This window comes from Streptomyces sp. SID13031, from assembly GCF_010548305.1.
Classification (GTDB): Bacteria; Actinomycetota; Actinomycetes; order Propionibacteriales; family Kribbellaceae; genus Kribbella.
In genome coordinates this window covers 114513-228519 of sequence record NZ_JAAGLV010000002.1, presented here as the reverse complement: position 1 = coordinate 228519, position 114007 = coordinate 114513, and the positions used below count along the sequence as shown (strand labels likewise).

Genomic DNA, 114007 nt, shown 5'->3' with positions numbered 1-114007 from the left:
GTGGTCGAACCCGCGCTCGATGAACAGCGTGGTCGCCGCGTCCGAGATCAGCTGCCGCGTCTGCAGCTTCTTCCGCTCCCGCCGCCCGGGCTCCTCCGTCGTCATGGACAGAGCTTAGCGGCTATGTTTTACTTCATCCATCATTGTAGTCACTACATTCTTGGAGCTAGTACATGAAAATCCTGATCACCGGCGGCCGCGGCAAGATCGCCCGGGCCGTCCACGCGGGTCTCGTCGCCGCCGGTCGCGACGTCCGCGTCGCCAGCCGCGAGCCCGCCGACCTCCCCGGCGCCATCGCCCTCAACCCGGCCCACCCGGTCTCCCTGGCCAACGCCCTCGACGGCATCTCCCAGGTCTTCCTGTACTCCGATCCGTCGACCGCCGAGCTCTTCGTCGAGGCCGCCGAGAACGCAGGCGTCAAGCAGGTCGTCCTGCTCTCGTCACTGTCCTCCCAGGCCGACAACGAGCACGCCGCCGGTGACCCGCACGCCGCGACCGAGCGAGTCATCGCCGGCGGCGACTACGCCACCACCCGGCTGCAGCCCGGCACGTTCATGTCGAACGCGATCTACTGGTCGTACCAGGTCCGTGCCACCGGTCAGATCCGGATCCCGTACCTGGATGCCGAGGAAGCCCCGATCCACGAGCAGGACATCGCCGACGTGGCTCTCGAGGTCCTGCTGGACGGTCCCAGCGGCAACCACAACGGTCTCGCCTATCCGCTGACCGGCCCCGAATCGATGACCCGGCGCCACCAGATCGAGCTGATCACCGAGCACACCGGCGTACCGATCGAAGCGGTCGACCTCACTCCGGACCAGGCCCTCGAAGAGATGTCGGCCGTCATGCGCAACCCGGCCCAGCTCGCCTCACTGATGGCCTACTGGGCATCCCGGGTCGGCAGCCCCCACCCCGTGGAGCCCTCGGTCGAACTCGTCACCGGTCACTCCGGCCGCACCTTCACCACGTGGCTCCACGACAACCCGACCGTCTACACCAGCTGACCTCTCGTAGTACTAACCGTCTACACCAGTTGAGCTTTGGTAGTACTAAGGGAGAATCGAGTCGATGTAGCCGCCGTCTACCCGGATGGCGCCGCCGGTGGTGGCGGAGGCTTGGGTGGAGCTCAGGTAGACGACCATGTGGCCGATCTCCGGGGGCTCGATCAGGCGCTGGATGAGCGAGTACGGCCGGTGCTCCTTCATGAACTGGCGTTGCGCCTCGTCCCAGGGCAGCTCGTCGCCGACCAACTCGCCGACGAAGTCCTCGACACCAGGGGTGTGCGTCGGGCCGGCCATCACCGAGTTGACCGTGACGCCGGTACCAGCCGCTGCCTTCGCGAATCCGCGCGTCACGGCGAGCATCGCGGTCTTCGTGACGCCGTAATGCACCATCTCGAGCGGTGTGACCACGGCCGAGTCGCTCGCGATATTCATCACCCGGCCGAACTCGCGCTCCATCATCCCCGGCAGGTAGTGCCGGGTCAGCCGGACGGCCGACAGCACATTCACCTCGAAGTACCGGCGCCACTCGTCGTCGTCGATCTCCAGCACCGGCTTCGCGCCGAAGATCCCGAGGTTGTTGACGAGGATGTCGAGGTCGCCGACGGCAGCGAACAACTCGTCGGCGCCGGCTCCCGACGCCAGGTCGGCCGCGACGGCGGTCACCTCGGCATCCGGTACCTGCCGACGGACCTCCTCCGCGGCCTGCTCGGTCTTCTCCTGGCCGCGTCCGTTGACCACGACCGCTGCGCCCGAGCGCGCCAGCTCGGTGGCGATCGCCAGCCCGATCCCTTGACTGGAACCCGAAACCAACGCACGCCGCCCGGCCAGATCGATGTCCATGGCATCTACTGTGCCCCACGCCATGCACCCGCCGCCGGAGACCGGCGGCAGATCACCGAGCTGGCCCTAGGCGTTTGGCGAAGCGTGCTCACCGAATCGGTACTACGGCGGCGGCATCGGCAGCGATGTCGGCCGAGCCCTGCCAGCCGGGCGGCTCGAAGGGGAGGTCGACCGTGGAGGTCAAGGTGACTGTCACGGTCGTACCGGTGACGTCGGCAGACCAGTCCAGCCCGTCGAAACGGTTGCTTGCGCCAACGGAATCCAGGTACTCCGCGGTCAGCCGGCGCGCCTGGTCAGCGTCGATCTCGGCATTGCCCTCGCCACTGGGCTGCGCATAGATCGCCGCCAGCCCGTTGGCCGCGGCGAGCACTGCGCCGTCGGCCGTCGCGTCGAGATCGCGGCGGACCAGGAAGACCTTCGAGATGTCGGTCACGACGACGATCATCATCAGCACCACCGCGGTGAACCCGATGATGAGCACCGTCATCTGCCCTTCCTCGCCACGCCTCCTCCACGACCTCTCCCCACCGCGCCGCTCTCGTGGCCGTACTTCGCCGCGCCGCCTTCGTGCGCGCTCGTCGCCAGTCCACCGTCGGGCAGCGGTGTTCGGCTGCGGTGTCATCCGTTGCCCTTGGCTTCGCGGTAGTCGCCGTACGGCTCGGTGTGCGACGCGTTGATGTGGATCGCCGGGCGCTCCCCGCCGAGCGCGTCGGGGATGAGCGGCAGCGGCACCTCGGCATCGAGCTCGACGGTGACAGTGGAGCCCGGCTGCAGGCACGCGGGGTCGCAGGTGATCTTCAGCTGGTCGGCGGTCAGGTCCATCCCCTGGTCCTTCATCGCCAACCGCGCCGCCTCGAAGGCGCGCTCCCGGGCGTCCTCCTCCGACAGTCCCGCCGGCACGATGATGAACGCCCGCCCCGCCGCCCGAGTTGCGGCAGTCGCGCCGTACGAAGCCCGCTGGACGTCGAAAACGCCCAGCATCACGTAGATCAACGGCACCATCAACAACAACGCCAACCACGAAAACTCCACCACCGCACTACCGTGCTCACCTCGATCGCGGCGGGTCATTCGCCGGTCTCCTTGATCGCGTGTCCCTCGACGGTGAAGTCGATCCCCGGCCCCCACAACCCCAGCGGCGGCATGTGCGCCTTCACCACCACCAGTACGCCGGGTTGCCCGTCCACGTCCGTCGTCTGCGCCTCGACCGAGTCGATCAACTCGTTGCGCACCACGCCGTTGACCAGCTCCCGCGTCCGCGCCTCGCCATCCCCCGGCTCGCGGTTGATCACCGCCGCATAGTGCGCTCCCTCGGAGGCCGCCGCCGCGATCGTGTTCCGCACGTACAGGAACAACCCCACCTGCAGGATCCCCAGGAACAGCGGCACGACAAGCATCGCCACCATGACGAAGTCCACGACGGCAGTCCCTCGCTCATCCCGGCGCGCAAGGGCAGGCCTCAGCGCCGCGTCGCGCCCAGGGAGCGGCGGCGGAGCGTCGAGACCGGAGGGGATCACTTCTTGTTGGAGACCGAGTCCAAGGCCTTTTCGAGCATTTCCTTGAGCTGGTCGGCGGCCAGCGCCCAGATCGCGACCACCAGGCCGGCGGTCATCACGGTGATCAGCACCCAGCCGGGAACGTCACCGCGTTCCTTCGCGGCCGGTCTGGGCTTGGTCACCAGCGCTACGAAAAGTCTGGTCATCAGCAGGGACATGGCATCTCCTCAAGTCATCCGGCGATCAGCCGGATCCCGACAGCGCCCGGATAGAAGGCGAAGGCAATGGTCACCGGGAGCACGAGAAACACCACCGGAATCATCATGGCGACCTCCCGGCGGGCACCCGACTCGATCAGCTCACGACGGCTGGCCTCCCGGATGTCACCCGCCTGGGCCCGCAGTACGTCGGCCAGCGGCGTACCTCGTTCGAGCGCGACGGCGAGACCGTCGGCGAAGCGGGACAACGCGACCAGCCCGCTGCGGTCCGCCAACGCGTCGAGCGCCCGCACCAACGGGTCACCCGCGCGGGTCTCGGCGAGCACTCGTTGCAGTTCGTCGGCCAGCTCACCGCGGCACGATCTCGCGACCCGGTCGAGCGCGGCGGCAGGACCTTCGCCCGCAGCCACCGACAGGGCGAGCAACTCGGCGACCGTCGGCAGCTCGGCCAGCAGACGGCGCTCGCGGCGGCTCACCTGGCTGGTCAGATAGGTGTCGCGGGCCAGTACGCCGATGACCGCGAGGAAGCAGCACAGGACGAGCAGGCCGATCGGGTTGCCGAAGCCCAGCGACAGCGCGATCAAAGCGGTCAGCAGGCCGACGCCGAACCCGGCCGTGCCCCACAGCACCTGCTCGATCCGGAATTCCTCAACGGTACGGTCGATTCCGGCCCGCGCCAGTCGTCGCCGGATCGACACCGACCCGCCGAGGATCCGCTCCAGCCGCACCGCGCCGGTCCGCAGCAAGGGACCGAACAACCGGACGATCGCGTAGAACGGCGAGCCCGAGTTCACCACGCCGAGGAAAACGTCCGAGCCACCGATGTCGCGCAGGTACGGCCCGATCCGGTCGTCGACCGACGGCTTGCGCAAGAAGGGCAGGCGGCGCAGCACCAGCAGCAGACCGCCACCGAGCAGCGCACCGAGGAAAGCCCCCAGAAGCATCGGACTCATCGCAGCACCCGCTCTGGCTCAGGCAGTCGGCCAATGCGCAGCATCAGCCGGTACGCGATGACGCAGACGACAGCACCGACGCCGATGATCAAGGCACCGACCGGTGAGTTGTAGCGCTGGATCACGTCGCCCTGGAAGGAGAGCATCGCCAGCACCAGCCAGGGCGCGGCAACGGCGACGCGGGCGCCGTTCACCGACCAGGACTGCCGTGCCTCCAGCTCGGATCTGGTCCGCGCGTCGTCGCGCAGGAAGCTCGACAACGACCGCAGCAACCGGCCCAGATCGCCACCGCCGACCTCGCGGGCGATCCGCAGCGCCTCGATCACCCGGTCGCCGACCGGATCGGCGAGCCGCGCCTTCAACCGGTCGAGCGAATCCGCGAACCGCCCCGTCGACGCATAGTCCGACCCGAACCGGCGGAACGGCTCCCGCAACGGCAACGGCCCCCGCTCGCCAACCTGGGCGAGCGCCTCGGACAACGACAACCCGGCCCGTACTGCGGAGGCGACGTTGTCGACCACGTCAGGCCACAGCTCGCGGAACTCGGCCAGCCGTTTGCGGGCACGGCTCTTCAGCAAGGCGACCGGCACGCTCCCGGCCATCACCCCGAAGACCAGCCCGATCGGCAAAGCGGCCGACACCAGGAACATCACGACGAACCCGACAAAGCCGGTGATGGCACAGGCACCGATGAACGCGGCCGGTGTCACCCCTTCGACTCCGGCGGCGGCGAGCAGGTCACGGCTGCGTGCGGTCAGGCGTCCGTCCGTACTGACCTTGGTCTCGCGCGGCGAGATGACGGCCCAGCTGATCAGCAGCACGCCGATCCCGAAGAACAGGCCCAGCAGGAGTCCCATCAGGCCACTCCTCGCGGCAGTTCGGTGAGCAACCCGGCCGGCGAGTACCCGCGTTGGGTGAAGCGCTCGGGGTGCGGCAACTGACCTTCGGCGCGGCGCAACTGACCGTCAACGGTGGCGAACAGATGCTCGGTCTCGATCGCCTCGCCTTCGATCCGGCCGCTCACGGCGAGGATCTCGCGCACCCGGCGCTGACCGTCGTGCGCGATCCCGAGGTGCACGACCAGGTCGACACACCCCGCGACAGTCGGTAGTACGAACCTTGAGCCGATGTTCTCCCCCGCCAGCAGTGGCAGCGTGCACATCTTGGTCAGTGCTTCGCGGGCCGAGTTGGCGTGGATCGTGCACATGCCAGGCAATCCGCTGTTCAGAGCGAGGAGGAGGTCGAGGCACTCCTCACCGCGGACCTCACCGACGATCACCCGGCTCGGGCGCATCCGCAGCGACTCCTTGACCAGGTCGCGCAGCCGGACCTCGCCAGTGCCTTCCAGACCGGCCTGCCGGGTTTGCATCGAGACCCAGTCCGGGATCGGCAGCTTGATCTCGAAGACCTCTTCGCAGCTGATCACCCGCTCACTGCCGGGGATCGAGCCGGACAACGCGTTCAGCATCGTCGTCTTGCCCGCCTGAGTGCCGCCGGAGACGAGGATGTTGAGACCACAGGCGACGGCGGCGTCGAGCACCGCGGCCGCGTGCGGGGTCAGCGAGCCCAAGGAGACCAGGTCGGCCAGCCGGGTCGCGCGGACGGTGAATTTGCGGATGTTGATCGCCGCATACCGTTGGGTGATGCCGCCGAGCACGATGTGCACCCGGCTGCCGTCCGGTAGTCGCGCGTCCGTGAACGGCTGCGAGACGTCGATCCGGCGCCCGGTCGTCTTGAGCATCCGCTCGACCAGGTCACTGACCTCCTCCTCGGTCAGCACCGTGGTGGTCAGCTCGTGCCGTCCCTCCCGGGCGATGAAGACGCGGCTCGGCTCGTTGATCCAGATCTCCTCGACCGCGGGGTCGGCGAGATAGCGCTGCAGCGGGCCGAACCCGGCCACCCGGTCGTGCACCTCGCGGCTGACCGCCTCGACGTCGCCGATCGGCGGCACGATGCCGGTCAGGCTGCGCTCGTCGTACTCCTTGACGACCGTCGCCACGATCGTGTTCACCGCGCCGGGGTTGCGCAGTGGATCGATGCCCTCGCGGCGGACCAAGTCACGGACCTGGGCGTCGATCAGCTCAACCGCGTCGCTCCAGCCGGACCGGCGCGGGGCAACTCTGTCGGCTGTCATCGTCTCCCCGTGAGCATCTCGGTCGGCGATCACGTGATCACCCTGAGTGACAGTCTCTCAAGCAAGGCTCCTCGACGCCAAGCCCACCCCGGCGATCTGTGGATAACTCTCAGTGAGACACCTTCGGCGGGGAGACTCAGGGTGTAACGCCGGTGGCGGGACGGGGCGTCGTACAGGGTGAGACCACGACGGAGAGGCCGGGATGCGATCTACCACGGACGACTTCGAGGAGTTCGCCAGAGCGCGAACACCGCAGTTGTATCGAACGGCTTGGCTGCTGACCGGCGACCGGCACCACGCCGAGGACCTGGTGCAGGAGACGCTCGCGAAGATGTTCCGGGCCTGGCAGGGCCTGCAGCGGATCGAGAACCCGCCGGCGTACGCGCAGACGGTGCTCGCCCGGACCTTCATCTCGCAACGGCGCCGGCGCAGCTGGAGCGAGCGACCGACCTCGTCGATGCCGGACCAGGCCGACCGGCCGAACGATTCGGCCCTGCGGATCTCGCTGCAGAACGCGCTGGCCGAGTTGTCGCCCCTGGATCGTGCGGTGCTGGTGCTGCGGTTCTTCGAAGATCGCAGCGTCGAGCAGGTCGCGCTGGATCTGGGCAAGAACGCCGGTGCGATCAGGACCAGGACGTCACGAGCTCTGGAGCGGCTGCGCGCCGTCCTGGGCACGGACGTCGACCACCTGATCGCTCTCTGACAAGAAGGAACCGATGATCAACCTGAACGACACCCTGCCCGAGCTGATGCGCCGGGCCACCGAGAACCTCGAGCCCGAGTCCACCGACCTGGTCGAACGCGGGATGGCCCGGGGCGCCGTCCTGCGCCGCCGCCGGACCGCTCTGATCAGCCTCAGCAGCGCCACCGCGGTCCTGGCCACGGCCGGCATCATCGCCGCCGGCACCCAGATCTTCGACGGCGCCTCGGCGAAGCAGGCACCGGCGGCCAGTACCGCCGACACGACCACTACGACCACCACGACGACCACCGCACCGCCCACCGCCACCCGGCAGGTCTCGAAGTCGGCCAGCCCGGCCACGACGCTGGCCACGCTGCGGAAGGTCGTCCCGGCGAACCTCCAGCAGTCCGCACCGAAGATCGGCACCGTCAACGGCGTCTTCAAGGCCTCGGTCGTCGTCGACGACGGCAAAGGCGCCTCGCTGGTCGAGGTCCTGATGATGAACGCCAAACCCAACCTGGTCAGCTGCGCCGGTATCCACGGCACCTGCACGGTCTCCAAGGACGGGACCATGACCAGCCACTACACGAACGAGCTGATCTTCCCGTACGAGCTGGACAAGAACCCGGCCGGCGTGCGGGTGACCGTCGTCGACATCGTCCGCGCCGACGGTACGACGATCGCCATCTACAGCTACAACGCGCGCAACGACCTGGCCGGCCCGAAGACCCGGGCGACCCCGCTCTTCTCCGCCGCTGACCTGGCCAAGCTGGCGAACGACCAGCAGTGGGTGTACCCGCCGGCTGCCGGCAACGGCCAGCCCGCGGGACCTGGTCCAGGCACCGGCAAGCCGACTGTCCCGGTGGCGCAGACCCTGCAGACGCTGAAGAGCGTGCTGACCAAGCCCCTGCAGTTCACCAGGTCCGAGACGTGGGGCGGCGGCGCCAACGGTTTCAACGGAGCGGCGTACGTCGTCGACGACGGCAAAGGGCTGTCCCGGATCGACGTGCTGGTGACGTACGAGCGGCCGGTGACCAAGTGTGGCGAGGGCCTGCCTCACTGCCGGGTGCGCGAGGACGGATCGCTGACCACCTGGTCGAAGGACGAGCCCGTGTACTCCGACGCGAGGCAGGCCGCCCAGGGGGTCCTCTCGAGCCGCGTCGAGGTCCACTACCGAGACGGCCGGATGATCGCCATGACGAGCTACAACGCACCGCAGGAGAAGGACACCAAGCACACACGGGCGAAGCCGGCCTTCAGCACCGAGGAACTGCTGAGCATGGCCACCGACGCGGACTGGGAGTTCCCCGGCACCGGGGACAAGTAGTGACCGTCCCTCGTCCGCCGCGGACGGTCAGCGGTGGACGAGGGTGTGTTCGAAGGCGTAGCGGGAGGCGCGGAACAGGTGGGAGCCGTACTCCACTGCGCGTCCGTGGTCGTCGTAGGTGATCCGTGTGGTCGCCAGCAGCGGGTAGCCCGGCTCTTCCATGAGGAGCCGGGCTTGCTCTGCTGTGGCCGGCTGGGCCGAGATGGTCTGGTGCGCCACCTTCAGGCGGACCCCCTCGGCCCGGAGCAGCTCGTACAGGCCGCGCTCGGCCAGGGTGGTCGGGTCGGTGTCGAGCATCTCCGGCGGCAGCCAGTTGCGCATCAGGGCCAGCGGCTCGCCATCAGCGCGACGGAGCCGCTCCAGGCGTAGTACGCGATCGCCCTGCTCGCACTGGAGGGCTGCGGCGACGTCTGGGGTCGCCGGGGCGATACCGAAGCGCAGTACCTCCGTCTGGGGCTTGCGATGCGCCGCGGCCAGGTCGTCGTACAGGCTGGTCAGCTCGAGGCTGCGGCGGACCTGACCCGAGTTGCCGACCACCTGGGTGCCGACGCCGCGCTTGCGGACCAGCAGGCCCTGGTCGACCAGCCGGGCGATGGCCTGGCGGACGGTAGGACGGCTCAGGCCGTACGCCTCTGCGAGGTCCACCTCGTTGCTCAGCCGGGAACCGACCGGGAGGTCACCGCCCTGGATCGCCGCTTCGAGCTGCTGCGCGAGCTGTACGTGAAGCGGGGTGCGACTGGTGCGATCAACGCTGACCTGGACGGTGCTCATGGGCACATCTTGGGGTGTCGAAGGCGCACCGTCGAGTCGGAGTGGGGATTTGATCAGATCTCTTCCAATCTGGCGGCGCCACTGAAGGCGCGGCCGAACCGCTTAAGCGCGAGCTCACTATCGCTGTGGGCAAAGGCTTCGAGACCCACCGTGCCCGCATACCCGAGCTCCCGCAGGGCCGCGTCGATGGCCGGATAGTTGATCTCACCGGTCCCCGGCTCGCAGCGGCCAGGCACGTCGGCGACCTGGATCTCGCCGATGAACGGAGCCGCTTCGCGGAGCAGGGCGATCAGATTCCCCTCGCCGATCTGGGCGTGGTACAGGTCGAGCATCAGGCGCAGGTTGGGATGGTCGACGGCCGCGACGAGCGCGAGCGTGTCGGCGGCCTTCGCGAACGGGACGCCTGGATGGTCGACCTGGGTGTTGAGGTTCTCGAGCACGAACATCACCTCGTTGGCGGCGCCGAGCTCGGCCAGCCTCGTCAGGGTCTTCGCGGCCGCCAGCCACATCTCACCGGTCACCTCGTACTGCGGGAGGACGGGCAACCCGCCTTCGCCGAGCTCGGTCCCGTGCAGGTTGAGCCGTGGGCAGCCCAGCCGCTTCGCCACCTCGATCGTCTGCTCGGCCGTCTTGAGCAGGTCGTCCTGGTCGTGCGTGAGGGAGCCACGGACGTACCCAGTCATCGACGAGAACGTCGCGCCGGTACTGATCAGCGCGTCGACATCCTTGCCACCGTGGTTCCAGATCTCGACGTCGAAGCCGCGCTCGTGAATGCGTTCGACCCGGCTGACGAAGGGCAGGTCGGTGAAGACCATCTCGGCGCAGACGGCGAGCCTCACCCGATCTCCTGCAACTGCACCGGCCGGTGCTCCTCGTGGGACTTCATCGCGGCCAGCGCGACGCGCAGGGCGTTGCGCGCGTCCTCGCCGGTGACGGGCGGCGTCGAGCCGGTACGGATCGCGTCGGCGAACTGGGACACCTCCGCGACATACGCGTCGGCGAACATCTCCTCGTCGCTCCTGAGCGTCTGCTGGCTGATGCCGTGCTCGCCGTACTGCACCAGCGGGCTGCTCGCGTGCCGGCCGGCCGTCACCATGCCCTTCGACCCGAACACCTCACCGCGTACGTCGTACCCGTAGAGGGCGGAGAAGTTCGCCTCGGCGGTCGCGATCGCGCCGTTGTCGAAGCTGAGCATCACGGCGGCCGTGTCGATCAGCCCGGTCTCCTTGTACTGCGGGGCGACCAGCGCGTCGGCACGGGTGTAGACCTCGACCGGCTGGGCGCCGGGGTTGAGCCAGAGCAACGTGTCGAAGTCGTGGATCAGGGTCTCGCGGAAGATCGTCCAGGGCTTGATCCCGGCCGCGTGCGTCATCCCTCCCGGCCAGCCGGGATCGCGGGTGACCGAGCGCAGCAGTTGCGGAGTACCGATCTCGCCCTTCACCACGGCGGCGTGGGCGGCCGCGAAGTCGCGGGCGAAGCGGCGGTTGAAGCCGACCTGGAAGACGACGCCGGCCTGTCTGGTCGCCTGGATCGCGCGGTCCATCTCAGCCAGCTCGAGGGAGGCCGGCTTCTCACAGAAGACCGCCTTGCCCGCCTCGGCGGCGCGGACGACGAGCTCGCTGTGCACCATCGCGATCGAGGTGATCGCGACGGCGTCGATCTCGGGATCCTTCAGCACGTCGTCGATGTCACCGGCCGGTCTGGCGTCGTACTTCGCCGCCAGGCTCTCGGCCGCGTCGAGGCGCGGGTCGACCACGGCGGCCAGCTCGGCGGCCGGGACCCGGCGCGCGATGTTGCCGGCGTGCATGGTGCCGATCCGGCCGGCACCGATCAACGCGATCCGGATGACTTGCAGCCCATGATCGGTACGCATGGTCGATCTCCTCATGACGCGTGTCGTGTACCCCGTTGTGACGAGCAACTACTAGTAGTAGCAACATCTACTAGAGCGCTCTAGTCACGAGCTAGCGAACACTGGTTTGATGGGTTCCGTCAAGGGTTCTGCCGCGTAATCGTTTTCGTTCCATCTGGAGGTATCGGTGCCCCGCGCCACTATGGAGGACGTCGCCCGGCTCGCCGGGGTGTCCCGTGCGCTCGTCTCGATCGTCTACCGCGACGCAGCCGGCGCGAGTGATGCGACCCGGGCGCGCGTGCTGGCCGCCGGCAGCGAGCTCGGCTACCGCCCAGACCATCGCGCCCGCCTCCTCGGTCGCACCCGAACACGATTGCTGGGCGTGACATTCGACGTACGGGCACCTTTTCACGGCGACCTGGTCGAAGCCCTGTACTCCGCTGCGGAGGCGGCCGGCTACGACCTCGCGCTGAGTGCTGTCGCGCCGTCGCGGGACGAGTCGCGCGCGGTCCAGTCATTGCTCGACTACCGGTGCGAGGCGCTGATCCTGCTGGGTCCGCAGCTGTCCCCCTCCGCGCTGTCGGCCCTGGCCGAGTCGCAGCCCGTGATCGCGGTCGGGCGCAAGGTCCGCGCGGCCGGCGTCGACGTAGTACGCACAGACGACACCACGGGCTCACGCCTGGCCGTCGAACACCTGCTGGCGTTGGGCCACTCGCACATCCTGCACATCGACGGCGCCAAATCCCCCGGCGCCGCAGAACGCCGTACCGGCTACCGCGACGCCATGCGCAAGGCCGGTCTCCATCCCCTGATCCAGCCAGGCGGCCGCACCGAATCCGACGGCGCCGATGCCGCCAAAACCTTCCTGAACGACTCCCCACCGGTCACCGCGGTCACCCTCTTCAACGACCGCCTGGCCACCGGCTTCCTGGACACCATCCGCCAGTCGTCCATAGAGGTCCCCGAAGCCCTCTCCCTCATCGGCTACGACAACACCACCATCGCCGCCCTCCCCCACATCAGCCTCACCACGATCGCCCAGAACACCCCCGCCCTAGCCACCCAAGCCATCACCACAGCCCAATCCCGCCTGACCAACACCCCAACCACCACCACAACAGTCATCCCCCCAACCCTCATCCTCCGCTCCACCACGGCCCCAGTGCGCACGAAGTAGCCGTGCCGAGCGACAGGACATGCTCGCCCGGCCGGTCGACCCGCACGCTCAGACCACCGCCTGCAAACCCTCCAGAACCGACTATGTCCTGTCGGTCGGGACACGAAGGAGCCCACCGATGACCTGGCTGAACCCCGATGACGCGCACCTGCCCGACCTGCTCAAGGTTCTCGAGGACCGGACCAACCCGGCCGACTACCCGTTCGCTGACGCGATCGAGCAGCAGGTACCGCTGTACGACGCCGAACGCCTCCGCAAGGAGGATCCGCGCGAGGTCCAGGCCGAGTTCGCCAAGGCGCTCAGCGGCGGCCCCGGCATCGTCGTCCTGAAAGGGGCCTTCGGCAAGGAGGTGGTCGATGCCACAACGGCCGAGTTCGCCGCGATGATCGACGACCAGCACCGGGCCGGCCAAGCCATCGGCGACCACTTCGCCAAGCCCGGCGCCAACGACCGGGTCTGGAACGCGCTGGAGAAGCTCGCCCTGAGGGCACCCGAGGTCTTCGCCGCCTACTACTCCAACGACCTGCTCGCGTGGGCGGCGAAGGCCTGGCTCGGACCGGCGTACCAGGTCACATCGCAGGTGAACGTTGTGAATCCGGGAGGTGAAGGTCAGACGGTGCACCGCGACTACCACCTCGGCTTCCAGTCGAACGAGGTCGCGGCTCAATACCCTGCTCATGTGCACAAGCTGTCCAGCGTGCTGACGCTGCAAGGGGCCGTCGCGCACTGTGCCATGCCGGTGGAGAGCGGGCCGACCCTCTACCTGCCGCACTCGCACAAGTACGAGCTGGGCTACCTCGCCTGGCGGCAACCCGAGTTCGGCGCGCACTTCGTCGCCAATCACGTGCAGTTACCGCTGAGCAAGGGCGACGCGGTGTTCTTCAACCCCGCACTGTTCCACGCGGCCGGCAGCAACCACTCGGCGGACATCCTCCGGATGGCGAACCTGCTGCAGCTCTCGTCCGCGTTCGGCCGCGCGATGGAAAGCGTCGACCGGGTCCGGATGGCGGTCACCCTCTATCCCGTACTGCGCTCTCTGCGGCACGATGACCCCTTCGATCTGGACAACGTCATCGCCGCGAGCGCCGAGGGATACGCTTTCCCGACCAACCTTGACCGGGACCGGCCGATCGGCGGCCTCGCCCCACAGACCCAGGCCGACCTGGTCCGCCAGGCCCTCGCCGAGGACTGGCCCGACATCCGGCTGCAGCAGGCCCTCGACGAGCACACCGTACGCCGCAGTACGGCTGACATCTGAGCAAGGGAGAACGCATGGAACCGCTTCGCATCGGAATCCTCGGCGCCGCCCGGATCGCGGGCAAGGCGATCGCCGAACCGGCCCGGCTGACCGGCACCCGACTGGTCGCGGTCGCGGCCCGGGATACCGACCGTGCGGAGGCGTTCGCCGCCGAGCACGGCGTGGAGCGGGTCCTGGACAGCTATCAAGCAGTCATCGACGACCCCGAGGTCGAGGCGATCTACAACCCGCTCGCCAACGGGTTGCACGGTCCGTGGAACCTCCGGGCGATTGCCGCGGGCAAGCATGTGCTGACCGAGAAGCCGTCCGCGAGCAACGCGGCCGAGGCAGCGCAGGTACGAGACTCTGCGCGCCAGCAGGGCGTAGTACTGATGGAGGGCTTCCACTACGTCTTCCACCCGGTGACGCGGCGGCTGCACGAGCTGTTGGCCAAGGGCGAGCTCGGTGAGCTGCAGCACGTCGAGGCGACGATGGTGATGCCGCCACCTGCCGACGACGACCCGCGCTGGTCGCTGTCGCTCGCTGGTGGAGCAGTAATGGATGTCGGCTGCTACGCACTCCACGCGCAGCGCATGCTGGCTCCGTGGGGTGGCGGTGTGCCCAAGCTGGCGAGTGCCCGGGCAGGTGAGCGCAAGCGTCTTCCTGGTGTAGACGAGTGGCTCAACGCCGACCTGGTGTTCCCCAACGGCGCTACCGGCGCAGTGCGGACCAGCATGGCGGGTGAGGACGTCGACTTCAGCCTGCGGATCATCGGCACCCGTGGCGAGGCCTTCGCGCCCAGCTTCGTGCTGCCCCATCTGGACGACCGCGTGACGGTGAAGACCAAGGAAGACACCTGGGTCGAGCGGCTGGGCACCAAGTCCTCCTACACGTACCAGCTGGAGGCCTTCACCGCGCACCTCCGTAACGGCACTCCGCTCATCACAGACGCCGACGACGCGCACGCCACGATGGAGCTCATCGACGCGTGCTACCGCGAAGCCGGCCTCCAGCCTCGACCTACTACGACTCTCTAGAGGGCAGTCACTCGACCAGCTACAACCAGGCCGCCGCAACAAGAACGGCTCGATGAGGACCAGCCCGACCCCGTCATCCGCGAGCGGCGCAAGCAGGCGCTCGTAGCTTGCCGCGAACTCCTCCACGGGGGTCACGGAACCGTCCAGTACTACGTCCGCGCCACCGGCTCTCCCTCGAACCGGCCATGTTGCAACTCCGTCCGGGCTCGATCTCAGCTCACTCTGAGTAGTCGACCACCGGTTAGGTTGAGTCCCTGAGTGGTGACTCGACTGGGGTAGTCACCACTCAGGAGTGCCCGATCACTCGCGCGTCGGGCTCAGTCACGCGTCGGGCTCAATCGTGAGTAGGGAAGCCGAGGTTGAGGCCGCCGTGCGACGGGTCCAGCCAGCGGGAGGTGATGACCTTGCCGCGGGTGAAGAAGTGCACGCCCTCGGTGCCGTGCGCGTGCGTGTCGCCGAACAGCGAGTTCTTCCAGCCGCCGAACGAGTAGTACGCCATCGGGACCGGGATCGGCACGTTGACGCCGACCATGCCGACCTCCACCTCGGTCTGGTACCGCCGGGCGGCGCCGCCGTCGTTGGTGAAGATCGCCGTGCCGTTGCCGTACGGGTTGGAGTTGACCAGCTCCAGCGCCGCGTCGTACGACGTGACGCGCAGGACCGAGAGCACCGGGCCGAAGATCTCGTCGGTGTAGATCGACATGTCCGGGGTGACCTTGTCGAACAGCGTCGGGCCGAGCCAGAAGCCGTCGTCACCGCCGTCGAAGGGACCTTCGCGGCCGTCGACGGCCAGCTCCGCGCCGGCCTCGACCCCTGCCTCGACGTACCCGATCACCTTGTCGCGGTGCGGTCCGGTGACGAGCGGGCCCATGTCGGAGCCACGCGTACCGTCGCCGGTCTTCAGCGTCACCATCCGCTCGCGGATCTTGGCGATCAGGTCGTCCGCTACGGGCTCGACCGCGACCAGTGCGGAGATCGCCATGCAGCGCTCCCCCGCGGAGCCGAAGCCGGCGTTGACCGCGGCGTCGGCGGCGAGATCGAGGTCGGCGTCCGGCAGCACGACCATGTGGTTCTTGGCGCCACCGAGGGCCTGCACGCGCTTGCCGTTCTTGGTGCCGGTCTCGTAGACATAGCGCGCGATCGGCGTCGAGCCGACGAACGAGACGGCCTTGACGTCCGGGTGCTCCAGCAGCCGGTCGACGGCCTCCTTGTCACCGTGCACGACGTTCATCACGCCCTCGGGCAGCCCTGCTTCCTTCCAGAGCGCGGCCACCGCGTTCACCGCGGACGGGTCCTTCTCGGACGGCTTGATCACCACGCTGTTGCCACAGGCGATCGCGATCGGCACGAACCACAGCGGCACCATCGCCGGGAAGTTGAACGGCGAGATGACCGCGACCACGCCGAGCGACTGGCGGATCGAGTAGACGTCGACATTGGTGGAGACGTTCTCGCTGAAGCCGCCCTTGAGCAGGTGCGGGATGCCACACGCGAACTCGACCACCTCGAGCCCGCGGGTGACCTCGCCGAGCGCGTCCGAGAGCACCTTGCCGTGCTCGGCGGTGATCAGCGCGGCGATCTCCTCCTTGCGCTCGTTCAGCAGCTCACGGAAGGCGAACAGCACCTGCGCGCGCTTGGTGAGCGAGATCTTGCCCCACGCCTTCGACGCGTCGTGGGCGACCTTCACCACCTCGTCGACGGTCGCCGCCGAGGCCAGGTCGAGCTCGCCGGTCTGCTCGCCGGTGGCCGGGTTGTAGACCTTGCTGGTGCGTTCGGAGACTCCCGTCCACGGGGTTCCGCCGATCAGGTGGGTGATTCGCTCAATGCTCACAGCTGCATCCCTTGCTTGTTCAGTCTTGCGTCATCAATGAGGCAGGTGACCTTGTCCCGCATGAACGTGCTCGATTCCCGGGCACGTTCCTCCCAGGCGAAGACGCAGGCGGTGACGGTGCCGTCGAAACCGGCCGTGGCCAGGCTCGCGAACAGCTCGTCGAAGTCGACCTCGCCCTGGCCGATGTCCAGGTGCTGGTGCACCCGGACGGTCGAACCGGGCGGGTTGACGATGTAGCGCAACCCGGACGACCCGGTGTGGTCGAACGAGTCCGCGACGTGCACGTTGGTCAGCAGGCTCCCGGCGTACGCGATGATGCCGGGGGCATCGTTGCCCATGTGGAAGGTGTGCGGCGCGCAGTACAGGAAGCTGACCAGCGGGCTGTTGATGCCGCGGATCAGGTCGATGGCCGCTTTGCCGTCCTCCTCGAAGTCGTCCGGGTGCGGCTCGAGCACCAGCCGGACGCCTTCGCTCTCGAACACCGGCAGCAACTCCTCCAGCGAGCGCCAGAACTGCGCCTCGCTCCGGGCTGCCTGCTCCGGCCGGCCGTTGAACTCGGTGTTCATCACATCGACGCCGAGATCGGCGGTGATCCGGATCGCGCGCTTCCAGTACCGGACCGCCGCCTGCCGCTCGTCCTCGTCGGGGCCGGACCACTTGTAGAGCGGCAGCACCGACGAGACTCCGACCCCTGCTGCTCGCAGCTCCCGCTTGAAGGCGGCAACCCCGGCATCGTCGACCCGGGCACGGTTGAAGAACGGCAGGAAGTCGTCCCGCGGGGACAGCTCCAGCCACTCGTAGCCCAGTGACGCCACCAGCGCGGGCAGCTCCAGCAGCGGAGTACTGCGGAACATGTAGGGATCGAGGCTCAGCTTCACCCGAGGACCTCGCTACGGCTGACCATCTCGACCTCCACCGGGCGGCCTTCCTGCAGGGACTGCACGCCGGCCGTGCAGACCGCGGCGGCGGCATACCCGTCCCAGGCCGTCGGGCCGTCGATCTCGCCCTTCGCCGCGGCGTTCACCCAGCGCTGGACCTCGATGTCGTACGCGAGCCCGAAGCGGACCCGGAAGTCGTCCGGCACCGCACCACCCCAGTGTCCGGCCTGCTTGGTCAGTACGTCGACCCCGAGCCCGATCGTCGCGCTGCCCTTCTCGGCGACGGCCTCGCAACGCACCTCGTAGCCGACCTGGAAGTTCACGAAGACCTCTACGTCGGCGAGCGCGCCACTCGCCATCTCGAACACGGCGAACTGCGGGTCGAGCACTCCCTCGGCGACCAGGCTGGTCGGCTTGGGGGCGTGCACGGTGATCTTGACGATCTCGTCGCCGAACAGCCAGCGCGCCACGTCGACCTCGTGCACCAGGGAATCGCGCACGATCATCTCGCTGCGGAACGTCGCCGGGACCGTCTTGTTCCGGTGCACGTTGTGCAGTAGCAGCGTCCGGCCGAGCTCGCCGGAGTCCAGCAACTGCTTCAACCGCGCGTACTCCGGGTCGAAGCGGCGCATGAACCCGACCTGGATCAACGGCCGGCCGACCTTGTGCTCCGCCTCGACCACGCGCAACGACGACTCGGCGTCCATCGTCAGCGGCTTCTCGCAGAGCACCGGCTTGACGTGCTCCAGGCAGGCCATCAACTGCTCTGCGTGCGCGAAGCCCGGCGAGGCGATGATGACGGCATCCACCTCGGCATCGCCGATCAGCGCCAGCGGGTCCCCGATCACCCGGACGCCGTCCAACGCCGCGGCGAGCGTCGCCGCGCGCGCCGTGTCCGGGTCGGACACAGCGACCAGCCGGGCGCCCGAGATTCGCCGGGCAACCCGCTCGGCATGATCGGCGCCCATCGCTCCGACACCGATGATGCCGATCCTGAGGTCCTGGGTCATGTGCTCTCCAGTGGGGATTGGATCTTGACCGGCCCGTCGGCCGGGCGTACCACCACGGTCTCCGCGTTGATCCCGCGGAGCTCGTGGCTGAGTGCCTCCAGCTCGGAGCCACCCGCCATCTCGTTGGTCAGCTGCTCCAGGGTGATGTCGGCGCGATGCGTATCGAGCGCGACCCGGCCCAGCTTGAGAACGACGAAGTGGTTCCCGACCAGGTAGGCGTGGTGCGGGTTGTGGGTGATGAAGACGACGCCGAGCCCGGCGTCACGGGCCTTCACGATGTACTTCAGCACCACCCCGGACTGCTTGACGCCGAGTGCGGCCGTCGGCTCGTCCAGGATCAGCACCTTGGCGCCGAAGTAGATCGCCCGGGCGATCGCGATGCACTGGCGCTGACCGCCGGACAGCATCCCGACCGGCTGCTCCAGGTTGGGGATCGAGATCCCCATCTTGGTCAGCTCCTCCCGCGCGATCCGCTTCATCTGGTGGATGTCGAGCCGGCCGAACGTCTTGGTGACCTCGTTGCCGAGGAAGAAGTTCCGCCAGACCGACATCAGCGGCGCGAGCGCCAGGTCCTGGTAGACAGTGGCGATCCCACTGTCCAGCGACTCCCGCGGCGAACTGAACTTCCGGGCCTCGCCGTTCACCGACAAGATGCCGTCGGTGTGCTCGTGCAGGCCGGCGATGATCTTGATCAGCGTCGACTTGCCCGCGCCGTTGTCACCGAGCACGCAGGTGATCTCGCCCTGCCTGACCGCCAGGGAGACACCCCGCAGCGCGTGCACGTTGCCGTAGCTCTTACCGACGTCCTCCAGATGGACGACCGGCGTGGTCGGGCTGGTGCTCGCCTCTTCCGCAAACTTCTCGGTGGTACTCATCTCAGATCCGCCCTCTTCTTGACGACGAGGTTGACGATGGTGGCCAGCAGCAACATCACGCCCAGGAACGCCTTGAACCAGTCCGCGTTCCAGCCCGCATAGACGACACCGAGCTGGGTCATCCCGAAGATCAGCGCGCCGACCGCGGACCCGATCACCGAGCCGTAGCCGCCGGTCAGCAGACACCCGCCGACCACCGCGGCGATGATGTAGATGAACTCCTTGCCGACACCCTCGCCGGACTGCACGACGGCCTGGTTGAAGAGCAGATGCATCCCGGAGAACCAGGCGAAGAATCCGACCGTGACGAACAGCCCGATCTTCACCCGCTTGACCGGTACACCGACCGCGCGAGCGGCCGCCGCGTCGCCACCGACGGCGAAGATCCAGTTGCCGATCTTCGTCTTCAGCAGCACCCAGGTCGAGATCGCGACGAACACGATCCACCAGACGATCAGGATCTTCACGGTCAGCCCGCCGATCTTGAACTCGGAGGCGAACACGGCGTGCGCCGAGCTGAAGCCGTCCATGTCGCTGATCGAGTTCGACGAGACCGTGCCGGACAGCACCCGGGTGACCCCGAGGTTCAGGCCTTGCAGGATGAAGAAGGTGCCGAGCGTGACCAGGAAGCTCGGCAACCCGGTTCTCATCAACAGCCAGCCGTTGAACGCACCGACCGCCACCGCGACGACCAGCGACACCAGGACGCCGATCCACACGTTGGTACTGAGCTGGTAGGAGAACAGTCCACCCGTCAGGCCTGCCGTGGTGACCGCGACGCCGGCCGACAGGTCGAACTCGCCGCCGATCATCAGCAGCGCCACCGGCACCGCCATCATGCCGATCAGCGCCGCCTGGTACAGGATCGTGCCGGTGGTCGCGACGTGCCGGAACGGCGGCGCGACGATCAGGAAGAACACCAGGATGACCACGGCGCCGACCAGCGATCCCACCTCGGGCCGGCTGAGCAGCCGCGCGCCCAGCGAACGTGTCGAGACGCGGTCGTCAAGAGTCGACGGCGCCGTCAGCGTGGATGCCATGATCTACCTCAGCGCGTCCCGCCGGCGGCGAACTTCTCCACCGCGGCGACATTGCCCTTGTCGATGAACGCGGGACCGGTCAGCGTGGCCTGGCCACCGCCGATGGTGTTGCCGTTCGTCTTGTAGAGCCACAGGCTGTCGACCGCGAGGTAGCCCTGCAGGTACGGCTGCTGGTCCACGGCCCACTGCACGTCACCGGACTTGATCGCGCCGATCAGGTCCTTGTTGGTGTCGAAGGTGCCGACCTTGGCGCTCGAGCCCGCGTCCTTGACCGACTTCACCGCGGCCAGCGCGTACGGCGCTCCCAGCGTGACGACGTAGTCGATGCTCTTGTCCTGCTGGAGCTTCGAGGTCATCGTGGTCTGGCTGCCCGGCATGTCGGTACCGGTGATGTAGAGCTTCTCGGTGTTCGGGAACTTCTCCTTCACCCCCTGGCAGCGCGCCTCCAGGCCGACGTGGCCCTGCTCCTGGATCACGCAGACGGCCTTCTTCGCGCCGAGCTCGGTCAGCTTCGTTCCCGCTGCCTGACCGGCGATCCGCTCGTCCTGACCGAAGTAGCCGAGCGCACCGGCCTGCTTCCAGGAGTCGATGCCACCGTTCAGCGCGACCACCGGGATGCCACCGTCGGCCGCCTTCTTCACGTTCGCCTGCATCGCGTCGGGCTTGGCCAGCGTGACGGCGATGCCGTCGACCTTCTGGTCGATCGCGGTCTGCACCAGGTTGGCCTGGTCCGCACCCTCGGGCGCACCGGAGTACTGCAACTCGACGTTGTCCTTCGCCGCGGCCGCCTCAGCACCCTTGCGGACCAGGTCCCAGAACGTGTCGCCGGGGGCGGCATGGGTGATGAAGGCAACCTTCATCCGCGGCGTGTTCGCCACGTTGCCGGCCGCTCCGCTCGCCTTCTCCTCCTCCTGCTTGCCGCCGGAGGAACTACAGGCACCCAGCGCCGCTACCAGCACGAGCGCCGCCCCCGTGGCCACCGCCTTCTTCTGCCACCGAACCATGAAAACCAACCAGCCTTTCAGACGTTCCGCGGTAACGCCGCGGCGTGTGAGTGTGACCAGAGAGCATTACTCTGCTGGTCGTCAAGCGGATACACCACCCCCGTGGGTCCGCAGATATGCCAGCGTGCGTTCCGCGATCGGCAGCGGCACGTCAGGCGGGCACGGATACAGGTCCTGCTCCACGATCGCGAACAGATCGGCGTCGAGGCCGGCCAGCGCGTCGAGCACCGGCGGCAGGTCGGGCACGCCGAGCGGCGGCTCGCACATCACGCCGCGCCGGACGGCTTCGTCGAACCCGACGCCGTCGGCCTCGACCTGCGCGAGCACCGCCGGGTCGACCTGCTTCAGGTGCACGTAACCGATCCGCTCCGGGTACTTCCGGATCAGCTCGAGATTGTCACCACCGCAGTAGCTGATGTGGCCGGTGTCCAGGCAGAGGTTGACGTACTCCCCGTCGGTCTCGGCGAGGAACCGCTCCACGGTCTCCTGGCTGTCCACGTGCCCGTCCGCATGCGGATGGAACTGCGTCTTCAACCCGTACTCCGCGGCGATCCGCCGGCCGAGCTCGGTCACCTGCTTGCCGTGCCGGGCCTGCCCCTCGTGATCCAGTCGCGGCTCGACGACCTCGCCGTCCGAGCCACGCCACATCGACGGGATGACGACCAGGTGCTTGGCGCCCATCGCCGCTGCCAGCTCGGCGGCGGCCGAGACGTCGCGCCAGGTCGAGTCCCAGGAGTCCTCCCGGTGGAGGTGCTCGAAGATCGTGCCGGCCGTCACCTCGAGACCGCGCTTGTCCAGCTCTTCCTTCAGCTGCGCGGGATCGGTCGGCAGGTAGCCGTACGGTCCGAGCTCGATCCGCGTGTAGCCCGCTCCGGCGACCTCGTCGAGGAACCGCTCCCACGGCGTCTGCTGCTCGTCGTTCGCGAACCAGACGCCCCACGAGTCCGGCGCGCTGCCTACTTTGACGCTACCCACGGTTGCCTCCTTCGACGGGCGCCAGATACGGCCGCTGCGTCTGCTTGGATTCCTCGTACTTCACCGACGCCGCGCGGGTCGAGTCCAGGTCGGACACCTGGCTGACCGGTACGTCCCACCACGACTCGCTGTCCGGCGCGCCGATCAGCGGGTCAGTCTTGACGTGGATCGCGATCGGGCCGTCGGCGGCCTTCGCCGTACCGATCGCCTTCTCCAGCTCGGCGCGGCTGTTCACGTCCAGCACCTCGACGCCGAGGCTGCGCACGTTGGCCGCCAGGTCGACCGGGAGGTAGTCCCCATCGAGTCGCCCGTCGCCACTACGCCGCCGGTACGACGTACCGAATCGTTGTGAGCCAAGGGATTCCGACAACGCGCCGATCGACGCGAAGCCGTGGTTCTGGACCAGGACGACGATGATCTTGACGTTCTCCTGGACGGCCGTGACGAGCTCGCTCGACATCATCAGATACGACCCGTCGCCGACCATGACGAAGACGTCGCGCTCGGGTGCGCCGAGCCGGACGCCCAGGCCGCCGGCGATCTCGTATCCCATGCAGGAGTAGCCATATTCGACGTGGTATCCCTTCGGGTCGCGGGTCCGCCAGAGTTTGTGCAGGTCGCCCGGCATCGAACCGGCCGCACACACCACCACATCAGACGGCGCCGACAATTCGTTGACGGCACCGAGGACCTCGCCCTGGGTGAGCAGACCTTCCGCGAGTTTCGAGGTCACGTCCGTGGGCGGGTTGTAGGTGTTATCCACAATCGCGTCCCACCGAGTTGCGAGCTCGGCCGTCAATGATCTGTAATCATCCTGTACGGACCAGTCACCGAGTGCAGATGCCAAGGAAACAAGGGCTTCCCGGGCATCGGCGACGACAGGGAGACCAGCATGCTTGCCACCGTCGAACCGCGCCACGTTGATGTTCACGAACCGCACGTCCGGGTTCTGGAAGGCCGTCCGCGACGCCGTCGTGAAGTCGGCGAAGCGGGTGCCGACACCGATCACCAGGTCGGCCTCGCGGGCCAGCGCGTTCGCGGCCGTCGTGCCCGTGGACCCGATCGCGCCGACCGACTGCGGGTGGTCGTAGCGCAGAGATCCCTTGCCCGCCTGACTTTCCGCCACCGGTATGCCGGTCTGCTCGGCGAACTCTCGCAACGCATCCTGCGCGCGGGAGTAGGCCGCACCGCCTCCAGCCACGATCAGGGGCTTTCGCGAAGACCGGATGAGCTCGACCGCCTTGGCGACAATAGATGCTTCCGGCAACGGGCGGGCGATGTACCAGGTGCGCTCGGCGAACAGGTCCTCGGGCCAGTCGAAGGCTTCGGCCTGCACGTCTTGCGGCAGAGCGATCGTGACCGCGCCGGTCTCTACCGGGTCGGTCAGCACGCGCATCGCGTTCAGCAGGGCCGAGGGCAGTTGCTCGGGGCGCCAGATCCGGTCGAAGTACTTGGAGACCGGGCGGAAGGCGTCGTTGACCGAGACGTCACCCGCGGTCGTGCTCTCCAGTTCCTGCAGCACCGGCGTCGCCGCCCGGGTGCTGAACACGTCCGAAGGAAGGAGGAGTACGGGTAGGCGGTTGACTGTCGCCAGCGCCGCGCCGGTGATCATGTTGGTCGAGCCGGGTCCGACGCTCGCCGTGCAGGCGTAGGTCTGCAGGCGATCGCGGGTCCGGGCGAAGGCGGAGGCGCTGTGCACCATCGCCTGCTCGTTGCGGGCGAGGATGTAGGGCAACGCCTCAGGATCCTCGAGCTCGGCCTGCAACAGTGCCTGCCCAACGCCAGCCACATTGCCATGCCCAAAGATCCCGAAACACCCAGCAAAGAGCTTCTGCCGCTCCCCATCACGCTCCGAGTACTGAACACCCAGGAACCGCACCAACGCCTGCGCGACCGTCAGACGCACCGTCATAACTCTCCTCCAAAACCAGTAGCCACCACTGCGAACCCCCACCCACTATTACCCAGCCAGCGCCCGCACTGCGGCACGGTAGAACTCCACAAACCAGCCCCTCGCGGAGCCGACCAGATGCCCACCTCTGCCGCCGCAGGTCGTGGGGGCTTGGTTGGCGCGATCACTCGCTTTTTCCGAAGGGGAGGCGGGGGTCGATCTTCTCGGTCTTCCACAGTTCGCGGACCCAGCCGTGCTGTGGGTCGTCGCTGATCAGCCACTCGCGTTCGGCGCCGGGGCCGGCCATCACGTTCAGGTAGTACATGTCATAGCCAGGAGGCGCCATCGCAGGACCATGCCAACCGTGTGGCACCAGCACCAGATCCCCGCTGCGCACTTCAGCCAGTACGTCGATGGGGCGGTCACCGGTGCCGTAGACCCGCTGGTAACCGATCGGGTCGTTGCCCTTGACAACCTCAGGGGCGGCGTCGGAGAGCTGGAGTTCGAAGTAGTAGATCTCCTCGAGCTCACTCTCCTTGCCAGGCTTGTGCTCGTCGTGCTTGTGCGGCGGGTACGACGACCAGTTCCCGGCCGGGGTGAGTACCTCGCAGGCGATGATCGAGTCGGCCTCGAGTACCCCGGGCGTGCCGAAGTTCCGGACCTGCCGGGAAGCGACACCAGCTCCCCGCAACTCGGTCTCGATCTGCTCGACCCCGATCCGCCGGAACGGATAGTCCGAAGCCGCCCGAGCATGCGGGAAGGCGATCCGAGCCCCGCCCGCGCTGACGACAACCATGGTGGAGTTGCGTGGGACGTAGGCGAGATCAGTCGCGCCGGCGAACACGTCAGCACGTCCGCCCAACGGGACTGTCTCACCGTCCACAATCACCTCGGCGGATCCGGACAACGGCAACACGAGCCACTCCGAGTCACCGGTCTCGATCTCCACCGACTGCCCGGGCCGCAGAGTCGCGACGCACAGGCCGGTGTGTTCCCAGTCCTTCTCCCCCGGACTGACTGCCACATCGAAGCCGTCGCGCGCGGTGGAGCCCGCAGGACGGAACCACTCGGTCATGCGATACCTCCGTCGGCACGGACAGCTGCGCTGATCCCGGCGACACCATGCGCCGGCACGCGGACCTGTGCGAGGACCTGCACGGTGACCTGTGCAGGGACCTGTGCCGTCATGCGGCGCCTCCGTGTACTAGGGATGAGGCTTGGTCTACGGCGGCGGCGACGTTGCCGTCGGGTGGGAAGAGCAGGGCTCGGCCTACTACCAGGCCTCGGACCGAGGGGAGGCTCAAAGCCTTGCCCCAGGAGGCATAGGTCTCTTCCGGGGCAACTGTTGGGTCGCCGCCCAGGAGGAGCGTTGGGAGGGTGGTTGCATCCATGACCCGGGCCAGGTCGTCCACCACCGGCAGCTTCAGCCAGGTGTAGGCGCTGGTGGCGCCTAGGCCGGCGGCGATGTGGATCGACTTGATGACCGAGTCGGGGTCGAGCAGGTTCGTCACCCGGCCGTCGCGGCGGACCGACCAGAAGGGTTCGACCATCGCCATCAGTTTGCGTTCGGCGAGTTCGGTCACCGCCCGGGCGCTGCTCTCCAGCGTCGCCACCGTGCCGGGGTCGTCCAGGCAGATCCTGGTCAGCATCTTGCCGCCGTCCAGCCGGCGCCCGGCGATGTCATCCGCCGTACCGTAAGCCGTGAACCGGTCGTCCAGCTCGAACGACGCGCCCTGCAGCCCGCCACGGTTCATCGAGCCGATCACGACCTTGCCTTCGAGCGCCCCGAGCAACAGCAGGTCTTCGAGGATATCGGGCGTCGCGAGCACACCGTCCACGCCCGGCCGCCGCAGCGCAGTACAGAGCCGGTCGATCAGCGCCGGCCGGCTCGCCATCGCCATCAGGTCATCCCGGACACCGAGCGCACCCCGCGCCGGGTGATCGGCGGCAACGATCAGCAGCCGCCCATCCTCGCCGACGAGTTCCCGCCGACGCCGCTGCTGCCACGCCTCGGCGATCCGCTCGGGATACCGCACCCTGATCTCGGTCGGATTCACATCGCTCCCCAGTTCGCCACCCGCCCCACCTCGAAGCGGACCCCCACCACGCCCACCTTCGCTGGACCCACCACCAACCTCGCCTTGACGAGGCTCGCCACCGACTTCACCCTCGCGCGCTCCACCACCAGGCCCGCCTTCACGAACCCCACCACCGCCGAGCCCTGGTTTACGGAGTTCCCCGCCCTTGGTCTCGCGGCCCCCACCAGATCGAGGCTTGCTCGCGTACAGCCCGGCATCGCCGAGCTCGTCGCCGTCGGCACCCATGCCGTCTCTCCCAGTACCGGTCTCGCCAGCTCGGGGCCTGCCCACGGACGGGTCGGCGCCGCCGAACTCAACGACGCCACGGGATCCGCCGGCGGTGCCGAGCTCATCTACGCCATGGGATCCGCCGCCGCCCGCCTCGCGAGGATCGGCAGCTCCAGACGCGCTCGCAGGCAGTTCAGTCACGCTGGGCTCACCTTCGCCATGGGATCCGCCGCCCGCCTCGCGAGGACCGCCAGCTCCAGACGCGCCCGCAGGCAGTTCAGTCACGCTGGGCTCAGCTGCGGTGTGGGGGCCGTTGCCGCTTGCCTCGCGGGAGGTGCCGGTTGCGGGCAGGTTGGCGCCGGTGTGGTTGTTGCTGTTGGCGCTCATTTGATTCGTCCCAGTGGGGAGCGGTTCGGGGCGTTTCCTGTGGGGCTCATGCGGACCGCTCCAGTAGTGCTAGGACCTCGGCCTCGGTGGGCATGGCAGTGGAGCATTCGAGGCGGGAGGCGACGATTGCGCCGGCGATGTTGGCGAAGCGGATGACCCTTTCCAGCGGCCAGCCTGCGAGGAGTCCGTGGCATAGGGCGCCGCCGAAGCCGTCGCCGGCACCTAGGCCGTTGACGACCTCCACCGGGAACGGCGGCACCTCGACGCGCTCGTCGCGGGTCCGTGCCAGCGTGCCCTTGGGACCCTGCTTGACGACGGCGAGGTCGAGACCTCGGTCGAGCAGCGCCTGCGCCGCCTTGTCCGGGTCGGTCTCGCCGACGGCGACCTCGCACTCCTCGCGGTTGCCCACGGCAACCGTGCAGTGCTGGAGCGCGCGGCTGACCTGCTCGTGCGCCTCACTCGGGTCCGCCCAGAACATCGGCCGGTAGTCGAGGTCGAGCACCGTGAACGGACGCCGTTCGCGCGCTTCCCACGCGGTGAAGTGCGCCGTCCGGCTCGGCTCGGCCGACAACCCCGTCACCGTCGACCAGTAGATCGAGGCGTCGCGAATCGCCGTCAGGTCGAGCTCCGACGGGTTGATCACCAGATCCGGCGCCTTCGGGAACCGGTAGAAGTACAGCGGGAAGTTGTCCGGCGGGAAGATCTCGCAGAAGGTGATCGGTGTCGGCAGCCCCTCGACCGGCGTGACGAAGCGGTCGTCGACGCCGAGCTCCAGCAGCGTCCGGTGGATGAAGGTGCCGAACGGGTCGTTGCCGGTCCGGCTGATCACCGCCGACTTCCGCCCGTGCCTGGCCGCCGCGACGGCGACGTTGGTCGCGCTGCCACCGAGGAACTTGCCGAAGCTCTCGACGTCCTCCAGATGCACCCCGGTCTGCAACGGGTACAGGTCGACCCCGATCCGCCCGATGGTGAGTACGTCGTCGGCCATCAGACCGCCTCGGCGATCCGCCGCAGATGCTCGATACTCGCCCGCACATCGGCCAGTGGGCCGTCATCCGCAGGCCGCCCGACCAGGATCGTGTCCTGCTCGAGCACGTACCAGCCGTCATACCCGGACTTCTCCAACGCGGACACGATCGTCTCCAAGTCAATGTCGCCGCCACCGAGCGGCCGGTACATCCCAGCCCGTACGGCGTCCGTGTAGCTGACCTCGCCGGCCTGCACCTTGGCTGCCCAGGAAGCGTCGACATCCTTCAAGTGCGTGTGCAGGATCCGCGAAGTGTGCTTCAAAGCAAGGGCAACCGGGTCGACCCCACCGATCAGCAGGTGCCCGGTGTCAAGCGTCAGTCCGATCGTCGATCCTTCGAGCACCCGGTCGACATCTGAAGCGTTCTCGACCATCGTGCCGACGTGCGGGTGCAGCGTCGCCGTGATCCCCTGCTTGGCGGCCAGCCCGGCCAGCGAGTCGAGGTTGGCCAGCAACGTGTCCCAGCCGGCCGAGTCGAGCACCGGCCGGTCGTCGTACCCCTCCTGCCCGGTCGCCGCAGCAAGTACCAGCGTGCTGGCCCCAGCTGCGACAAAGCCCTCCAGCGCGTGGGCCACCTCCGGAGCGGGGTCGTGCGACGGATCATGCAGTACTACCGGTACGAACCCGCCGACCGCCCGCAACCCCAGATCCGCCAGCGCCTTCGCCTTGTCGGCCGGGTCGTCGGGCAGGAACCCGTCCGGCCCGAACTCGGTCGCGGCGATGCCCACGTCGCGCATCTGCGCCAGCACCGTCTCCGGGTCGTACTGCCAACCCCAGCCCGGGACCTCGCAGACACCCCAGGAAATGGGCGCTCCGGCGATCCTGGTGGCAACGTCGCTCATCGGCCGATCTCCTCCAGAAGTACAACGCGGTTCTCGCGTCGGGACAGTTCGCAGGCATCGGCGATCCGGAAGGCCTGCAGGGCATCGCGGACCGTGCAGGGCACCGTGCGAGTGCCGGCGACCACCTCGGTGAAGGCGGTCAGTTCGGCGATGTAGGCCGGCCTGAACCGATCCATGAACGTGCCGTGCGACTGGCCGGCGGGGAAGGTGACGCCGGGCTCGGCCGAGCGCAGCGCGGTGTGCTCGTCGAGGCCGATTGCGATCGACCCGAGCGAGCCGAGCACCTCCATCCGTACGTCGTGGCCGGCCGCGTTGTAGCGGGTGCCGCTGACCGTGACGAAGGTGTTGTCGTCGAGGGTCAGTAGCGCGGCGGCAGCGTCGATGTCGCCGTACTCGCCGAAGAAGGCCTCGCCCCGGTTGGCGCCGGTGGCGAAGACGCTGACCACCTCGCGGCCGGTGACGAACCGGATGATGTCGAAGTCGTGCACCGTGCAGTCGCGGAAGAAGCCGCCGCTGGTCGGGATGTACTCGCGCGGCGGCGGGAACGCGTCGTTGGTGTTGGCGCGGATGTGGTGGATGAAGCCGAGCTCACCGCCGGCGACCTGCTCCTGCGCCGAGCGGTAGCCGGCGTCGAAGCGGCGCTGGAAGCCGATATGCACGGGCACGTCCGAGGCCTCGGCCAGCGCCACGATCCGCTGGGTCTCGCCGAGATCGATCGCGACCGGCTTCTCGCAGAAGGTCGGGATCCCGGCCGCGACGGCCTTCGAGATCAGGTCGGCGTGCGCCGAGGTGGCCGCGGCGATCACAAACCCGTCGATCCCACTGGTCAGCAGTTGGTCCACGGAACCCGCGAACTCCAGCTCGAGATCCTTGGCGACGACCTCCGCCCGGCTCGCGTCGACGTCCGTGACGACGACCTGCTCCACCGCCGCCAGGCCCTTCAGCGTCGCGGCGTGGAACGCCCCGATCCGCCCGGCTCCGACCAACCCGATTCGCATCCTTGGTTCCCTCTCGTCAAGGCTCGTGACTGTTCGCCGGACCAGCCCACTCGCGGCACTGGTTCGCCCCGTCAGCTTTGCCGCCCACGCCAGAGGTGTCAATACTTTGTAAGCACATTTTCACGTCGGGACATACAAACCTCCTTCCTGTAACATCCGGACATGGCCGCCCTCCCGATCCAGATCGATCGGACGAGCCCGGTGCCGCTCTATCACCAGCTCGCCGAGCAGCTGACCGCCGCCGTCAGCAACGGCACCCTGCGCCCCGGCGACGCCTTCGAGAACGAGCTGGCGATGTCCGACCGGCTCAGCCTGTCCCGGCCGACCGTCCGCCGCGCGATCTCCGAGCTGGTCAACAAAGGCCTGCTCGTCCGCCGCCGCGGCATCGGTACCACCGTCGCGAACCAGATGGTCCACCGCCGAGCCGAGCTGACCAGCCTGTACGACGACCTGATCCGCGAAGGCCGCACCCCACGCACCGAAGTGCTCTCCCTGAACTGTTCAACGCAGGACGACCGCGCCGCCGAGGCGCTCGGCCTCAAACCCGGCGCCCTGCTGGTCGCGATCGTCAGGCTCCGGTACGCCGGTGACCAGCCGCTCGCGATCCTCCGCAACTGGTTGCCCCCGGCAATGGACGACCTGACCACCGAACTCCTGGAGACCGACGGTCTGTACGCCGTCCTGCGCGCCCGCGGCATCCGCCCGACGGTCGCCCGGCAACGCATCGGCGCCCGCAACGCGACCGCCGAGGAACGCCGCATCCTGCACATGTCCAAGGCCGAGCCGCTGGTCACGATGACCCGCAGCGCCTACGACGCCGACGGCTCCCCGGTCGAATTCGGCGACCACTGCTACCGCGCCGACCAATACTCCGTAGACGTCATCGTCTCCGAACGCTGACCGTCAGCACCAGAGCCTTACGTCCGAAGAACTGGGCAAGACGTCCCTCGAGTTCTTCGGACGTAAGGGTTGGCGTCAGCGTGAGCGGAGGATCGCGTCCTCGAAGGTCTCGGCGTTCAGGGGGATGACGGCGAGGGCGACTCGGAGGGCCGGGTCGAGGCGGTTCCAGAGGAGGTCGGGGAGGGTCTCCCACTCGGCGTCGACGGAGACGACGACCGGGTAGCCATCGGTGACCACCTCGTCGGCGGTTCCGGAGTACGTGGTGACGACGCCGGCGGTGGCTTCTTCGGAGCGGCGCAGGAAGAGCGACGGGTGCTGGACCTGGTCCGCGGAGTACGAGCGGGCGGACCCGACGACGAGGTCCAACAGTTCAGGGCCTTCGATGACCGCGCCGGCGAAGATTCGTGGGGTGCGGATGGGTGGGTCGGGTTCGTAGTCGATGTTCCGCAACGCCACCTGCAGGTCCACGCAGTCGGCGTGGGTGCCGGCCAGCTCGCTGATATGGGTGCCGTTGCCGACGATCACCCAGTCCTCGGTGCGGATCGCGGCTGTGTAGTGCCGCAGCTCATCCGAGTCTCCGCCACCGATGTCCTGGACGACGATCTCGTACTCGGCCACGACGAGCTGGCGTCGCTGCGACTCGGGACTCCGCCCGGTCAGCCAGTAAGCGGCGAACGGCTCGCCATCGCCGTCCCGCCCGATCGCCACCCCACGCCCCGGATACTCACTACCGCCAACTAGATCCACAAGGGTCGCCACGGGCGAAGCCTAACGTCCGGCTCCGTCCCGACCGACAGGACATAGTCCCCGCAAACCGGCCGGCCGCCGCTCCCGTGAGCGTGGCGGCCGGCCGAATGCCCGACTATGTCCTGTCGTTCGGGACAGGGCCAGGTCAGGTCAGGCCTGGTTGTTGAGCAGGGTGCGGACCAGGCGCAGGCCTACCGAGAGGTGGGCCAGCTCCGGGCCTTCGGTTTCGACGATCTCTTCCATCATCGTGGCCGCCCGGCCAAGGGCCGTCGCGTTCATGTCCTGCCAGGCGATGACGCGCTCCTCGGGCTCGGCGGCCCCGTCGGTGGTCGCCAGGACCTGGGCGGTGAGGCGAGCGTGGACCGCGTGCAGATCGTCACGCAGCGCTGCCCGCGCCATCGTCTGCCAGCGGTCCGTGCGCGGCAGCCCGATGATTCGCTCCAGGAAGAGCCCCAGGTGCAGCCGCTCGCCGAGGGCGAAGTGGACCTTGGCGACCTCCAGTACGTCGAGGTCGTCGCGATCCGCCGTCTCCACGATGCCCAGGGCCGCGTAGGCCGGCGGCAGCACCGCGATCCGGGTGGCGACGTCCTCCGGCACGTCCTTGGAGACCAGCGACTCGCGCCGCTGCTCGTACAACGCCAGCTCGCGCCCACGCAGTACCTCGGGAAGCGAAGCGGTGAGCTTGGCGATCCCCGGTGCGAAGAACTCGATCAGCTCGGCGATGTCGACCGGTGAACGCCGGTTGGAAACCAGCCAGCGGGTCGCCCGCTCCACCAGCGTCCGCGTCTCCAACCGCATCGCGGTCTGGGTGGCAGCATCGACGACGTTGTCCAGCTCCGCGTTGCGAGCCAGCAGCTCGGGCTGGGCGAAGATCCGCGACGCGGCCAGGTTGGCCCGTACGACGTCCTCGACCGACCCACCGGTCTCCAGCGACAACCGGTGGTACGCCGTGATGCCGGACGAGTTGATGAACTCGTTCACCACCTGGGTGGTGATGATCTCCCGGCGCAGCTGGTGCGACTGCATCGGCTCGGCGAACCGGTCCTGGATCGCCTTCGGGAAGTAGCTGACCAGCTTCGCGGCCAGGTAGTCGTCGTCCGGCAGCGAGGTCTTGAGCAGCTCGGCCTCGAGCACGATCTTCGTGTAGGCGATCAGCACCGACAGCTCCGGCGAGGTCAGCCCGCGCCCTTCGAGCTTGCGGCGCTTGAACTCCGCGACGCTCGGCAGGAACTCCAGCTCCCGGTTGAGCAGACCCTCACGCTCCAGCCGCCGGACCCAGTCCTGGTGGACGTGCATCAGCGCCGCGGCCTGCGCGGTCGCGTTGGCCAGCCCGATGTTCTGCCGGTAGTTCGACTTGAGCACCAGCGCGCTGACCTCCTCGGTCATCGACGCGATCACGTCGTTGCGCTGCTTCTCGGTCAGGTCACCGTCGGCGACCACCTTGTCGAGCAGGATCTTGATGTTCACCTCGTGGTCGGAGGTGTCCACGCCGGCCACGTTGTCGATGAAGTCAGTGTTGATCCGGCCACCCTTGCCGGCGTACTCGATCCGGCCGAGCTGGGTGAAGCCCAGGTTGCCGCCCTCACCGACCGCATGGGCGCGCAGATCCTTGCCGTTGATCCGGATCGCGTCGTTGGCCTTGTCACCGACGTCGGCGTGCGACTCGGCAGTCGCCTTCACATACGTGCCGATGCCGCCGTTCCAGAACAGGTCGACCGGCGCCTTCACGATCGCCTGCATCAACTCGTTCGGCGTGAGCGAGGCCGGGTGCCCTTCCAGACCGAGCGCCTCCCGGACCTCCGCGGAGATCGGGATCGCCTTGTCGGTCCGCGGGTAGATGCCGCCACCGGCCGAGATCAGCGCCGACTCGTAGTCCGCCCATGACGACCGCGGCAGGTCGAACAGCCGCCGCCGCTCCACGAACGACGTCGCCGCATCCGGTGTCGGGTCGAGGAAGATGTGCCGGTGGTCGAACGCCGCGACCAGCCGGATGTGCTTCGACAGCAACATCCCGTTGCCGAAGACGTCGCCGCTCATGTCGCCGACGCCGACCACGGTGAAGTCGGCGTTCTGGCAGTCGTGGCCCATCTCGCGGAAGTGCCGCTTGACCGACTCCCACGCACCGCGCGCCGTGATCCCCATCGCCTTGTGGTCGTAACCGACCGAACCACCCGAGGCGAACGCGTCACCCAGCCAGAATCCGTACTCCTTGGCGACCCCGTTCGCGATGTCCGAGAACGTCGCCGTTCCCTTGTCCGCGGCAACCACCAGATAGGCGTCGTCGCCGTCGTACCGGACCACCTGAGCAGGGGGAACGATGTCACCGGCAACGATGTTGTCGGTGATGTCCAGCAGCCCCGAAATAAAGGTCTTGTACGACGCGATGCCCTCGGCCAGCCAAGCGTCCCGGTCGACCGACGGATCCGGCAGCTGCTTGGCGTAGAAGCCGCCCTTCGCACCCACCGGCACGATCACCGAGTTCTTCACCATCTGCGCCTTCACCAGACCGAGCACCTCGGTCCGGAAGTCCTCACGCCGGTCCGACCAGCGCAGCCCACCGCGCGCGACGGCGCCGAAGCGCAGGTGCACACCCTCGACCCGCGGCGAGTACACGAAGATCTCGTACGCCGGCCGCGGCTGCGGCAGCTCGGGGATCGCCTTGGGCTCCAGCTTGAACGAGATGTACGTCCGAGGCGTGCCGTCGGTCGCCGGGAGGAAGTAGTTCGTCCGCAGCGTCGCCTTGATGACGGTCAGGTACGAGCGCAGGATCCGGTCCTCGTCCAGGCTCTTCACCGTGTCGAGTGCGGCGACGATCTCCTTCTCCAGCAACTCGACCGCGATGACCCGGTCGGAGTCGTCGGCAGCACCGCGCGCCGGGTCGAAGCTCGTCTCGAACAGCTGGACGAGCAGCTTCGCCACGTCCACATGGTTGAGGAAGGTGTTCTCGATGTAGCTCTGGCTGAACGGCGTACCGCCCTGGCGGATGTACCGCTGGTACGCGCGCAGGATCGACACCTGACGCCAGCTGAGGCTGCCCCGCAGTACCAGGGCGTTGAGCGCGTCGCTCTCCGCACGTCCTTCCCAGACGGCTTGGAAGGTGTCGGAGAAGAGCGCACGCAGCTCCTCCTTCTCCTCGGAGCCCTGAGGCGCCCGGAGCCCGAAGTCATAGATGTACGCCGTCCCCGCGGGCCGGCGGATCTCGTACGGCCGCTCGTCGATCACCTCGACGCCCATGTGGGTCAGCAGTGGCAACACCTGCGACAGCGACAGCGCAGTACCGGTCCTGTAGACCTTGAAGCGGCGCTCGCCGGCCCACTCCTCGTCGATGGGGCTGTAGAGCGACATGGCCAGGCCGTCCTGAGCGGGAAGGCCATCCAGGATCGACACGTCGCGGACGGCGACCCGGGCGTCGAAGTCTTCCTTGTACGCCTCGGGGAACGCGGTCGCGTACTGGCTGGCCAGCCTGGTGACAGCGCCATCGCCACCCTTCTGGTGCAGCGCGACGTTGAAGTCGTCCTGCCAGGCGCGGGTCGCCTCGACGACCTTCTGCTCGAGGATCTCGGAGTCGAACTCCCCGACGGTCGAGCCCTGCTTCATCCGGACCACGAAGTGCACCCGGGCGAGTACGGACTCGGTCACGTAGGCGGCGTAGTCGACGGACTCGGCGCCGATCGCGTCCTTGAGGATCTGCTGCATCTTGAGCCGGACCGCCGTGGTGTAGCGGTCACGCGGCAGGTAGACGAGGCAGGACAGGTACCGGTTGTAGACGTCGCGGCGGACGAACAGCTTGACCGCGCGGCGCTCCTGCAGGTGCAGCACGGACTGCACGATCGGCAGCAGGTCCTCCACCGGAGCCTGCAGCAACTCGTCGCGCGGGTACGTCTCCAGCACGTCCAGCAGACCCTTGCCGCTGTGGCTGTTCGGGTCGAAGCCGGTCTGCTTGAACAGCTCGATCGCCTTGCGCCGCAGGACCGGGACCTGCATGACGCTCTCGGTGTACGCCGTGGAGGAGAGCAGCCCGATGAACCGGTACTCCGAGACGGCCTCGCCGTTCTCGTCGAACTGCTTGATGCCGACATAGTCCAGGTACGACGAGCGGTGCACCGTCGAGCGCGAGTTCGCCTTGGTCAGGATCAGCAGCTTCTTCTCCCGCGCCTTGGCGCTCACCTCCGGCGGCAGCAGCCCGGCGTTATCGTCCTGCTTCGGGTCCGGCCGCAGGATGCCGAGGCCAGTGCCCGGGACGCCGCGCAGGATGCCCTGCTCGCCGCGCATGGTGAAGCTGTACTCGCGGTAGCCAAGGAAGGTGAAGTGCTCGTCGGCGAGCCACTCCAGCAGCTCCTTGGCCTCCTCCACCTCGTTCGCGCCGACCGGCAGCTTGGCCGGGTCCAGCGACTCGGCGATCGAGACGGCCTTCTCGTGCATCTTCGGCCAGTCCTCGACGGCCTCGCGGACGTCGCCGAGCACCCGCTGCAGGGCCTGCTCCAGCACGCGGTGCTCCGCGGGGTCGGCGATCCGCTCGACCTCCAGGTGCATCCAGCTCTCCCGGACCAGGTCGTGCTCGTCCGCGGCGGCCGCGTCGTCGAGCACCTCCTGCAGGGTGCCGGTGACGTCCCGCCGGACGACGAACTGCGGGTGCACCAGCAACTGCAGCTCGAGGTTGTGGTCGGTGATCACCATCGAGGCGCTGTCGACCAGGAACGGCATGTCGTCGATCACGATCTCGACCACGGTCCGGCCGTTCGCGGACCAGCCGTGCTCCTCCACCGTCGGGGTGAAGACCTGCACCTTGGCGGTGCCCTGCGGCCGGGACAGCGCGGATTTGTAGTGGTGTTTGGCCGCGCCCAGACAGTCGGTCGGCTGACGCTCGGCCACGTCCTCCGCGGCGACGTATCGGTAGTACCGCTCCAGGAAGGTCCGCAACTTGCCGGCATCGACCTCACTGCCGTGCGATCCCGCGGTCACCGCCTTGGCGAGAACATCCGCCTTCTGGACGTCCAGCTTGCTCTGCATTCCCCACCGTCTCCACGCGTGACAAAGCGGCGCTCTGCGCCGGGCGCACGACGTTGTGCGCCTTCCTCAGAGATTAGTCCACTTCGGTCACTGGTGTGATGGCGGGACGGACCTTTCCGGTGCCTTACGAATCACGTTTAACACTCCCCGACAGCCGGAGTGCGAGCGCCGGGCAGGCCAGTACTGCGCGGCGCGCGTTCGCCTGTTCACCGCGGGTGATCTCGCGGTCGCGGAGCACCGGGTAACCCCACTCGTCGAGCCAGATGTCGTTGGGCAGCAGCGTCCCGCACAGGCCGTGGCCGTCGCAGCGGGTCCAGTCGATCTCGAGCTTCTTCACCAGGTACCTCCGGGAACTGGCAGCACACCGTGTACTGCGCGGCCGCAGCCGCCAGCCAGGTGTTGGCGGACGTCGTCGTCGAAGACTTCCAGCGCCGAGGCGAGGAAGCGGGCCGACCCGTCCGGGTGGGCGCAGGCACCCCGCCCCGGTACCAGGCCAAGGTGCCGTTGTGCGTCGTGCCAGCCGGCCGGGTCCCCGTCGACCAGGCGACCGAAGTCGTCGACCAGGGCCGCCAGGCCGAAGACACAGGGACCGCATTGGCCGGCTGATTGACTCGCCAGCCACTGGGCGACCCGATGGACCTCGCCGAGCGGACAGGTGTCGGAGCCGAGCGCCAGGACGATGCCGGCGCCACCGGACGTCTCCGGGCGGCTCATGTCGGTGGGCAGCCACTTCCCGTGGTACCCGCCGACCAGGACCGGCCCCGGCGATGCGCCGGCGAAACGTAGTACTGCCTCCAGCGGAGTCCCGGTCGGGGTCTCGACCACTCCTGGGCGCTCTACCGAGCCAGCGATCGTCAGTAGCTGGGTACCGGGCTCGCTGATCAGCCCTGTGCTGCTGAACTCATGGGCACCCAGCCGGGCGAGTACCGCGAGCTGGGCGAAGGTCTCGACATTCGATAGGAACGTCGGCCGCCGGTGGTAGCCCTTCCTCGTCGGCAGTACCTTCCTGCCTGGTGGAACCGACGGGCCTCCTTCGAGCACGCTCAACACAGCCCGGGCCTCACCTGCGACGAAGCGGCCGGGTGTATCGGCTACCCGAACCTCCACTCCGTCCTGACGCTCTAGTAGCGCGGCACGAACGGAAGCGGCGGCTGCCGCATCGTGAACAGCCACCATCACCAAAGGGGCACGCAGCGCTCGGGCGAGCCCAGTGGCGCCGTCCAGTACTAGGTGAGGCGCCATGGTGAGGAGCAGCCGGTCCTTGCGGCTGACCGGCTCGCTCTCGGAGCCGTTGACGACTACTGCCTCGATACCCCTGGCCGGGAGGTCCGCGAGCTTCAGTGCGACCGGGAAGGCGGCACCTCCTCGACCTCTCAGCCCGACGGCCGTCGCCAGCTCGCTGTAGGCCTCCCTGGTGAGCTCCGGGAGCGGACCATGCACCTGGAGGTGCCGCTGGAGGTCAGCGCGACCATCGGCCAGCCCGGCGAGCAGCCGGGGCTGTCCGATCGCTCGCAGCGTCGTCGGGGTCTCTTGCAAGATCGTCATGAGGTCCTCACCAGGCGAACTGTGGTCCTGCTCCGGAGGCGTACGGCGACGGATGCGCCGACCGCAGCCAGGCAGGCGAGAGTGATCGCGAGCATCCAGGGCGTACCCCGGTCGGTACCGGCCAGCAGGCTGTGGCCGATCGACAGGAGCCAGCCGACGGAGGCGGCGACATGGATCGAGCGCCAGCGTTTGGTGAATGCTTCGGATCGCGTCAGCCGGCCTCTCGCCGCTCCGACGAGCGCAGCGACGATCAGGCTGTAGAAGGCGAGCACCCCGACGACCATCGCGAACGGCCGATACCCAGAGCTGAACGGCCAGACGATGACCGATACGCCGATGTCCACATAGGCGTCGGAGATCACCGCGACCACGTGCGTCAGTAGGAGCACCAGGCCGGTGACAGCGGCCGAGCGGTGGACGTACTGCAGCCAGAACCGTCGCTCCGGTCCCCGGCTGCCGGAGCCGAGTGCGCCGAGCGATGCCGCCAGGGTGAAGAAGATCAGCGCCATCACACCGGCCGCGCGGGCCAGGTACCACAGCGTCATCAGGCGGCCCTGCTCGCCGATGGCCAGCCGGACAGCTCAGTGATCTCGCCGTCGCCTGCGATCAGTCGCGCCGGATGGCCGGCCAGGGTCAGGCGTCCGAGTGCCGCTTCGCCGGTGGCGACGAGCGCAGTACTGAAGGTGTTCGCCCGTACTGCGCTCGGCGCCCACACCGACGCTGTTCGCCAGCGGCCGTCTGCGGGGCGTCCGGTGCGCGGGTCGATGACGTGGTGAGCATGGCCAGTTGGAGTGAGCCAGATCCTCGTTGTACGGGTGGAGGTGGTCAGGCCGCCGTGGGCCAGGGTTACTGCGACGCCCTGCTCGCCTTCGCGTTCTGCTACTTGGATGACCCAGGGTTCGGCCGGAGTACCGGCAGCACGGAGGTCTCCACCGATTTCGACCAGTACTGCGCAGCCGTGGCGCTTGCTGAGGACCAGGGCCGCTCTGTCTGCGGTCCAGGCCTTGGCGGTGGCGCCCAGGTCTAGGGAGGTGCCCTCTGGGATGCCGACCATGGCCACCTTGCGGTTCAGCCTGACCTGCTGCCAGCCAGGAGCGGGCGCTGCGGGTCCAGTGGGCTTGGGTAGACGGGTTCGTACGGTCTCGATGTCGGCGTCGTAGCCGGCGGCGACCACCGCCGCTCCTACGGTCGGGTCGACGGCACCGCCGCTCATGGAGGCAGCGACGAGGCTGACGTCGACCAGGTCAACCAGAAGGCGCGACACCGGGACCATGGAGCCGGCTCGCGTGTTGACCGCGGACAGCTCCGAGTCCGGTCTGAAGCGGCTGGCTGCTTTGTCTACGCGATCCATCAGGGCTTTCAGAGCTCCCGCGGCCGCACCGAGTACAACGGGGTCGTCGACCGTCAGGCGAACGGTGCAGCTCCAGGCCTGCCAGGTACGCGAGGCGCTCATGAGCCGTTGCTCCCGCCTTGAGTCGGCGCGTCCTGCTGAGCCGAGCCAAGACCGCTGCTGCCGCTGTCGCTGGAACTGCCTGAGCCGCTGTCGCTCGAGCTGCCTGAGCCGCTGTCGCTGGAGCTGCCTGAGTCGTCGCTGCTCGACGCCTGGGTGCCGCCGGAGGTGTCGGGCTGGCGCGCGCTGAGGATGCCGACGGCCAGGCCGGTCCCGGTGACCCCGAGGACAACGGTGGCGATAGCGGCCGCTGCCGACCTGCGCAGCCAGCGGGTGCGGTCTGGGTGAGGATCGATCGCTGTGGTGACCATGCCTCAAGCCTCGCGGCGGGGGCCTCAGGCGCACGCCAAGAGAACCTCAAGCCGGAGTCAAGTTCTGCTGAGACTCAGCTGAGAAACCCTCTCAGCCGCAGCCCCGGACCTCCGGCGGGCAGTCCGTGCGCTGGTGCTTCTCGACCGCCTCGACGACGTCTTCGGCGGCCTCGCCGAGCGCCGCCACCCGGTCCTTGCCGAGCACGTCGATGAAGAACTCGCGGACCCGGCCCGCATGCCCCGGCGCACAGGCCTTGATCGCGGCCAGCCCCTCGTCGGTCAGCACGATCTCCGGATAGCGGGCCTCACAGGCCTCCTTGCGGATCAGCCCGCGCTTCTCCATCCGGGTCAGGTGGTGCGACATCCGGCTCTTCTCCCACTGGGTCGCCTCCCCCAGCTCGTAGGCCCGCATCCGGCCGGTCTCGGACTCGGACAGGTTGACCAGGATCTCGAAGTCGGATTCGGACAGGCCGAACTCCCGCTGCAGGTGCCTGGCCAGGTGCGTCTCCAGCGTCCGGCGCATCAGCAGATAGCTGCGCCAGGCCTTCTGCTCGTCGTCGTCGAGCCACGGTTCGTTCGCCACAGGCACCATCCTAGCGGACGGGGTTGACACATCAACCTAACGAGCTATTCTCGAAAGAGGTTGACACATCAACCCAAATCTTCGAGGGAGAATTTCGATGACAGACAAGAAGCTCATCGCCGTGGTCGGAGCAACCGGTTCGCAGGGCGGCGGGCTGGTCCAGGCGATCCTGGCCGACTCTGAGCAGCGGTTCGCAGTACGGGCACTGACCCGGAACGCGCAGTCGGAGAAGTCGAAGGCGCTGGTGGCCGCCGGGGCCGAGGTCGTCGAGGCCGACCTCGACGACGAGTCGAGCCTGCGGAAGGCGTTCGAAGGTGCGCACGGCGCCTTCGTCGTGACGAACTACTGGGTCGAGCGGACCCCCGAGGAAGAGGCCGCCCGAACGCGTGCGGAGATGGAGCTCGAGCAGGCCGACAACGCCGCCCGGGCCGCCAAGGAGGCCGGCGTCGCGCACGTGATCTGGTCGACCCTGGAAGACACCCGCGACCACTTCGGCGAGACCGACCGGGTACCGAGCCTCGACGACGGCAAGTACAAGGTGCCGCACTTCGACGCCAAGGGTGAGGCCAACGTGCTGTTCACCAAGTACGGCGTACCGACGACGTTCCTGCAGACCACCTTCTACTTCGAGGCGATCAAGCAGGGCATGGGCCCCGTCCGCGGCGAAGACGGCAAGCTCATCCTGACCCTCCCGATGGCCGACCAGCCACTGTCCGGGATAGCAGCCGAGGACATCGGCAAAACCGCCCTCGGCATCTTCAAGCGCGGCGACGAGTTCGTCGGCAAAACCGTCAGCATCGCCGGCGACCACCTGACCGGCGACGAATACGCCGCAGCCCTCAGCACCACCCTGGGCGAGCAGGTCACCTACCAACCCCACACCTGGGACGACTTCCGCGGCTTCGCTTTCCCGATGGCCGTCGAAATGGCCAACATGTTCCAGTACTACGCCGAAGACTCAACCCGCTTCACCGGCGACCGCGACCTGAACCTGGTCCGCGAACTCAACCCGGACCTGCAGTCCTTCGAGGCCTGGCTCAAGTTGCACCAATCCGAGGTAAATGCAGCCGTGAACTGACGATCGTCGGTTCTGAGACCGGCGGCTCGCATTAACACCCGAGTCGCCGGCGAGGCCGCTGACCAATTCGCATCAATAGCCACCGTCTGCCAACGTCCCACGGAGCACAGACGGAGCAGGATCCATGCGGTCACTGGCTGGCAGAGCCGTCCGATGGACGTTTCCCTCACTCGTTCTCAGACACGAAACGTAAGAATCGTCTACCGAGCTCCGTCACGAAGGACTGAGACATCTCAGGACGGACCCAAATGTCGTCCACAGAGCTAAACATGAGGACGACCCTCGCTCTGGCTAGGTCATCTATCACGAGGTCGCGCCAATCGTGCCGACTGGCGCCATCCGCAACCACATGATCGAGCAGCTCGCCGAGACGCGCATGGGAGTCATGAGGACCCGATGGCCACGTGAGTCCCAGCTGATTGAATGCCACCTCGGGCTCGTCCAAGAACCTGAGGACGACGATGTGGATCGCACTGAACTGGTCGACCAACCGGAAGAACCTGGCCTGCTCGTCGGCATCCGGCGCTTCAGGGGCGACAGAGTTGACGATGGCATTCCTCAGCGCCGCGATCTTCTCCTTCTGATGCGTCGCCTGGGCAGCCCGCGTGGCATTGACCATCGCGTCAAGCAGGACCTGGTCGTCGGGCAGAGTGTTGTACTTGTCCGCGAGCTCGTTCACGACCTCCGTGATGACCTTCTGCCACTCCTCCAAGCGCTTGCTGTAGGGGGCCTCCATATAGTTCTGGAACCACGCAGCCACGACACCGCCCGCGACCGGAACAGAGCTGATAGCACCAGCGACGACCTTGCTCACGGTCGCCATCTGCGGAGTCTCGGGTGGTTGCTGGACAGTCATGGACGCAGAGTCTGGCAGCAGCCCGACCGAGAATCGTCTAATCCGTTGGTCGCAGGTTGTGATCACCCCTGGACAGCAGCAGCGGTGCTCGGGTGGCGAGTACTGCGCGTACCGGTCAGTGACCGCGGTACGGGTTGTTCTGTCACGCCACCGAGCATTCCGCGCATCAGCCGGCCCGGCCTCACCCGGGGTGAACGACTCCCTCCCCGGGAGTGCCTCGACGGGCGGGGCTGCGGGCCGTTGACAGCCGGTGACGGTGGGGGGACAGTCGAGGGACCGGCGTGAGGGGGGTCCGAACGCCGTCCGAGGGGGAACTGGCATGGCTGCCAAGCGTGATACCGACGCGCCCAGTGCGGAACTGTCCGCCGCGTTGCGTGAGTTCATCCGGACCAACGGGTCGAGTTACCTGAAAGACCCGAACGTCTCCTCGATCGGGATCGGCTACAAGATCCGTGACGGGAAGCAGACCAAGGAAGTTTCGATCCAGTTCACCGTGAACAGCAAGGCCGAACCAGAGGCGCTCGGCGCGCTCAGCACCGTGGAGCTCCCCAAGTCGATCACGGTCGCGGGCGCCGAAATCCCGACCGATGTGATCGAGCGCAGCTACAGCCCTGACTTCCGGGTCGTCCCCGAAGCCGATCAGGACGAGCGGAAGGTCCGCATCGATCCGCTGCGCCCAGGGGTGAGTGTGGGGCATCAGACGATCACCGCCGGCACCATCGGCGCGATCGTGTACGACGCCGAGACCGGCCGGCCGTGTGTGCTGAGCAACTGGCATGTGCTGCAGGGTGAGGATGGTCAACCGGGCGACATCGTGGTGCAGCCTGGGCCGTTCGACGACAACCGTACGGACCGCAATCACCTCGGCCCGCTGCTGCGCTCCTATCTCGGGATCGCGGGGGACGGGGCCATCGCCGGGGTTGAGGGCCGCGACCTCGACCCGTCGGTCCTCGAGCTCGACGTCGTGCCGGAGGAACTCGGCGATCCGGAACTCGGCGACAAGGTGGTCAAGAGCGGCCGCACGACCGGGGTCACCCACGGCATCGTCCGCAGGGTCGACACCATCGCGAAGATCAACTACGGCGCGCAGATCGGGGTCGTCGAGATCGGCGGCTTCGAGATCGGTGTCGATCCCGGCAAACGGCCCAGTGACGACGAGGTCAGCAAGGGTGGCGACTCGGGAGCGGCTTGGCTGTTCAAGTCGGCCAACGGCAGGCCGAGCAAGGTCCTGGCGGGCATCCACTTCGCCGGCGAAGGGGCGAGCGATCCGGACGAGCACGCGCTGGCCTGCCTGCCCAGATCGCTGTTCCAGAAGCTTGGGATCACTCTCGCCAAGCCCGAAGGGGCGGTGGGTGGTTTCGACCCGAACTTTCTCAGCTCCCCACTGCCAGTGCCCGGACTCGACCCGGCGGCCAGTGCCGACGCGGTCGAGCTCGATGGCTCGCCGCAGATCGACTACACCCACTTCTCCCTGACCATGAGCCGCAGTCGCGGGTTCGCCCACTGGGTGGCCTGGAACGTCGACGGCGGCGATCTCAAGAAGATCAGCCGCACCGGCATCCCGTTCGTCAAGGACCCCAGGTTGCCGGCCGGAGTACAGAACGGCGACGAGCTCTACCGCGACAACCGCCTCGACCGTGGCCATCTGGCCCGCCGGGCCGATCTGCTCTGGGGCTCGCTGGAAGAGGCGGAGCAGGCCAATCGCGACTCGTTCTTCTTCACCAACATCACCCCGCAGATGGACGACTTCAATCAGAGTTCGCGGGACGGGCTCTGGGGCAGGCTGGAGGACGCGGTCTTCGCCGACGTCGACGTCGACGACCTGCGGGTAAGCGTGTACGGCGGCCCCGTCTTCGGAGCGGACGACCGGGTCTTCCGCGGCGTGAAGATCCCCCGGGAGTTCTGGAAGGTCATCGTGTTCGCCGAGGCCGGCGTCCTGAAGGCGAGCGCGTTCCTGCTGACGCAGAACCTCGATCAGCTGGAGTCGCTGGAGCTGGACGAGTTCCGGGTGTTCCAGCTGCCGGTCGCGGAACTGGAGAACCGCACCGACGTGCAGTTCCCCGCAGCCATCCACTCAGCCGACACCGCCCCCGCGCTCCCCGAAGCAGTCGGCCCGCGCCCTCCGCTGGTAAGCCTGTCAGAAATCGTCTGGACCTAGCAGCATCGGCGCCTCAGAGCGCCTTCCGACTTCAGCCGACTCATGAAGCTGGCCGCGACTGATAGCCGTAAGGGCCTGGACGCTCAGCTCTGCGCCCAAGTCCGCGACGACACCACCTTGCACCGTGGTAGGGAAAGTCTCGAAGGGCTGACGGCCGAGCTCGGCAAACTACGCAAAGTGTTCTACCAGCTCAAGGACCAGGAGTACGAGACTCACTTGGCTTCGGTCGGCGAGGCGGACGAGGTCAAGCGGACAGAGCTGGAGGCAGAACACGCGCGGTACAAGGCGCAGCTCGAAGTCGTTGACGGCAAGCTGACGGAGTATCGGACGGCGCTGTTGCGGGTCGCCCAGCTGGACAAGTTCCTCAGGACTCGTCGGCGGTATCGGAACGCCTCCTGGACCGTCCTGGCCCTGTCCGTGCTGGCCGCTCTTGGATTCGTCACCTTCGCCTGGGCTGCCAATCCACCGGCGAAAGCCGACGACGTTGTTGTGGGGCAGCGGCTTGTGGCGGCCCATCTGATCCTCACTGCCCCCGGCAGGACGGCGCTTGAGCAGCGGCTCGGCGAGGACTGCGCTGCCGCCGCGGCAAGCACAAGCGGCGTCCCCGTGGTCGCGATGAGCTCTTCCGACGCCGGCATCGAGGTAGTACTGGTGCCGACCGCTCAGTGTCCCCAGCCGCGGCGACTCCTCGTACTCCCCAAGGACGGCGAAGTGATCGACGACCGCAGCGTTGTCCCATCGCCGAGCGCGAGGTGACCGCTCCTGCATGATCAGATCGACGACACCTGCACGGGGTGTCCTGAGCTGCCTGTTTTGGCCTGAACACATGTATGCCGTCGCCCGCCTCAGTCGACACACCGGAGGCGTTGAGGTTCTTCCTCACGAGGGCTTGAGGAGTTGGGCCAGTTGGGCGGTATCGCGTAGGTAGCGGTCGTAGGGGAAGTCTGCTTCGAGTAGGAAGGTTCGGAGCTGGTCGTAGAGCGGTTTTCCGCCATCGTGGAAGGCTTTGCGGCCGGCTTCGGTGATGGTGACCAGGCGGCGCCGGCCATGCTCGGGATCGGGGCGGACCTGTACCAGCCCGGCCGCCTCCAGCGGGCCCAGCGCCCGGCTGACCGCCGGGTCGGAGACCAGCAAGGCCTGCGCCAGCCGGTGCTGGGTCACCGGCTGAATGTCTTCCAGCGTGCCCAGCAGCCGCAGCTGGCTGTAGGTCAGACCGCCGGGATCGTCACCACGCTGCCGCGCGGCCTCTCCGAGCAGGAACACCACGCGATGCAGCAGGTCAGCGAGTCCGTCATCCACAGTGCCGAGCATACCTCAATCTTGCGCAGTTAATATTAACCATGCAAGACTCGATCACATGAACACACTCTCGTACCTCGCACAGTCCGCATTTCCCTTGCTCTGGCTGCTGGTGGCGGCCGTCGGCGCACTGATCCGCACCCGGCACAGCCCGTCGGCCCGAGCGACGCTGGAGACCTGGCAACGGTGGTGGGCCATCGGCGCGCTCACCTGCGGGAGCGTGTGGCTGACGATCTCGTTCGTCGCGATCCCGGACGTGATGGCCACCGGGATCGGCTTCGACCGGACCCCGTTCGAGTTCGAGATCGCGTTCGCCAACCTCGCGCTCGCGGTCATGGGCTTGCGCGCCGCGTCGCCGTCAGCCTCGGCCAGGGAGCGCATCACCATCGGCCTCGGCGCCGGCATGTTCTTGTGGGGCGCGGTGATCGGCCACCTGTACCAATGGTTCGCCAACGGCAACCACGCACCCGGCAACGGCGGCGGAGTCCTGATCTACGACCTGCTCATCCCCGCGGTGATGATCATCCTCGCCCGCCGCTCGCAGCGCCTGTCCAACGCCGAACTGTCCAACGAACTGTCCGACGCCGAGCAGTCCAGCGCCGAGCAGTCCGCCGCCTCGCGATCGGCGAGCAGGAAGCCGGCGCAGCGGATTCCGGTCGGCTGACCTCAATAGCGTCTGGCGGGCGCCTTCGGCACGGCGAACAAGGGCGGCAAAGCCCTATCTAGGGGCCGCCAGCGTCAGGTGGACTGAGGAGCCGGTGGGGTGGTTGGGGTGGATGGTCAGGCGGCCGCCGGCGGCTTCGGCACAGCGGCGGGCTATGTCGAGGCCGAGGCCGGTGGAGCCTCGGTCGCTGCGGCCTCGTTCGCCTGCTCCGAGTGGGATACCGGGGCCTTCGTCGGTCACGACGATCAGTACTCCGTTGCTGCTGCCAACGGGTTGGCGGGTCAGCGTGATGCGGGCTGGAGTGCCGTCCGGCGTGTGGGCTACGACGTTCTCAACCAGGGCGTCGAGAGCTGCGGCCAGGTCGTCTGCTGAGGCCCGGACCATGGCCGGCGGCTGAACCAGGTCCAGTACGAGGTCGCGGCCTTGGTCCTCGAAGAGGGGTGCCCAGAAGGCGGCACGCGCGCGGGTCACCTCGACCGCGTCGCAGTGGGGTACGCGGCCTTCGCGTTGTGGCCGGCGGGCTGCGCTGATCACGGCGGTCAGCGTGCGCTCGAGGCTGTTGACCTGGGTGTTGAGCTCCTCGGCCCGCTCGCGGTCCGGCAGCGCTTCGACCTGCAACCGGAGCGCGGTCAGCGGAGTGCGGAGCCGGTGGGACAGGTCGGCGACGGCTTCGCGCTCGACCGCGATGACCTCGTCGATGCGATCGGCGAGTCCGTTGAGGGCGGCGCCGACTTTGGCCACCTCGGCCGGCCCGGTGGTCGGTGCTCGCGCATCCACGTCACCGCTGGCCAGGCGTTCCGCAGTACGGGCTGTTTCTTCCAGCGGGCGGGCCAGGCGGCGGGAGACGAGTTCTGCGCCGAGGACGCTGAGCAGCAAGACGAGCAGGCTGCCGCCGAGCAGGATGAGGATGCGCGACAGCAGGCCGTCGTACAGCTCGTCGGCTGTCAGGTAGAGGCAGACCGAGGCAGGGCCGGCCTGACTGCCGACGCTGATCTCGGTCGCCTTGCCGCTGCCGACGCTGCGGAACGTCGCGTCCGACACCTTCGGCGGGCCATGCTCGCCACCGTCATCGCCATCGCCGTCTCCTATGGGTGTCGGCTTGGGCGCCGCGACACCACCGGGCGGCGGATCGCCGAGCGTCGTACCGTCGGGCATCCGGACGGAGATGTTGCCTACTCCGTCCTTCTTGACGTCGTCGATGTACGCCTGGATGTCGGCCGCCGTGTGGTCTTTGTCGCCGACGTAATAGGCGACGTTCACGGCGCGAAGGCGGGCGGTCTTGAGGGAATCGTCGGCGATCGCGTTCCGCATCAGGATGGTCAGCGGGATGGCGAACGCGAGCACGACCAGCGTGGTCATGCCGACCGAGAGCAGCAGGATCCGGCGGCGCATCGTCAGCTCACTTCCGGCGACGCGAGCTTCACGCCGACACCACGGACGCTGTGCAGAAAGCGTGGCTCAGCGGCGGTCTCACCGAGTTTGCGGCGCAGCCAGGAGAGGTGGACGTCGACCGTACGGTCGCCGCCTCCCCAGGGCAGGCCCCAGACCTCGGCCAGCAGCTCGCGTTTCGTCACGACGGCGCCCGCCCGCCGCGACAAGGCGAGCAGCAGGTCGAACTCCTTGCGCGTCAGGTCGACGGGCAAGCCGTCGACGGTCACCTCGCGGCTGCGCGGGTCGATGGAGAGCGCGCCGAGGCTGAGCATCGATTCGCCCTGCTGATCAGGCCCGCCCCGGCGCAGCACGGCCCGGATTCTCGCGTCGATCTGGGCGGAGCTGAACGGCTTGATCACATAGTCGTCGGCGCCGGCATCGAGCAGCCGCACCACGCTCGCGTCGTCGTCCCGGGCGGTCGCGACGATCACCGGCACGTCGCTGACGGCGCGGACCATCGCGAGCACGTCCCTGCCGTCGAGATCGGGCAGCCCGAGATCGAGCAGCATCACCTCGGGCTTGTCGCGAGCGGCCGCCGCGACCCCCTCGGCGCCACTGGCCAGCGCCGTGACGGCATGCCCGGCCGCCGTGAGCGACTTGCTCAGCGACGTCCGGATCGCGTCATCGTCCTCGACCAGCAACACCCTCGCCATGAGGTCGAGCGTAGTGCCCGGACCCCCACCACCCATCAACCTCCGACCCTCGCGCCCCTCCCCGCTGGGCTAGGCGGCGGCCGCGAGCCTGACCCGGGGTTGGTGTGTGGTGGCGGTCCGGGGGCTCAGCTGTCGACCGCCGGCAGGGGCAATCTCAGGCCGGTACTGCGGAGTTCGAGGTCGGCGAGTCGGGTGATGACGGCCGAATCACCCTCGCGCCAGGCGGTCACCGGGTCGTCGGAGATCTTCGCGAGCTTGTGCATCGGCTGGTTGGCCAGCGCCCGGAGCGCGAACAGGTCGAGGTCGGCGGCGTTGTCGATGAACTTGCGCGCGGCCGTCGCCCGGCGGGAGAACCTGATCCGCCGAGGAAGCCAGATCAGCAGCGCGAACAGGACCGGCAATCCGATCGTCACCCCGGCCAGTAGATAGGCCAACTGCTCGACGGCATGCGCCTGATCCCGTCCTGCCTCAGCCAGTTTCGAGGCGGCGCCGGCGGCGCCGTCGATCGGTGCCCGCAACTGGTCGCCGACCGCGGGTACCTTGCCCACCGGCTCCGAGAACTTGTGCAGGTCCGCCGCCAGCCCGTCGCCGGCCTCGGCTGTCTTGCGACCGGGATACCCGAGCGCGTTGGTGATCTTGAAGACGGTCAGGCCGAGTGCGGTACAGAACGCGATCCAGCCCAGCAGCAACAGGTCCCCGAACACCTGTCCGAACCGCTGCACACCCACATCGGAGTAGAGCTTCACGGGTCATCTCCTCGATCGGTTATCCCCTCCAATGCCCCAGTCCGACTGACCTGACACGCACGGCGCCAGTACTGTCGGTGGATGATCGCGATCGCCGCCGACGGCGTGTTCGACGGGGAGCAGTACTCGGGCGGCGGGGTGATGGTCGTCGTCGACGGCGAGCGGATCGTCAGCGTCGGACCAGCCGGTACTGCGCCGCCCGGCGGCGAGCTGATCCGCTTCGACGGCTGCACCGTACTACCAGGGCTGATCGACGCTCACGTCCACCTCTGTTGCAACGGCGAACTGGGCGCCCTGCCGGGAGCGGTCATCGGCCTGGTCGACGGCGGCGTATCACTCACCGCGGCGCTCAGCACCGCCACCCTTCATGCCGCCACTGCTCTCAGCCTCCCCGGCAAGGGCCGCCTTAGTCCCGGCTCGGATGCCGACCTCTTGGTTGTCCTCGGCAACCCGGCCAACGACATCATTGCGTTGAGGACTCCTCAGGCTGTTTATCTGCGCGGTATCCGGGCTCACTGAAGGTTGCCGACGGCCTCGATCTCGACGAGGAGGTCGGAGCGGCAGAGATCGATCACGAGGTAGACGAGCTGGGCGTCGGGGGCGAAGGTCTGCCGGCAGAGGCCTTGGACGGTCTCCAGGTCCGACTCGTGGCGGACGTAGACCTTGACCGTGCGCAGGGCGGAGAGGTCGGCGCCTTGCGAGGAGACCAAGGCGGTCAGGTTGTCGAAGGTGGTGCGGCACTGGGCGGCGATGTCTGCGCGATGCACGGTTCCGTGGCCCAGGATGGCCGCAGTACCGGAGAGGTAGAGCTGACCGCCGTCCCGGGCCGCTCTCGCCAAGGCCGGCGAGCGAGGGCCGTACTGTTGCGGGTAGCGGTAGGCGGGGGTCTGCTGGGGGTTCTCGATGGCTAGGTGCGGGCTGGTGCGGCGAGCCAACAGATAGAGGACGATGCCGTCGCCATGTCCGCCGACTACGGTGCCGGCAGGCAGGCCGGCCAGCCGGATGGGCGACAGGTCGAAGGCCTCGGCGCGGCCGCGGCAGAAGTCCTGGTAGATCTCCAGGCCGTCGGCGTTGGACTCGTTGATCCGCGAGGCCGTGTTCCAGATCCGGAACACGTGCGGATAGCCGAGATCGGCCATTGCGAGGAGTGCGCTCAGGTAGGCATCGCGGACTCCCGGCGCATACCTGTCGGCGGGCGGAACCTGTACTGCGCAGAACGCGTACTCGCCGTCGTGGCCGTAGACCACGTCGTCGAACTCCCCCGCCACGACCGGCCGGCCCGTCGTCCAGACCTCGGCGAAGGACCCGGCCGGGTCGAGCACGTCGGGCAGCCGGACGAGCGGTGCCTTCGCGGGCTCCGCGGCGATCGCGGTCGCACTGCCCGCTCCCGGCGCGGTATGCCAGATGATCCCGAGGGGATGCTCGACACCGCTCACGTCACCGACAACGCAGTTCAGTCGCTCGGGCACCCGGATCCGTCCTTCGTCAGCCGCCTGGAGTCACCGAACGTACCCGCCGGCCAAAATTCTCCGGCCGGTCGTTGCGGGCTGCTTCACCACTACGGACCTGACTGAAATCCTGCGGCTGAAACCGCTGGAGAACTTTTTGTCCGTAGGGCTCGTTAGGGTGACGTTGTGGTTGAGATATCGCTTGGAGCGCTGGGGTATCACCGGGCCGTGCTTTCGCAAGTACGCCGGGTGGATGAGCGCGCCTGGGCGGCCTTGCGGGACGGGGAGGCAAGCGACGACGAGCTGAGCGACGCGCTGCTGCGGAACACGTACCGACTGGAGGCGGCGAGTCACGCGGAGCTGCACGAGGCGGGGCGGCGGGCTGCGGAGGCGCTCGGTCTTCAGGTGGAGATCGAGTACTTCCAGGCTCAGGGTGTCGGGCAGCCCAACGCCTCCTTGCTGCATCAAGGGGCGCGGGCGGTGATCCTGTTCGAGGGCCCGTTGCTGGAGCGGCTGGATCCGGATGAGTTGACCGCGGTCTGCGGGCACGAGCTGGCGCATCGAGTGCTGTGGACTCTCGAGGACGGCGCCTTCCTCGCGGTCGACCGATTGCTCGACGCAGCCGCGGCTGACGCACGCACACCCGCGCAGTACTTGGAGACCCATCGCCGCTGGGTGATGGCGGGTGAGCTGTTCGCCGACCGAGGCGCACTCGTCGCCTGCGGAGACCTCAGTACTACGGTGCGCGCGCTGCTGAAGATCCAAACGGGACTGGGTTCCGTCGACCCGGCCGCCTATCTCCGCCAAGCTGGTGAGCTTGATTTGAGCACCGGCAGTCGCGGGACGAGTCACCCCGAAGGAGTTGCTCGCGCCTGGGCACTGCAGAACTGGCTCGCCGGGGAAGACGTCGAAGTACTGCTCACCGGGCCGCTCGACGTGGACGCGCCGGATCTGCTGGATGCCGGGTTGCTGCGCGAGCTGAGCATGGACTTCGCCGCGCACATCGCTCAGACGGAGGGCCTGCGCACGGACACGGTCGCCACCTATGCGGCCGGCTTCGCGGATCCACCCGGGCCTCTCGGCGTACCGGGTGGTGCGGTTCCGCGTTTTGACGAACCGTTGGCGATCCGCCCTGTCGACGGTGCGCCGATCCCCCGGCCGCGCGCGTTGACGGGTGCGACACGGCAGTACCTCTGCTATCTCTTGCTCGATCTCGCGACGGCCGATCCCGAGCTCGGTGATGACGGGCTGATCGCGTCGATGGCTTTGGCCCGGCGCGCAGGGCTTCCGGAGTACGACGATCTGGCCGACGACGAGTTGGGCTGGAGCGATCAGCGGCGGGCCGAGCTGACCCGGGCGGTGACGCCATGAAGGATCTCGTCGCGCTGGCGGTCTCCCAAGGCGGGCTCGGCAATGATGCGTTGCTCGCGGCCGTGCTGCCGTTGTTCCATGCCACTGCCGAGGTGCACGAGCGCGGGCTGGTCGCGCCCCTGCGTGGGCTCGAGCGGATCACCGTCGACGACCGGACCAGACTCGGCTTCGCTCCCGAGGATGCGTCGCGACCGCTGATTCAGGCAGCCGAAATCGCTGCCAGGGAAGGGCATCGGGCGTCGGCGGTCGAGGTCGTCGCGCGCCGGGAGGTCGAGCTGGATCTCGGTGAGAGCGGCGGGCGCAGCTCGGTTCAAGTGACCGAGCCGGTGCCTGAGGCCATCACCGCGCCGGTCCTCGTGCCAGGTTGGCAGAGCTGGGAGCACGTGCTCGGCCACCACGACCCACTGACCGACATCTTCAGCCTCGGCCAACTCCTGATCGGGCTCGGCTGTGGGCTCGACCTGTCCCGGACGGAGGACGTCGCCCGGCTGATCGATGCCCGAGGCAACTTCCACCGGTTGACCGGGACACTGCACCCGGTGATCGTCTCGGTGGCGTCGCAGATGGCCGAGCCCGACCGCCATCACCGCGCCCAGGACCTGCGCTCGCTGATCGAGCAGCTGGAGAACTATCGGGATCAGCCGCTCGACTTCGACGTCGACGCGATCACGCGCGATACCGCGGATCGCCGCGAGGCGGTGCTGAAATCCCTGCGGGACAGGCTCTTCGACCTCTCCCGGCGCAATCGCCTGGTCAGCTTCCGGCACACCGCCCAGACGGTCAACCTGACCGAGGTCTCCGTCCCGCTGATGCTCGACGTGCGCAACATCCGCGCCGAGCAGCTCTTCACCTGGAACACCGACCTCGCTCCTCAGCTGGTCGACGGCCAAGCGCATCCGCTCGGCAAATGGGTCAGGTACGACGAAGCCCCGTACGCCGCGGGCGCACTGGACAAGCTGATCTCGACGGCCAGGCGCGACCGCGCGGAGTACGGGCAGGACCAGCTGCGGCTCGTACCGGCGTTCCTGCGCTGGCACGATCTGAAGAACGACCCGGCGACCCGGCTGACCTCTCCGCTGGTGCTCGTGAAGGTAGAGCTCGCGAAGAAGCGCGGCGTGCGCGATTCGTACACGCTGCGGATCACCGATCCGGTCGCCGAGATCAACCCGACGCTGCGGCACCACCTGCACCAGCTCTACGGGATCAACCTGCCGGACAAGATCGACCTCAGCGAGCCGGACGCGATCGGCGTACTGCACGAGCGGTTGCGGGCCGAGCTTCAGGCGTCGGAGCCAGGGCTGCAGCTGCAGCTGCGGGCGAAACCGCGGATCGACCTCGTCCGCCAGCGCGCGATGGTGAAACTGCGGAACTACCGCCGGAGGCAGCACGGGAACACGGCGAACGAGTTCGGCGGACGGCACTACTCGTACTCCTACCGGCGGCCGGACTACCAGCCGCTGGGAGTGCAGATCTTCCGCAATCAGCTGGCCGTGCAGGAGTTGCCACTGAGTGTTGTGTTGGGCCAGCCTCGCCGGCCGGGCGCTATCGAGACCGACAGCTACGTCCTGGAGACGGGCGACGACGGCAGTCCGTACTCGTGGGACGTCGATCTATGCGCGGTCGCGTTGGCGAACTTCAACTACCGGACGCTCGGGCTCGTGCGCGACTACGACGAGCTGCTCCAGACCGGTCGGTCGTGTCCGTCGTTCGACCAACTGTTCTCGGATCGGCCGCGGCCGCTGGTGAGCGACCCGCCCGAGCTGCCGACGGCGGCGCGGCATCTGGTGGTGCCTGCGGACGGATCGCAGGTGGCGGCGGTGGCGCGGGCTCAGCGCGGCGAGAGCTTCGTGATCCAAGGCCCACCGGGGACGGGCAAGTCGCAGACGATCACCAACATGATCGCGGACTTCGTGGCGCGCGGTCAGCGGGTGCTGTTCGTCTGCCAGAAGCGCGCGGCGCTCGACGTCGTCCACGCCCGGCTGGTGAGCCGCCGGCTCGACGGGCTGTGCACGCTGATCCACGACTCCCAGGCCGACAAGAAGGCCTTCGTGCACGGTTTGCGCAACACGTATGAGTCCTGGCTGGCCGCCTCGGACGATCTCGACGACCTGACCGTACGCCGAGACGCGCTGGTGGCCCGGGTAGATCGCCTGCTCGCCACCGTCGGCGCCTTCGAGACGCAACTGGCGGGCGAGTCACCTTCGCTCCGGACCGTCGTGAACACCCTGGCCGAGTTGCGCTCGTCCGAGTGGGGTTCAGCGCTGAAGCCGTCGCAACGCAAGCTGATCCCGTCACCGGCCGATTGGTGGGAGGCACGGGAAGTCATCGGCGAGCTGGCGTCCGGGCTGGCCGCCGCTGATCCGGCCAGCGGCGGCGTCCTAGCCCGAAGCCCCTTGAGCCTCATCACCCCTGCCGTCTGGTCGGCGCCAGGTGCGGACGCGGAGATCCCCGCCATCGCCACGGAAGCCCGCGACGCTTGGTCGGCGGTCGCCGAAGCCCTCACAGCCACCGGTCTGTCTGCCCCCGACGGCTGGGGCAATGTCGAGATCGCGGTTGTGCGCCGGCTCGGAGAGGTCGGGGTGGTCATGCTCCCCCTCGTCGAGCGCGGAAAGGGCGAGGCACTCGACAGCAGCTCCGCAGCGGCTCGAGAGCTCCGTCTGGTCGCGGCTGAGCACGAGGCGCTGCTGGCAACCGAGCGCGCTGCCTGGGAGGAGGCTGCAGGCTGGACCGACCCGCTGTCCGCAGCCGACGCCCGCTCAGCCCTAACCGTTGCCCAGAGCAAAGAAGGCGGCCTGCTCTCCTTCCTCTCCGGCGACTGGCGACGAGTGAAGTCCCTGGTCCACAACCGCTTCGACGCCTCCCACCGAGCGATCCGCCCATCGGCAACAGAACTCCTCACCACCCTCGTCGCCGCCCACAACGCCACCGCCGCAACCACAGCAAACGCCGAAAAAGCCCTCCACAACTGGGGCGCCCCAAACCCAACGGCCCTGTCCCAAACCCTCCAATCCCTAACCCAAGACCCAACCCTCACCCCCTGGCAAACCACAACCCCCGAGCCCACCAACCCCACCCCGCCCGCACTCGCCCGCCCCATTCCGACCGCACCCCAAACCACCCCAACCCCCGACACCGCAGCCTTCACCCCGAACCCCGGCAGCACAAACGCCACCGTGGGTGAAGCGACCGCGCATGTCAGCGGCGCAGCCGCCCCGACCCCAGCCGCGGGGACGGATGGGACGACTCGCCTTTCTCCCGCGACTTCGCCGTTTGCTGGAGTGGGAGTTGTGGCTGGGCTGGCTCGGGTTGCTCGGGTGTTGCAGGAGGCCGAGGAGGTCGCGGGGCGACTTCTGGTTGAGGGGTACTGCGAGCAGACGCTCGCTGATGTCCGGGAGATTGTTGGAGTGCTGGCGTCGCCCGAGGTGGTACCGGTGGTTCAGCGGCTGGTTTCGGTGATGCGGCGGTTGAGCGAGACGCCGGCATCGGCTCAGATCGCAGTACGGGGGCTGGAAGCTACTCCTGAGCAGTTGGAGTACGCGGTTTGTGCGTTGCGATGGGAGCGGGCCCGGGCGGCGACGCCGTTGCTGAGTGAGGTGACTTCGGCGCGGCTGGACTCGATTGTCGGTGAGTTGAGTGTGGTGTACGACGAGCTGACGACGATCAACGCCGACGTGGTAGTGGGCGGCGTGCGGCGGCGGTTCTTGAGCGAGCTGGCGCACTCCGAGGCGAGCGTGACGGGCATGTCAGCGGAGGATCGCGCGCGGAAGAAGACGTTCAGCGCCGGGCGGCGCGAACTGGAGCACGAGTTCGGCAAGGTGATGCGCTACAAGTCGATCCGCGATCTCGCCTCCGGCGCCCCCGGCGAGGTCGTCTCACGGCTGCGCCCGGTCTGGCTGATGAGCCCGTCGTCGGTCTCGGACACGTTGCCGCTCGACACCTCCTTCGACGTGGTGATCTACGACGAGGCGAGCCAGATCCCCATCGAGGAAGCGATTCCCGCGCTGCACCGAGCACCTCAGGTGATCGTCGTCGGCGACCAGATGCAGCTGCCGCCCACCCAGTACTTCCGCGTCACCACCCCGGCCGCGGACCCTGACGACGAGGCCGAGCACATCGGCGTCGCGCTGTCGGACGACAGCTTCCTGGCGATCAGCGCGCTGCGGCTCGCGTCGACCATGCTGACCTGGCACTACCGGAGCCGTTCCGAGGCCTTGATCTCGTTCAGCAACGCGGCCTTCTACCAAGGACGGCTCGCCACTATCCCAGATCGCCTGCCCGCCCATCCCGCGCCACCGTGGACAGTCCGCGCCGGCGACGAGCTGCCCTCCCAGGTCTCGGAGGTGGTCGACGGGATGCTCGCGGGCAGCATCACCGCAGTACGGGTTGCCGACGGCATCTATGTACGACGGACGAACCCCGCTGAGGCAAGGTGGATCGCCGGGCTGGTTCGCGAGATCCTGGCACGCGACACTGGCAAGAGTCTCGGCATCGTGGCGTTCTCGGAGGCACAGCAGGGCGAGATCGAGCGGGCGCTGGACGAGTTGGCCGACAGCGATCCGGAGTTCGGCGCGCGGTACGAGGCCGAGCAGGTGCGTACGCGCGACGAGCAGGACGCCGGGTTGTTCGTGAAGAACCTGGAGAACATCCAGGGCGACGAGCGCGACATCATCATCATGAGCGTCTGCTACGCGGCCGGCCCCGACGGCCGGATGCTGATGAACTTCGGCCCGATCAACACCTCCGGCGGCGAGAAACGCCTGAACGTCATCTTCAGCCGCGCCCGCCAGCACATGGTCATCGTCAGCAGCATCGAACCAGAAGCCATCACCAACACCTACAACGACGGCGCCAACACCCTGCGCCGCTTCCTCGCCTACGCCAACGCAGTCTCCCAAGCCAACCCCGAAGCCACCCAAGCCGCCCTCACCCGCGGCGGCCCTGCCGGTACTGGCCCGACCAGGCTTGCAGGAGGCCATCCGAAGACACCGAAGTCCGCGGTGATCGAGCAACTGGCCGAGCGCCTTCGAGCAGAAGGGGTTGTCGTCAAAACGGAGGTCGGCGAATCGGTCTTCCGCTGCGACCTGGCCCTGCGCCGCCCCAATGACAACGGGCACCAACTCGCAGTACTGGTAGACACCCCCGACCGAATCGCCGCCGACACCCTCCTCGAGCGCCTGACCACCCACCCCCGCGCCCTCACCACCGGCGGCTGGCGAACCCACCACGTCCTCACCGGCGACTGGACCGCCAACCCAGACGCAGTACTAGCCCGCCTACTCGACACCCTCAACCGCCCCACCGACAACTAACCCACGCCCACGCCCACGCCCGCACCGGCAGCCCCGTCGAGATCGTTGCCGAATGCGCCAAAGGCCATCGCGCCGATCTGGACGAGCTGACGGTGACGGTGACGGTGACGGTGACGGTCTAAAGATCTAGAGCGAAGACCGCAGGTTCCAGAGCAGCGGGTAGTAGCGGAGGTCCAGCCGGCTGCGCAGGTAGCCCGCGCCTGACGACCCACCCGTACCAGGCTTGGTGCCGATCATTCGCTCCACCATCACCACGTGCCGCGCCCGCCAAGCGGCGGCGAGTTCGTCGTGCTGGATCAGCGCCTCCGCCAGTTCCCAGATCTCACCGTGGCTACTGCGGTCGCCGGCCACTGTCTGCAGAGCCTTGTGAAGGTCGTCCTCGTGGGCCGTCGAGAAGCCGGCCTGCTCGAGCACGGCCAGGAACGCATCCCACAGCGTCGGTTCGGCGAGACGCTTCTCGAGCCGGGCCTTCTCCGCCTCGGACAGCCCGCGGAAACGCTTCACGAACGACGGATCCTTGGCGGCGGACAGGAACTCGATCTCCCGGAACTGCACCGACTGGAACCCGCTCGCCGGCGACAACCGGTGCCGGAACTCGCCGAAGTCCTGCGGCGTCATCGTCTCGAGGATGTCGACCTGCTGGGTGAGCGTGCGCTCGATCGTGTGCACCCGGCGGAGCAGATGCTGCGCCTTCCACAGCTGCCCCGACAGCATCGCGTCGCGCGACGCCGTCATCTCGTGCAGCACCTGCTTGAACCACAGCTCGTAGACCTGGTGGATCGTGATGAAAAGCAGCTCGTCATGCGCCGGCGGATCCGACTCCAGCCGCTGCTGGTCGAGCAGCTGCTCCAGCCGCAGATAGCTGCCGTAGGTGAGCCGCCCGCCCTCCTCGCCGAAGTGGACATCCACCCCGTCCCAGCGACCGGTCACCGCTTCACCGCTGGGCTGGACCCCGCTCGTCTCACTCACGGGCTGAGGATAACCGCGATCACAGCCGGTGACCTCAGTAGTACAAAGAGTCCGGTACTGCGTCCAGCCACACCTTCTTGACCCCCGACGCCCCGGCGAGCCGTTGCCACGCGTCGGCCGAGCCCGGATCGCCGAGCCGCAGCCCGTCCCCGTTGATCGAGGTGTAGGTGTGCTCGACCCGAACTCCGTCAGCCGCCCGGACAGCCTGAGCACCGTGCCCGTTGTAGGTCACGATGATCGCCAACCCGCCCGCGTTCTGCCGCCGGTACTCCGGCCGCGCCAGCAACGTGACGTCGAACAACCGCCGATCGACAACACCCTTGCTGACCAGAGCAGCGGCATCAGCCGGTACGACGTACAGGTGGCCGCCCGATCCGTAGATGGTGATCCGGATGCGCTCCCGGCCGATCGCGGGCCGGACGGCCAGGAGCTTGCCGCTCGCATCGATCGCCACCTGGTCGCCGGTGACCAGGCTGATCCACTCCAGCGAGGGGCCGGTGGCGGCCGGACCGGTGGCCCGTCCGGTGACCGGCCCGGCCGCCGAGCTCACGGACGGAGCGGAAACGGTCAGACTCACCGCGAGGGCGACCACGCCGATGATCGCCGAGCTGCGAGTAGACAACGTTTCGACCTTTCCCTGTCCATGGACCGGTGTGATCCTCCCGCGAAGGCTATGAAGACGATGTCAGGGACTTGTCAGGAAGCGATCGCGATGTCGTCTCAGGCGGCGGTGTGACTGCCGGCGATGTCGCTCGTTGGGCTGTCGGTGGGAGTGAGCACCGATCCGAGGAGCAGCAACGCCGTGGACATCCAAGTCTTGCCCGATCGCAAGACCGTCAGCCCGGCCGACGTCGAGGCGGCGCTCCTGGACGGCTATCCGGGCTTCGTCCGGCTCGCCTACCTGATCCTGCCGTCCTCTCTCGGCCGCCATCGCCGCATCCTCGCCGCCCACGGCGTCGTCCAGCGCGCCCTCCCCGATCGCCGTCGCCTCGAGCGGCAACTGGCCGGCGAGAGCGACGCCACCGGCTTCCTCCGCCGCCGCGTCGTCCAGCACGCCATCAAACGAGCCGAATCCCGTACTCCGCTGCGCTGGTTGCCGCAGGTTTGGGGGCTCCGGCTGTTCCCCCGATCGGGCGCCGCCGACGACCTCTCCCTCGACCGAGCGCTCATCAGTCTCACCCCCGAGGCCCGGGCTGTGTGGGCTCTTGTATGCGCAGAGCAACTGTCCGTGGACGAAGCCGAGCTGTACCTGCGGACCATAGGCATCCAGCACGCGCAAGCCGCGATCAATGAGGCCGCCCTGCTCGACGAGGACGCCAGTAGTGGCACCATGTTCGACCCCTGTGCCGTGCGGCTGGCACCCACGGATCTGATCCGCCGCAAAGCCCGCGGACGCGCAGTGGCCATCGCGGTCACCGCAGTACTCGCCGCCGCGATCCTGATCTCCCTGCTCGCCACAGCTGGCGAGAGCCAGCCAACAGCGGGCCCACAGGCGCAGTACCAGCTAGTCCTGGCCTCCAAACTGACAGCAGAGGCCCTCCAGCGCACCGAAGCCGACAGGTGGCAGGACACCGCCCGCGTGGACTTCACCGCTTGGGCGCCACGCGGCAATCGCCTTGCAGACAAGGCCTTGCTGACCAGTGCCCTCAACGCGTGGTCCACCGGCGCCGGAGTCATCGCAGTAGCCGGTACGCCGACCGCCGCGCCCAGCCTCGCCCCTCAGCTCCTGTACTCCGGAGACGTCGACGGCAAGGCCGTGGTGCTCCTGTACGACGGTCAGCGCCTCGCCCGCTACACCGCTGGCGCCGGGCTCGTAGTAGCGAGAGCTGACGACTCCGATGTGACCACGGCCGCAGCAGTCGTCATCAGCGAGTCGGCCAAGGGCGTCCGCTTCCTCACTGCCCCCTGGATCGCCACGGCAACCCTGCGCGACCTGGTGAAGCCCAACACCCCGTCGGCCGGCCTCCCCAGCACTGACGGCATCACAACCGAGATCGCTCGCCCCACCTGCTCCTCCTGGCCGACACTCCAGCTCAGGTCGGCCTCAACAGTCGCGGAGAAGCACACCTTCCTGCTGACGTACCTGGGCGGCCTCAGCCCAGTGCACCTGACCTACATGCCGCCACCATCGAGTGGCGCCGCCCGATCTCCTCGCGAGGCGACCAGCAGCACCGCTCTGCTGAGCTGGGCCCAAACCGCCTGCAGCCTGCTAACGCTGCAGAGCCAGGGAGTCCGCTCCGCCAACAACTGGATCTTCGCCGAGCAGCCACTACCGGGAGGCGGCGTCGGTAGCTGGGTCTGCACGCGCTCGGACACGTGGGAGGGCAGCGGCTGGGCCAGCACTCGCCTCCTGGCGCCCGGAGCCAGCCCACTCCCGGCAGGCACGGCCGTCAACACCGCAGCCTGCAGCCGCTTCGACCAGAACGTCCTGGCCTCCGCCTACTGGAAGGCACCGACCGGCACTGGCTACCTACTGGCCGCAGGCAGCCGCCGCGTCGACCGCATCTCCCTCAACGGCCATGCCTACAAGGGAAACTTCGTCGCCCAACCAGCATCGAGCTCCCGCGCCCGCCTCACCGCACATCTGAGCACGGGCGCCACCCTCACTCCCCTCAACAAGTAAGCCGCGCGGCCGCCCAGTCGGCGTGGTCGGCGCCGTTGCCGTCACCTGCATCAGTGACAGCCAACTGCACCTGCGAGTGCCGACGTACTCCCCGTTGACCCAGACGAAGTAGCCGCTCGTCACGCCCTCGAACCGCAGCCACTGCCGGCGGCCGGCCTCATCGGCGGGCACGGTGAAGGTCTTGAGATAGGCGACGGTCGGGTTCACGTCCCGCGGTATCTTCGGCGGCGCGTCCGGCCACACCGCACATACGGAGAGCCTTCACCCCGTACTGCGGACGCGTCGTCGGCGTACGGCCAGAGGCGGCTGTGCGGCGCGACCTGTCCTTCGGCGACCTTGCCGGGATCCTCCAGATAGGTGTGCACGTCGGTCGGCCCGTCGGCCGCGCCGGCAGCACCCGGCACCGCGACGAACACTCCCGACAGGACAACGAGCGCAGCGAACCAGGTTCAGGCGACGGGCGGACATCGCACTCCTCAGGATCGAACAAGATCACACAGTGTTCACCTTCGGTGCACACTAAGTGGATCGGCGAGACCGGGTCAACGGTTCGGCCTGTCCGACGTTTTCCCACAGCTTCGATCACTTGGCGTATTGACGGCCTCACCCACAGCGTCCTAGTTTCGGTGAAAGCGCTCTCTTCCTACCGCCCCAGGGAGAACACCATGATCGTTGGAATCGTTTCCGTTGTCGCCCTGACAGCGTTGTCCATTCCCGCCGGAGCCCCACCGCCGGCTCCGCCCTCCACCCCGGCGGTGACGATGTCGGCCAACGCGACCATCTGCAACAAGTACTGCGACGGCCGAGATCCGGCGCTCTCACCGGGCGACCGGTCCCCCGTCTCGGCGACGATCTTCGGCCGCACGCTGCGGCTGCACTTCGACGACAACGACGCGATGGGCTGGGCCTCGATCGAGAACGGCAACCCCGGCGACGAGGTCTGGCTGGACCGCTCGATGGACGGCGGCCGCAGCTGGGCCGGTGGCAGTCGTCTCGGCAACACCGTCGTACCGGCCGCGCAGCACGGCTGGCGGACGGGGATGTTCAACGTCGACGACTGGAACAACGAAGGCGTCGGCGCGCTCCGCGCCTGCGGGAAGGCCGGCGACCGCGCCGACATCGCCTGTACGCCGTGGGCGCGCACCACCTGGAACGCGTGGGACCGGCGAACCGCGGCGGCGACCGCGCAGATGCAGTTCTACAACCGCTCGACCGGCCAGTTCGACACCACCGGCTGGTGGAACACGGCCAATGTGCTGACCGCGGTCATCGACAACGCCCGGATCTCGGGGATGAACAGCTATCGCTACGCGATCGGGCGCACCTACGACTTAAATCTCAACAAGGCCGAAGGCCAGTTCCGCAACGACTACATCGACGACACCGGCTGGTGGGGTCTCGCGTGGATCGCTGCGTACGACTACACCGGCGACGCCCGCTACCTGCAGACAGCGAGAGCAGACGCCGACCACATGGCCGCGTACTGGGACAACACCTGCGGCGGTGGGGTCTGGTGGAGCGAGGCGAAGACGTACAAGAACGCGATCTCCAACTCGCTCTACATCCAGCTGAGTGCCGCGCTGCACAACCGGATCGCGGGTGACGCGACCTACCTGCAACGCGCCCAGAGCGGCTGGACCTGGTTCCAGCAGACCGGGATGATCAACTCGTCCAAGCTGGTCAACGACGGCATCAGCCTCTCCACCTGCAAGAACAACGGAAGCACCGCCTGGACATACAACCAGGGAGTGTTGCTCGGGGCACTCACTGAGTTGTCCAGGGCAACCAACAACAGCTCGTACCTGACCACGGCGCGCCAGCTCGCCGATGCGGCGACCACCTCGTCGAGCCTCCACACCGCCGACGGAATCCTGCGGGAACCCTGCGAAGGCAGCAGCGACTGCGGTGGCGACGGCCAATCCTTCAAGGGCGCGCACTTACGCGGTCTCGGCAAACTGAACGCGGCCCTCTCCGACCACCCCTACACGACCTATCTACGCAAACAGGCCGACCGGGCATACGCAACCGACCGGACGGCGATGGACCAGTACGGTCTGCGCTGGTACGGCCCGGTCGACGCCCTCAGCGCTGCTCGCCAGCAGAGCGCCCTCGACCTGCTGAACGCAACCCCATGAGGCGCGGACGGAAGCCCGCGGCGGGGCGCGGACGGGGTGCGATTGTTGCTGTGGTCGCGGCTGCGCTGATAGCCACCGGGCTGGTCGTGCAAGCTGCGCCTGCTGTCGCGGTGCCGGCCCGGCCGACCCTTCGTGTTCTGCCTCTCGGCGACTCGATCACCGCTGGGGTCGGAAGTCCGACCATGTCGTCCTACCGAAAGCCGCTGGCCGGACTCATCAGCGGGCAGTCCCGGTACGACGCGAACTTCGTCGGCTCGCAGGCATCGGGGAATCTGGCCGACCTGTCCAACGAGGGACACAGCGGCTGGATCATCGACCAGGTCCGGGCCGAGATCGACGGCTGGCTGGCCGGTGCCCGGCCCGACGTCGTCACACTGCACCTGGGCATCAACGACCTCAACCGCAACGTCGACGTACCGAACGCACCGACCCGCTTCAAAGCACTCGTGGACCGGATCATCGCCGACAAGCCCGGCGTGACGGTGATCGTGCTCGGCCTGATCCCGACCACCCCCGGACTCGAGGCGAAGGTCGCCACCTTCAACAGCGCGGTGAAGTCGTTGCTGACAGCACCGAAGACCCGGTACGTCGAGCCGCCCGCGCTGACCGCGAGCGAGTTGCCCGACGGGCTGCATCCCAACGACGCGGGCTTCCAGCGGATGGCGAACGCCATCTACCCGGTGCTCGATCGCGCGTACTCCGACGGCGTCATCGCCGCCGGGCCGGCCGTCAATGCGGGCAACGAGGCCGGCGGCTCGGGCAAGGTGCGCTGGGCCGACTTCGATGGCGACGGGAGACTGGACTACCTGACCGTTGCGAGCAACGGCGTAGTACAGGCGTTCCTCAATCGCGGCGGCGACGGGCGCGGCGGCTGGTCGGTGCTCGGGCAGGTCGCGGCCGGTGTCACCACCGACGCCACGAGAGTGCGGTTCGCCGACTTCGACGGTGACAGCAAGGCGGACTACCTGGTGATCAACGCGAACGGATCCGTCTCGGCCTGGCTGAATCGCGGTGGTGACGGACGTGGCGGCTGGTCGGCGATCGGGCAGGTGGCCGCGGGAGTGACGACTGATCAGGCGTCAGTGCGCTTCGCCGACTTCGACGGGGACGGGAAGACCGACTACCTGACGATCGCGGCGAGTGGCGCAGTCCAGGCGTGGCTCAACCGCGGCGTCAACAACTGGTCGTCACTCGGCCAGGTGGCGACCGGCACGACGACCGACCGGACGAAGGTGCGCTTCGCGGACCTCGACGGGGACACCCGCGTGGACTACAGCACCATCGCGGCCGACGGATCCGTCCAGACCTACCTCAACCGCGGCGGCGACGGTCGCGGCGGCTGGCTCGGGCTCGGAAAGACGGCGAGTGGACTGACGACCACGTCCGACCGGGTGGCGTTCAGCGACTTCACCGGCGACGGGAACGCCGACTACTCGATGGTCGACCTCGGCACGAACGCGGCCGTGGTCTACCAGTGGATCGGCGGCGACGGTCACGGTGGCTGGGTCAGCCTCGGCCAGGTCGCGCCGGGGGTGACGGTCGGATGAGAGCCATCCGGTTGAGACTCCTACTCGTCATCGCCGTACTCGTGGCCGGCATCTCGGCTCCGGCGACCGCTGTCACTCCGAAGCCGCCGCGGCTGAGCACTCCGTGGACCAGCCAGGTATCGACCACCAACCCCTTGCCCGAGTACCCACGACCGCAGCTGACCCGCCCGGACTGGCAAAGCCTCAACGGTGCTTGGCAGTTCGCGCCCACCGCGAACCTCAACACCCCACCGATCGGCACCACCCTGGGCGAGGAGGTCCTCGTCCCCTACCCCGTCGAGTCGGCCCTGTCCGGCCTCGAGCGGCACGAGAGCCGGATGTACTACCGGCGCACGTTCACGATCCCGCAGGGCTGGTCCGGCCGTCAGGTGCAGCTCAACTTCGGCGCCGTCATGTGGCAGTCCAAGGTCTGGGTCAACGGCACCCTGCTCGGCACCCACGAAGGCGGTTACGACGCGTTCTCGTACGACGTCACCTCAGCCCTGCGAGCGGGCTCCAACGAGGTCATCGTCGGGGTCTGGAACCCGGTCGACGCCGAGGACATCCCGCTCGGCAAGCAGCGGCTCAACCGCGGCGGCATCTGGTACACCCCGACCTCGGGCATCTGGCAGACCGTCTGGCTCGAGCCGACCAACGCGGCCCGCATCACCCGCCTCGACACCACCCCGAACGTCGCCGCGAGCGCCCTCGACCTGGCCGTCCAGGGCACGGCCGGCCAGAGCGTTCGCGCCCAAGTACTGTCCGGCGGCCAGGTCGTCGGCGAAGCGAACGGAACGACGGGCACCCAGTTCCGCATCCCGGTCCCCAACCCGAGGCTGTGGTCCCCCGACGATCCCTACCTGTACGACCTCAAAGTCACCCTGGGCAGCGGTGACGCCGTCAGCGGGTACTTCGGGATGCGCTCGGTCGGCAAGGCGATGCTCGGCGGCGTGCTGCGCCCGACCCTCAACGGGAAGTTCGTCTTCCAGCTCGGCACCCTCGATCAGGGCTACTGGCCCGACGGCCTGTCCACGGCGCCGACCGACGAGGCCCTGCGGTTCGATCTCGAACAGCAGAAGGCCCTCGGGTTCAACCTGGTCCGCAAGCACATCAAGGTCGAGTCGGCCCGCTGGTTCTACTGGGCGGACAAGCTCGGCCTGATGGTCTGGCAGGACATGCCCGCACTCGTTGCCGGGCGCAACGCTTCCGCGGCCGGCGAGGCCAGGTACGAGACCGAACTGCGGCGGCTGGTCGAGAACCACAAGGGCATCACGTCGATCGTCCAGTGGGTCCCGTTCAACGAGGGCTGGGGCGAGTTCGACGCGGGCCGGATCGCCGACCTGGTGAAGAGTCTCGACCCGACCCGGCTGGTCAACCACAACTCCGGCTCGAACTGCTGCGATTCCGATCCCGACCCCGGCAACGGCGATGTCATCGACGACCACATGTACGTCGGCCCGGGCGTCGCCAGAGCTCCGTCGTCGACCCGGATCCTCGCGCTGGGCGAGTACGGCGGGCTCGGTCTGCACGTGCCCGGTCACGAGTGGTCGACCGGGAACACCTTCGCCTACGAGATGTTGCCGACCTCGGAAGCGCTCACGAACCGGTACGTCCAGATCACCAGTCAGCTTCCCGACCTGATCACCAGCTCCGGCCTGTCCGCCAGTATCTACACCGAGCCGACCGACGTCGAGGACGAGATCAACGGCTTCTTCACCTATGACCGGCAGGTCCGCAAGATGGACTTCGCCAAGGTCCGCGAGGTCAACCTCAAGGTGCTCGCCGCGGCCAAGGGCACCGTGTTGCCGACGGGCAAACTCGCCTCGCTCCGGGTGACCACGACCGGGCTCACCACGCGGTACCTCCGGCACGCGAACGGCGTCGCCGGGACCGAAGTCGTCAACGCGTCCAGCGCCAGGGGACTCAAGCAAGACAGCACGTTCTGGGTCCGGCCCGGTCTCGCCGACGCGGCCTGCTACTCCTTCGAGTCGCGCAACTTCCCCGGCCAGTACCTGCGGCACTTCAACTTCCGGATCCAGAGAGAGGCCAACACCGGCGGTAGCTTCAACGCCGACGCGACTTTCTGTGCTCGCGAAGGGCTCAGCGGCGGTGGTACGTCGCTGGAGTCGAAGAACCTGCCCGGGTACTACCTGCGGCATCGCAACGCAGAGGTCTGGATCGATCGCGATACAGGCGGCTCCTTCCGCGAGGATGCCACCTGGAACGTCGTACCGGCTTGGTGGCGCAGTGGGGCTGATCTGGCCGACGGGCAGAGCCGCTCGTTCCGGGTGACGACGGCCGGCTACACCAACCGGTACCTGCGCCACTTGGACGGCGCCGCCAGGACTGATGTCATCGACGCGGCGTCACCCGCTACGGCGCGGCAGGACGCGAGCTTCATCATCCGCCCGGGGTTGGCGGAGAGCAGTTGCTACTCGCTCGAGTCGCGCAACTTCCCGGGACAGTTCCTGCGGCATCGCGGTTATCGGCTCTACAAGGATCCGAACGACGGCACCTCCACCTACGCGAAGGACGCGACGTTCTGCGCACAGCCGCCGCGAGCGGGTGGAGCGGGCAACGTGTCGTTGCAGTCGTTCAACTATCCGACCCACTATGTGCGGCACGCGAACGAGCTGGTCTACATAGCCGTTGCCGGAGGCGCCAATCCGTGGGACGGCGCGAGCAGCTACGACGCGGACACGACCTGGGCCGACACGGCCGGACTCGGAGGCTGACGATGAGAATCCTGCTGGCCACGGTCTTGCTGGCGGTACTGATCCCAGCACCGGCCGCTGAAGCGAAAGTCGAAGCCGCCCAGGTCTGCTCGGTCGCGTGTGACACGTTGGATCCGTCGCAGGCACAGGAAGAGACGTTCCCGGTGGCGGAGAAGCTGGTCAACGGGCGCCGGATCGTCCTGCACGTGTCGGACAAGGACGGCATGGGCTGGGCCAGCATCGACAACGGGACGTCGGGCAACGCGGTCTGGCTCGACCGGAGCTGGGACGGCGGCGCGACCTGGGACGGATTGTTGGGCAGGGCAAGCATCCCGTCCTCCTGGACCGGAACGCGGACGCTGATGTACAACCAGGCCGACCCCGTTGGTCATCGGCGCGGGATGATCCGTGCCTGCGGTGATGCCAACGGCGTGGCGTGCACCGAATGGGCTCACCTCAAGGTGTGCGACGCGGCCTGCGATGGGTCGACCGGTCCGGTCGGCGAGAGTCAGCCGGTCCCGGCGGCCACGCTGTCGAATCGGCGGATCGCCTTGCACGTCGACAATCGCGGGATGGCCTGGGCGACCGTCGACACCGGCAAGGCGGGTGACGAGATCTGGCTCGACCGCTCCTGGAACGAAGGCGCCTCCTGGCCGGGTGGCTCCTCACTCGGTCGCGTCAGTACCCCGGCCGGCGCGACCGCGACCAAGACCGCCCTCTACGCAACGAAGGATCCCAAGTCCAAGCTGTACGGCGGCGCAGTACGGGCGTGTGGTCGTGCGGTGGAAGGATCCAACGGAGCCTGTACTGCGTGGGCCCGGCCGGCGTCCGATCGGGCCGGTGCCGCCGCTGACGCGCTGATGTACGACTATCGCCCCGACCTGGCCTGGTGGCAGTCGAGTTGGTGGAACTCGGCGGTCGCCGTGACCACGCTGATGGACTACCAGAAGCGGACCGGGCGGACCGACCTGCGCTGGATCATCGACCGGACGTTCACCGTCAACAAGGGCGTCTTCCCGGCCGGGACGAAGAGCGGCGACGCGATCGAGGGCAACTTCATCAGCCGGGCGATCGACGACACCGAGTGGTGGGCGATCGCGTGGATCCAGGCGTACGACGTGACCGGCGATCGCAAGTACCTCGACATGGCGGTGACGATCGCGAACTATGTGCACGGCTACTGGGACACGAGTACCTGCGGTGGCGGCGTCTGGTGGGATCGCGAACGCACCTACAAGAACGCGATCACCAACGGGTTGTACGTCCGGATGACCGCCGCCCTGCACAACCGGCTGCCCGGTGACACCGTTTGGTTGCAACGGGCAACGACTGGCTGGAACTGGTTCCAGGCGAGCGGGATGATCAACTCGGCCAAACTGGTCAACGACGGCCTGACGAACTCCTGCACCAACAACGGTCAGACCGTCTGGACCTACAACCAGGGCCTCGCGATCGGCGGCGCCCTGGAACTGTGGCGAGCCACCGGCAACGCCGCTCTGCTGACGTCGGCGAAACAACTCGCCGACGCCGCCATCGCCTCCCCAACCCTGAGCCCGAACGGCATCCTGACCGAGTCCTGCGACACCGGCTCGGGGAGCTGCGACGACAACCAGAAGCAGTTCAAGGGCATGTTCATGCGCTACCTGATGGATCTGGCCGACGCGACCGGGACAGCGTCGTACCGGACCTACGCCCAACGCCAATCCGACACCATCTGGCAGTCCGATCGAGACACCCTCAACCGCCTGGGCCAACGCTGGGCCGGCCAGGGCGCCAACCCCCGCGACTGGCGAACCCAGGCCAGCGCGCTCGGAGGTGTCCTGGCGGCCAGTTGACCATTACTTGTCGAGGACCGGGTCCGTCACCATGGCGAGGAGTTGCTCCTTGGTGACGGCGCCGCCCGGCAACTTCTCGCCCGGGTAGAGAATGCGAACCGAGGCGAGGTCACCATCAGGCTGGGTGTAGGTGGCACCCATCACGTACTCCGGGCCTTCCGGGTAGGTCCGAGCGCCCTCGAAGAATCCGACCTTCTTGCCGTCCGGCAGGGTCAGGGGTGTGCAGTTGGGCACGGACAGCTGATCCTGACACCGGCTGGCTGTCAGCTTTGCGTCCACACCGACCCAGACCGTCGCCGAGATCGCGCCCTTCTTCCAGCTCAGCCGGTTCAGATAGCTCCCGGCATCATCCACGATCCGAGTCGTGTACACCTCGCCACCGGGCAAACTCCGGACCGCGAGAGCCTTCACCTCGCCAACACTGGGCGCGTACTGCAGCAATCGTCGCTGCGCCGCCTCCTCCTCGGCTTTCATCGACGGCAGGTTCAAGGTGCTGTCGGCAACGAATGCCTTCAGCTGCGCGTCGGTGATGCCCATCCCACTGACCGCAACCGTCGTGTTGTTGGCGAACACCGGGCTCACCGCTACATACGCTGTCTCACCATCGGGTTGCTGGTAGCTGATCTCCACCTTCTCGCCGCTCCGCCCGATCGTCGCCGTTCGGCCGCCGGGCATCGGTGTGCTGTGGCAGGAGCTCTGCAGACTGTTGTAGTCCCCGCACCGGTTTCCCGCGGTTGAGCCGTACAGAGCGACGTACACCATCCCCTCGCCCTTCTGCCCGGCGATCTTCCAGCCGGCGCGACCGCTGATCATCCGCTGACCCGGCTGGCGGTCGAACTCGAACGGACCGGTCTCGAAGGTGAGGTGCTTCTTGGCCGGATCGAAATGCTTGCCGACCAGCCCCCGCATCTTGGCGTCGAGGAAGGCGTCCGGATACTCGTCAAGCGTCTTACCGGCATTGGCACTGGCGACCGGCGGATCACCGGGGAGCGGGTCGGCGTTGGGCGACAGCGAACTGGTCACCCCGACGATCAGTGCCGCGACCGCTACCGCGCCGCCGATCACACCACTTCCGGTCAGCACGCGATGCCGCCGCAACCGGCGACGCCCGGCCGCCAGGTCGTCACTCAGCGCCCTGGGCAACAAGTTGTCCTGCGCGGTCGCCGCATCCGCCAGCCGATCGGCCAGCACCTTTTCGTCGATCATCGGTCGAGTCCTTCCACTGCCCTGAACTGGGCGGTCAACAAGTCATTGAGCCGGGCGAGCGCCCGGGAACACTGGCTTTTCACGGTGCCGGGCCGGCAATGCAGGTCGGCGGCGGTCTCCTCGACGGACAGCCCGACGAAGTACCGCAACACGACCACCTGCCGCTGGCCGGCCGGCAGGCTGGCCAGTGCCTCCATCAGTGCCCGTCGGTCCTCGACGTCGAGGACCTCCGGCGTCAGCATCTCGATGCCCTCCAGACCGGCATCTTCCCGGCGCCAGGGGCGTCTGCTCTCGTCGATCCCGGAGTTCACCAGGATCCGTCGCACGTAGGCGTCGACGTTGCCGGCCCGCTGGACGCGCGGCCAGGCGACATACAGCTTCAGCAGGGCCGTCTGGACCAGATCCTCGGCCTTGTGGACGTCACCGCAGAGCAGGTACGCGATCCGCCGCAACTGCGTCCGGCGCTGCGCGACGTACTCGCTGTACTCCTCATCACGGGTAGCTCCTGCCATTCCCCAGATCCCCTCGCTCAGTCCGTCACCGATGAATACGGGACCGCGCGGAGATCCGTTGTCGTCGGGAGGCGATCAGTCTCTCAGAATGGATGAACCAGGTTCATCTTCCACTTTTGGTGGAAATATGCGATTCTTTGCCGCGATAGATCTGATTCATCGCGCGCGACGTCCCGTCCACCGTCGATCGATTGGCCCGCCAATGCCAAACGTTCCGCGCCGGCTGCTTGCTGTCCTCGCCGGTCTGCTCGTCCCATCCGCACTCCTTGCCGCGCCCGCCGAGGCGACCGGCCCGACCACCCTGTACGTCGCCCCTGCTGCTCACGCCAAGGGTGGGACCGGGACTCTTGCCCGGCCGCTCTCCTCGCTCGAGCAGGCGCGCGATCAGGTCCGCAAGCTGACCAAGCACCAACGCGGTGACATCCGGGTCGTCCTGCTGCCCGGCGACTACCGGCGTACCGACACGTTCCAGCTGACCAGCCAGGACTCCGGGCGCAACGGGCACAAAGTGATCTACCAGGCCCTGCCCGGGACTTCTGTGACGATCGACGGCGGCCGGCTGGTGACCGGCTGGACGTTGTCCGACCCCGCGAAGAACATCTACAAGGCGCACGTCGGCTCGATCGACTTCCGGCAGTTCTACGTGAACGGCGAGCGGCAGCAACGCGCTCGCGGGCCGGAGAACCCGCCCGGCTGGTCGAAGACGACGACCGGCTACACCGACACCACCAGCAGCCTGGCCAACTTCAAGAACCAGGGCGATATCGAGGTCGACAGCCGCTGGGGCTGGATGCACTACCGCTGCCCGGTCCAGTCGGCCGTCGGTACGACGGTGACGATGCAGCAGCCCTGCTACTACAACGCGAACCTCCACGAGGGCCAGGAGATCCAGAACCCGACCTGGATCGAGAACGCCTACGAGCTACTGGACTCGCCCGGCGAGTGGTACCTCGACAAAAGCACCGGTGACGTCTACTACCTGCCCAAACCCGGCCAGAGCCCCACCACCGCTACGGTCGTGGTTCCTCAGGTGCAGAGCCTGGTAGACGTCACCGGGTCCATCACCGACCCCGTGCAGAACATCCAGTTCGACGGGATCACCTTCTCCTACTCCACCTGGCTCGCCCCGAGCAGTGACGACGGCATGGTCGAGGGTCAGGCCGGCTTCCGGATCAACGGTTCCGGCTGGCGCGACTTCGACCACTCCCGGCTGTACTGGGAGAAGACCCCGGGCGCGGTGAACGTCGGCTACAGCCGGAACATCTCCTTCACCGGCAACACCTTCACCCACCTGGGCGCGGTCGGCCTGAACCTCAACACCGGCTCGCAAGGGACGACGATCCGCGGCAACATCGTCCGCGACGTCGCCGCGACCGGTATCCAGGTCGGTGGCACCGACATCATCGACCACCACCCGGCCGACGCCCGCGCGATCACCAAGGACACCCTGGTCAGCAACAACGTGATCACCAAGGCGGCCGCCGACTACAGCGGTTCGCTGGCGATCATGGCCGGCTACACCGAACACACCGTGATCGAGCACAACAAGATCTACGACCTGCCGTACTCCGGGATCTCGGTCGGCTGGGGCTGGGGCAACACCGACGTCGGCGGCGACACCAACTACCCGGGCAACTTCGGCATCCCGATCTACGACACCCCGACCACGGCGAAGAACAACATCATCCGCGACAACTCGATCAGCGACATCATGAAGCACCAGGCCGACGGCGGCGCGATCTACACGCTGAGCATGCAACCGGGCAGCGTTGTCTCGGGCAACTACATCAAGAACACCCCCGGCCCGGCGTACGGCGCGATCTACCACGACGAGGGCAGCCGGTACTTCACCACCACCGGCAACGCGTTCTGCAACGTCGACGCGCTCTGGCTGTTCCTCAACCACGGCATGAACATCGATGCCCAGCGCAACTTCACCAGCCAGCCCAGGTCCGCGACCCAGGCGAACAGCACCGACTCGACGATCGCCAACAACACGGTCATCCCCGGCTGTGAGCAGATCCCTGCGTCGATCGTCAACAACGCCGGCCTCGAACCGGCGTACCGGTACCTCGACCCGCAGCCGGCACCCGCCGACCGGGTCGCGCCGACCAAGCCCGGCACGCCGGTCGTGAAGCCCGGTTTCCCGACGATCGCCGATCTGACCTGGCCGGCCTCGACGGACGCGGTCGGCGTCACCGGCTACTCCGTCTATGCCAACGGTCAACTCGTCAGCGCCTCGAAGGAGCCGTCGGCAAGGATTACCGGTCTCGTCTCGGGTCGCAGCTACACCTTCGCCGTCACCGCTCGTGATGCTGTCGGCAACGAGTCCGGCAAGAGCCAGGCCGTCACGGCAACCATGCCGGTCGGCACGGACCTTGCCCTCGGCAAGAACGTGACGGTCTCCTCGTACTCCGAACCCAACGTCCCGGCCAGCGCCGTCGACGGCAAGCTGTCGACCCGTTGGGCGCAGGGCCTCGGGCTCCCCGATCCGTCCTGGCTCCAGGTCGACCTCGGCGCGCAGTACGACCTGACTGGCGTGATCACCACGTTCGAGCTGTCCAACGGCTACCGCTACAAGCTCGAGGTCTCCCCCGACGGTGACGACTGGACGATGTTCGAGGACCACACCTCGACGGCGACGACCCAGTCGGACAACTACGCGGCTGCCCAGGTGCGCGGCAGGTATCTCCGGCTGACCATCGTCGGCTCCAACTTCAACGGCGGCAGCATCTACGAGATCGAGGCGTACGGGAAGCCGGCCACCATCACCGACGACCACCAGCCACCCGCAGTACTACCGAAGCCGACGGCCGATGTCCTGCTGCCGACGACGATCGACCTCAGCTGGCCGACCGGCACGGACAATGTCGGCGTGACCAGCTACGTCGTCTACCAGGACGGCCAGCGGATCGCCACGACCCCGCTGAACCAGCTGCGCGTCGACGGCCTGGCCGCCGGCTCCACGCACAGCTACACGGTCGTCGCCCGCGACGTGAACCTCAACGCGTCACCGGTCAGCCCGGCAACGACGGTCACGACTCCGGCCGAGGCCGGCATCGCGGTCGGCAAGCCGGTCACGGTCTCGTCGTACTCCGAACCGAACCTCCCGGCGCTGGCCGTCGACGGCGATCTCAAAACTCGCTGGGCGCAAGGACTGGGCCTGCCCGACCCGTCCTGGCTGCAGGTCGACCTGGGTACGCCGACGGCGGTGAAGAGCATCATCACCAACTTCGAGCTGCCGAGCGGGTACAAGTACAAGCTGGAGTACTCACTCGACGCGACGACCTGGTCCGTCTTCGAGGACCACACCGCGGTCGCCACGAGTGTCCGGCGTAATCCGTCGATCCGGACCGCCGCGGTGTCGGCGCGGTATGTCAGGCTGACCGTCACCGGCTCCAACTTCAACGGTGGCAGTATCTACGAACTCCAGATCTACGGCGGTTTCTGAATGCCCGAGAACCTTGATCCCTATCGTCCCGGCTACGAACTCGTCGCCGAGCAGCTCGTCACGTACATCGCGGAGCAGGGCCTGCGGCCCGGCGACCGGTTGCCGACCGAGAAGGCGCTGGCCGAGATCCTCGGCAGCGGCCGCTCGGTGACGCGCGAGGCGATCAAGGTTCTCGCGGCGGTCGGCCGGGTCGCAACCCGGCGAGGAGCGGGCATCTTCGTGTCCGTCCCCACCAACCAGCAGGCCGACGACCAGGTCGGCTACTTCCAGCCGACCGATCTGCAGCACGTCGCGATGCTGTTCGACCATCGACGGCTGATCGAGGGCGAGTCGGCCCGGCTGGCGGCGACGTCGGCCCGGCCGGCCCAGGTCCACGCGATCCGTGCAGCGGCCGAGGCGTCGGTCGCCGCGCACCAGGACCACGAGCTGTTCCGGCAGCATGACCGGACCTTCCACGACGCCGTCGCCGAGGCCTCGGGCAATGTGTTCCTGCAGGCCGCGGTCTCCAAGCTGCGGGACTTCAAGGAGCAGTCCGACCGGCTACTGTTCGCCGGCGGACTGCCGGGCTCGCTGGAGGTCGCGGCGCAGCAACACGTGCACATCGCGGACGCGATCGCGGCCGGCGACGCGGACAAGGCGTCGACCGCGATGATCCAGCACATCGACACCACGCAGGCACAGTTCGAGAAACGCATTCGCGACCGGCTGAAAGGGCCTCAGTGACCGGCACTCTCATTGATCGGGTCGAGGTAGAGCTCGTCGACATCCCGGCCATGCATCCCTTCCGGTGGCGTGACGGGCTGCCGGGCTCGGAGCCCGCACTACAGGGCGGCGTACTGACAATCACGACGCGTGACGGCGTGGTCGGCCGGGCCTCGACCCCGCGTGGGGTGATCGCCGCTGATCTGGTGAACCGGCGAGTGCGCGACGACCTGATCGGTCAGGACGCCATGCACCGCGAGTGGTTGTGGCATCGGATGTGGGAGCTCGACCGGATCGAGGAGTTCCCCCTGTACTTCCTGGGCCTCGTCGACATCGCGTTGTGGGACATCGCCGGGCAGCTCGCCGGTCAGCCGGTGCACGCGCTGGCGGGCACCTACCGGACATCGTTGCCCGCCTACGCTTCGACGGTGACCTACGGCTCGATCGAGGAGTACCTCGACGTCGCCGACCAGTGCCTCGAGCGAGGGTTCCGCGCGATCAAGCTGCACGCCTGGGGCGACGTAGTACGGGATGCCCGGTTGGCGCAGCGGTTGCGGGAGCACGTCGGGGACGACGTCGAGCTGATGTACGACGGATCGGCCGGTTTCGACCTGCCGGACGCGATCCGGCTCGGCAAAGTACTGACGGAACTCGACTTCCGGTGGTACGAAGAGCCCATGCGCGAGTTCAACATCACCAGCCACCGCTGGCTGGCCGAACGCGTCGGCATCCCACTGCTCGTCGGCGAGACGAGCGACGGCGCCCACTTCAACACCGCCGACTTCATCCAGGCCGGTACTGCGACGTACGTGCGCACGTCCTCTGGTCTGAAGGGCGGCATCACCGGCGCACTGCGGATCGCCCACCTGGCCGAGAGTTTCGGCCTCCGCGCCGAGGTCCACGGCATGGGCGTCCCCAACCAGCACCTCTGTATGACCATCCCGAACACCACGTACTACGAGGCGCTCGTCTGGGGCAACCCGATCATCACCGACCCGTCCGTCGACGCGGACGGCCTGATCCACGCATCGACGGCGCCAGGAATGTCATGAAGGGGGCCGGCCTCCCCGAGACCAAGGAAGCGACGTACCTCGCGCTGGTCCGGCAGGGCAGCGCCTCCGTCGCCGAGCTCGCCGAACGCGTCGGGCTGACCATTTCCCAGGTACGCCGAGCTGTCGCGGCGCTGCAACGCGAGGGGTTCGTCCATCGCACTCCGCCACCGCAGGAGCTGGTCGTCGCGGTGCCGCCTGACCTCGCGGTCGAGCAGTTCATCCGGCAGCAGGAGCAGGAGCTGATCCGGACCCGCGAGGCAGCCCAGCGGCTGGCGGCCGCGGCGTACCGGAAGCCGGCCAGCAGGCGCACCGAAGAGCTGATCGAGATCGTCTCCGGCCAGGACGCAGTGGGCTGGGCTTACGATCGGGTGCAACTCACCGCGCAGAAGCAGTTCCGCGGACTCGTCGCCCCGCCGTATGTGGCCTCCGCCGAGGTGAACCGGACCCAGCTGAATCGCCAGGCCGCCGGCGTGGCCTATCGAGTCGTCTACGACAGCACTGCGCTGGAAGATCCATTGCTCTCCGCGAGCACGGTCACCCACGTGCAGGCGGGCGAGCAGGCCCGGATCGCCGATGCACTCCCGACCAAGCTCGCGATCGCCGATCGAGAGCTGGCGCTGTTGCCACTGGACTGGACCACCTCCGCCCATGACGCGGCCATGCTGGTCCATCCGAGCAGCCTGCTGGACGCGCTGGTCGCGCTCTTCGAGACCGTCTGGATGCGGGCCAGCCCGTTGTCGGTGACCGGCTCGGACGACCTGACCGCCGAGGCGGCTATGTCCGCCGAAGACCGCTACCTGCTGTCACTCCTCGTCGCCGGACTCACCGATGACGCGGCCGGCGCCAGACTCGGGATCAGCCGGCGGACCGTCGCGCGCCGGGTCCAGTTGTTGATGGAGCAGACCAACTCGCGGTCCCGGCTCCAGCTCGGCTGGCAGGCCCGCGAACGCGGCTGGCTCTGACCGTCTTGGCCGTGTCTTCTTTGCGCCAGGAAAGTCAGTAGTACTCCATGTCCTGACCTGTCTTTAATCAGGGATCCGCTGGGGGTTCACGTCCGACAACGCCGACTACCGGGCGCTGGAGACGCTGCCGTTGATCCAGCTCGACTTCGGGATCGCCACCGACCTGGCCGGTCGCGCGAAACGGCAACAGCATCAGTCAGACCATCAACCGCGCGGTCGGCCTTCGCTGACCGCTGCCCTTGCTGGCAAGGACCGGCCGGGTCACCCAGGCAGGGTGAGCCGGCCGGTGCGCTGGAACGCCTCGATTGTCGTCCCGACCGACAGGACATAGTCGCCAGTCAGGCTGCCCGCCACGCTCACGAGGGTGGCAGTAGACGCAGTTTGGCGGAGTATGTCCTGTCGGTCGGGACGGCGAGGGGCGATCAGCTGACGGTGAGGGCCTTTGAGGGGGTCTGGGTGCCCTGGTGGTCTGCGTCTGCGAACCAGACGACGCGGTAGATGTAGGAGCCGCGGGCGGTCGGCTTGATGTTGAAGGCGAACTTGCCGTTGGCCGTCAGCTTGCCGGTTGTCACCGCGACCCACTTAGTGCCGGACTTGCGTTGCAGGTAGGCCGTTGAGCCCGCGTGCGGCGGGTTCAGGTAGCCGTAGAGAAGGGCGGTGGCGCCGAGCTTGAGCGTGGCCGGGAGGTAGCCCGACATCGCCGGGCGCACGGCGACCGTCACGGTGGCGCTGCCCGAGCCCAGCACGTCTGTCGTGCCGTTGTAGATCCACATGTAGTACGTGGAGACTGCCGGCTTCTGCACCGAGCTCACCGCACCGGCGGCCGACGACGTCACCGTGGCAACTGCCGTCCACTTCGACGCGTTGATCGCCTTGGAGTACAGGGTTACCGGTACGCCCGCCAGCCCCGCACCCGTATCGACTCGCTTCACCTGGCTGCTCAACGTCACAGCACCCGTGTACATGATCGAGGACGCGCTAGCGGCCGCCGTGCTCGTAGTACCCGCCATGAACTTGTCAGCGCCTGGGCTGTACTTGCCGAGGTTGTTGATCGCCCACGTACGGAAGGTGTAGCTGGTGCCGCCCACCAGACCAGTCGCTGAGGCAGTAGTAGCGCTCGGTCCCGCGTAGACCGCAGTACCAGACGTCGGCAGAGCCGGCGGCACAGTACCGGTGTTACGTCGGACAATCACCCCGCCAACGGTCGTGGCGGGAGGCAGTGTCCAACGCAGCAAGGCAGACCCGTTGCGACCGGTGGCGGCGAATCCGGTGACGGCGGCCGGCGGAGCCGACAGATCCATCACGTTCTCGTCGATCTTGAGGGTCACGCCGTTGTACGTCGCGCTGACGTTGCCGGCGGTCTGGTGCACCCGCTGGTGGTTGGCCCAGGACGTGGCCGGGATGAAGCGGCTGGTCAGATCAGGCTTGTTGCCCCAGTGGGCGAACCACAGGTTGTCCGGCCGCGTGTACGCCGTACTGGTGTAGGCGCTGGACAAGTCGGCGCCACCCGAAGACGCGCTGACGTAGGCGCCACCGAGGTAGCCGCGGGAGTTGAGCTCTTGCGTCCAGCCGCTCAGGTACGACAGGACCGAAGCCTTGCAAACCGGGTCCGAGGGGTAGTGCTCGATGTCGCTGTAGATCGGGCTGCGCTGAGCGAAGCCGAGCTCTTGCGCTGCCACGACCGCGGCGGCCGCGGCGGCACGCCCCTGGGCAAGTGCAGTGACGGCGACCGTGGACATCTTGGCTTTCAAGCCGCTGCAGGGCGCCTGCAGACCGACGTCGACCAGGAGGAACTGCCAGCCGTGGGCATCCTGCTCGGTGATCCATTCAGGCTTCAGGTTGGCCTGCCCGCAAGCGCGGAGCCCACCGCTGATGTAGATACCGATCGCATGGAACGGCGTGTTCGGCGCTCCCCACTTGTCCATCGTGTCCTGGCTGGGCGCGTCACAGATGTCGAAGGCAGGACCGCCGATATCGCGGGTAGCAATGATCGAGGGCGTCGCCTGCACCTTCCGCGGAACCGGAACCGCCGCGGCCTTCGCCTTGCTGGTCACCCGGCCGGTACCGAGCACCTTGCGAGCAACCTGGTCAGCGCCAGGCACGTAGTAGGCAGTCGCCAGCACACCGGCGCCCTCCACCGCGACCTCGAGCTGCCCGTCGGTCGACCGCGCCGGTGCGGTCAGCGGCGCAAGTACCAGCCCTTCGCTGCGACCGACCAGATGCGCCGGGCAATCAGCCTGCGCGGTACTGGAGCCCAAGTAGACGGCAGCCCGGTCGAGCCGGACGCAGGCGGTCGGATCCTTCTCCAGATCGACAACCGGCCAGCTCGCCGGCACGGTCACCTCATACCCACGGTACGAAACAACCTTGCTGTCAGCGCCCTCAGCGGCCGCACCGACAACCAACCCGCCGACCAGCGCAACCACGGTCGACAGCACAGCAGGTCTGAATAACCTCACCAAGAACTCCTCACGAGTGGCCCACCCCGAACCCGGAAACCCTATCGACGCAAGAGGTCCCGATCAGGCCTTGCCCGCTGCAACTTCCTGCAACCTCACCCTCCCGACCTAGGCCACGCAGAACTCGTCAGCTCGCCGGCCCCACCACCGGCCGGTATTTGGCCGCCGCGAGTATGAAGTCGACGACCCGCTCGGCGTACTGGTGGCTCTCCGCCTCGAATTCTGCGAGCCGGTCGTTCGGAGTGGCCAGGAAGTGGTGCTGAATCGTCCCCGAAATAGCGTCGAGGATGAGCGCCGGCGAGGTTCCCGCCGGCAGCTCGCCCCGGTCGATCCCCCGCAGGACGATCTGCCGACCGATGTCGGTCTGCTCGCGTCGCAGTTTCTCGACCGAGTTACCGATGAGCTCCGGGTAGATCTTCGCCTCGACATGCGCACGCATGAAGGCCAGCCCGTCGGGCGAGAAGAGCCGCTCGATCATGTCGATGGCAACGGCCAGCAGGTCGCCGCGCAGCGCCCCTGTGTCGAGTGACTGAGGGCTCGGGGCCCGTGCGGCGAAGACGGCGGCCATCAGGTCTTCCTTGGTCGGCCACCGCCGGTACAGCGCGGCCTTGCCGACCTTGGCCCGGCGGGCGACGATGTCCAGGTTCAGCCGGGCCCACCCGACCTCGCCGTAGAGTTCGAGTGTCGCCTCCAGTACCCGGAGCTCGATGTCCGGGTCAGGAGGTCGGCCTCTCGTTGCTCCCGTCTGCGACACGCACGACAGTTTGCCACGGGCGGACCTGCTGTTTCGCCGGGCCGTCATGGCCTGGCGTTCGCCAGGATCAGACTGGTGGACGCGGCGAAGAACAGGCCTACCCCCTGCACGAAGCTGGTGCTGACCCCTGGGACCTGGGCGGGGGCCTCGCCGCGGAGTTGCCGGACGGCTTCCAGGATGGCGAACATGCCGTACATCCCGGTGTGGGTGTAGGACAGGCCGCCGCCGTTGGTGTTGGTCGGCAGCTTGCCACCCGGTCCGGTATGTCCTTCCGCGATGAACGCGCCGGACTCGCCATGCCCGACGAACCCCACGTCCTCCAGCATGTACAGCGGGAGGTGGGCGAACGCGTCGTAGCACATCAGGTGGTCGATGTCGGCGTGGCCGATCCCCGCGGTGGCGAAGGCCTCCGCGCTGGACCGGCGGAACGACTGGAAGGAGCTGACCTCGTCCATCTGTGACACTAACGTCGACTCCGCCGACTCACCCGATCCGAGGACGTAGACCGCTCGCTCGGCCGACGGCAGATCGGCGGCCCGCTCAGCGCTGGTCAGCACCAACGCTCCGCCGCCATCGGTGACCACGCAGCACATGTCCCGGGTGAATGGGTACGCCACCATCGGTGCCTGCAGGACCTCGTCGACGGTCATCATCGTGCGGCGCAGCGCCCGGGGGTTCTTGCTCGCCCATTGCCGCTGCGCGACGACGACCCGTGCGAGGTCTTCCACGCCCATTCCGCGGTCGTGCAGGAACCGCAACGCCGGGAGGGTGAATGTGGAGTAGGGCGTCACGGCGCCGTACGGCCACTCGAACTGTCCGTTGGGTGAGTCCGCGCTGGACTGGCTGGCCGGGCTGCCGATTCCGGAACGGCCGGACTCGCCATGTGTGACGAGTACGACGTCTGCGGCCCCTGACGCTATCGCGGCGGCGGCATGCCGCACGTGCAGCAGGAAGCTGCCGCCGCCGATCATCGTGCCGTCGAGCCAACGCGGGGTAATGCCGAGGTGGTGGGACACCTCCATGGCCAGCGGGCCCGCGGTCGCGATGCCGTCGACGTCGGCGGTCGTGAGGCCGGCGTCCCGTAAGGCGCTGCGCGCCGCCTCGGCGTGCAGCTCCAGCGTCGACATGTGCGGGAGCGTGCCGATCTCGTCGGTCTCGGCGGCACCGGCGATGGCGATGTTGCCGCCGTGCATGATCGTCATTCGGACGCCTCCTCAGGGCGGAAGACCGGCAGCGTCATCTCTCCGCGTTGCTCGAACGCGACCTTCAACCGCATGTCGAGGGGCAGATTCTCGGGGTTGGGTTCGATCCCGACGATGTTGGTCATCATCCGCGGGCCCTCATCGAGCTCGACCAGCGCGATGACTGGCGAGACGGACGCGAACTGCGGCAACGGCCGGTGATTGATGATGTAGGAGACGAGGCGAGCTCGCCCCGACACATCGGTCCATTCCACGTTGACCGACGTGCAATAGCGGCAGAACGACCGCGGGTAGAAGTAGTGGCGGCCGCAGCTGTCGCACCGCTGGATCCGCAGCACTCCCTCGCGGGCCGCGTCCCAATAGGGAGCTGTCTCCGGTGTGGGCTTCGGGACAATTGGATCGGTCATGTCCTGATCACGCTGCCTTCCGTGAGAACACGCCACGGTCGAGGACGACCGTGTCCCCGACCCGCGTCTGGAACAGGCAGGTGCCGCCTTCGTCCCAGATGTGGACCGCCAGCTCCTGGCCTGGGATGACCGGAGCGGCGAACCGGGCCGACATCGAGCCGAACGCGACCGGATCGCCGTCGCATACGGCGTGCAGTAGTGCCCGCCCGGCGAACCCATACGTGGCCAAGCCGTGGAGGATCGGCCGGTTGTACCCGGCTCGCCCGGCCAGCCACGGATCTGAGTGCAGTGGGTTGCGGTCGCCCGACAGTCGGTAGAGCAGTGCCTGGTCCACGCGCGTCGGGTAGATCTGGGTATGGTCGGGCGCGCGGTCAGGCACAACCCAGGGCTGGGTCTCACCGCGCTCGCCGCCGAACCCGCCCTCGCCTCGCACGAAGATCGTCGTGCGGGACTCGGCGAGCAGTCGTCCGCTGTCCGCGTCGAGCGCTGTGTGCTCCATGACGATCAGCGCGTGCGGGTCCTTGTCGTAGAACCCGACTACACGTGACACGGTCCGCGCGGTGCCGGCCACAGGGATCGCTCCACGCAGAGTGACTGTCTGCCCGGCGTGCAGGATCTTCGCCCGGTCGAAGTCACCGAAGTCGGGTGCGCTCGACGGGCCCGCGAGCAAGACGCCGAACGTGGGTAGGACTTGCTGCTCGACACCGTGTGAGTTCTCCGTGGTGAACGGCAGTTCGGTCAGGGGGTCCTCGGCACCGGCGCCGACGCCCAACGCGTACAGCAATGTGTCGGTCGAGGTCCACGAACGCTCGCCCGACTCCCATTCGTGACCGGCGATCTGGAGGTTGAGGCTCATCTCAGCGCGCTTCCCGTGGGGCCAGCCCACTGATGTCGACGTTCGGCGCCGCTTTGCCGACGAGGTCTGGTATCACCGCGCCGAGTTCACTCGGTTCCCAGCGACCGTCTTTGCGGATCGTCGGTCCCAGCCGCCACATCTCGGCGACGCCGATCTCGCTGCCTCGCACGTCGAAGACCCGCCCGGTGACGTCGCCGCTCTGCGGACTGGCGAGCCAAGCGACCAGCGGCGAGATGTGCTCCGGACCGAGAATGTCGGCGTGGCCGGACATCAGCGCCTCGGTGAGCCGGGTGAGCGCCGCCGGCGCGATCGCATTGACCGTCACGCCGTAGCGCGCGAGCTCCATCGCCGTGATGATCGTGAACGAGGCGATCCCCGCCTTGGCTGCCCCGTAGTTGGACTGCCCGATATTGCCGTAGATGCCGGACCCCGAACTGGTGTTGATCAACCTGGCGCCAAGCGGGGCGCCGGTCTCCTTGGCCTGTGCGCGCCAATAAGCAGCCGCGAAGTGTGACGGGGCGAAAGTGCCCCGCAGATGCACTTTGATCACCGCGTCCCACTCCTGCTCCGTCATCGAGACAAGGGTGCGGTCACGGAGGATTCCCGCGTTGTTGACCAGAACATCCAGCCTGCCGAAAGCACTGATGGCCTGGTCGACGAGCGCCCGCGCACCGTCCCAATCGGACACGTCGCCGGAGTTCGCGACCGCGGTGCCGCCGGCCCGGGTGATCTCGCGGACGACCGCTTCCGCGGCGCTCGCGTCCGCACCCGTACCGTCGGTCGCCCCACCCAGATCGTTGACCACGACGCTCGCGCCCTGCCGGGCAAGCTCGAGGGCGTGCTCACGGCCGATGCCTCGGCCGGCGCCGGTGACGATCGCCACCCGGCCGGCGCAGATTTTCGTCATACCAGTACTCCTCATTCGGAACTCGAGCTCGCCGTAGCCGGCCGAGCGATGACTTGCAGATCGGTGAACCCGTAGAGTCCCCACGGGCCGTTCTCGACGCCGACCCCGCTCCATTTGTGCCCGCTGAACGGGAGGTGGGGCCGGGCTGCCGAGCCGTGGGAGTTGACCGTCACCTGTCCGCAGTCGAGCCGGGCCGATACCGCGGCAGCCCGCTCCACATCCGCCGACCACACTGACGCCGTGAGGCCGTAGTTGCCTCGGTTGACGCGCTCGATGACTTCGTCGAGGTCCCGATAGCCCACGACCGGCAGGACCGGGCCGAACTGCTCCTCGTCGACGATCCGCGACCCGTCCTGGGCTCCCGACAGGATCGTCGGGGCGTAGAAGTAGCCCGGCCTGTCCAATGCCTCACCACCGGCCGCCGCCACCGCGCCGTGCGCGAGCGCATCGGCCACGAGATCAGACACCCGGTCGAACTGCGGCCGGTTGTTGACCGGTCCCAGCCTGGTGTCCGGGCTCAGCGGATCTCCGACGACGACGTCACGCGCCAGAACGGCCAGCGCCTCGACCAGTTCGTCCCGCTGGTTCTCGGACACATACACCCTCTTCACCGCCATACAGATTTGGCCGTTGTTGGCGAACGCACCCCAGAACAGCTTCTCGGCGATCTGCGCGGGGTCCGCGTCCGGCAGGACGATCGCCGGGTCGTTGCCGCCGAGTTCGAGCGTGACACGTTTGAGGTCATCGGCCGCCGCTGCCGCAACGCGTTTGCCGGTCGCCGTCGATCCGGTGAAGCTGATCTTGCGTGGTATCGGGTGGGTGGTCATCCAGGCGCCGAGCGGGTCGGGCCCGGCAATGACGTTGAGCACGCCGGGCGGCAACACTTCGCGCCAGATCTCACCGAGCGCAAGCGTGCTCAGTGGCGTGAAGGGCGACGGCTTGAGCACCATCGTGTTGCCGGCCCGCAGTGCCGGGGCGATCTTCCACATGGCCAGCATGATCGGGTAGTTCCACGGCGTGATGGCCGCGACCACCCCCAACGGGCGGCGGATGACCTCGACGAACTCGCTGTCGTCGTCCTGCACGACCTCCCGCGGCAGATCGAGGTCCGCGTAGTAGCGCAGCCATTGCGCGGCCCCACCGATCTCCCAGTGAGCCTCTGTGAGCGGCTTGCCCTGCTCGGCGGTAAGGACCGGAGCGAGTTCGCCAACCGCCGCGTCGAGAGTGTCGGCCATCGCCCGCAGGGCCACGCGACGGGTGTCGTCGTCGGCCTGCCAGGTCCGGAAGGCGTCCCGCGCGGCCGTCATTGCCTGGTCGACGTGTTCCCGCTCGCAGGCCGGAGCCTGTGCGAAGACCTTACCGGTCGCTGGGTTGACGACGTCGAAGAACGCCGTCGCCGGGCTAAGCTCGCCGTTGATCGTCGCGCTGCGCCCGAGTACCGCTTGACTCTTCACCACGTCACCGGCAGCCGGAACACGCCGTTGATCGGCGACTGGGACTTGAACTGCAGCTGCTCCACCGGCTCGGCGAGCTGGAGCGTCGGAATCCTCCGCAACAGAGTGTCGAAGATGACGTGCAGCTCCACCCGCGCGAGCGGCTGGCCGATGCATTGGTGCATGCCGTATCCGAACGCGAAGTGGTCGCGGGCATTGCGGTGGATGTCGAACTTGGCCGCGTCGGGGAAATGCGCGTCGTCCCGGTTCGCCGACAGGTTCAGCGGGATGATGCCCTCGCCCGCCGGGATGACGGTGCCACCGATCTCGATGTCCTCGGTCGCGACCCGAAGGATGATCAGGTGGACGATGGTGAGGTAACGCAGCAGCTCTTCGATCGCCGCGGGGATGAGCTCCGGCTTCTCCCGCAGCTCGGCGAGCTGCTCCGGGTGCTGGAGCAGGGTCAGTGTGCCCAGCGCGGTCATGCTCGCGGTCGTGTCGTGACCGGCGACGGTGAGCACGAAGCCCGTGTTGATCACGTCGCGCTCGCTGATCGTGCCCTCGGCGGCGGCGCGGACCAGTTGCCCGAGGATGTCGTCGCCAGGGTCGTCGGCTTTACGGCGCTCCGCAGCGAGACCACTGACGTACTCGACAAGTGAGTTCGCCGCGGCAACCGACTTCGCTGCCTGTTCTTCCGGAGTCCCCTCGCCGGTGTTGAACAGCTCCTCGGTGGTCTTGTTGAAGAACCCGCGGTCCTCCTCTCGGACACCGAGGATCCAGCTCAGCACAGTCGATGGCACCGGCAATGCGACCGCCTGGACGAAGTCCGCGGGCTTCGGCCCGGCGAGCATCGCGTCGATCGTCCGGTCGACCAGCTCCTGAATGCGGGGCCGCAGCGCCTCGACGCGCTTGACCATGAAGTTCTTGGTGAGCAGCCTGCGGTAGAGCGTGTGGTCGGGCGGATCCATTCGCAGGAAGGATTGCAGATCGTCACCCCCCGCGCCTGCCGCTGAGCGCCCTGGGAAGCCCGGGTTGCGACTATCCGCACTGACCCGAGGGTCCGACAGCACCGCGCGTACGTCGTCATAGCGGGTGACAAGCCACGCAGGCGTGCCGCCCGTCATGACCACTCGCACGACCGGACGCTCCTCGCGCAACCACGCGTACACGTCAGGTGGGTCGATCTGCGGCCGTTCCCAGGGGAAGGGCTCGTTGAGGGTGGACTCCGAACTCGCGATGGTCGCGTCGGTCATCATGCACCTCCTGGTGCTGGTGTCTCGATAGGTTGCTGTGTGTCAAGCAATTGCTGGCGGTGGTGGCGGGCCGCCTTCGGGTGGTTCCAGCCCAAGACGCCGACAGTGCGCCCGGCTCGCCGGAAGAGCACGACGAACCGGGAGTCGGTCAGTGCGCCCTCAGCGGGCACAATCTCGGCGTCGCCCGGAAAGCGCCCATGTGCCTGGATCTTCACCTCGTACTGGTCGGTCCAGAAGTACGGAAGCGGATCGAACACTTGGGTGTCCCCGAGCAGGAGATTGCGCGCCGCGACCGTGCCCTGCTCAGTGGCGTTCATCCGGTGCTCGAGGCGGAGCCGCTCCTGATAGCGCCGGCTTGGCCAGGACGCGACATCGCCTGCGGCATAGACGCCCGGCGCGGCTCGGCAGTACTCATCGCACTCGATGCCGTTGCCGAGCGGCAAACCGGCCGGCCGAAGCCAGTCGATGTCCGGGTACGCGCCGATCGCGACAAGGACGAGCTCCGCGGGGTGGACCGAACCGTCACCCAGCTCTACCCCGGTCACCTCACCACCACTGCCCCGCACACCAGTGACCGGCACGCCGAGCCGCACCTTCACCCCGTGATCACGGTGCAGCTCGGCGACCCTCTCGCCGATCACCGGACCGAACTGACGCAGCATGGGCTGGGACAGCGGATCCACCACCGTCACGTCGAGGTCCATGGTCCTGGCGACGGACGCGACTTCCATCCCGAGGAATCCAGCCCCGATGACGACCACACGCGGCTGCTTTCCCAGGGCGGCGCGTAGGGCAGCGGCGTCCAGGTCGCTGCGCAGGACGTGTACGCCGGCCAGCTCGTTGCCCCACGGCAATCGGCGCGGCCGCACTCCTGTCGCCAGGATCAGACCGTTGAACGGCAGCCGATGCTCGTGGTCCAGTTCCAGGACCTTGCCCGCGATGTCCAGACCGGTGGCACGACAGCCGGTCCGTAACTGGACGCCCAACTCGGTGTAGTGGCCAGGTGGGCGAAGCCACGCGCGTTCGGCTTCCCAGGCTCCGGAAAGCACCTGTTTCGACAGCGGTGGCCGGTCGTACGGCACCGTCGTCTCCTCGCTCACCAGGTCCAGGGAGCCGTCGAAACCCTCTCGGCGAAGTGTCTCCACCGCGGCCAGGCCGGCCGCGCCGCCGCCGACCACGACGATCTGATTCATCCTTGCGCTCCGTCCGGGATCAGGACGGGCTTGACCGTCTCGCCGCTGGCCATGTCCCGCTCGGCGTCGTTGATCGCATCGAGCGGGTAGGTGCGGATGAGTTCGTCGAACGGGAACCTGCCTCGCTGCCACAACCCGATGAGCTGCGGAATGAACTGCTGTGGGACCGCGTCACCCTCCATCAGGTACGTGAGCACGCGTCCGCCACCCAGTGCCCCGCCAGGCAGCAGGATGTCTCCACCCACACCGACCAGGCCGCACACGCCGCGCTCGCGGATCGACCCGAGCGCAGTGGCGATGACCGAGGAAACCCCGGTCGTGTCGAAGGCGAACTCGGCCCCGCCGGTCCACCCGACGATCTGGGCCGCGATGTCCGGGTCGGCACCGTCGATCGCCCGCGTCGCCCCGAGTTCGAGCGCCAACTGCCGGCGTCCAGCGTGCAGGTCGACCGCGATGATCTCGCTTGCCCCCGCGACGCGGGCCGCCATCACGGCGGCCAGCCCGACAGCGCCGGTTCCGAACACCGCGATACTCGATCCTGGCCGGACCTTCAGCGCGAGCAGCACCGAACCGGCTCCGGTCTGAATGCCGCAGCCCAACGGACCGAGCATCGTCAACGGCAACGACCGGTCAACGACGACAACATTCCGTTCGGTCGCGATCGCGTGAGTGGCGAACGAGGACTGCCCGAACCAGCGAGCCGACACCAGATCACCGGACACATCGAGCATCGGGGTCGATCCGTCGGCGCGGACCCCGGACAGATTGCGTGAGTTGAACTCGACGCAGTACGCGGGATCACCGGTGAGACACCGGCGACACCAGCCACAGGAATCGAAACTCAGCACGACATGGTCCCCCGGGACCACCGTCCGTACGCCCGCACCAACAGCTTCCACGACACCGGCGCCCTCGTGCCCGAAAACCATCGGGCGGGTCACTGGCGCGCCATGCCGCGCAAGCAGATCGGTGTGGCACATGCCGACGCCGGCCACCCTGACGAGTACTTCGCCCGGGCCAGGGCCGGTGAGATCCACGGTCTCCGTGGTGAACGGCCCATGCGCCGTTCGCAGCACTGCTGCCTGTGTTCTCATCCGCGCGCGACCTCTTCGGCCGACGAGATCGCCAACGACGGGCAGACCCGGATCGACTGCTCGACCCCGGCCTTCTCCCCCTCGTCAGGATGGGCCTCGAGCAAGACCACGATGCCGTCATCGTCCTGGTCGAAGACCGTCGGGGCCAACATCACACACTGTCCAGATGCGACACAGCGGTCGCGTTCGATAATTACGCGCATCATCTACCTCCCTGATAGGCGTCGCGCAGAACGCGGCGCTGCAACTTCCCGGATTCCGTCCGCGGGAACTCGGACACGAACTCGATGCGGCGTGGCTGTTTGAACGAGGCGAGCCGGTGGTCGCTGAAGGCCCGCAGTTCAGCGGCGAGGTCCGGACCTGGCGCCGCTCCTTCGACAGGCTGGACGACGGCGAGCACGCTCTGGCCCCATTCCGGGTCGGGCACCCCGATGACCGCGACGTCCTGGACAGCCGGATGAAGGATCAGCGTCTGCTCGATCTCGGCCGGATAGATGTTCACGCCGCCGGACACGATCAGATCAGTCCGCCGGTCCAACAAGAACAGATAGCCGTCGCCGTCGAGATAGCCGATGTCGCCGATGGTCACGAGGCCATCGACACGGTTGGCGGCGGTCTTGTCCGGATCGTTGTGGTACTCGAACGCGGGCGCCTGACCTGTCTGTCCGAAGTAGATCGTGCCAACCTCGCCCGCGGGCTGCTCGCGGCCCTCATCGTCGAGGATCCTGACCGTCACGCCCGTGGCGGGACGGCCTACGGTGCCGGGCTTGGCCAACCACTCGTCGGGACTGACCCGGGACACCAGGCCCTCGGTCGCCCCGAGGTACTCCCACACGATCGGTCCGACCCAGTCGATCATCTGCCGCTTGATCTCGACCGGGCACGGCGCCCCGGCGTGCACCAGCAATCGCAGACTCGAAACGTCATGGCGGGCACGGGTTTCGGGCGGCAGTTGAAGCAGTCGATGAAAGTGGGTCGGCACCATGTGGCTGCTGGTCACGCCGTGCTGTTCGATCGCGCGCAGCGTCTGTTCCGCGTCGAACCGCCGGTGGATGAGGAGCATGTGCCCGGCGTGGAGAAACGTCAGCGCGTGGCCCGCTGGGGCCGCGTGGTACAGCGGCGAGCAGACGAGGTGCACGCCTTCTCCGGGCGCCATGCCGTAGGCGGCGATCGCGGGTACGACCGATCGCCGTATCCCCTCCTCCGGGTCGATCGGGGGCAGGGTCCGCTTGACACCCTTGGGGCGCCCGGTGGTTCCCGAGGTATAGCCCATGATCGTACCCACGGTCCGCCGCTCCGGCAGGTCTGCGGACTCGCCAGAGCCGAGCTCGGCATAGGGCCGCCATCCCGTGGCTGCGCCATCGACGATGAAACGCGCGACGAGGACACCGGCATCGATGCCGGTCACGTACTCCGCGTCGGCGACGAGGACCTTGGCCCCGCTGTCGTTGACGATGTAGTTCTTCTCGGGCGGCGTGAGCCGGGTGTTGATGGGCACCAGGTACATCCCGACCTGAGCCGTCGCGATGACGAGCTCGACGAACTCACGCCCGTTGTGTACTGCGGCGGCGACAACGTCACCGGCGGTCAAGCCAAGCGACTGCAACGCCCGCGCGACACGGTTGGCCTGAGCGGCGAGCTGCCCATACGTCACGACCTCACCGGTCGGCGTGATGATCGCCCGACGGTCAGGCTCGGCCGCTGCGAGGACATGGACGCCGACACTTGCCAGGTCGGCAGGTGCTGCGGAACGACCGATCGCGTCCATCCGACTCTCTCTCGACGCTGGGAGAAGACCAATCAAACTTTTCAGACGATATCCGTCTGAATATCGACGATAGAACGCCGTCGCGCCTCTGTCAAACAACCCGGTGAGGACTGACCAAGCGCTCGTTCAGTTCCTTGGGCGCCCAGTTCGTCGAGGTCTGGGCGCACCGGCTGACGCGGGAGGCGCGGGTATCGCGGATGCTCGGCGTGTTCGATGCGGGCCGGATCGTCAACGAGCAACTCGCGCGCAGTCAGCTTTCCGGCGGCATGATCTGGGGCGTGTCCGCAGGCTTGCACGAGGCGGCTGGACGTCGAGCCCAACGGCCGGTTCGCCAACGGTGACTTCGCCAGCTACCTGTTGCCGGTCAACGCGACACCCCCGAGATCGAAGTGCACTTCGTCAAACCTTTGGTACTGCGGTGTTGCCCGACGTACGGCGCCCGACCTTCTCGTGACGTCTTCCGTGTCTTCAACGCGGGGTGACCACTACGACTGGTCGCCGTCCTCGGCTCGCACCCCGAACATGATCACGTCGAGGAGGCCATCCGCTCTCTCGATGGACGGCGCTGCGGCCGAGCCGGTCAGCAGTGGAAACGAGATGGCACCGGTTATGACATCGGCCACGGCGTCGAGGTCTGCGTTCTCGCGGAGTTGCCCCTTCTCGACGGCGGCGCGCAGCCGTTCCACCAATTCCTCGCGGTGCGGTCTGTTGATCTGCTGGTAGAGAGCATCGGCGTCCTCGAGGCGGTCCGCCGCGGCGGCGAGCAGGGCGCGGGCCAGCGCGACATTCTCCTGGGAGCTGAGAAACCTGACCTGCTGGTGCAGCCAGTTTCGCAGGTCGCGCTCGACGTCATCGGTGTACGGCGGGAGCGCGGGGTCGACCGGACCGAACCTGTCCAAGACGACGTCGGCCACCATCGCCGCCTTCGAGGTCCACCTGCGGTAGACGGTCTGCTTGCCCACGCCGGCCCGCGTGGCGACGCGCTCCATCGACAGCTTCGCGTAGCCGATCTCGACGATCAGTTCCCGAGCCGCCTGCAGGATGGCCGCGTGCGCGCTCTCGCTGCGCGGCCGTCCGGTTCGCTCTCCGCCCACATGGCGAGCTTAGTTCGTGATGACGTACTATCGACTTACGAGACAGAAATTCTCGTAAGTGAGGATCAGTCATGAACAGAAACAAGAATGTTCTGGTGGTCATCGGCGTCGGCGGCATGGGTCGTGCGATCGCCCGACGTCAGGGCGCGGGCAAGGCTGTGCTGCTCGCCGATTTCGACGAGACGACGCTCAAAGCGGCCGCCGACGCGCTGACCGGCGATGGTCACGAGATCACCACTCACCGCGTCGATGTCGCCTCCGGCGAGTCCGTGAGGGAACTCGCCGAGGCGGCCGCCGCGCTGGGCAGCGTCACCCAGGTCGCGCACACTGCGGGCCTGTCTCCCGCACAGGCGCCGACCCCGGCGATCCTCGCAGTCGACCTGCTCGGTGTCGCCTTGATCCTCGAAGAGTTCGGCCGCGTGGTCGCGGCGGATGGCGCGGGGGTGGTCATCTCGAGCATGGCCGGCCACCAACAGTTGGCGCCGCTCACCTCGGAGCAGGAGGCCGCTCTTGCCAACACGCCCGCTCACGAACTGCTCGAACTCCCCTTCCTCAACGCGGACCAGGTCGGCCACCCCGGTATCGCCTACGGGATCGCCAAGCGCGCCAACCACCTCCGGGTCCAAGCCGCCAGCGCGACCTGGGGCGACCGCGGCGCCCGCATCAACTCGATCAGCCCCGGCGTCATCTCGACCCCGATGGGGCAGCAGGAGCTGCGGTCGGAAAGCGGCGACCTGATGCGCGCGATGATCGAGGCCTCCGCGACGGCCCGCCTCGGCACGCCCGACGACATCGCATCGGCCGCGGCCTTCCTGCTCGGGTCGGAGTCCAGCTTCATCACCGGGACCGACCTGCTCGTCGACGGAGGTGTCATCGCGGCGCTGCGCTCGGGCCGGCTGACCTGGCCCAGCTGACGCGTCCGCTCGCGGCGGTGGTTCTCGTTCATTCGTACCGCATTCGGGAGCAGGGCAGTGACTTTTACATTTGATCCGCAATATCTTGAGTTAGTCACGGCGACCGCGGCGGCGGGTGCGGGTGGCGTAGTACGGGTGGATGCCATGATGTGCGGCATGGAGCTGAAGATGTCGGCGTCTTATGACGCCACCCCGGAGGAAGTCTTCGCGATCGTCACCGATGCCACCTTCCGCGAGCAGGCCTGCGAGAAGACCAAGGCGTTGTCGTACGACGTCAAGGTGAGCGAGTCCGGTGCTGACACCGTCGTGCGGGTGCAGCGGGAGATGCCGGCCGACGATGTGCCGGATATCGCGCGCAAGTTCGTCGGTGGGACGCTGACCGTCGTGCAGACCGAGACCTGGCACCCGGCGAACGCAGACGGCTCGCGGAACGCCGACGTGAAGGGTGAGATCACCGGTACGCCGGTGACGCTCAAGGGCACCGCCACGATCACCTCGACCGGTGGCGAGACGGTGCAGGCGATCGAGCTCGACGTGAAGGTCTCGGTGCCGCTGATCGGCCGGAAGATCGAGCCGTTCGTCGTCGACGCGATCCGCAAGGGGCTGCAGAAGGAGCACGACCTCGGCCGCGACTGGCACAACGGCACCAACTGACGTTGCGCCGAACGGCAACTACCTCTGCGGCAGACCGTGTCGCTGACCTGGTGAACCCACCTCCGATGGCAACCTGAAAAGGACTATCGGAGGTGGGTTTCTGATGCGTACCCGACGCCGCAGCCCGATCGACGACACCCGGTACTGCGTACTGTGCGACGACGTCGTGCCATTCGAACTGGTCCAAACCGGTGACCATCCCACCGACGACCTGGCAGACGAGTGGATCTGCGTGGCCTGCGGGTCAGCCCTCCTGATCGGCCCGCCGGCCCAGCCTGACCAATACGCGCACCCTCGTCGGACTTCAGCTTGAAAAAATGGCGCGGATGCCGGCTCCCCTGCTGCCGACATCCGCGCCACCCCCAGGTCTAGAGCGGCGGACCGAAGCCGCAGATCACGCGCGACGTGTGCGCGGGGTCGAGGGCGTTCGCGACCAGCTGCGCGACCGTCGGGTCGAAGGCCAGCCCGATATGCCCGACCGGGTCGAGCGGGCAGGTGTCCTGAACGAACTCGTTCTTCACCCCGGGCTCGCGGACGAAGGACGTCTCATGCGGCGTCACCAGCGCATCGAAGCGAGAAGCGATCACCGTGTACTTCACACCGGCCTGCGCGATCGGGCCGGCCGTCAGTTTCGCCACCTCCGAGCCACCGACGATGATCTCGTCGCAGGCCGGGCAGCCGAACTCCCGTAGTACCTGGTCGACGAGCAGCCGCAGCCCGAGATAGTCGCCGACGCTCACCAGCCCGCCGAACGTCGTACCGTGCGTCGGCGGCGCGAGCGCGACCACCTTGCCGACCTTGCCGGCGTATCCGCGCACCTTCGGGCCATACAGGCTCTGGAAGGCGCCCTCGGAGTGCCCGACGATGTCGACCTTGGAGGCGCCGGTGGTCGACCGGACGCGGTCGACGAACGCCTCGATCTGCGCCGACGACTGGACGATCGAGACCGTGCCGCCGACCGGGATGAGCGGCGTCGCCTGGCCGTAGGTGAGGGTGAAGGCGCAGTAGCCCTTCGCCGCGAGGTACGGGCCGAGGAACGAGTAGTTGCCCGGCCCGTTGCCACCCAGACCGTGCAGCAGCACGAGGGGGTTCGGGTGCGCGGCCGAGGGCTTGCAGGACCAGTTGTCGAACCCGGAGCGGGGCGCTGCGGCCTGCGCCGAGGCAGTGAGGGTTGTGGCGAGCAGCGCAGCGGCCACCAGGCTTGCTGCGGTACGCCGGAGAACATTTCTCATGACGGCTCCCGAGGGGCAGTGTCGTTCGGTGACGACGGGATGACCGACAGTGGAGCACGTCTCGGAGTTAGGAACAAGAGCTCGTGTTCATAACGCGCCGACTGGTTACCAACTACCAACCGGGGGTAACGTCACGCCATGGGGCGAGTGATCAGAGGTCTGACAGCTGACCAGCGCAAGGCGGAGCGCCGGGAGCAGATCCTGGACGCCGCGCTCGACCTGATCGCCGTGCAGGGGTACTTGGGCACCTCGATCGAGCAGATCTGCAGTACGGCCTACGTCGGCACGAAGAGCTTCTATGAGGTCTTCGAGAACCGCGAGGACTGCTACGTCGGGCTGCTGCAGCGCACCTCGGAGCGCCTGATGGCCGACATGCTGGCCGTCGCGGCACGGGCCGAGGGCAACGAACGCCAGGCGGTCCCGGGCATCATCGCGGCCTTCGCGCACGCCCTGCTGGACGATCCGCGGGTCGCCAACGTCACCTTCGGTCAGGCCGGCGGCATCTCCAAGACCGTCGAGCGGCAACGGCGTACCAATCGCCGCTGGGCGGCCGGCTTCATGGAACAGATCTGGGACCGGTACGACACCCCACCCGACCCGGACGACGAGCCGGAACCGGCCGACGAACCGGACCGTCGCTTGCGCCACGCGGTCGCCATCGGACTGATCGGCGGCTTGTTCGACCTGATCGCCGACTGGCTGCTCGACGCCGACGTCCACGCCCCCGACCAGGTGGAAGCCCTGATCGAGGACATGACGTCGTTCTACATCACTGTCAGACGGGGATTGACGGTCTGATCAGCCCTGGTGCGGGTAGCGGTAGTCGGTCGGCGGGGCGAAGGTCTCCTTCATCGACCGGGGGCTGGCCCAGCGGATCAGGTTCCACATCGAGCCGGCCTTGTCGTTCGTGCCGCTCGCGCGGGCGCCACCGAACGGCTGCTGGCCGACGACCGCGCCGGTCGGCTTGTCGTTCACGTAGAAGTTGCCCGCGGCGAAGCGCAGGTACTCCGCCGCCTCGGCGACCGCGGTACGGTCCTGGGCGATGATCGCGCCGGTCAGCCCGTATGGTGCCGCGCTCTCCATCTGCTGCATCACCTTGGCGTAGTCGCCGTCCTCGTAGACGTGCACGCCGAGGATCGGGCCGAAGTACTCGGTGGTGAAGATCTCGTCGGTCGGGTCGTCGGACACGAGCAGCGTCGGCCGGACGAAGTAGCCCTCGGAGTCGTCATAGGTGCCGCCGGCAAGGACCTCGATACCGTCGGACTGCTGGGCCCGGTCGAGCGCGGCCTTGTGCTTGGCGAACGCGCGGTCGTCGATCACGGCGCCGATGAAGTTCGACAGGTCGCTGACGTCGCCCATCGTGAGCGAGTCGGTCTCGGCGGCGATGTCGTCGCGGATCTTGTTCCACACGCTGCGCGGGACGTACGAGCGGCTGGCGGCGGAGCACTTCTGGCCCTGGTATTCGAAGGAACCGCGGACCATCGCGGTCTTCAGTACTGCGGGGTCGGCCGACGGGTGGGCCAGGATGAAGTCCTTGCCGCCGGTCTCGCCGACCAGGCGCGGGTAGGTCTTGTAGCCGGCGATGTTCGTGCCGACCGTGCCCCAGAGGCTCTGGAAGGTCCTGGTCGATCCGGTGAAGTGGATCCCGGCCAGATCGGGGTGGGTCAGCGCGGCCTTGCTGACGTCCATGCCGTCACCGGTGACGAGGTTGATGACGCCGGGCGGCAGACCCGCGGCCTCGAGCAGCCGCATCGTCCAGTGGGCCGCGAACTGCTGCGTCGGCGACGCCTTCCAGACGACGGTGTTGCCCATCAACGCCGGCGCGGTCGGCAGGTTGCCGGCGATCGCGGTGAAGTTGAACGGGGTGATCGCGTAGACGAAGCCCTCGAGCGGGCGGTAGTCGACCCGGTTCCAGATCCCCGGCGAGGAGATCGGCTGGTCGCTGATGATGTTGCGCGCGAAGGCGACGTTGAAGCGGAGGAAGTCGATGAACTCGCAGGCGGCGTCGATCTCGGCCTGCTGGACCGTCTTGGACTGGCCGAGCATGGTGGCCGCGTTCAGCGTGTCCCGCCACGGGCCGGCCAGCAGGTCGGCAGCCTTGAGGAAGACGGCCGCGCGGTCGTCGAAGGACAGCGCGCGCCAGCCCGGGGCCGCCGCGAGGGCGGCGTCGACGGCAGCCTTGCCGTCGGCCTCGGTGGCGTTACCGAGGGTGCCGAGTACGTGCGCGTGCTTGTGCGGCTGGACGACCTCGATCCGCGCACCGCCGCCGAGCTTCTGCTCGCCGCCGATCGTGCAGGTCAGGTCGATCGCACCGGCCGCGTTGAACTCCTTGAGCTTCGCCTCCAGGCTCCCCCGCTCGGGCGAACCGGGCGCATACCCACGGACTGTCTCGTTGATCGGAGTGGGTACAGCGGTGACGGCATCCATGGTGTGCGGTGCTCCTCGGTCGGCTCGACTGGATCTCAGCTGGCGCCTTTCAACTGGCGCCTTCATGGTGCCATGTCCAAACCAGAACCACGAACCTGACAGGTCTACTACTTCCGCCAAGGGGTCGAATGGTCGGAGCCCGGGTCCGGGAGGGCCAGTGCGACGGCGAGGTCCTCGTCCAGGAACATCAGGCCGCGGTCCGCGAAGCCGGTGAAGGCCTCGTTGACGGCTTCGACCGGGAGATCCAGCTTGCGCCGGACGGCGTTCGCGGTGGTCGGGCGGTCGCTGCAGGCGAGATAGATGTCGGCGAGCGTGTTCTCGAAGGTGTACGTGCCTTCGTGGCCTGGCCGGCGGTTGTCGTAGATCTGCAGCCGGCCGGGTGACGACCAGTACCGCAGGGTCGGGAGGCGGTCGGCGGTCCAGGCGGTCTTCCACTCGCTCACGGACTTCCGCAGTTCGTCGTACGCGCTGTCGGGTAAGGCGTCCGGAAGCTCGTACTCGAAGAAGTACGCGACCTTGCCGAGATCTACGTCGGCCGGATAGACGTGCCGGTAGCTGCTCTCCGGGGAGCGACGGCCGGGGCCCGAGAAGAGCGGGCTGAAGCGTTCCATCCAGATTCGCGCCGCGCTCGACGGCGGCCGGAGATGAATCAGCTGCGGTACGACGGCCGCCTGGTCTGCGTAGTCCTGGCCGGTCTCGCCGGGAAATCCCCAGAGGATGTTCCACTCGACCTGGATTCCGTAGTACTGCGCCCAGCGCAGCAGGTTCACGTTCTGCGCGGCGCGAACGCCCTTGTCCATCAGGCGCAGGACTTTGCTGCTCAGGGATTCCAGGCCTGGCTGGAGCACCCGGACACCGCCCTTGGCCAGGAGCTCGAGTTGAGCCCGGCTGAGGTTGGCCTTGACCTCGTAGAACAACTCGTAGCCGGCGCCGGCGTCGATGAGGGCCGGGAAGAGGTCCTTCAGGTACGCCATGTCGATGATGTTGTCGACGGCCTCGAAGCGGGAGGTCTGGTACCGCCTGGCCTGGCCGGCGAGCTCGGCGATGACCCGTTCGGCCGGCTTCGACCGGAACTGCATCGTCGTACCGTTGAGGCCGCAGAAAGTGCAGTGGTGTTTCGCGCCCCACCAGCAACCGCGGGCCGACTCGAAAGGGATCCACAAGTCCTCCGCGCGGATACCGAGGCGCTCCGATCGCTCGAAGTACTCGTCGTAGTCCGGCGCGGGGAGGTCTGCCATCCTGGTCATCACAGGCTGGCTGCTGACGTTCTCCAGGTCCTCGCCTTCAGCAAGCTTGTGCAACAGTGCCGGGAAGGCCGTGTCGCCCTCACCGCTGACCGCGTAGTCGATGCAATCGATCGATCTGGCGAGTTCGTGGCCCATCTCACCGTCGAAATTCGCGCCGCCGAAGACCGTGACGATCTCCGGGTACCGCTCCTTCAACCGCCGGGCGAGCGCGAACGACGCCACGCTCTGCTGGAAGGTACAGCTGAACCCGACGACCTGAATATCCTTCCAGGACAGGGTTTCCAGCAGGTTGTCGAGAAACAGCGGCACCTCGTGGTCGCGAATCCGGCGCAGCAGTCGCTCGGCGTCGTCGGCCAGGTAGCCGAAGTCGTACTCCGTCAGCAGCGCCCCCGCGGCATCGGGCGCATCGTTGCCGAAGGCCTCGATCGAGAACAACCAGTCCCCGATCAGCCGGCCGCGATGCTCGGACAGCTTGCGATACAGCTCGACCCCGAGTTGCGCGGCGAAGTCGAGGTTGGCGTGCAGCGTTCGGACGTCGTGGCCCTGCTGCTCGGCGACGGCCTTCAGCAGCCCGAGCTGGATCGATGGCCGATCGACGTCCATGAACGGCATGGACACCAGGACCGTCCGCATCCGACGGCTTGGAGCTACTCGGCGCCGGAACGGGTGATCTTCGACGACTGCGTGAAGCTGACCGCACCCGTGCCACCCGCGTCGAGGCTCTCCACCGCCCCCGGCGTGAACGCCGTCGCGAACTGGTCGGCGAACGTCGGTACCGGCTCGACCACCTCGACGGTCGCCGTCCGCTCACCCCTGTTGACGACCTCGGCGGCCAACGCGAGCAGCCCCGACAACAGGACCCGCTGCGGCTCCGGCAGATTCAGCGCGTCCAACGTCGTGACGAGCCCCGCGACATCGTCGGCACTGATATTCACTTCGCCCATCGTCTCCCCCAGGTTCGGCCTCAAGGTCATTCACGGTGCCCGCTCGGCCACGGTCAGTCAAGGCCTTTTCAGGGCGCGAGTTTGGCACGAAGGGCGTCGGCGTCGGCGTGCTCGAGCAACTCCAGTACGCCGAGCGCCCGGGCCCAGGCGATCCGGGCCGCGCCGTCGTCACCGGCGGCATGGTGGACGTCGCCGAGCGAGGCGAGCGTGTCGGCCTCGTTGTAGCGATCACCGACCGCCTGGAACAACGCCACTCCTCGCTCGTAACAGTCCATCGCCTCGGCGAACCGGCCGAGCCGCTGCTGGATGTACCCGAGGCTGTCGAGCGTTTCGGCCTGGCCGAACTGGTCGGCCAGACTCGCCTGCAGCTCGAGGGCGAGCTCGCAGTTCCGCAAGGCGTCGGCGTAGTTGCCGAGGAGCGCGTGGAACCAGCCGACGGCGTTGAGCGATCGCGCCTGCCCGGCCCGATGATCGGCCGACTGGAACAATGCCAGCGCCAACTCGGCGTGTTCCAGCGCTTCCGCGTGGGCAGCCATCCGTTCGAGCATCCAGGCGAAGTGCCGATGGGTGTGGGCGGCGCCGACCGTGTCGCCGGACACCAGGTACCGGTCGAGGGCCGCCTGCAGGTTGAGCCGCGCATCGTCGTACAGCCCGAGCCGGATCTGTGCACAGCCGAGGTAGCGGTGCGCGAAGGCCAGCCGGGCCTCGTCGCCCAACCGCTCGGCGGCCGCGACCGCGGCACCGAGTGCCTCGAGGGACTCCTGCCAGAGCCCTCGGTAGGCAAGGAATCTGGTCATCGTCCAGACCAGCTGCCACAGATCCGCCTCCGGGGCCGACGCCGCCCGGACGATCGACAACAGCACGTACTGCTCGGTGGTGAACCACCAGAGGCCTTCGTCGTACGAAGTGAGGCTCTCCGGTACGACTCCTGGCGATACCGGCGGAAGCACGGTCGGATCGTCGTCGCGCCGGGTGTTGAGCAGGCTGTCGGCTTGGTAGGCGGTGTGCACGTAGTGGTCGAGCATCCGCCGCAGTACGTCGTGCCGCTCGGGCTCAGGGTGGTCCGCCAACGCCAGCTCAGCGGCGTACGCCCGCAGTAGGTCGTGGAACGTGTACCTGCCGGGCGCGTGCTCGGTCAGCAGGTGCGCGGCGCACAACTCGCCGAGCAACCGCCGTACCTGCCGAAGCGGTTCGGCAGCGAGGCTGACCACCGCGCGCAGGCCGATATCCGGGCCGAGGTGAAGTCCGAGCAACCGGAACAGCCGGGCCGCGTCCGGCGAGAGCCGCAAGTACGACCAGGAGAAGACGGCCCGTACGTCGGTCGCGCGGTCGGCACCGGCGAACTCGTCCAAGCCGGCCCGCAGCTCGCTCGCCAGCACCTCCAGGCTGAACTCGGGATAGGTGGCGGCACGTGCGGCGACAATCGCGAGCGCCAACGGGAGCCGGGCGCAGTGCTTGATGATCTCGTCCACGGCGGCCGGTTCGGCGGACACCCGGTCGGCGCCGAGGCGGTGGGCCAGCAGTGCGCGCGCCTCGCTGATCGAGAGGATGTCGAGCGTGACCGGCTGGGCGCCGTCGGCCGTCACCAGACCGCTCAACTGGTTCCTACTGGTCACGACCACTCGGCATCCCTGCGCACCCGGCAGCAGTGGCCGGATCTGATCCGCGTCGGCCGCGTTGTCGAGCAGGATCAGGGCCTTGCGACCGGCGACCAGGCTGCGGTAGAGCCCCACTTGCGCCTCCAGCCCGGCGGGGATCCGCTCGGGTTTGACGGCGAAGGCGTCGAGCATGGTCCGGACCGCCTCGGCCGGGCTGACCGGCGTACCGCCTGGATCGAATCCGCGGAGGTTCAGGTAGATCTGACCGTCGGGGAACCGGTCGCGTGCCTGATGCGCCCAGTGCACGGCAAGGGCGGTCTTGCCGACACCGGCCGTGCCCGAGAGCACGGCGATCCCACCGCTCTGCTCGCCGTCCGCGAGGATGGCGTCCAGGCGGCGCAAGCGGCTGACCCGGCCGGTGAAGCCGAAGGTGTCCGGTGGCAACTGGGCGGGTGCGGTGAGCTTCGCGGCCGATTGGACCGGCGGCTCACCACGCAGGATCGATCGATGTACCTCGCTCAGCTCGATGCCCGGATCCGCGCCGAGCTCCTCCACCAGACGCCGCTGGGCCGAGGCGTAGCGGTCGAGGGCCTCGGCGGGCCGCCCGGCCGCGTGCAGGGCCCGCATGAGCAAGGCCTCGAGCGGTTCGACCAGGGGGTACTCGGCGATCAGGTCGGGCAGCTCCGCGATCACCGTGGCGATATTGCCCAGGCGGAGCTCGAACTCGGCCCATTGCACGATGGCGTCCAGCCGGCGCCGGTCCCAGCGATCGCGGACCTGCGCGGCCCAGGCGCCGGGCAGGTTGGCCAGTGGGGTTCCCTGCCACAACCCGAGCGCTTTCGCGAGCTGACTCGCGCGATCCTGGGCGCCGTACTCGGGGTTGTTTCCCTGATCGACCAGGTGCCAGAAGCGGTGCAGATCGACCTGGTCAGGCTCGACCAGCAGCAGATAGCCGGCGTGGCGTCGTTCGATCTTGACGGCCGGGCCGAGGACGCGGCGGATGCGGCTCAGGTGCGAGTACAGCACGTTACGCGCGGCGGCCGGCGGATCGTCGTCCCAGACCCGGTCGATCAGGGTGTCGATGGCGACCGGGCGGCCCGGGTCGACGAGCAGCGCGGCCAGTACCAGCTGTTGCCGAGGGGTACCGACATCCAGCGGCCGACCGGCCGAGATGACGTCGATCCCTCCGAACAGGCGGAACTCCACCGCTGCCTCACCCCCAGTGACCGATGGTGTCCGGTCCGCAAGATTGCCGCAAGCTTCTTTCCCAACTGGGCTTGCCACTGTGAGGTCACCGGCTCGATCGGGCCGGATCTTCACACAGGGGGAAACCGAAATGCGACTCCGCTCATTCGCACTGCTGTCCACCGCACTGGTAGGACTCGGCGTGGCTCTCACGCCGGCGGCGGCCCAGGCCGCCGAGAAACCCACCGAGAAGCCGCGTCACTGTGTCGCGGACATCTCGGCCTCGACGGCCAAGGTCAGCTGCTACGACAGCTTCCCGGTGGCCATCGCCAAGGCGACCGGTAACCGCGTCGCCGACGCGCCGGCCGACCCGCAGAAGGCCAAGAACGACTCCGGCTTCACCGCCAAGATCAACGCCGCCGCCGGCAGCTCGTTCGCGCCGTCCGCGACGGTGATCGAGATCGCCTACGAAGACTCCTACTTCGGCGGCTCCACCTGGACGTGGACCGGCTCGGGGGGTTGCCAGACCAATCCGCTCGGCAACGTCATCTACTGGGTGAACAACTGGGACGACTTCAGCCACTGGTGGAACGACGAGATGGGCTCGTTCCGCAACTACTCGTCCTGCTACTCCAAGCACTACGAGCACGCCGGCTTCCAGGGCGCAGCCCTCGGCTGGGACTACCCGGAGCGCGCTGGCCTCGGCAGCCTGGACGACGAGATCAGCTCGATGCAGTGGTCCTGATCAACTGCGGGCAGCCTGGTCCCTCCTCGGAGGGACCGGGCTGTTCCACGTTTCTGCCTTAGGCCGACTTCTTCTTGGCGGCGGTCTTCTTTGCCGGGGCCTTCTTCGCGGCGGCGGCCTTCTTGGCCGGTGCCTTGGCGGCCGTCTTCTTGGCGGGGGTCGCGTTGCCTTGGCCGCCACCGCCGGTACCACCGGCAGCTCGGCGGGCCTTGGCGGCTTCGACGGAGGCTCGGAGCGCAGCGACCAGGTCGACCACCTCGGCACCCTCGGTCTCCTCTTCCTCCGTCTCGGCAGGCATCGGTACGCCGGCAGACTTCGCCTCGACCACCTGCTCGAGCGCATGCCTGTACTCGTCGTGGTACTGATCCGGGTCGAACTCGCCGCGCAGGGTGTCGATGTACGACTCCGCCATCGCCTTCTCCTGCTTGCGGATCTCGACGTCCTCGTCCGGTGCGGCGAAGGCCGAGTCGCGGACCTCGTCCGGCCACAGCATCACCTGCAGGACGAGCACGTTGTCGTGCGTCCGCAGCAACCCGAGGCTCTCCCGCGACCGCAGCGCGACCTTCACGAGCGCATACAGCTCGGAGCCCTCCAGCGCGTCGCGGAGCAGCACGTACGGCTTGGCGCCCGGTCCGCCGTCGGCAGCCAGGTAGTACGACTTGCCCAGGTAGAGCGGGTCGACCTGGTCGGCCGGCACGAACTCCAGCACGTCGATGACCTTCTTACTCGACAGCGGCAGCTCGGCGAAGTCCTCCGGCTCGAGCACCACCATCCGGCCGTCGGCCATCTCGTAGCCCTTGCCGATATCGGAGTACGGGACTTCCTCGCCGCACTCGGAGCAGACCCGCTTGTACCGGATCCGGCCGCCGTCGGCGACGTGCACCTGACGGAAGGAGATGTCCTTCTCCTCCGTCGCCGAGAACACCTTGATCGGGATCGTCACCATCCCGAACGAGATGGCGCCCTTCCAGATCGCCTGCATCGCCATCAGCTCCCTGTCAGCTCGTCGCCCGGCCCCGGATTCCGCGCGGCCCCTCGGCCGCGAGGAAGTCCGGGATCTCCTGTGTCGCGTACCACAACAGGTCTTCACCTTCGCACGAGTCGAGGGCGAAGACAGCTTCCTCGTGGCCCGGATCCGCGGTGTTTCCGTGCGCGACGTCCCACAGCTTCGCGGCCGTGGCGACCACCTCGACGGCGGGATCACCGTCGATATGCGCGGCCGCAACGGCTGACCACGGGATCACGACGTGCAACTCCAGTCGCGCGTCGCCCAGCTGGACGGTGCCGTCGGCCGGCGGGATCGCCGAGACGTCGCACGCCACCACGACCCGCTTGCGAGGCGCATCGGGGGCAGCCGCGACCAGTCCGACCGATGCCCGCGCCGCTTGCTCCATCGCGGCGTACTCGAGCTCCTCGTCATCGGCCGTCGCGAACCATTCGCGCAGCGCCGGCGTCACGGCGTACGCGGTCAGTGGCGCCGGACCGAACTCCCCCGCGTGACAGGCGGCGTCGAGCAGGGGGATGGTGCTTGGGATGTAGATCCTCATGAGCCCGCCTTCTTGGTACTGCGAGGTTGCTGTTTTCCTTGCTTTCCCCGCCCCACCGCCCCGGTCCGGCGACCGCGCGACGCACGGCTCCGGCTCCCCTTGGTGGTATCGAGCAACTCGTCCAGCGCGTCGGTGACGCACTGGGCGAAGACGGCCAGGTCAGGCATCGCCGTCCGGTCCGCGTTCAGCCCGAAGGACACCTTCCCGTCGTACGACGTGACGCCCACGGACAGCCCTTGACCCGGCATCAACGGCACCACCGGGTACGACGCGAGCATCGGCGCGCCCTGGGCGTAGAGCGGGAACTGTGGACCGGGCACGTTGGTGATCACCACGTCGTCGATCGGCCGCACGGTCGCCGTCGCGACCCGGGCCGCGAGGGCGTGCAGCGTCGTCGGCGCGAACCCGGCGATGCCGACCAGCGAGCGGGCGCTGACGGCTCGCCCGGTGTCCTTGTGCACCTTGGTCTGGTACGAGATCTGGTGCAGCCGCATGACCGGCGAGTTCTCCCCGACCGGCAGGTTCACCGTCGAGGCGATCACCCGCGAGCCGAGCGACGTCGGCTCCTCGTCATCGTCGTCGCGGATGCTGACCGGTACGACGGCCCGCACCCCGCGCGCCGGGCTGACCGACTCGCCTCGGGTCATCATCCAGGCCCGGAGCGCGCCGGCCACCACGGCCAGGATCACATCGTTGACCGTGCCTCCGTGCATCGCCCGGACGGCCCGGTAGTCCTCGAGCTCGGTCTGAACCGTGGTGAATCGGCGCTGCCCGGATGTCTTGACGTGCAGCGAGCTCTCCTGGACGTGCCGCTGCGCGACCACCGAGCCGACGACGTCTCCGAGCACCTCGCGCACGGAGGTCGAGCCGGTCAGGCTGGCCATCTCGGCCCGCGCCAGCTCCAGTACTGCGGTCGGGTGCCGCGTCGCGTCGGCGAACACCCCGGCGAGCAGCTCCAGCGCCGAGGGCGGGTGCGCGGGCTGCCAGGTGTCGGTGGGGGTGTCCCGCGGGTGCGCAGTCGCGTCCAGCACGACCTGGCCGATGTCGACCGTGCTGTTGCCGTCGACAAGTGCTTGGTGGGACTTCGCGATGATCGCAAACCGGTCGCCCTGCAGGCCCTCGACCAGGTACATCTCCCAGAGCGGCTTGGCCCGGTCGAGCCGGCGCGACATGATCCGCGCGACCAGCTCCAGCAGCTGCGCATGCGTGCCCGGCCGGGGCAGGGCGGACCGGCGTACGTGGAACGTGATGTCGAAGTCCTCGTCGTCCACCCAGATCGGCCCGGCGAACCGGCCCGGGACGTGCTGGATCCGCTGCCGGTACCGCGGGACGAAGGCGATCCGGTCCCGGATCAAGGCGACCAGGCTCTCGTAGTCGAACCCGTCGTCACCGTGCACCGGCGGCTCGAAGATGTCCACGGTGCCGACGTGCATCGGCGTGGCCGGGCTCTCGGCCTTCAGGAAGGTCAGGTCCAGCGAGGTCAACCGGTCCGGCATCGCGGGCCCTCCTTCTGCTGTCTGGCTTTCAGGTCTCGTGTTCAGTCACCCTAACCGGGTCCACGGACAGTCGGCTGCGACACTGGGCGGGAACTACGAACCTGGCTGTCAGCGATCGTGACACGACTGATGGTGCATAGCGGGAACACTCGGGGCCGTACGTTCGTCAGGCAAGAGGGCGTGTCGTGCGCCCGGTTCGTATCTCGACCCTTCGAAAGGCCCCTCGTCTCATGCGTTCGACGTTCTCCCGCGGTACCGCGCTCGCGCTCCTGCCCGCTCTCGGCATCCTGGTCCTGGCCGGTTGCGGCGACGACTCCGGCAGCGGCTCCGGCCCGACCAGTCCGTCGACCGCCCCCACCACCGCGCCCACGGCGACCCCGACCACGACGCCGACCGGGACGACCGGCACCCCGGGCAGTACGCCGAACACCAAGTCGCCGTCGAACACCGCCGACCCGTCCGGCGAGCAGGCCGACGTGACCGTCAACGTCACCGTTGCCAACGGCAAGGTCAACCCGAGCGGCTCGAGCATCAAGGTGAAGGCCGGCCAGACCGTCCTGATCACCGCGATCAGCGACACCGACGAGGAACTGCACATCCACGGCTACGACAAGGAGCTCGAGCTGAAGCCGGGCAAGCCCGCCTCGGTGAAGTTCCTCGCGAACATGAAGGGCACCTTCGAGGTCGAGACGCACAAGAGCGGCAAGCTGGTCGCCAAGCTCGTCGTCTCCTGACCCGCCGGTGATGTCTCTACTTCTGCCGCTGCACGGTATCGGCGGCCGGCAGGATCTGCCCGTTCCCTTCGGCCTCGCGGTCGGCGGCGCCGGCGTCGCGATCGCGCTGTCGTTCGTCGTCCTCGGACTGGCCTGGCGCAATCCGAAGTACCGGGGTAACAAGTCCGGCATACCGTTGCCGGACGCAATCACCCGGACGGTCGACTCGGCCGGCTTCCGCTGGTTCGTACGGCTGGTCGGGCTGGCGATCTTCCTGTACGCGATGGTGGCGCTGCTGTTCGGCGTGGACCGGCTGACGAACCCGATCTTCGGGTTCATCTACATCCTGGTCTGGGTCGGGCTGGTGCCGATCTCGCTCGTCCTCGGCCCGGTCTGGCGCACGCTGAACCCGCTGCGCACGATCCACCTGCTGCTCAGCAAGGCGTTGCGTCAGCCGCCCTCGCAAGGCTTCTTCACGCTGCCGAAGTGGCTCGGTCTGTGGCCGGCGGCGCTCGGTATCTTCGCGTTCACCTGGCTGGAGCTGGTGGCGCCCGACCGCGCCACCCAGCCGGTACTGCAGGCGTGGCTCGCGCTGTACGTCGTGATCATGCTGTTCGGCGCGATCCTGTTCGGCGACCGCTGGTTCTCGACCGCCGACCCGTTCGAGGTCTACGCCACGCTGATGTCGCGGCTGTCCCCGTGGGGCCGGCGCGACGACGGCAAACTTGTGATCCGGCGGCCGCTGGAGAACCTGGACGGTCTGAAGGCGCAACCAGGGCTGGTCGGTATGGTCGCGGCGCTGCTCGGTTCCACGGCGTACGACGGGTTCTCGAACTCGACGGCCTGGATCGGCTGGGCGCAGAACACCGACTACTCGATGACCACGCTCGGCACGCTCGCGCTGCTCGCCTTCATCCTGTTCGTACTGGTCACGTACTCGAGCGCGACCCTGCTGGCCGGGCGACTGTCGGACAGCTCCCGCACGGCGCTGCCCGGGCTGTTCGCGCACTCCGTCGTACCGATCGCCTTCGGGTACGTCGTCGCGCACTACCTGACCCTGCTGATCCTGGAGGGCCAGCGGACGCTGATCTACCTCAGCGACCCGTTGTCCAACGGCGCCAACATCTTCGGCACCGGCCTCCTCGGCCTGAACACCGACATCACCAACCACAGCACGACAATCTCGGTGATCCAGGTCCTGGCAGTAGTCTCCGGCCACCTGATGGGCGTCGTCTCAGCCCACGACCGAGCAGTAGCCCTCTTCCCCCGCCACAAAGCCCTAGCCGGCCAACTCCCCCTACTGATCGTCATGGTCGGCTACACCATCGGCGGCCTACTACTGCTGTTCTCCGCTTAGTACTACCCCCCACGCGAGCTCCTCCGTCGCCCGCTCCCGCCCACCCCGAGTCGCCGCTCCCAAGTCGCGGCTCGAGAAGCGCGGGAGCGGCGCCTCGCTCGCCTTCAAGGCTCCACTTTGTGCACGGTGTAGGCGCCTTGCCGCTGGAAATTCGCTCACCCGGTGCACAAGGTGCCTAGGGCAACCACCTGGCGCCCGGGTCCCCGCAGTCGCCGGGGCCGGTGGAAATCGCTGGCTGGGGAGCCGGAGGGCAGTGGCAGATCCGCTACTACGACCGAACCGCCTAGGCAGTTGGCTGCTTGGGGAGGGAGCGGCTCGTGTAGGCGAGGGTGAGGAAAGCCAGGAGGCCGAGGATCAGGTGGGAGTTGCCGGGGATGGACTGCCAGAAGGTCCAGCTGAGTTCCCGGTCGTCGCGGAACGGGACCCACCAGATCGAGCGGAGCATGAACAGTCCGTACCAGGCGATGCCGGTGACGAGGGCGACCCGGGAGCCCCACTCGCGCTGCACGGCGCGGATCAGGCTGATGCCCAGCGGGATGATCCAGACCCAGTGGTGGCTCCACGAGACCGGCGACGCGTAGAGCACGGCCAGCGCCATCACCGAGATCGCGGTCACCCGCTCGTCGGCCAGCCAGTACCTGCGGGCCAGCCAGAGCACCAGCAGGCCGAAGATCGCCGAGAGCAAGAACCAGACCGGCTCCACCCAGGACGCCTCGTCGCCGAGCCGGCTGAGGAAGCCCATGAACGACTGGTTCGCGGTGTAGGCCAACCCGCCGACCCGGTTCGCGTTGCGGATGACGACGGTCCAGTACTCCCACGACTGGTTCGGTACGACGGCGAACCCGATCGCCATCGTCGCCACCAGCCCGAGCACCGCGTTGCGGAACGCCCGCCACTGCTTGGTGATCAGCAGGAACGCGAGGAACGGCAGCGGCGTCAGCTTCACGCCGATCGTCACGCCGACCCAGAATCCCCGCCACCGCGCATCGGCCGGCCGGACCAGGTCGAGCAAGATCATTGCGGTGAGCAACAAGTTGATCTGGCCGAACTGGATCGTCTGCCAGACCGGTTCGAGCAGCAACGACAACGCGGTCAACGCGGCCAGTACTGCGATCCGCCGGTCGCGCCACTGCTCCGGGACCAGGGTCCACGCGTTGGCGGGCAGTGCTGCGCGCCAGATCAGCGCGATGCAGAGCACCGAGATCGTGGTCCAGACGACCAGCGCGACACCCCAGGGCACGACGGCCAGCGGCACCATCGCGATCGCCGCGAACGGAGGGTAGGTGAACGGCAGACCTGAGCCCGGCAGCTGTGCGTCGTACAGGGAAGCGCGGTCGAGCAGGACCGAGCCGCCCAGTCGGTAGACGCGCAGGTCGATCATGCCGTCGAAGAGTCCGTAGGCCCAGGCGCCGAGCGCGACGACGGCCGCGCAGCCGAGGACGGCGACGATCAGCCAGCGGCGGTCGGTGCTCGGTGGGGTCGAGGTCATGGTCACGTCAGATCTACTCCGAAGAGGGTTTCCAGTTCGCGCCGCGTCTGGTCGTACGACGTGTGCAGGATCCCGGTGATGCCGAGCTCGCGGGCGGCGACGACGTTCTGCTCGAGGTCGTCGATGAAGACGCACTCCGTCGGACGGAGGGCGAGCCGCTGCGCCGCCAGCTGGTAGATCTCGTGCTCGGGCTTGCGCAGGTGGACCTCGCCGGAGATGACGATGTCGTCGAACATGCCGTCCCAGGTCTCCCGCGGGTAGCTGTTGCCCCAGGAGTTCGAGAGCAGCGCGGTCTTGATCCCGTGCCCGCGGGCGCGGCGGATCAGCGCCGACATCTGCGGCTGGTGCTCGAAGTGCGCGAACATCCGCTCGATCAGGCCCTCGGCCTGGACCTGGCCGCCGTCGCGGCGGACCAGCATCGAGGCCAGTTTGCGCTCGAAGTCGGGGACCGCGATCTGGCCGCGCTCGAGCGCGTGGATCGGGTTCACCTCGGCTTCGACCGGGCTGGCGGACATCCAGTCGACCATCGCCCGGTAGTAGGTCTTGAAGTCGAGATCGTCCAACTCGGCCCAGCGGCCCAGCGCGTCGTCCAGGCCGGAGGTGAGCACTCCACCCCAGTCCACCAGCAGGCCGCGCAGTACGGGCTTGTCGTCAGGCATGCGCGCAAGACTACTCAGGACATGATCACGGCCCCCGGCCGCCCGCTCACCGGTCGTACTCGACCACGGCGTCGCCGGAGGAGGACCGGACCTTGATCGTGCGGGTGGCGGCGGGGTCGATCTTGACCTCGGCGCTCTCGTCGCCGGACTTGCTGTCGGTGTCGACCTTGTAGGTCTCGTCGCCCTCCGGGAGCAGGACGGCCGCGTCACCCGAGCTGGTTTCCACGTCCACGGTCGTCGGTGCCGTCCGGAAGGTCAGCTCGATGCTGCCGGAGCTGCTCTTGGAGGTGACCGAGCCGGCCGTCAGGCCGTTCGCCTCGAGATCGCCCGACGAGGACTCCAGCGTGACGTTGCCGGACAGGTCGTGCACCTCGATCTTGCCCGAGCTCGACTCGAGCGTGGTGCTGCCACCGAGACCCGTCACCGAGAGATCGCCGCTGCTGCTCTTGATCGTCACGTTGAGATCCCTGGGCACGGTCACGACGTAGTCGGTGTCGCAGCCGAACGAGAGGAACCCGCAGCCGGTGTCGCGGACCTCCAGCTTGCCGTCGTCGTACTTGTCCTTCGGGTCCGAGCCGAGGGCGTTGCGCTCGAACTTCCGGTCGACGGTGATCTCCTTGACGTCGCCCGAGCGCACCTCGAGATCGGTCGAGCTGGTCTCGATCGACAACGCCGTCCCCGCCACCGGGTAGGTCTGGTGGCTGGTCTTGGTTTCCTCGCTCAGACTCGTCAACGCCCAGTAGACGCCGCCCAGGATCAGGGCTACCGAGATCGCGATGCCATAGCGGCGCTCGGTACTCATCGTGCCGGCCGGACGGCCCTCGACGTCGGACATCGCTCTCCCTGATGCTGCCGGCGCCACGGTTGGCGCCTTGGCGTCAACCCTGGCATATCCCCGGGGCGTTGTCGGTGGGGTTAACCCCCGATCTTCAACTGAGGAGATCCCTGACAACCCCGGCTGCGAGCTGCTGCATCCCCTTACGGAGTTTGCTGGACTTGGCCGCCTCCACGAGGCTCCGGCCGTGCGACAGCGCCGCGTCGCAGGCCGCCTGGTCGAGCGGAAGCAACACGGCAGCCTGTACTCCCGCGTACTGGCTGAGCGCGGCTGCCACCGCATCGGCTGGGGAGCTCCCGAGCGACCCTGAGCGAACCCTGTTGACCACTACGCGCGTGTTGGCCGACGGGACGGCTGCCCTGAGCTCGTACAGGGATCTGATGAGCCGGGTGAGGCCTACGGGGTCGGCTGTCCCGACCACGACCACCTCGTCGGCCTCCTCGAGCGTGGCCAGGGTGGCGCCGTTGCGGCGCGGCGCGAGCGTGTCGAACGAGATCTCCTCGTCACTCTCGATACAGAAGCCCGCGTCGACCACCGTGCAGGGTGCGAGCATCCTGCAGGTCGACCAGACCGACTCGATCGCAGTGGGACGCAGCTCTGTCCACCGGTCGGCGCGGCTGAGGCCAGTGAGGACCAGTTGGTTCGGCCCGACCTGCCTCGCGTGTCTGGCGAGCACTGCTACATCCAGGGAGCCACCACTGGCTGACCTCGCGGCTGCGGCCAGGCCCGACGTCTCGTCGAGCATGCCGAGCAATTGGGCCACCGTGCCGCCGTACACGTCGGCGTCGGCCAGCAAGGTGGGGATGTTCCGCGCGGCGAGCTCTGCTGCCAGCCCGACTGCGACCGTACTGCGGCCAGGCGCGCCTGTCGGGCCCCAGACGGCGATGATCCGGCCGGCGCCTTGACCGTATGACGCCTCTGGGTTTGCCACTGACTCGCTGTTGAACGGTACGAACCCGCCCGCGAAGTGGGAGACGGTCGCGGGTGGACCCGACTCCACGGCGTCGATGATGGCTCGGCCGAGGTCATCCGCGCTGACGTCTGCCGGGAGGATCCGCTCGATGCCCATGCGGCTGAGGCGGTCCTCCGCTCCGGAGGGTTCACCGTTGTCGGAGGGGTCGACCAGGGCGACCACTGCGATCCGGCGGGCATGGAGAGCGGCCACTGCGTCAGAGGTCAGCCTGGGAAGGTCTTCTGCGAGCACCACGGCCCGCGCTTGGCCACTGGCTGCCGCGGCCATCACGTCGGCGATGTCGACGCATCGGCGGACTACTCGGATGCCGTTGGCTCTTTCGGCCCGGCGTACGACGTCTGCCTCCCATGGCGCACCGGTGACGGCAAGCAGGACGGGTACCGACATCAGCGGCCCCGCCGGATGAGTACAGGCTCGCCGTTACTGATCAGAGCCAGGGATGCCGGGAGCCTCCTCAGGTCCTCCTTCTCCAAGCCGATCAGTATCTGCCTCCTGGCCGAACTGCCGGCCACGCCCTTCACCGCGTCGATCTGTACTACGCGGACCTGGCCCCAAAGCATCGCGGCCGGTTGGTCCTTGGGAACGACCCACACGTCTACCTGGTCGCCTACAGCCGTGTCGGACGGGAGCCGGCCCGCCGCGATCGACAGTGGCAACTCTGTGCGCTCGTTGTCGGCCTTGGTGGTCGCCGCACCGCGCGGGACGAACTCGCCCTTGTTGATCGGCCGGGTGACGACCAGCCCCTTGAGCTCCGCGTCAGCGGCGACGTACTGGCCGGCGGCGTCGTTGCTGGTGAAGCGGACGTTCATGGTGGTGAGGTCGTCACCGGAGATCGTGGTGCCGATCGGGATATCGCGCTTGGCCGCCCAGACGGCGGTGGTGTCGTCGGCCGCGGACAGCAGCTTGGCGCCGGCCAGCGCGGTCATCGCGACCAGCAGCACGCCGAGGAGCAGCCGGCCGTCCTTCCAGCGGGCCCGCCGGGTCCGCAGGGTCGGCGTTGACGGCGCCGCGAAGCCACTTCGCAGCACAGGACTGTCAGCCACTCGGAACACTCCCCAGTTCGGTTACTAATTGATCATTCTTGGTCACGCTTGGTCACTCTTGGCGAGCGACATTCTGCCGTGTCCGCGGTTCGGGCGTTCGCCGTCATCCACAGGTCGGCGGAGGCTGGGGACAAACAGGCTCATTCGGGCGCTAACCGTGGCAAACTGAAGCAACCAGCCGCCGCCGACCCGAAGGGACCCAGCACGCATGCCGGCTCCGCGCTTCCTCCAACTGTCCGACGTCGCCGAGGTCCTGAACATCTCGGCCAACCAGGTCTACGCCCTGGTCCGTCGCGGCGACATCCCGGCAGTGAAGATCGGCGGCCGCGGCCAGTGGCGGGTGGAGTCGACCGAGCTGGAGAAGTACATCGAGCGCCTCTACACCGAGACGAAGCAGTTCATCGACACCCACCCGTTCGGTGAAGAGGCCGAGGCTCCCTCCGAGGAAGCCCAGCTCTAGCGTCTTCCGGCTTCAGCGTCGCCGGACGGCGTCCAGCGCCTGAGTGGGGACCAGCCGGGAGTTGTAGACCTCGGTACGCCGGCGGGGCGCGTCAAGCGGGTGCTCGGCGATCTCGAGGAAGTCCGCGCCGACCCGGTCGATCGTGCCGGTGATCGGGTTTCCGCCGCAGAACAACGTCACCGGTGAACGATCCCGGGCGATTCCGCGCAGCAGATGCGCCAGCCCGAGTTTGGCCGCGACGGCCCCTCGGCCGACTCCGCGAACGGGCCCAGCCCGTGGATGCCGGTGAGCGCGGCGGCGGGGATCAGCCACTCCTCGTAGCGCTCCGCCTCCAGCAGCAGGCAGTCCTTGCCGACCCGGCCGAGCGTCCCCTGGACGGGCTCGGCACGCCTCAGGTCCACCCGGATCATCGTCCCGACGGCACCACGCAGGCGGTCCAGCACGGTGATCTTGCCGACCTCTGCGCGGATCCGGTCCGCGACCTCGCCGTACAGATCGCCGTCCTGCAGGGCCTCGAACTGTGACTCCAGGTCCTCGAACAGAGCTTCCAGACGCATGCCGCGAACCTACCCCGCCCGAGCGGTCAGCAGCACTCTGCGTCAACCCCATCGACACTCCGTGACAGATTCCATCGTTTTTCGACTTGCCAAAGGCGGTCTAGGCAGGGCTATATTGATCAAGCCAGCGCAAACTCAAGCAAACGCATAGATCGGAGGTCAAAACAGATGAACACGATGATCCGTGGACTGAAGGGACTGCTCGCCCTGGGCGCACTCGCCGCCCTCGGCCTGCTGCTGCGCTGGGTGACCGCAGGCTCGATCGATGCGGCCAGCGCCCAGGACCTGACCTCGATGGCCTCGGTCGCGGTCGGCGCGGTCGCCTGGGTCTCCTACGGCTGGCTCGTCGTCGCCGTGCTCGCGACAGTGCTCGAGCAAGTCCCGGGTGTCATCGGTCGCAGTGCCTCGCTCGTGGCTACGCGCATCACGTCCCAGACCTCACGGACTCTGCTCCGCTCGGCCCTCGGGGTGGCC

General features: G+C 67.8%; 105 protein-coding genes and 1 pseudogene (2 of these 106 only partly in view). 33 read left to right on the top strand and 73 right to left on the bottom strand.

Annotation, left to right across the window (positions count from 1 at the left end):
- A protein-coding gene (locus G3I17_RS05155; RefSeq protein WP_203589765.1) for a TetR/AcrR family transcriptional regulator crosses the window boundary here: on the bottom strand, positions 1-105 show its 5' portion. Its footprint begins 552 nt before the window's first position; the window shows 105 of its 657 coding nt (coding positions 1-105); it begins with the start codon at positions 103-105; its stop codon lies beyond the left edge, outside the window.
- A 68-nt stretch (positions 106-173) separates the two neighbouring features.
- Between G3I17_RS05155 and G3I17_RS05150 the strand changes: the two genes are divergently transcribed.
- Positions 174-1004, top strand: coding sequence for an NAD(P)H-binding protein (locus tag G3I17_RS05150; protein WP_164594591.1), 831 nt, complete (start codon positions 174-176; stop codon positions 1002-1004).
- A 45-nt stretch (positions 1005-1049) separates the two neighbouring features.
- Here the strand turns inward: G3I17_RS05150 and G3I17_RS05145 are convergent, their stop codons facing one another.
- From G3I17_RS05145 to G3I17_RS05110, 8 genes are all read right to left on the bottom strand, one after another.
- Positions 1050-1844, bottom strand: coding sequence for an SDR family oxidoreductase (locus G3I17_RS05145; RefSeq protein WP_164594590.1), 795 nt, complete (start codon positions 1842-1844; stop codon positions 1050-1052).
- An 88-nt stretch (positions 1845-1932) separates the two neighbouring features.
- Positions 1933-2331, bottom strand: coding sequence for a Tad domain-containing protein (locus G3I17_RS05140; protein ID WP_164594588.1), 399 nt, complete (start codon positions 2329-2331; stop codon positions 1933-1935).
- A 131-nt stretch (positions 2332-2462) separates the two neighbouring features.
- On the bottom strand, positions 2463-2915 hold the full coding sequence (locus G3I17_RS05135; protein WP_164594586.1) for a hypothetical protein: 453 nt from the start codon (positions 2913-2915) through the stop codon (positions 2463-2465).
- Positions 2912-3262 (bottom strand): TadE family protein, encoded by a 351-nt coding sequence (locus tag G3I17_RS05130; protein ID WP_203589764.1) that lies wholly within the window; start codon positions 3260-3262, stop codon positions 2912-2914. The genes G3I17_RS05135 and G3I17_RS05130 overlap by 4 nt, the downstream gene beginning before the upstream one ends.
- A 95-nt stretch (positions 3263-3357) precedes the next feature.
- Complete coding sequence (locus G3I17_RS05125; RefSeq protein ID WP_164594584.1) at positions 3358-3558, bottom strand: hypothetical protein; 201 nt, start codon at positions 3556-3558, stop codon at positions 3358-3360.
- A 14-nt stretch (positions 3559-3572) separates the two neighbouring features.
- Positions 3573-4511, bottom strand: a complete 939-nt coding sequence (locus G3I17_RS05120) for a type II secretion system F family protein (RefSeq protein ID WP_203589763.1) — start codon at positions 4509-4511, stop codon at positions 3573-3575.
- A complete protein-coding gene (locus tag G3I17_RS05115; protein WP_164594582.1) occupies positions 4508-5368 on the bottom strand; it encodes a type II secretion system F family protein in 861 nt (286 codons plus the stop codon). Before G3I17_RS05115 ends, G3I17_RS05120 begins: the two co-directional genes overlap by 4 nt.
- Positions 5368-6645, bottom strand: coding sequence for an ATPase, T2SS/T4P/T4SS family (locus G3I17_RS05110; RefSeq protein ID WP_164594580.1), 1278 nt, complete (start codon positions 6643-6645; stop codon positions 5368-5370). The genes G3I17_RS05115 and G3I17_RS05110 overlap by 1 nt, the downstream gene beginning before the upstream one ends.
- 202 nt (positions 6646-6847) lie before the next feature.
- On the opposite strand from G3I17_RS05110, the gene G3I17_RS05105 reads away from it, so the two are divergent.
- On the top strand, positions 6848-7348 hold the full coding sequence (locus G3I17_RS05105) for a SigE family RNA polymerase sigma factor (protein ID WP_164594578.1): 501 nt from the start codon (positions 6848-6850) through the stop codon (positions 7346-7348).
- Positions 7349-7361: 13 nt separating this feature from the next.
- The gene (locus G3I17_RS05100; RefSeq protein WP_164594576.1) at positions 7362-8654 is read left to right on the top strand and encodes a hypothetical protein; all 1293 of its coding nucleotides are present in this window, start codon (positions 7362-7364) and stop codon (positions 8652-8654) included.
- Between the two features lie 27 nt (positions 8655-8681).
- Here G3I17_RS05100 and G3I17_RS05095 read toward each other — a convergent pair whose 3' ends face one another.
- The 3 genes from G3I17_RS05095 to G3I17_RS05085 are packed head-to-tail and all read right to left on the bottom strand — an operon-like array spanning position 8682 to position 11298.
- Positions 8682-9425 (bottom strand): GntR family transcriptional regulator, encoded by a 744-nt coding sequence (locus tag G3I17_RS05095; protein WP_164594574.1) that lies wholly within the window; start codon positions 9423-9425, stop codon positions 8682-8684.
- A 53-nt stretch (positions 9426-9478) separates the two neighbouring features.
- Positions 9479-10264 (bottom strand): TIM barrel protein, encoded by a 786-nt coding sequence (locus G3I17_RS05090; RefSeq protein ID WP_343238209.1) that lies wholly within the window; start codon positions 10262-10264, stop codon positions 9479-9481.
- A complete protein-coding gene (locus tag G3I17_RS05085) occupies positions 10261-11298 on the bottom strand; it encodes a Gfo/Idh/MocA family oxidoreductase (protein WP_164594572.1) in 1038 nt (345 codons plus the stop codon). Before G3I17_RS05085 ends, G3I17_RS05090 begins: the two co-directional genes overlap by 4 nt.
- Before the next feature lie 166 nt (positions 11299-11464).
- Here G3I17_RS05085 and G3I17_RS05080 point away from each other — a divergent pair, with 166 nt between their 5' ends.
- The 3 genes from G3I17_RS05080 to G3I17_RS05070 all read left to right on the top strand — a co-directional run bounded on the left by G3I17_RS05080 (position 11465) and on the right by G3I17_RS05070 (position 14728).
- A complete protein-coding gene (locus tag G3I17_RS05080) occupies positions 11465-12454 on the top strand; it encodes a LacI family DNA-binding transcriptional regulator (protein ID WP_343238208.1) in 990 nt (329 codons plus the stop codon).
- A 118-nt stretch (positions 12455-12572) separates the two neighbouring features.
- Positions 12573-13712 (top strand): phytanoyl-CoA dioxygenase family protein, encoded by a 1140-nt coding sequence (locus G3I17_RS05075; RefSeq protein ID WP_164594570.1) that lies wholly within the window; start codon positions 12573-12575, stop codon positions 13710-13712.
- Between the two features lie 14 nt (positions 13713-13726).
- A complete protein-coding gene (locus G3I17_RS05070; RefSeq protein WP_164594567.1) occupies positions 13727-14728 on the top strand; it encodes a Gfo/Idh/MocA family oxidoreductase in 1002 nt (333 codons plus the stop codon).
- Positions 14729-15062: 334 nt separating this feature from the next.
- Here the strand turns inward: G3I17_RS05070 and G3I17_RS05065 are convergent, their stop codons facing one another.
- From G3I17_RS05065 to G3I17_RS05000, 14 genes are all read right to left on the bottom strand, one after another.
- Complete coding sequence (locus G3I17_RS05065; RefSeq protein ID WP_164594565.1) at positions 15063-16559, bottom strand: CoA-acylating methylmalonate-semialdehyde dehydrogenase; 1497 nt, start codon at positions 16557-16559, stop codon at positions 15063-15065.
- A complete protein-coding gene (locus G3I17_RS05060) occupies positions 16556-17437 on the bottom strand; it encodes a sugar phosphate isomerase/epimerase (protein ID WP_164594562.1) in 882 nt (293 codons plus the stop codon). Before G3I17_RS05060 ends, G3I17_RS05065 begins: the two co-directional genes overlap by 4 nt.
- Positions 17434-18447: a Gfo/Idh/MocA family oxidoreductase gene (locus tag G3I17_RS05055; protein ID WP_164594560.1), complete on the bottom strand. Its 1014-nt coding sequence runs from the start codon at positions 18445-18447 to the stop codon at positions 17434-17436. Before G3I17_RS05055 ends, G3I17_RS05060 begins: the two co-directional genes overlap by 4 nt.
- A complete protein-coding gene (locus G3I17_RS05050; RefSeq protein WP_164594558.1) occupies positions 18444-19322 on the bottom strand; it encodes an ATP-binding cassette domain-containing protein in 879 nt (292 codons plus the stop codon). Before G3I17_RS05050 ends, G3I17_RS05055 begins: the two co-directional genes overlap by 4 nt.
- Positions 19319-20362, bottom strand: coding sequence for an ABC transporter permease (locus tag G3I17_RS05045; RefSeq protein ID WP_164594556.1), 1044 nt, complete (start codon positions 20360-20362; stop codon positions 19319-19321). Before G3I17_RS05045 ends, G3I17_RS05050 begins: the two co-directional genes overlap by 4 nt.
- An 8-nt stretch (positions 20363-20370) precedes the next feature.
- On the bottom strand, positions 20371-21366 hold the full coding sequence (locus G3I17_RS05040) for a sugar ABC transporter substrate-binding protein (protein WP_164594554.1): 996 nt from the start codon (positions 21364-21366) through the stop codon (positions 20371-20373).
- Between the two features lie 81 nt (positions 21367-21447).
- Positions 21448-22368, bottom strand: coding sequence for a TIM barrel protein (locus G3I17_RS05035; RefSeq protein WP_343238227.1), 921 nt, complete (start codon positions 22366-22368; stop codon positions 21448-21450).
- Positions 22334-24253 carry a 3D-(3,5/4)-trihydroxycyclohexane-1,2-dione acylhydrolase (decyclizing) gene (gene iolD / locus G3I17_RS05030; RefSeq protein WP_164594550.1) on the bottom strand — a complete coding sequence of 640 codons (1920 nt, stop codon included), beginning with the start codon at positions 24251-24253 and terminating at the stop codon, positions 22334-22336. The genes G3I17_RS05035 and iolD overlap by 35 nt, the downstream gene beginning before the upstream one ends.
- Before the next feature lie 163 nt (positions 24254-24416).
- The gene (gene iolB, locus G3I17_RS05025; protein WP_164594548.1) at positions 24417-25307 is read right to left on the bottom strand and encodes a 5-deoxy-glucuronate isomerase; all 891 of its coding nucleotides are present in this window, start codon (positions 25305-25307) and stop codon (positions 24417-24419) included.
- Between the two features lie 109 nt (positions 25308-25416).
- The gene (locus tag G3I17_RS05020) at positions 25417-26289 is read right to left on the bottom strand and encodes a deoxyribose-phosphate aldolase (RefSeq protein ID WP_164594546.1); all 873 of its coding nucleotides are present in this window, start codon (positions 26287-26289) and stop codon (positions 25417-25419) included.
- Positions 26286-26663, bottom strand: a complete 378-nt coding sequence (locus G3I17_RS05015) for a hypothetical protein (protein WP_164594544.1) — start codon at positions 26661-26663, stop codon at positions 26286-26288. Before G3I17_RS05015 ends, G3I17_RS05020 begins: the two co-directional genes overlap by 4 nt.
- Positions 26664-26971: 308 nt before the next feature.
- A complete protein-coding gene (gene iolC / locus G3I17_RS05010; protein WP_164594542.1) occupies positions 26972-27913 on the bottom strand; it encodes a 5-dehydro-2-deoxygluconokinase in 942 nt (313 codons plus the stop codon).
- The gene (locus G3I17_RS05005) at positions 27913-28794 is read right to left on the bottom strand and encodes a sugar phosphate isomerase/epimerase (RefSeq protein ID WP_164594540.1); all 882 of its coding nucleotides are present in this window, start codon (positions 28792-28794) and stop codon (positions 27913-27915) included. The genes iolC and G3I17_RS05005 overlap by 1 nt, the downstream gene beginning before the upstream one ends.
- The gene (locus G3I17_RS05000) at positions 28791-29792 is read right to left on the bottom strand and encodes a Gfo/Idh/MocA family oxidoreductase (RefSeq protein ID WP_164594538.1); all 1002 of its coding nucleotides are present in this window, start codon (positions 29790-29792) and stop codon (positions 28791-28793) included. The genes G3I17_RS05005 and G3I17_RS05000 overlap by 4 nt, the downstream gene beginning before the upstream one ends.
- A 162-nt stretch (positions 29793-29954) precedes the next feature.
- On the opposite strand from G3I17_RS05000, the gene G3I17_RS04995 reads away from it, so the two are divergent.
- Positions 29955-30692: a GntR family transcriptional regulator gene (locus G3I17_RS04995; RefSeq protein ID WP_164594536.1), complete on the top strand. Its 738-nt coding sequence runs from the start codon at positions 29955-29957 to the stop codon at positions 30690-30692.
- A gap of 75 nt (positions 30693-30767) precedes the next feature.
- Here the strand turns inward: G3I17_RS04995 and G3I17_RS04990 are convergent, their stop codons facing one another.
- The 8 genes from G3I17_RS04990 to G3I17_RS04955 all read right to left on the bottom strand — a co-directional run bounded on the left by G3I17_RS04990 (position 30768) and on the right by G3I17_RS04955 (position 40338).
- Positions 30768-31451, bottom strand: coding sequence for an IMP cyclohydrolase (locus G3I17_RS04990; RefSeq protein ID WP_164594534.1), 684 nt, complete (start codon positions 31449-31451; stop codon positions 30768-30770).
- A gap of 138 nt (positions 31452-31589) precedes the next feature.
- Positions 31590-36449: an NAD-glutamate dehydrogenase gene (locus G3I17_RS04985; protein ID WP_164594531.1), complete on the bottom strand. Its 4860-nt coding sequence runs from the start codon at positions 36447-36449 to the stop codon at positions 31590-31592.
- Between the two features lie 124 nt (positions 36450-36573).
- Positions 36574-36786 (bottom strand): ferredoxin, encoded by a 213-nt coding sequence (locus G3I17_RS40410; RefSeq protein ID WP_343238207.1) that lies wholly within the window; start codon positions 36784-36786, stop codon positions 36574-36576.
- A complete protein-coding gene (locus tag G3I17_RS40405; RefSeq protein WP_164594527.1) occupies positions 36783-37994 on the bottom strand; it encodes an NADH-ubiquinone oxidoreductase-F iron-sulfur binding region domain-containing protein in 1212 nt (403 codons plus the stop codon). Before G3I17_RS40405 ends, G3I17_RS40410 begins: the two co-directional genes overlap by 4 nt.
- Positions 37991-38539 carry a hypothetical protein gene (locus tag G3I17_RS04970; protein WP_164594525.1) on the bottom strand — a complete coding sequence of 183 codons (549 nt, stop codon included), beginning with the start codon at positions 38537-38539 and terminating at the stop codon, positions 37991-37993. The genes G3I17_RS40405 and G3I17_RS04970 overlap by 4 nt, the downstream gene beginning before the upstream one ends.
- Positions 38539-39447, bottom strand: a complete 909-nt coding sequence (locus tag G3I17_RS04965) for an FAD:protein FMN transferase (RefSeq protein WP_164594523.1) — start codon at positions 39445-39447, stop codon at positions 38539-38541. Before G3I17_RS04965 ends, G3I17_RS04970 begins: the two co-directional genes overlap by 1 nt.
- The gene (locus G3I17_RS04960) at positions 39444-39755 is read right to left on the bottom strand and encodes a hypothetical protein (protein ID WP_164594239.1); all 312 of its coding nucleotides are present in this window, start codon (positions 39753-39755) and stop codon (positions 39444-39446) included. Before G3I17_RS04960 ends, G3I17_RS04965 begins: the two co-directional genes overlap by 4 nt.
- 91 nt (positions 39756-39846) lie before the next feature.
- Positions 39847-40338 carry a MarR family transcriptional regulator gene (locus G3I17_RS04955; RefSeq protein ID WP_164594521.1) on the bottom strand — a complete coding sequence of 164 codons (492 nt, stop codon included), beginning with the start codon at positions 40336-40338 and terminating at the stop codon, positions 39847-39849.
- Positions 40339-40435: 97 nt separating this feature from the next.
- Here G3I17_RS04955 and G3I17_RS04950 point away from each other — a divergent pair, with 97 nt between their 5' ends.
- Positions 40436-41416, top strand: a complete 981-nt coding sequence (locus G3I17_RS04950) for an NmrA/HSCARG family protein (protein ID WP_164594519.1) — start codon at positions 40436-40438, stop codon at positions 41414-41416.
- Positions 41417-41582: 166 nt separating this feature from the next.
- Here the strand turns inward: G3I17_RS04950 and G3I17_RS04945 are convergent, their stop codons facing one another.
- Positions 41583-42239: a hypothetical protein gene (locus G3I17_RS04945; RefSeq protein WP_164594517.1), complete on the bottom strand. Its 657-nt coding sequence runs from the start codon at positions 42237-42239 to the stop codon at positions 41583-41585.
- A 352-nt stretch (positions 42240-42591) separates the two neighbouring features.
- Between G3I17_RS04945 and G3I17_RS04940 the strand changes: the two genes are divergently transcribed.
- Both G3I17_RS04940 and G3I17_RS04935 read left to right on the top strand, forming a co-directional pair.
- Positions 42592-44430, top strand: a complete 1839-nt coding sequence (locus G3I17_RS04940) for a DNA/RNA non-specific endonuclease (protein WP_164594516.1) — start codon at positions 42592-42594, stop codon at positions 44428-44430.
- 42 nt (positions 44431-44472) lie between these two features.
- Entirely contained in the window at positions 44473-45186 is a 714-nt protein-coding gene (locus G3I17_RS04935; protein WP_164594514.1) for a hypothetical protein, read from the top strand.
- 123 nt (positions 45187-45309) lie between these two features.
- On the opposite strand, the gene G3I17_RS04930 is transcribed toward G3I17_RS04935, so the two are convergent.
- Positions 45310-45729, bottom strand: coding sequence for a MarR family transcriptional regulator (locus tag G3I17_RS04930; RefSeq protein WP_164594511.1), 420 nt, complete (start codon positions 45727-45729; stop codon positions 45310-45312).
- 58 nt (positions 45730-45787) lie between these two features.
- On the opposite strand from G3I17_RS04930, the gene G3I17_RS04925 reads away from it, so the two are divergent.
- The gene (locus tag G3I17_RS04925) at positions 45788-46393 is read left to right on the top strand and encodes a DUF6790 family protein (RefSeq protein ID WP_239062208.1); all 606 of its coding nucleotides are present in this window, start codon (positions 45788-45790) and stop codon (positions 46391-46393) included.
- 54 nt (positions 46394-46447) lie between these two features.
- On the opposite strand, the gene G3I17_RS04920 is transcribed toward G3I17_RS04925, so the two are convergent.
- The 3 genes from G3I17_RS04920 to G3I17_RS04910 form a co-directional block, all read right to left on the bottom strand.
- Entirely contained in the window at positions 46448-47785 is a 1338-nt protein-coding gene (locus G3I17_RS04920) for a HAMP domain-containing sensor histidine kinase (RefSeq protein WP_164594509.1), read from the bottom strand.
- Positions 47786-47787: 2 nt separating this feature from the next.
- Positions 47788-48477: a response regulator transcription factor gene (locus G3I17_RS04915; protein ID WP_164594508.1), complete on the bottom strand. Its 690-nt coding sequence runs from the start codon at positions 48475-48477 to the stop codon at positions 47788-47790.
- Positions 48478-48602: 125 nt separating this feature from the next.
- Positions 48603-49223, bottom strand: coding sequence for a hypothetical protein (locus G3I17_RS04910; RefSeq protein WP_164594506.1), 621 nt, complete (start codon positions 49221-49223; stop codon positions 48603-48605).
- An 81-nt stretch (positions 49224-49304) separates the two neighbouring features.
- Between G3I17_RS04910 and G3I17_RS04905 the strand changes: the two genes are divergently transcribed.
- The gene (locus tag G3I17_RS04905; protein WP_164594504.1) at positions 49305-49742 is read left to right on the top strand and encodes an amidohydrolase family protein; all 438 of its coding nucleotides are present in this window, start codon (positions 49305-49307) and stop codon (positions 49740-49742) included.
- Here the strand turns inward: G3I17_RS04905 and G3I17_RS04900 are convergent.
- Complete coding sequence (locus G3I17_RS04900) at positions 49736-50692, bottom strand: FkbO/Hyg5 family chorismatase (RefSeq protein ID WP_164594502.1); 957 nt, start codon at positions 50690-50692, stop codon at positions 49736-49738. The two genes, G3I17_RS04905 and G3I17_RS04900, sit on opposite strands and share 7 nt — an antisense overlap.
- A 165-nt stretch (positions 50693-50857) precedes the next feature.
- On the opposite strand from G3I17_RS04900, the gene G3I17_RS04895 reads away from it, so the two are divergent.
- Positions 50858-52042, top strand: coding sequence for a M48 family metalloprotease (locus G3I17_RS04895; protein ID WP_164594500.1), 1185 nt, complete (start codon positions 50858-50860; stop codon positions 52040-52042).
- Positions 52039-57351: an AAA domain-containing protein gene (locus tag G3I17_RS41505; protein ID WP_164594499.1), complete on the top strand. Its 5313-nt coding sequence runs from the start codon at positions 52039-52041 to the stop codon at positions 57349-57351. The genes G3I17_RS04895 and G3I17_RS41505 overlap by 4 nt, the downstream gene beginning before the upstream one ends.
- Positions 57352-57477: 126 nt before the next feature.
- Here the strand turns inward: G3I17_RS41505 and G3I17_RS41985 are convergent, their stop codons facing one another.
- Complete coding sequence (locus G3I17_RS41985) at positions 57478-58320, bottom strand: tryptophan 2,3-dioxygenase family protein (RefSeq protein WP_343238206.1); 843 nt, start codon at positions 58318-58320, stop codon at positions 57478-57480.
- 34 nt (positions 58321-58354) lie between these two features.
- Positions 58355-58942, bottom strand: coding sequence for a hypothetical protein (locus G3I17_RS40390; RefSeq protein ID WP_164594497.1), 588 nt, complete (start codon positions 58940-58942; stop codon positions 58355-58357).
- Between the two features lie 180 nt (positions 58943-59122).
- On the opposite strand from G3I17_RS40390, the gene G3I17_RS41980 reads away from it, so the two are divergent.
- Complete coding sequence (locus tag G3I17_RS41980) at positions 59123-60943, top strand: hypothetical protein (RefSeq protein WP_343238205.1); 1821 nt, start codon at positions 59123-59125, stop codon at positions 60941-60943.
- Positions 60944-61057: 114 nt separating this feature from the next.
- Here G3I17_RS41980 and G3I17_RS41975 read toward each other — a convergent pair.
- A pseudogene (locus G3I17_RS41975) lies at positions 61058-61114 on the bottom strand (hypothetical protein); the annotation flags it as partial.
- A gap of 590 nt (positions 61115-61704) precedes the next feature.
- Here G3I17_RS41975 and G3I17_RS04870 point away from each other — a divergent pair.
- The 4 genes from G3I17_RS04870 to G3I17_RS04855 are packed head-to-tail and all read left to right on the top strand — an operon-like array spanning position 61705 to position 69153.
- Positions 61705-63078: a glycoside hydrolase family 76 protein gene (locus tag G3I17_RS04870; protein ID WP_239062245.1), complete on the top strand. Its 1374-nt coding sequence runs from the start codon at positions 61705-61707 to the stop codon at positions 63076-63078.
- Between the two features lie 50 nt (positions 63079-63128).
- On the top strand, positions 63129-64625 hold the full coding sequence (locus G3I17_RS04865) for an FG-GAP-like repeat-containing protein (RefSeq protein ID WP_203589761.1): 1497 nt from the start codon (positions 63129-63131) through the stop codon (positions 64623-64625).
- Entirely contained in the window at positions 64622-67339 is a 2718-nt protein-coding gene (locus G3I17_RS04860; RefSeq protein WP_164594491.1) for an AbfB domain-containing protein, read from the top strand. Before G3I17_RS04865 ends, G3I17_RS04860 begins: the two co-directional genes overlap by 4 nt.
- Positions 67340-67341: 2 nt before the next feature.
- Positions 67342-69153, top strand: coding sequence for a glycoside hydrolase family 76 protein (locus G3I17_RS04855; protein WP_164594489.1), 1812 nt, complete (start codon positions 67342-67344; stop codon positions 69151-69153).
- A gap of 3 nt (positions 69154-69156) precedes the next feature.
- Here G3I17_RS04855 and G3I17_RS04850 read toward each other — a convergent pair whose 3' ends face one another.
- Positions 69157-70359 (bottom strand): hypothetical protein, encoded by a 1203-nt coding sequence (locus G3I17_RS04850; protein WP_164594487.1) that lies wholly within the window; start codon positions 70357-70359, stop codon positions 69157-69159.
- A complete protein-coding gene (locus G3I17_RS04845) occupies positions 70356-70871 on the bottom strand; it encodes a SigE family RNA polymerase sigma factor (protein WP_164594486.1) in 516 nt (171 codons plus the stop codon). Before G3I17_RS04845 ends, G3I17_RS04850 begins: the two co-directional genes overlap by 4 nt.
- A gap of 202 nt (positions 70872-71073) precedes the next feature.
- Between G3I17_RS04845 and G3I17_RS04840 the strand changes: the two genes are divergently transcribed.
- The 4 genes from G3I17_RS04840 to G3I17_RS04825 are packed head-to-tail and all read left to right on the top strand — an operon-like array spanning position 71074 to position 77038.
- Positions 71074-74322, top strand: coding sequence for a discoidin domain-containing protein (locus G3I17_RS04840; RefSeq protein ID WP_164594484.1), 3249 nt, complete (start codon positions 71074-71076; stop codon positions 74320-74322).
- Positions 74323-75045, top strand: a complete 723-nt coding sequence (locus G3I17_RS04835) for an FCD domain-containing protein (RefSeq protein WP_164594482.1) — start codon at positions 74323-74325, stop codon at positions 75043-75045.
- A gap of 50 nt (positions 75046-75095) precedes the next feature.
- The gene (locus G3I17_RS04830) at positions 75096-76076 is read left to right on the top strand and encodes an enolase C-terminal domain-like protein (RefSeq protein ID WP_164595105.1); all 981 of its coding nucleotides are present in this window, start codon (positions 75096-75098) and stop codon (positions 76074-76076) included.
- Positions 76073-77038 (top strand): winged helix-turn-helix transcriptional regulator, encoded by a 966-nt coding sequence (locus tag G3I17_RS04825; RefSeq protein WP_164594480.1) that lies wholly within the window; start codon positions 76073-76075, stop codon positions 77036-77038. The genes G3I17_RS04830 and G3I17_RS04825 overlap by 4 nt, the downstream gene beginning before the upstream one ends.
- A 422-nt stretch (positions 77039-77460) precedes the next feature.
- Here the strand turns inward: G3I17_RS04825 and G3I17_RS04820 are convergent, their stop codons facing one another.
- The 12 genes from G3I17_RS04820 to G3I17_RS04765 form a co-directional block, all read right to left on the bottom strand.
- A complete protein-coding gene (locus G3I17_RS04820) occupies positions 77461-79497 on the bottom strand; it encodes a glycoside hydrolase domain-containing protein (protein WP_203589760.1) in 2037 nt (678 codons plus the stop codon).
- Positions 79498-79624: 127 nt separating this feature from the next.
- Positions 79625-80251 (bottom strand): TetR/AcrR family transcriptional regulator, encoded by a 627-nt coding sequence (locus G3I17_RS04815; RefSeq protein ID WP_164594478.1) that lies wholly within the window; start codon positions 80249-80251, stop codon positions 79625-79627.
- 44 nt (positions 80252-80295) lie between these two features.
- Positions 80296-81453: a thiolase gene (locus tag G3I17_RS04810; RefSeq protein WP_164594476.1), complete on the bottom strand. Its 1158-nt coding sequence runs from the start codon at positions 81451-81453 to the stop codon at positions 80296-80298.
- The gene (locus G3I17_RS04805; protein ID WP_164594474.1) at positions 81450-81860 is read right to left on the bottom strand and encodes an OB-fold domain-containing protein; all 411 of its coding nucleotides are present in this window, start codon (positions 81858-81860) and stop codon (positions 81450-81452) included. Before G3I17_RS04805 ends, G3I17_RS04810 begins: the two co-directional genes overlap by 4 nt.
- Positions 81861-81867: 7 nt before the next feature.
- Positions 81868-82716, bottom strand: a complete 849-nt coding sequence (locus tag G3I17_RS04800) for a MaoC/PaaZ C-terminal domain-containing protein (RefSeq protein ID WP_164594472.1) — start codon at positions 82714-82716, stop codon at positions 81868-81870.
- A 1-nt stretch (position 82717) separates the two neighbouring features.
- Positions 82718-83623 (bottom strand): SDR family oxidoreductase, encoded by a 906-nt coding sequence (locus tag G3I17_RS04795; RefSeq protein ID WP_164594470.1) that lies wholly within the window; start codon positions 83621-83623, stop codon positions 82718-82720.
- A gap of 11 nt (positions 83624-83634) precedes the next feature.
- Positions 83635-85077 (bottom strand): aldehyde dehydrogenase family protein, encoded by a 1443-nt coding sequence (locus tag G3I17_RS04790; RefSeq protein ID WP_343238204.1) that lies wholly within the window; start codon positions 85075-85077, stop codon positions 83635-83637.
- Positions 85074-86309, bottom strand: a complete 1236-nt coding sequence (locus tag G3I17_RS04785) for a cytochrome P450 (RefSeq protein WP_164594465.1) — start codon at positions 86307-86309, stop codon at positions 85074-85076. The genes G3I17_RS04790 and G3I17_RS04785 overlap by 4 nt, the downstream gene beginning before the upstream one ends.
- A complete protein-coding gene (locus G3I17_RS04780) occupies positions 86309-87502 on the bottom strand; it encodes an FAD-dependent oxidoreductase (RefSeq protein ID WP_164594463.1) in 1194 nt (397 codons plus the stop codon). The genes G3I17_RS04785 and G3I17_RS04780 overlap by 1 nt, the downstream gene beginning before the upstream one ends.
- Positions 87499-88596 (bottom strand): NAD(P)-dependent alcohol dehydrogenase, encoded by a 1098-nt coding sequence (locus tag G3I17_RS04775; protein WP_164594461.1) that lies wholly within the window; start codon positions 88594-88596, stop codon positions 87499-87501. The genes G3I17_RS04780 and G3I17_RS04775 overlap by 4 nt, the downstream gene beginning before the upstream one ends.
- Positions 88593-88799, bottom strand: a complete 207-nt coding sequence (locus tag G3I17_RS04770; RefSeq protein ID WP_164595103.1) for a ferredoxin — start codon at positions 88797-88799, stop codon at positions 88593-88595. The genes G3I17_RS04775 and G3I17_RS04770 overlap by 4 nt, the downstream gene beginning before the upstream one ends.
- Positions 88799-90463, bottom strand: a complete 1665-nt coding sequence (locus G3I17_RS04765) for an AMP-binding protein (protein ID WP_239062206.1) — start codon at positions 90461-90463, stop codon at positions 88799-88801. The genes G3I17_RS04770 and G3I17_RS04765 overlap by 1 nt, the downstream gene beginning before the upstream one ends.
- A 35-nt stretch (positions 90464-90498) precedes the next feature.
- On the opposite strand from G3I17_RS04765, the gene G3I17_RS39670 reads away from it, so the two are divergent.
- Positions 90499-90705, top strand: coding sequence for a molybdopterin cofactor-binding domain-containing protein (locus G3I17_RS39670; RefSeq protein WP_343238203.1), 207 nt, complete (start codon positions 90499-90501; stop codon positions 90703-90705).
- 144 nt (positions 90706-90849) lie between these two features.
- On the opposite strand, the gene G3I17_RS04755 is transcribed toward G3I17_RS39670, so the two are convergent.
- The gene (locus tag G3I17_RS04755) at positions 90850-91458 is read right to left on the bottom strand and encodes a TetR/AcrR family transcriptional regulator (RefSeq protein ID WP_164594459.1); all 609 of its coding nucleotides are present in this window, start codon (positions 91456-91458) and stop codon (positions 90850-90852) included.
- A 71-nt stretch (positions 91459-91529) separates the two neighbouring features.
- Between G3I17_RS04755 and G3I17_RS04750 the strand changes: the two genes are divergently transcribed.
- The 3 genes from G3I17_RS04750 (at position 91530) to G3I17_RS04740 (ending at position 93339) form a co-directional block, all read left to right on the top strand.
- Positions 91530-92372 carry an SDR family oxidoreductase gene (locus G3I17_RS04750; protein WP_164594456.1) on the top strand — a complete coding sequence of 281 codons (843 nt, stop codon included), beginning with the start codon at positions 91530-91532 and terminating at the stop codon, positions 92370-92372.
- Positions 92373-92528: 156 nt separating this feature from the next.
- On the top strand, positions 92529-93026 hold the full coding sequence (locus G3I17_RS04745) for a DUF2505 domain-containing protein (protein ID WP_164594454.1): 498 nt from the start codon (positions 92529-92531) through the stop codon (positions 93024-93026).
- A gap of 103 nt (positions 93027-93129) precedes the next feature.
- Positions 93130-93339 (top strand): hypothetical protein, encoded by a 210-nt coding sequence (locus G3I17_RS04740; protein WP_164594452.1) that lies wholly within the window; start codon positions 93130-93132, stop codon positions 93337-93339.
- Between the two features lie 55 nt (positions 93340-93394).
- Here G3I17_RS04740 and G3I17_RS04735 read toward each other — a convergent pair whose 3' ends face one another.
- Complete coding sequence (locus G3I17_RS04735; RefSeq protein WP_164594450.1) at positions 93395-94258, bottom strand: alpha/beta fold hydrolase; 864 nt, start codon at positions 94256-94258, stop codon at positions 93395-93397.
- A gap of 138 nt (positions 94259-94396) precedes the next feature.
- Here G3I17_RS04735 and G3I17_RS04730 point away from each other — a divergent pair, with 138 nt between their 5' ends.
- The gene (locus tag G3I17_RS04730; protein ID WP_164594449.1) at positions 94397-95056 is read left to right on the top strand and encodes a TetR/AcrR family transcriptional regulator; all 660 of its coding nucleotides are present in this window, start codon (positions 94397-94399) and stop codon (positions 95054-95056) included.
- Here the strand turns inward: G3I17_RS04730 and pruA are convergent, their stop codons facing one another.
- The 4 genes from pruA to G3I17_RS04710 form a co-directional block, all read right to left on the bottom strand.
- A complete protein-coding gene (gene pruA, locus G3I17_RS04725) occupies positions 95057-96685 on the bottom strand; it encodes an L-glutamate gamma-semialdehyde dehydrogenase (protein ID WP_164594447.1) in 1629 nt (542 codons plus the stop codon).
- Between the two features lie 107 nt (positions 96686-96792).
- Entirely contained in the window at positions 96793-98565 is a 1773-nt protein-coding gene (locus tag G3I17_RS04720; RefSeq protein WP_164594445.1) for a RiPP maturation radical SAM C-methyltransferase, read from the bottom strand.
- Between the two features lie 14 nt (positions 98566-98579).
- Positions 98580-98867, bottom strand: coding sequence for a hypothetical protein (locus G3I17_RS04715; protein ID WP_164594443.1), 288 nt, complete (start codon positions 98865-98867; stop codon positions 98580-98582).
- Between the two features lie 77 nt (positions 98868-98944).
- Complete coding sequence (locus G3I17_RS04710; RefSeq protein WP_164594441.1) at positions 98945-101680, bottom strand: BTAD domain-containing putative transcriptional regulator; 2736 nt, start codon at positions 101678-101680, stop codon at positions 98945-98947.
- Between the two features lie 130 nt (positions 101681-101810).
- Between G3I17_RS04710 and G3I17_RS04705 the strand changes: the two genes are divergently transcribed.
- The gene (locus tag G3I17_RS04705; RefSeq protein WP_164594439.1) at positions 101811-102404 is read left to right on the top strand and encodes a hypothetical protein; all 594 of its coding nucleotides are present in this window, start codon (positions 101811-101813) and stop codon (positions 102402-102404) included.
- A 58-nt stretch (positions 102405-102462) separates the two neighbouring features.
- Here G3I17_RS04705 and G3I17_RS04700 read toward each other — a convergent pair whose 3' ends face one another.
- Genes G3I17_RS04700 through G3I17_RS04690 form a run of 3 tightly spaced genes read right to left on the bottom strand, consistent with a single transcriptional unit; the run spans position 102463 to position 105447 of the window.
- Complete coding sequence (locus G3I17_RS04700) at positions 102463-103386, bottom strand: Ku protein (RefSeq protein WP_164594437.1); 924 nt, start codon at positions 103384-103386, stop codon at positions 102463-102465.
- A gap of 16 nt (positions 103387-103402) precedes the next feature.
- Complete coding sequence (locus G3I17_RS04695) at positions 103403-103951, bottom strand: hypothetical protein (RefSeq protein ID WP_164594435.1); 549 nt, start codon at positions 103949-103951, stop codon at positions 103403-103405.
- Positions 103948-105447, bottom strand: a complete 1500-nt coding sequence (locus tag G3I17_RS04690) for a wax ester/triacylglycerol synthase family O-acyltransferase (RefSeq protein WP_203589759.1) — start codon at positions 105445-105447, stop codon at positions 103948-103950. Before G3I17_RS04690 ends, G3I17_RS04695 begins: the two co-directional genes overlap by 4 nt.
- A 230-nt stretch (positions 105448-105677) precedes the next feature.
- On the opposite strand from G3I17_RS04690, the gene G3I17_RS04685 reads away from it, so the two are divergent.
- A complete protein-coding gene (locus G3I17_RS04685; RefSeq protein WP_164594433.1) occupies positions 105678-106181 on the top strand; it encodes a cupredoxin domain-containing protein in 504 nt (167 codons plus the stop codon).
- A gap of 10 nt (positions 106182-106191) precedes the next feature.
- Positions 106192-107517 carry a hypothetical protein gene (locus tag G3I17_RS04680; protein ID WP_164594430.1) on the top strand — a complete coding sequence of 442 codons (1326 nt, stop codon included), beginning with the start codon at positions 106192-106194 and terminating at the stop codon, positions 107515-107517.
- A gap of 283 nt (positions 107518-107800) precedes the next feature.
- Here G3I17_RS04680 and G3I17_RS04675 read toward each other — a convergent pair whose 3' ends face one another.
- The 5 genes from G3I17_RS04675 to G3I17_RS04655 form a co-directional block, all read right to left on the bottom strand.
- Positions 107801-109006: a glycosyltransferase 87 family protein gene (locus G3I17_RS04675; protein WP_239062240.1), complete on the bottom strand. Its 1206-nt coding sequence runs from the start codon at positions 109004-109006 to the stop codon at positions 107801-107803.
- Between the two features lie 2 nt (positions 109007-109008).
- Complete coding sequence (locus tag G3I17_RS04670; RefSeq protein ID WP_164594426.1) at positions 109009-109665, bottom strand: HAD family phosphatase; 657 nt, start codon at positions 109663-109665, stop codon at positions 109009-109011.
- Between the two features lie 46 nt (positions 109666-109711).
- Positions 109712-110500: a DUF4097 family beta strand repeat-containing protein gene (locus G3I17_RS04665; protein WP_164594424.1), complete on the bottom strand. Its 789-nt coding sequence runs from the start codon at positions 110498-110500 to the stop codon at positions 109712-109714.
- A gap of 94 nt (positions 110501-110594) precedes the next feature.
- Positions 110595-111860, bottom strand: coding sequence for a P-loop NTPase (locus tag G3I17_RS04660; protein ID WP_164594422.1), 1266 nt, complete (start codon positions 111858-111860; stop codon positions 110595-110597).
- Positions 111860-112516, bottom strand: coding sequence for an SAF domain-containing protein (locus G3I17_RS04655; RefSeq protein WP_203589758.1), 657 nt, complete (start codon positions 112514-112516; stop codon positions 111860-111862). Before G3I17_RS04655 ends, G3I17_RS04660 begins: the two co-directional genes overlap by 1 nt.
- Positions 112517-112724: 208 nt before the next feature.
- Between G3I17_RS04655 and G3I17_RS04650 the strand changes: the two genes are divergently transcribed.
- Positions 112725-112976 carry a helix-turn-helix domain-containing protein gene (locus tag G3I17_RS04650; RefSeq protein WP_164594420.1) on the top strand — a complete coding sequence of 84 codons (252 nt, stop codon included), beginning with the start codon at positions 112725-112727 and terminating at the stop codon, positions 112974-112976.
- A 12-nt stretch (positions 112977-112988) separates the two neighbouring features.
- On the opposite strand, the gene G3I17_RS39665 is transcribed toward G3I17_RS04650, so the two are convergent.
- Together G3I17_RS39665 and G3I17_RS04645 are read right to left on the bottom strand one after the other, a co-directional pair.
- Positions 112989-113156, bottom strand: a complete 168-nt coding sequence (locus tag G3I17_RS39665; RefSeq protein WP_203589757.1) for a hypothetical protein — start codon at positions 113154-113156, stop codon at positions 112989-112991.
- On the bottom strand, positions 113153-113533 hold the full coding sequence (locus G3I17_RS04645; protein ID WP_203589756.1) for a hypothetical protein: 381 nt from the start codon (positions 113531-113533) through the stop codon (positions 113153-113155). Before G3I17_RS04645 ends, G3I17_RS39665 begins: the two co-directional genes overlap by 4 nt.
- A gap of 168 nt (positions 113534-113701) precedes the next feature.
- Here G3I17_RS04645 and G3I17_RS04640 point away from each other — a divergent pair, with 168 nt between their 5' ends.
- Positions 113702-114007 carry the start of a LysM peptidoglycan-binding domain-containing protein gene (locus G3I17_RS04640; protein ID WP_203589755.1) on the top strand. The gene runs 645 nt beyond the window's last position, so only the first 306 of its 951 coding nucleotides appear in the window; the start codon lies at positions 113702-113704; its stop codon lies off the right edge, out of view.

What these genes read in the sequence shown, in the direction of transcription:
- G3I17_RS41505 (WP_164594499.1), top strand. Translation starts at nt 52,039, where the DNA reads ATGAAGGATCTCGTCGCGCTGGCGGTCTCCCAAGGCGGGCTCGGCAAT.
- G3I17_RS04970 (WP_164594525.1), bottom strand. Translation starts at nt 38,539, where the DNA reads ATGACGCTGTGGTACCTGGCCCGCGCGGCCGGTGTGATGGCGCTGATC.
- G3I17_RS05145 (WP_164594590.1), bottom strand. Translation starts at nt 1,844, where the DNA reads ATGGACATCGATCTGGCCGGGCGGCGTGCGTTGGTTTCGGGTTCCAGT.
- G3I17_RS04840 (WP_164594484.1), top strand. Translation starts at nt 71,074, where the DNA reads ATGCCAAACGTTCCGCGCCGGCTGCTTGCTGTCCTCGCCGGTCTGCTC.
- G3I17_RS04825 (WP_164594480.1), top strand. Translation starts at nt 76,073, where the DNA reads ATGAAGGGGGCCGGCCTCCCCGAGACCAAGGAAGCGACGTACCTCGCG.
- G3I17_RS04770 (WP_164595103.1), bottom strand. Translation starts at nt 88,799, where the DNA reads ATGCGCGTAATTATCGAACGCGACCGCTGTGTCGCATCTGGACAGTGT.
- G3I17_RS05070 (WP_164594567.1), top strand. Translation starts at nt 13,727, where the DNA reads ATGGAACCGCTTCGCATCGGAATCCTCGGCGCCGCCCGGATCGCGGGC.
- G3I17_RS04945 (WP_164594517.1), bottom strand. Translation starts at nt 42,239, where the DNA reads ATGGCGACCGTGAGCAAGGTCGTCGCTGGTGCTATCAGCTCTGTTCCG.
- G3I17_RS04675 (WP_239062240.1), bottom strand. Translation starts at nt 109,006, where the DNA reads ATGACCTCGACCCCACCGAGCACCGACCGCCGCTGGCTGATCGTCGCC.
- G3I17_RS04920 (WP_164594509.1), bottom strand. Translation starts at nt 47,785, where the DNA reads ATGCGCCGCCGGATCCTGCTGCTCTCGGTCGGCATGACCACGCTGGTC.
- G3I17_RS05050 (WP_164594558.1), bottom strand. Translation starts at nt 19,322, where the DNA reads ATGAGTACCACCGAGAAGTTTGCGGAAGAGGCGAGCACCAGCCCGACC.
- G3I17_RS04960 (WP_164594239.1), bottom strand. Translation starts at nt 39,755, where the DNA reads ATGGTCACCACAGCGATCGATCCTCACCCAGACCGCACCCGCTGGCTG.
- G3I17_RS04950 (WP_164594519.1), top strand. Translation starts at nt 40,436, where the DNA reads ATGACAGACAAGAAGCTCATCGCCGTGGTCGGAGCAACCGGTTCGCAG.
- iolC (WP_164594542.1), bottom strand. Translation starts at nt 27,913, where the DNA reads ATGGCCGACGACGTACTCACCATCGGGCGGATCGGGGTCGACCTGTAC.
- G3I17_RS05150 (WP_164594591.1), top strand. Translation starts at nt 174, where the DNA reads ATGAAAATCCTGATCACCGGCGGCCGCGGCAAGATCGCCCGGGCCGTC.
- G3I17_RS04705 (WP_164594439.1), top strand. Translation starts at nt 101,811, where the DNA reads ATGCGACTCCGCTCATTCGCACTGCTGTCCACCGCACTGGTAGGACTC.
- G3I17_RS04915 (WP_164594508.1), bottom strand. Translation starts at nt 48,477, where the DNA reads ATGGCGAGGGTGTTGCTGGTCGAGGACGATGACGCGATCCGGACGTCG.
- G3I17_RS04795 (WP_164594470.1), bottom strand. Translation starts at nt 83,623, where the DNA reads ATGACGAAAATCTGCGCCGGCCGGGTGGCGATCGTCACCGGCGCCGGC.
- G3I17_RS05110 (WP_164594580.1), bottom strand. Translation starts at nt 6,645, where the DNA reads ATGACAGCCGACAGAGTTGCCCCGCGCCGGTCCGGCTGGAGCGACGCG.
- G3I17_RS04995 (WP_164594536.1), top strand. Translation starts at nt 29,955, where the DNA reads ATGGCCGCCCTCCCGATCCAGATCGATCGGACGAGCCCGGTGCCGCTC.
- G3I17_RS04750 (WP_164594456.1), top strand. Translation starts at nt 91,530, where the DNA reads ATGAACAGAAACAAGAATGTTCTGGTGGTCATCGGCGTCGGCGGCATG.
- G3I17_RS04780 (WP_164594463.1), bottom strand. Translation starts at nt 87,502, where the DNA reads ATGAATCAGATCGTCGTGGTCGGCGGCGGCGCGGCCGGCCTGGCCGCG.
- G3I17_RS04905 (WP_164594504.1), top strand. Translation starts at nt 49,305, where the DNA reads ATGATCGCGATCGCCGCCGACGGCGTGTTCGACGGGGAGCAGTACTCG.
- G3I17_RS05040 (WP_164594554.1), bottom strand. Translation starts at nt 21,366, where the DNA reads ATGGTTCGGTGGCAGAAGAAGGCGGTGGCCACGGGGGCGGCGCTCGTG.
- G3I17_RS05135 (WP_164594586.1), bottom strand. Translation starts at nt 2,915, where the DNA reads ATGACCCGCCGCGATCGAGGTGAGCACGGTAGTGCGGTGGTGGAGTTT.
- G3I17_RS05055 (WP_164594560.1), bottom strand. Translation starts at nt 18,447, where the DNA reads ATGACCCAGGACCTCAGGATCGGCATCATCGGTGTCGGAGCGATGGGC.
- G3I17_RS04835 (WP_164594482.1), top strand. Translation starts at nt 74,323, where the DNA reads ATGCCCGAGAACCTTGATCCCTATCGTCCCGGCTACGAACTCGTCGCC.
- G3I17_RS05015 (WP_164594544.1), bottom strand. Translation starts at nt 26,663, where the DNA reads ATGAGCTCGGCACCGCCGGCGGATCCCGTGGCGTCGTTGAGTTCGGCG.
- G3I17_RS05100 (WP_164594576.1), top strand. Translation starts at nt 7,362, where the DNA reads ATGATCAACCTGAACGACACCCTGCCCGAGCTGATGCGCCGGGCCACC.
- G3I17_RS05105 (WP_164594578.1), top strand. Translation starts at nt 6,848, where the DNA reads ATGCGATCTACCACGGACGACTTCGAGGAGTTCGCCAGAGCGCGAACA.
- G3I17_RS40405 (WP_164594527.1), bottom strand. Translation starts at nt 37,994, where the DNA reads ATGACGATCTTGCAAGAGACCCCGACGACGCTGCGAGCGATCGGACAG.
- G3I17_RS05115 (WP_164594582.1), bottom strand. Translation starts at nt 5,368, where the DNA reads ATGGGACTCCTGCTGGGCCTGTTCTTCGGGATCGGCGTGCTGCTGATC.
- G3I17_RS05075 (WP_164594570.1), top strand. Translation starts at nt 12,573, where the DNA reads ATGACCTGGCTGAACCCCGATGACGCGCACCTGCCCGACCTGCTCAAG.
- G3I17_RS04690 (WP_203589759.1), bottom strand. Translation starts at nt 105,447, where the DNA reads ATGCCGGACCGGTTGACCTCGCTGGACCTGACCTTCCTGAAGGCCGAG.
- G3I17_RS04660 (WP_164594422.1), bottom strand. Translation starts at nt 111,860, where the DNA reads ATGTCGGTACCCGTCCTGCTTGCCGTCACCGGTGCGCCATGGGAGGCA.
- G3I17_RS05125 (WP_164594584.1), bottom strand. Translation starts at nt 3,558, where the DNA reads ATGTCCCTGCTGATGACCAGACTTTTCGTAGCGCTGGTGACCAAGCCC.
- pruA (WP_164594447.1), bottom strand. Translation starts at nt 96,685, where the DNA reads ATGGATGCCGTCACCGCTGTACCCACTCCGATCAACGAGACAGTCCGT.
- G3I17_RS05140 (WP_164594588.1), bottom strand. Translation starts at nt 2,331, where the DNA reads ATGACGGTGCTCATCATCGGGTTCACCGCGGTGGTGCTGATGATGATC.
- G3I17_RS04935 (WP_164594514.1), top strand. Translation starts at nt 44,473, where the DNA reads ATGAAGCTGGCCGCGACTGATAGCCGTAAGGGCCTGGACGCTCAGCTC.
- G3I17_RS04735 (WP_164594450.1), bottom strand. Translation starts at nt 94,258, where the DNA reads ATGAGAAATGTTCTCCGGCGTACCGCAGCAAGCCTGGTGGCCGCTGCG.
- G3I17_RS05045 (WP_164594556.1), bottom strand. Translation starts at nt 20,362, where the DNA reads ATGGCATCCACGCTGACGGCGCCGTCGACTCTTGACGACCGCGTCTCG.
- G3I17_RS04665 (WP_164594424.1), bottom strand. Translation starts at nt 110,500, where the DNA reads ATGTCCGACGTCGAGGGCCGTCCGGCCGGCACGATGAGTACCGAGCGC.
- G3I17_RS05095 (WP_164594574.1), bottom strand. Translation starts at nt 9,425, where the DNA reads ATGAGCACCGTCCAGGTCAGCGTTGATCGCACCAGTCGCACCCCGCTT.
- G3I17_RS04645 (WP_203589756.1), bottom strand. Translation starts at nt 113,533, where the DNA reads ATGCGTCTGGAAGCTCTGTTCGAGGACCTGGAGTCACAGTTCGAGGCC.
- G3I17_RS04730 (WP_164594449.1), top strand. Translation starts at nt 94,397, where the DNA reads ATGGGGCGAGTGATCAGAGGTCTGACAGCTGACCAGCGCAAGGCGGAG.
- G3I17_RS05120 (WP_203589763.1), bottom strand. Translation starts at nt 4,511, where the DNA reads ATGAGTCCGATGCTTCTGGGGGCTTTCCTCGGTGCGCTGCTCGGTGGC.
- G3I17_RS04720 (WP_164594445.1), bottom strand. Translation starts at nt 98,565, where the DNA reads ATGCGGACGGTCCTGGTGTCCATGCCGTTCATGGACGTCGATCGGCCA.
- G3I17_RS04965 (WP_164594523.1), bottom strand. Translation starts at nt 39,447, where the DNA reads ATGAGCGCCTCGCGTACCTGGCAGGCCTGGAGCTGCACCGTTCGCCTG.
- G3I17_RS04940 (WP_164594516.1), top strand. Translation starts at nt 42,592, where the DNA reads ATGGCTGCCAAGCGTGATACCGACGCGCCCAGTGCGGAACTGTCCGCC.
- G3I17_RS04810 (WP_164594476.1), bottom strand. Translation starts at nt 81,453, where the DNA reads ATGACGATCATGCACGGCGGCAACATCGCCATCGCCGGTGCCGCCGAG.
- G3I17_RS04775 (WP_164594461.1), bottom strand. Translation starts at nt 88,596, where the DNA reads ATGAGAACACAGGCAGCAGTGCTGCGAACGGCGCATGGGCCGTTCACC.
- G3I17_RS04650 (WP_164594420.1), top strand. Translation starts at nt 112,725, where the DNA reads ATGCCGGCTCCGCGCTTCCTCCAACTGTCCGACGTCGCCGAGGTCCTG.
- G3I17_RS04670 (WP_164594426.1), bottom strand. Translation starts at nt 109,665, where the DNA reads ATGCCTGACGACAAGCCCGTACTGCGCGGCCTGCTGGTGGACTGGGGT.
- G3I17_RS04860 (WP_164594491.1), top strand. Translation starts at nt 64,622, where the DNA reads ATGAGAGCCATCCGGTTGAGACTCCTACTCGTCATCGCCGTACTCGTG.
- G3I17_RS04870 (WP_239062245.1), top strand. Translation starts at nt 61,705, where the DNA reads ATGTCGGCCAACGCGACCATCTGCAACAAGTACTGCGACGGCCGAGAT.
- iolD (WP_164594550.1), bottom strand. Translation starts at nt 24,253, where the DNA reads ATGACGGTGCGTCTGACGGTCGCGCAGGCGTTGGTGCGGTTCCTGGGT.
- G3I17_RS04855 (WP_164594489.1), top strand. Translation starts at nt 67,342, where the DNA reads ATGAGAATCCTGCTGGCCACGGTCTTGCTGGCGGTACTGATCCCAGCA.
- G3I17_RS04850 (WP_164594487.1), bottom strand. Translation starts at nt 70,359, where the DNA reads ATGATCGACGAAAAGGTGCTGGCCGATCGGCTGGCGGATGCGGCGACC.
- G3I17_RS04680 (WP_164594430.1), top strand. Translation starts at nt 106,192, where the DNA reads ATGTCTCTACTTCTGCCGCTGCACGGTATCGGCGGCCGGCAGGATCTG.
- G3I17_RS04685 (WP_164594433.1), top strand. Translation starts at nt 105,678, where the DNA reads ATGCGTTCGACGTTCTCCCGCGGTACCGCGCTCGCGCTCCTGCCCGCT.
- G3I17_RS04695 (WP_164594435.1), bottom strand. Translation starts at nt 103,951, where the DNA reads ATGAGGATCTACATCCCAAGCACCATCCCCCTGCTCGACGCCGCCTGT.
- G3I17_RS04785 (WP_164594465.1), bottom strand. Translation starts at nt 86,309, where the DNA reads ATGACCGACGCGACCATCGCGAGTTCGGAGTCCACCCTCAACGAGCCC.
- G3I17_RS04845 (WP_164594486.1), bottom strand. Translation starts at nt 70,871, where the DNA reads ATGGCAGGAGCTACCCGTGATGAGGAGTACAGCGAGTACGTCGCGCAG.
- G3I17_RS04925 (WP_239062208.1), top strand. Translation starts at nt 45,788, where the DNA reads ATGAACACACTCTCGTACCTCGCACAGTCCGCATTTCCCTTGCTCTGG.
- G3I17_RS04740 (WP_164594452.1), top strand. Translation starts at nt 93,130, where the DNA reads ATGCGTACCCGACGCCGCAGCCCGATCGACGACACCCGGTACTGCGTA.
- G3I17_RS04745 (WP_164594454.1), top strand. Translation starts at nt 92,529, where the DNA reads ATGGAGCTGAAGATGTCGGCGTCTTATGACGCCACCCCGGAGGAAGTC.
- iolB (WP_164594548.1), bottom strand. Translation starts at nt 25,307, where the DNA reads ATGACCGAGTGGTTCCGTCCTGCGGGCTCCACCGCGCGCGACGGCTTC.
- G3I17_RS04700 (WP_164594437.1), bottom strand. Translation starts at nt 103,386, where the DNA reads ATGCAGGCGATCTGGAAGGGCGCCATCTCGTTCGGGATGGTGACGATC.
- G3I17_RS04985 (WP_164594531.1), bottom strand. Translation starts at nt 36,449, where the DNA reads ATGCAGAGCAAGCTGGACGTCCAGAAGGCGGATGTTCTCGCCAAGGCG.
- G3I17_RS04805 (WP_164594474.1), bottom strand. Translation starts at nt 81,860, where the DNA reads ATGACCGATCCAATTGTCCCGAAGCCCACACCGGAGACAGCTCCCTAT.
- G3I17_RS05005 (WP_164594540.1), bottom strand. Translation starts at nt 28,794, where the DNA reads ATGAGCGACGTTGCCACCAGGATCGCCGGAGCGCCCATTTCCTGGGGT.
- G3I17_RS04830 (WP_164595105.1), top strand. Translation starts at nt 75,096, where the DNA reads ATGCATCCCTTCCGGTGGCGTGACGGGCTGCCGGGCTCGGAGCCCGCA.
- G3I17_RS05085 (WP_164594572.1), bottom strand. Translation starts at nt 11,298, where the DNA reads ATGCGTACCGATCATGGGCTGCAAGTCATCCGGATCGCGTTGATCGGT.
- G3I17_RS04800 (WP_164594472.1), bottom strand. Translation starts at nt 82,716, where the DNA reads ATGAGCCTCAACCTCCAGATCGCCGGTCACGAATGGGAGTCGGGCGAG.
- G3I17_RS05000 (WP_164594538.1), bottom strand. Translation starts at nt 29,792, where the DNA reads ATGCGAATCGGGTTGGTCGGAGCCGGGCGGATCGGGGCGTTCCACGCC.